Origin of the sequence: Kamptonema sp. UHCC 0994 (assembly GCF_029167235.1) — a bacterium.
Classification (GTDB): domain Bacteria; phylum Cyanobacteriota; class Cyanobacteriia; order Cyanobacteriales; family Microcoleaceae; genus Kamptonema.
Genome location: NZ_JARFTR010000098.1, coordinates 1 through 90,550 on the forward strand (window position 1 = coordinate 1; position 90,550 = coordinate 90,550).

At 43.1% G+C, this 90,550-nt stretch carries 66 protein-coding genes and 1 tRNA gene; 36 read left to right on the top strand and 31 right to left on the bottom strand.

Annotated elements, in window-relative coordinates:
* Positions 1 to 39 precede the first annotated feature (39 nt).
* From PY364_RS09415 to PY364_RS09425, 3 genes are all read right to left on the bottom strand, one after another.
* Positions 40 to 1,017, bottom strand: a complete 978-nt coding sequence (locus PY364_RS09415) for an ABC transporter ATP-binding protein (RefSeq protein WP_275522046.1) — start codon at positions 1,015 to 1,017, stop codon at positions 40 to 42.
* Positions 1,018 to 1,148: 131 nt separating this feature from the next.
* A complete protein-coding gene (locus tag PY364_RS09420; RefSeq protein ID WP_275522047.1) occupies positions 1,149 to 1,367 on the bottom strand; it encodes a DUF5615 family PIN-like protein in 219 nt (72 codons plus the stop codon).
* Positions 1,364 to 1,657 carry a DUF433 domain-containing protein gene (locus PY364_RS09425; RefSeq protein WP_275522048.1) on the bottom strand — a complete coding sequence of 98 codons (294 nt, stop codon included), beginning with the start codon at positions 1,655 to 1,657 and terminating at the stop codon, positions 1,364 to 1,366. The genes PY364_RS09420 and PY364_RS09425 overlap by 4 nt, the downstream gene beginning before the upstream one ends.
* Positions 1,658 to 1,769: 112 nt before the next feature.
* Here PY364_RS09425 and PY364_RS09430 point away from each other — a divergent pair, with 112 nt between their 5' ends.
* Both PY364_RS09430 and PY364_RS09435 read left to right on the top strand, forming a co-directional pair.
* Positions 1,770 to 1,940 (top strand): hypothetical protein, encoded by a 171-nt coding sequence (locus PY364_RS09430; RefSeq protein WP_275522049.1) that lies wholly within the window; start codon positions 1,770 to 1,772, stop codon positions 1,938 to 1,940.
* Positions 1,937 to 2,518: an ARC6/PARC6 family protein gene (locus tag PY364_RS09435; protein ID WP_275522050.1), complete on the top strand. Its 582-nt coding sequence runs from the start codon at positions 1,937 to 1,939 to the stop codon at positions 2,516 to 2,518. The genes PY364_RS09430 and PY364_RS09435 overlap by 4 nt, the downstream gene beginning before the upstream one ends.
* Positions 2,519 to 2,946: 428 nt before the next feature.
* Here PY364_RS09435 and PY364_RS09440 read toward each other — a convergent pair whose 3' ends face one another.
* Positions 2,947 to 3,876 carry a phosphoribulokinase gene (locus tag PY364_RS09440; protein WP_275522051.1) on the bottom strand — a complete coding sequence of 310 codons (930 nt, stop codon included), beginning with the start codon at positions 3,874 to 3,876 and terminating at the stop codon, positions 2,947 to 2,949.
* Between the two features lie 289 nt (positions 3,877 to 4,165).
* Between PY364_RS09440 and PY364_RS09445 the strand changes: the two genes are divergently transcribed.
* The 4 genes from PY364_RS09445 (at position 4,166) to PY364_RS09460 (ending at position 12,054) form a co-directional block, all read left to right on the top strand.
* Positions 4,166 to 7,123 carry a DNA methyltransferase gene (locus PY364_RS09445; RefSeq protein ID WP_275522052.1) on the top strand — a complete coding sequence of 986 codons (2,958 nt, stop codon included), beginning with the start codon at positions 4,166 to 4,168 and terminating at the stop codon, positions 7,121 to 7,123.
* Between the two features lie 52 nt (positions 7,124 to 7,175).
* Entirely contained in the window at positions 7,176 to 7,841 is a 666-nt protein-coding gene (locus PY364_RS09450; RefSeq protein ID WP_275522053.1) for a hypothetical protein, read from the top strand.
* Between the two features lie 65 nt (positions 7,842 to 7,906).
* A complete protein-coding gene (locus tag PY364_RS09455; RefSeq protein ID WP_275522054.1) occupies positions 7,907 to 8,362 on the top strand; it encodes a DUF29 domain-containing protein in 456 nt (151 codons plus the stop codon).
* Between the two features lie 335 nt (positions 8,363 to 8,697).
* Positions 8,698 to 12,054 carry a helicase-related protein gene (locus PY364_RS09460; RefSeq protein ID WP_275522055.1) on the top strand — a complete coding sequence of 1,119 codons (3,357 nt, stop codon included), beginning with the start codon at positions 8,698 to 8,700 and terminating at the stop codon, positions 12,052 to 12,054.
* A 144-nt stretch (positions 12,055 to 12,198) separates the two neighbouring features.
* On the opposite strand, the gene PY364_RS09465 is transcribed toward PY364_RS09460, so the two are convergent.
* From PY364_RS09465 to PY364_RS09475, 3 genes are all read right to left on the bottom strand, one after another.
* Positions 12,199 to 13,842 (bottom strand): GTP-binding protein, encoded by a 1,644-nt coding sequence (locus tag PY364_RS09465; RefSeq protein ID WP_275522056.1) that lies wholly within the window; start codon positions 13,840 to 13,842, stop codon positions 12,199 to 12,201.
* 372 nt (positions 13,843 to 14,214) lie between these two features.
* A complete protein-coding gene (locus tag PY364_RS09470) occupies positions 14,215 to 14,430 on the bottom strand; it encodes a hypothetical protein (RefSeq protein ID WP_275522058.1) in 216 nt (71 codons plus the stop codon).
* A gap of 897 nt (positions 14,431 to 15,327) precedes the next feature.
* A complete protein-coding gene (locus tag PY364_RS09475; protein ID WP_275522060.1) occupies positions 15,328 to 17,061 on the bottom strand; it encodes a DUF3352 domain-containing protein in 1,734 nt (577 codons plus the stop codon).
* A 91-nt stretch (positions 17,062 to 17,152) separates the two neighbouring features.
* Between PY364_RS09475 and PY364_RS09480 the strand changes: the two genes are divergently transcribed.
* Positions 17,153 to 18,784, top strand: a complete 1,632-nt coding sequence (locus PY364_RS09480; protein WP_275522062.1) for a GspE/PulE family protein — start codon at positions 17,153 to 17,155, stop codon at positions 18,782 to 18,784.
* Positions 18,785 to 19,050: 266 nt separating this feature from the next.
* Here the strand turns inward: PY364_RS09480 and PY364_RS09485 are convergent, their stop codons facing one another.
* Together PY364_RS09485 and chlG are read right to left on the bottom strand one after the other, a co-directional pair.
* Positions 19,051 to 21,384: a PBP1A family penicillin-binding protein gene (locus PY364_RS09485; protein ID WP_275522063.1), complete on the bottom strand. Its 2,334-nt coding sequence runs from the start codon at positions 21,382 to 21,384 to the stop codon at positions 19,051 to 19,053.
* Positions 21,385 to 21,597: 213 nt separating this feature from the next.
* Positions 21,598 to 22,611: a chlorophyll synthase ChlG gene (gene chlG / locus PY364_RS09490; protein WP_275522064.1), complete on the bottom strand. Its 1,014-nt coding sequence runs from the start codon at positions 22,609 to 22,611 to the stop codon at positions 21,598 to 21,600.
* Between the two features lie 92 nt (positions 22,612 to 22,703).
* Between chlG and PY364_RS09495 the strand changes: the two genes are divergently transcribed.
* The 6 genes from PY364_RS09495 (at position 22,704) to PY364_RS09520 (ending at position 27,496) form a co-directional block, all read left to right on the top strand.
* Positions 22,704 to 23,390, top strand: coding sequence for a hypothetical protein (locus PY364_RS09495; protein ID WP_275522066.1), 687 nt, complete (start codon positions 22,704 to 22,706; stop codon positions 23,388 to 23,390).
* 386 nt (positions 23,391 to 23,776) lie between these two features.
* Positions 23,777 to 23,983, top strand: coding sequence for a hypothetical protein (locus PY364_RS09500; protein WP_275522067.1), 207 nt, complete (start codon positions 23,777 to 23,779; stop codon positions 23,981 to 23,983).
* Positions 23,984 to 24,046: 63 nt separating this feature from the next.
* A complete protein-coding gene (locus PY364_RS09505; RefSeq protein ID WP_275522068.1) occupies positions 24,047 to 24,655 on the top strand; it encodes a hypothetical protein in 609 nt (202 codons plus the stop codon).
* Positions 24,656 to 24,742: 87 nt separating this feature from the next.
* Complete coding sequence (locus PY364_RS09510; RefSeq protein WP_275522069.1) at positions 24,743 to 26,746, top strand: SUMF1/EgtB/PvdO family nonheme iron enzyme; 2,004 nt, start codon at positions 24,743 to 24,745, stop codon at positions 26,744 to 26,746.
* 244 nt (positions 26,747 to 26,990) lie between these two features.
* Positions 26,991 to 27,215: a hypothetical protein gene (locus PY364_RS09515; protein ID WP_275522070.1), complete on the top strand. Its 225-nt coding sequence runs from the start codon at positions 26,991 to 26,993 to the stop codon at positions 27,213 to 27,215.
* Positions 27,212 to 27,496, top strand: coding sequence for a type II toxin-antitoxin system mRNA interferase toxin, RelE/StbE family (locus PY364_RS09520; RefSeq protein WP_275522071.1), 285 nt, complete (start codon positions 27,212 to 27,214; stop codon positions 27,494 to 27,496). The genes PY364_RS09515 and PY364_RS09520 overlap by 4 nt, the downstream gene beginning before the upstream one ends.
* 162 nt (positions 27,497 to 27,658) lie before the next feature.
* Here the strand turns inward: PY364_RS09520 and PY364_RS09525 are convergent, their stop codons facing one another.
* From PY364_RS09525 to PY364_RS09535, 3 genes are all read right to left on the bottom strand, one after another.
* Complete coding sequence (locus PY364_RS09525; RefSeq protein WP_275522073.1) at positions 27,659 to 28,114, bottom strand: DUF29 domain-containing protein; 456 nt, start codon at positions 28,112 to 28,114, stop codon at positions 27,659 to 27,661.
* Between the two features lie 125 nt (positions 28,115 to 28,239).
* A complete protein-coding gene (locus PY364_RS09530) occupies positions 28,240 to 28,707 on the bottom strand; it encodes a DUF29 domain-containing protein (protein WP_275522075.1) in 468 nt (155 codons plus the stop codon).
* A 114-nt stretch (positions 28,708 to 28,821) separates the two neighbouring features.
* Complete coding sequence (locus PY364_RS09535) at positions 28,822 to 29,916, bottom strand: ArsA family ATPase (RefSeq protein ID WP_275522076.1); 1,095 nt, start codon at positions 29,914 to 29,916, stop codon at positions 28,822 to 28,824.
* Here PY364_RS09535 and PY364_RS09540 point away from each other — a divergent pair.
* Positions 29,898 to 30,035, top strand: a complete 138-nt coding sequence (locus PY364_RS09540) for a hypothetical protein (RefSeq protein WP_275522077.1) — start codon at positions 29,898 to 29,900, stop codon at positions 30,033 to 30,035. The genes PY364_RS09535 and PY364_RS09540 overlap by 19 nt on opposite strands.
* Positions 30,036 to 30,145: 110 nt before the next feature.
* Here the strand turns inward: PY364_RS09540 and PY364_RS09545 are convergent, their stop codons facing one another.
* Positions 30,146 to 30,352: a DUF2862 domain-containing protein gene (locus PY364_RS09545; protein WP_275522078.1), complete on the bottom strand. Its 207-nt coding sequence runs from the start codon at positions 30,350 to 30,352 to the stop codon at positions 30,146 to 30,148.
* A gap of 118 nt (positions 30,353 to 30,470) precedes the next feature.
* Entirely contained in the window at positions 30,471 to 31,769 is a 1,299-nt protein-coding gene (locus tag PY364_RS09550) for a transposase (RefSeq protein ID WP_275522079.1), read from the bottom strand.
* A 183-nt stretch (positions 31,770 to 31,952) separates the two neighbouring features.
* Between PY364_RS09550 and hisF the strand changes: the two genes are divergently transcribed.
* From hisF to gcvP, 6 genes are all read left to right on the top strand, one after another.
* On the top strand, positions 31,953 to 32,723 hold the full coding sequence (hisF, locus tag PY364_RS09555; protein WP_275522080.1) for an imidazole glycerol phosphate synthase subunit HisF: 771 nt from the start codon (positions 31,953 to 31,955) through the stop codon (positions 32,721 to 32,723).
* Between the two features lie 166 nt (positions 32,724 to 32,889).
* The gene (locus tag PY364_RS09560; protein ID WP_275522081.1) at positions 32,890 to 33,102 is read left to right on the top strand and encodes a hypothetical protein; all 213 of its coding nucleotides are present in this window, start codon (positions 32,890 to 32,892) and stop codon (positions 33,100 to 33,102) included.
* A gap of 165 nt (positions 33,103 to 33,267) precedes the next feature.
* Positions 33,268 to 33,340, top strand: a tRNA-Ala gene (locus PY364_RS09565).
* 60 nt (positions 33,341 to 33,400) lie between these two features.
* The gene (gene gcvT, locus PY364_RS09570; RefSeq protein WP_275522083.1) at positions 33,401 to 34,576 is read left to right on the top strand and encodes a glycine cleavage system aminomethyltransferase GcvT; all 1,176 of its coding nucleotides are present in this window, start codon (positions 33,401 to 33,403) and stop codon (positions 34,574 to 34,576) included.
* Between the two features lie 276 nt (positions 34,577 to 34,852).
* Positions 34,853 to 35,242: a glycine cleavage system protein GcvH gene (gene gcvH / locus PY364_RS09575; protein ID WP_275522085.1), complete on the top strand. Its 390-nt coding sequence runs from the start codon at positions 34,853 to 34,855 to the stop codon at positions 35,240 to 35,242.
* Positions 35,243 to 35,691: 449 nt separating this feature from the next.
* A complete protein-coding gene (gene gcvP / locus PY364_RS09580) occupies positions 35,692 to 38,652 on the top strand; it encodes an aminomethyl-transferring glycine dehydrogenase (RefSeq protein WP_275522087.1) in 2,961 nt (986 codons plus the stop codon).
* A gap of 140 nt (positions 38,653 to 38,792) precedes the next feature.
* Here the strand turns inward: gcvP and PY364_RS09585 are convergent, their stop codons facing one another.
* Entirely contained in the window at positions 38,793 to 40,931 is a 2,139-nt protein-coding gene (locus tag PY364_RS09585; RefSeq protein ID WP_275522089.1) for a diguanylate cyclase, read from the bottom strand.
* A gap of 391 nt (positions 40,932 to 41,322) precedes the next feature.
* On the bottom strand, positions 41,323 to 41,979 hold the full coding sequence (locus tag PY364_RS09590) for a Uma2 family endonuclease (protein ID WP_275522090.1): 657 nt from the start codon (positions 41,977 to 41,979) through the stop codon (positions 41,323 to 41,325).
* A 150-nt stretch (positions 41,980 to 42,129) separates the two neighbouring features.
* On the opposite strand from PY364_RS09590, the gene PY364_RS09595 reads away from it, so the two are divergent.
* A complete protein-coding gene (locus tag PY364_RS09595; RefSeq protein WP_275522092.1) occupies positions 42,130 to 42,348 on the top strand; it encodes a hypothetical protein in 219 nt (72 codons plus the stop codon).
* A 211-nt stretch (positions 42,349 to 42,559) separates the two neighbouring features.
* Here the strand turns inward: PY364_RS09595 and PY364_RS09600 are convergent, their stop codons facing one another.
* Entirely contained in the window at positions 42,560 to 45,973 is a 3,414-nt protein-coding gene (locus PY364_RS09600) for an alpha-mannosidase (protein ID WP_275522093.1), read from the bottom strand.
* A 95-nt stretch (positions 45,974 to 46,068) separates the two neighbouring features.
* On the opposite strand from PY364_RS09600, the gene PY364_RS09605 reads away from it, so the two are divergent.
* The 6 genes from PY364_RS09605 (at position 46,069) to PY364_RS09630 (ending at position 56,353) form a co-directional block, all read left to right on the top strand.
* Complete coding sequence (locus PY364_RS09605) at positions 46,069 to 48,081, top strand: hypothetical protein (protein WP_275522095.1); 2,013 nt, start codon at positions 46,069 to 46,071, stop codon at positions 48,079 to 48,081.
* A gap of 84 nt (positions 48,082 to 48,165) precedes the next feature.
* Positions 48,166 to 48,282 (top strand): photosystem II reaction center protein I, encoded by a 117-nt coding sequence (locus tag PY364_RS09610; protein ID WP_275522096.1) that lies wholly within the window; start codon positions 48,166 to 48,168, stop codon positions 48,280 to 48,282.
* A 243-nt stretch (positions 48,283 to 48,525) separates the two neighbouring features.
* On the top strand, positions 48,526 to 51,057 hold the full coding sequence (locus tag PY364_RS09615) for a DUF3769 domain-containing protein (protein WP_275522098.1): 2,532 nt from the start codon (positions 48,526 to 48,528) through the stop codon (positions 51,055 to 51,057).
* Between the two features lie 153 nt (positions 51,058 to 51,210).
* Positions 51,211 to 51,867 carry a hypothetical protein gene (locus tag PY364_RS09620; RefSeq protein ID WP_275522100.1) on the top strand — a complete coding sequence of 219 codons (657 nt, stop codon included), beginning with the start codon at positions 51,211 to 51,213 and terminating at the stop codon, positions 51,865 to 51,867.
* A gap of 157 nt (positions 51,868 to 52,024) precedes the next feature.
* Complete coding sequence (locus tag PY364_RS09625; RefSeq protein WP_275522101.1) at positions 52,025 to 52,417, top strand: hypothetical protein; 393 nt, start codon at positions 52,025 to 52,027, stop codon at positions 52,415 to 52,417.
* Positions 52,418 to 52,447: 30 nt separating this feature from the next.
* Positions 52,448 to 56,353, top strand: coding sequence for a WD40 repeat domain-containing protein (locus PY364_RS09630; RefSeq protein ID WP_275522103.1), 3,906 nt, complete (start codon positions 52,448 to 52,450; stop codon positions 56,351 to 56,353).
* Positions 56,354 to 56,402: 49 nt separating this feature from the next.
* On the opposite strand, the gene PY364_RS09635 is transcribed toward PY364_RS09630, so the two are convergent.
* The 4 genes from PY364_RS09635 to PY364_RS09650 all read right to left on the bottom strand — a co-directional run bounded on the left by PY364_RS09635 (position 56,403) and on the right by PY364_RS09650 (position 66,656).
* Positions 56,403 to 56,768 carry a cupin gene (locus PY364_RS09635; protein WP_275522104.1) on the bottom strand — a complete coding sequence of 122 codons (366 nt, stop codon included), beginning with the start codon at positions 56,766 to 56,768 and terminating at the stop codon, positions 56,403 to 56,405.
* Positions 56,769 to 56,936: 168 nt separating this feature from the next.
* A complete protein-coding gene (locus PY364_RS09640; protein WP_275522105.1) occupies positions 56,937 to 58,070 on the bottom strand; it encodes a hybrid sensor histidine kinase/response regulator in 1,134 nt (377 codons plus the stop codon).
* A gap of 22 nt (positions 58,071 to 58,092) precedes the next feature.
* Positions 58,093 to 59,202, bottom strand: coding sequence for a hybrid sensor histidine kinase/response regulator (locus tag PY364_RS09645; RefSeq protein ID WP_275522106.1), 1,110 nt, complete (start codon positions 59,200 to 59,202; stop codon positions 58,093 to 58,095).
* Between the two features lie 53 nt (positions 59,203 to 59,255).
* Complete coding sequence (locus tag PY364_RS09650) at positions 59,256 to 66,656, bottom strand: PAS domain S-box protein (RefSeq protein ID WP_275522107.1); 7,401 nt, start codon at positions 66,654 to 66,656, stop codon at positions 59,256 to 59,258.
* A gap of 506 nt (positions 66,657 to 67,162) precedes the next feature.
* Here PY364_RS09650 and PY364_RS09655 point away from each other — a divergent pair.
* Both PY364_RS09655 and PY364_RS09660 read left to right on the top strand, forming a co-directional pair.
* On the top strand, positions 67,163 to 68,101 hold the full coding sequence (locus tag PY364_RS09655; RefSeq protein ID WP_275522108.1) for an NAD-dependent epimerase/dehydratase family protein: 939 nt from the start codon (positions 67,163 to 67,165) through the stop codon (positions 68,099 to 68,101).
* Between the two features lie 207 nt (positions 68,102 to 68,308).
* On the top strand, positions 68,309 to 70,393 hold the full coding sequence (locus PY364_RS09660; protein ID WP_275522110.1) for a serine/threonine-protein kinase: 2,085 nt from the start codon (positions 68,309 to 68,311) through the stop codon (positions 70,391 to 70,393).
* Positions 70,394 to 70,473: 80 nt separating this feature from the next.
* On the opposite strand, the gene pgsA is transcribed toward PY364_RS09660, so the two are convergent.
* The 4 genes from pgsA to PY364_RS09680 all read right to left on the bottom strand — a co-directional run bounded on the left by pgsA (position 70,474) and on the right by PY364_RS09680 (position 77,430).
* Positions 70,474 to 70,995 (bottom strand): CDP-diacylglycerol--glycerol-3-phosphate 3-phosphatidyltransferase, encoded by a 522-nt coding sequence (pgsA, locus tag PY364_RS09665; protein WP_275522111.1) that lies wholly within the window; start codon positions 70,993 to 70,995, stop codon positions 70,474 to 70,476.
* A gap of 92 nt (positions 70,996 to 71,087) precedes the next feature.
* Positions 71,088 to 71,798: a sugar transferase gene (locus PY364_RS09670; RefSeq protein ID WP_275522113.1), complete on the bottom strand. Its 711-nt coding sequence runs from the start codon at positions 71,796 to 71,798 to the stop codon at positions 71,088 to 71,090.
* Positions 71,799 to 72,060: 262 nt separating this feature from the next.
* Positions 72,061 to 76,821, bottom strand: a complete 4,761-nt coding sequence (locus PY364_RS09675) for a hypothetical protein (protein WP_275522114.1) — start codon at positions 76,819 to 76,821, stop codon at positions 72,061 to 72,063.
* A gap of 450 nt (positions 76,822 to 77,271) precedes the next feature.
* A complete protein-coding gene (locus tag PY364_RS09680) occupies positions 77,272 to 77,430 on the bottom strand; it encodes a hypothetical protein (protein ID WP_007357030.1) in 159 nt (52 codons plus the stop codon).
* A 12-nt stretch (positions 77,431 to 77,442) separates the two neighbouring features.
* On the opposite strand from PY364_RS09680, the gene PY364_RS09685 reads away from it, so the two are divergent.
* The 5 genes from PY364_RS09685 (at position 77,443) to cobT (ending at position 81,168) form a co-directional block, all read left to right on the top strand.
* The gene (locus tag PY364_RS09685; RefSeq protein ID WP_275522117.1) at positions 77,443 to 77,658 is read left to right on the top strand and encodes a hypothetical protein; all 216 of its coding nucleotides are present in this window, start codon (positions 77,443 to 77,445) and stop codon (positions 77,656 to 77,658) included.
* Positions 77,659 to 77,838: 180 nt separating this feature from the next.
* Positions 77,839 to 78,549 carry a Crp/Fnr family transcriptional regulator gene (locus PY364_RS09690; protein ID WP_275522118.1) on the top strand — a complete coding sequence of 237 codons (711 nt, stop codon included), beginning with the start codon at positions 77,839 to 77,841 and terminating at the stop codon, positions 78,547 to 78,549.
* Positions 78,550 to 78,615: 66 nt separating this feature from the next.
* Positions 78,616 to 79,101: a universal stress protein gene (locus PY364_RS09695; RefSeq protein ID WP_275522119.1), complete on the top strand. Its 486-nt coding sequence runs from the start codon at positions 78,616 to 78,618 to the stop codon at positions 79,099 to 79,101.
* Positions 79,102 to 79,169: 68 nt separating this feature from the next.
* Positions 79,170 to 79,910: a DUF2232 domain-containing protein gene (locus PY364_RS09700; protein ID WP_275522120.1), complete on the top strand. Its 741-nt coding sequence runs from the start codon at positions 79,170 to 79,172 to the stop codon at positions 79,908 to 79,910.
* A 121-nt stretch (positions 79,911 to 80,031) separates the two neighbouring features.
* The gene (cobT, locus tag PY364_RS09705; RefSeq protein WP_275522122.1) at positions 80,032 to 81,168 is read left to right on the top strand and encodes a nicotinate mononucleotide-dependent phosphoribosyltransferase CobT; all 1,137 of its coding nucleotides are present in this window, start codon (positions 80,032 to 80,034) and stop codon (positions 81,166 to 81,168) included.
* A gap of 69 nt (positions 81,169 to 81,237) precedes the next feature.
* Here the strand turns inward: cobT and PY364_RS09710 are convergent, their stop codons facing one another.
* Positions 81,238 to 81,615: a hypothetical protein gene (locus PY364_RS09710; RefSeq protein ID WP_275522125.1), complete on the bottom strand. Its 378-nt coding sequence runs from the start codon at positions 81,613 to 81,615 to the stop codon at positions 81,238 to 81,240.
* A gap of 273 nt (positions 81,616 to 81,888) precedes the next feature.
* Between PY364_RS09710 and PY364_RS09715 the strand changes: the two genes are divergently transcribed.
* Positions 81,889 to 82,962, top strand: a complete 1,074-nt coding sequence (locus PY364_RS09715) for a glycerate kinase (protein WP_275522128.1) — start codon at positions 81,889 to 81,891, stop codon at positions 82,960 to 82,962.
* Between the two features lie 61 nt (positions 82,963 to 83,023).
* Here PY364_RS09715 and PY364_RS09720 read toward each other — a convergent pair whose 3' ends face one another.
* Positions 83,024 to 85,651: a GAF domain-containing protein gene (locus tag PY364_RS09720; protein WP_275522130.1), complete on the bottom strand. Its 2,628-nt coding sequence runs from the start codon at positions 85,649 to 85,651 to the stop codon at positions 83,024 to 83,026.
* Between the two features lie 395 nt (positions 85,652 to 86,046).
* On the opposite strand from PY364_RS09720, the gene PY364_RS09725 reads away from it, so the two are divergent.
* Positions 86,047 to 86,199, top strand: coding sequence for a hypothetical protein (locus PY364_RS09725; RefSeq protein WP_275522132.1), 153 nt, complete (start codon positions 86,047 to 86,049; stop codon positions 86,197 to 86,199).
* Positions 86,200 to 86,381: 182 nt separating this feature from the next.
* Here the strand turns inward: PY364_RS09725 and PY364_RS09730 are convergent, their stop codons facing one another.
* From PY364_RS09730 to PY364_RS09745, 4 genes are all read right to left on the bottom strand, one after another.
* Positions 86,382 to 87,515, bottom strand: a complete 1,134-nt coding sequence (locus tag PY364_RS09730; protein WP_275522134.1) for a glycosyltransferase — start codon at positions 87,513 to 87,515, stop codon at positions 86,382 to 86,384.
* Between the two features lie 41 nt (positions 87,516 to 87,556).
* Positions 87,557 to 88,360, bottom strand: coding sequence for an FkbM family methyltransferase (locus PY364_RS09735; protein ID WP_275522137.1), 804 nt, complete (start codon positions 88,358 to 88,360; stop codon positions 87,557 to 87,559).
* A gap of 174 nt (positions 88,361 to 88,534) precedes the next feature.
* Positions 88,535 to 89,689 (bottom strand): NAD-dependent epimerase/dehydratase family protein, encoded by a 1,155-nt coding sequence (locus PY364_RS09740; protein ID WP_275522140.1) that lies wholly within the window; start codon positions 89,687 to 89,689, stop codon positions 88,535 to 88,537.
* Between the two features lie 68 nt (positions 89,690 to 89,757).
* Positions 89,758 to 90,348: a chromophore lyase CpcT/CpeT gene (locus PY364_RS09745; RefSeq protein WP_275522142.1), complete on the bottom strand. Its 591-nt coding sequence runs from the start codon at positions 90,346 to 90,348 to the stop codon at positions 89,758 to 89,760.
* Positions 90,349 to 90,550 lie beyond the last annotated feature (202 nt).

Consider the following 90,550-nt stretch of genomic DNA (forward strand, 5'->3'; position numbering starts at 1 on the left):
CCGCCCAGAGGGCGGCGTTACGTAAGTTATTATGTTATATTAACTGCTGGAATGGATACCACGCTGTTGTAACTGCTGAAGAAAAAACTCTTCTAAACTAGGTCTAGCTAGATTCATCCCTATCAATTGCGCTCCCATTAGACTAAGAGTAGCGATAAAATCTTGGGGGCTAGCTTGCAAATGACCATACCACACTTCACCCTCAAGTTCTAAATCGGGCACCCATTTTTTAAGTACATTTAAGTGGCCGCCTTTACCTCTAACGTGGTAGGTTTCAGTTGTTCCTAGAAGTTCATCCAGGTTGCCGATACAGATTAATTCGCCTTGGGCGAGGATGGCGATGCGATCGCAAATTTGTTCTACATCTGAGAGGATGTGGCTATTAAAAAAAATTGTTTTCTTTTGGGCTTTTAGTGATAGAATAATCTCACGCATTTGATAGCGTCCCATCGGATCTAGACCCGACATGGGCTCATCTAGAAATACTAACTCTGGATCGTTAATCAGTGCTTGAGCCATGCCGATCCGTTGCAGCATTCCTTTAGAATATTGGCGCAACTGTTTCTTAATTGCTGCTGACTTAGCTAGCCCAACTAAGTCTAGCAAGTCGGGAATCCGCTGGCGCTGTACGGATGCTGGAATTTGGAACAATCCAGCGGCAAACTGCAAAAATTCCCAGCCAGTGAGATAATCGTAGAAATAAGGATTTTCTGGGAGGTAGCCGATTCGCTGTTTGACGGTGCGATCGCCTAAAGGCTGACCCAAAAGCAACCCCCAACCGGAGGTAGGCCGCACAATGCCTAGCAGGGCTTTCAGCAGCGTTGTTTTTCCGGCACCGTTTTGCCCCAAAAGTCCAAAAGTTTCGCCTTGATAGACTGTCAGGGTGCAGCTTTTGAGAGATTCAATTTTCTGATTCATCCAAAAACCAGTGCGGTATAATTTACCAAGTTGAGAGATTTCTACCGCTGGAGTTGGTTCTGGCTTCTTGATTGTGAGTAGATCTACAGCAGCATCCATAGAGGGCGTTAGTCTGTGCTTTTTACCGATCATAAACTGAATCGAGGCGCGATCGCTTACGGCAATTTTATAAAGCCCTGCTTTTTAAGGGGCGTTGGGGGAATCTCAAAGGTGCAGAATATTTGAATATTTTAATCATTAAATTGATTATGCAAGCGGCAGAAATCTCCCACATTAAAGCTGTAGATGATGCGCCCTTGTTCTCTTGCCCAGATTAGCTGTTCTTCATCTGTGCAACTAAGCTTCTTAGCCTCTGCGGTAGTGAGGATATCTACGTTATTACTTTGTAGAGCCTGTACTAGCGCACCTTCAAGAACGTCCTCATCCAGATATAAGCGAATCTGACTCACGATAGCTTTCCCGCCTTATATTCAGCTTCCAAGCGATCGCATTCCTCGTAATAAGCTATTATGGCTGCGTCAATAATAGCTCTGTTTGCGTGATAGTAGGCCAAAGCAGCATAAATCTGTGCTAAAGTCAAGTTAATTCTGGCGGTAGCAATTTCTTCTGGACTCATCCCCGCCTTGTAATCAATAGCAATGTTGAGAACCGAAACCCTACTTCCCTCAATTCGGGGACGACCCCCGCAGGTTCCGGGGGTAGAAACAATTAGCGTCCCGATGTCAATAGCCGTTGACATATTTACCTCTGTTGCATATTTTATTTGATTCTAATCTGGTTCGAGGCGCGATCGCTAAATTCTCCCAATTTGAGATACTCTAGAGAATAGATGTGCCTACATATTGCTGAAAATGGATCGATCGAAGATTATTGCTATTGTCACTGGTGCGATTTCTGTATTGTTAGCGATCGCATACCTCATCCTCGTCCAACTATTAGACTTCCGAGGCGAAATGCTACCTGCACCCCAAAGTCAACTAACGCCATCGGTGGAAATTGCCTATTTTTCTGAACAAAAATGAAACTGAGAATTTTCGCGATCGCAACATTTTTAATTCCGCTGAACTCAGCAACTCCAACTCAAGCTGCTACCTATCCCATTCTTAACGAGAATTGGCAAACTGTCAACTCCCCTTTGATTAATAAGAATTGGGACGCATCTTTAACCACAGCTTCCCAAACAAAAGCTATAATTCTTACTCAAGCTAACACCAACAATGGAACCCTTACTTTAGGACAAGCTGCCGATATCATTAGTAGGTGGCTGGAAGCTAAGCAAAAAATATTTGCCCCTCCCTTCGATCGTGAAATCCTTGCTAACCTAACTACAAGTATTTTGTATTCTGACACTCTCAAAGCTATCGAATCTTTGAGAAGCACTAACGCTTACTATCGTTACGGCGTTCAAAAAGTTGAATCCGTCGAACGATTTGCAGCATCGGGAAACAAAGCAACTATTGAAGTTAGAGTTACAGAAGATGTCACCCTTTATCAAAAGGGTCAAGTCGAGAATAGTAGCTTTAACACGAAACTGGTTCGCTATAGTTTAGAATATTGGGATGGCGTGTGGAAAATAGCTGATGCCCAAGTAATTAATTAAAATTAAGGAAGAAGGAAGAAAGAAAGAAGAAAAATTTAGCAAACTTGTAGCAGAGAAAGTCCCAACCCTGAACTCATTCCAAAGGAAAAAATTACGGAAATCAACGGTTTCAGCAATTAAAAACATTCAATACACTGTAAAAGCAACTTTACTATAACTTTATATATCCAGAAAACAACCTCCACTTTTTAAAGAGTTAGTAAAGTTTGTCTGAACTTACTTGTGCTTAAGAGCACAAAATTTTATGCTACTGATGGATGCAATAAAAAATTATACCAATCCTGAAAAATCCTGCAAAATCTGTCACACAAATAGTAGTAATTTGGGTTTAACAAAGCGAAACCCAACATCAGGATAGTAGTAATAAAAAGCTTCCCCGAAATATAGCTAATAAAAACCCAGTTTCTTCAAGAAACCGGGTTTTTTTCTTAATAAAATTGCGTTGCTTTAATCATGTGATAAGCAATAAGCAACTGCGTCAAAGCTAGGGGATAACTCTGAAGCACTTCCCCAGTTGTACCCACAAGTTTGCCAATTTCAGGATTACCTTCCGTGCTGCAAAATCCCCGCAAGTGAGGCATTTCATTACAGAGAATCTTCTCCAACTCATTCACCTGTGCGCTAGTGGCGTGAGAATCCACTTCTAAAACATCAACAGGTTTACCCATATCCCTATCCAATCCCAAGCGAATAGCAGGTTTGAAACTCGCACTACCTCGATCTAAAATCTCAGTAAAGTTCGGATGAGGAATAGTCGGTCTGAGCACCAAGCGCACGCTAAGATTAGAAGCATCTTCCTCATCGGGCGGGTAAAATGTAACAACTACATCTGCCGTTTGCCGCTGGGGACGGATGAACTCTTCAGAATCAGGCTCGCGTTTTTCTAGTTCTGCTCGCACTTGTTCTTCAGTGTAGCCCCGCTTCATAGTATCGCGCTTGATCTTCCATTGCGCCCGTAAAGACTCAGGGGGAGCCAGGTAAACTTTAACATCGTAGGATTCCCTCACTCCGCGAGTAGCATAACCGAGTAACCCTTCCATGATCACAAATTTACTCGGCTTGATGTACTCCGGGGGATCGAAAGCACCTGTCGTGTGGTTATAAATTGGCTTGAGGATGGGTTGTCCGGTTCGCAGCAGGGTCAGGTGTTGCTGCATGATATCCAAGTGGTTGCAGTCGGGGTGCAAAGCTGTGATCCCAATTTCGGCCCGCTGTTTTCTGTCGTATCGGTGATAGTCATCCGTACAGATGACGGTAACGCTTTCCTCTCCCAATATTTGAGCAATACCTCGCGTCAGTGTTGTTTTACCTGCTGCGCTATCACCAACAATACCGAGCATAATTGGACGCTGACTCATAATTTTCACCCCGCTGCACTATAGTAAGTTAGTTGTAAACTTTATACTGTATCAAAGTTATGGTCATTAGAATAGAGGGGATCGCTCGGAATTAGTCAAGAGAGAGCGATCGCTGTGTCATTCCCAGAGGCAAGCGAAGCGCAGTTGCGAGGCTTCCAGATTTTCCTCGAAGCAATCCCAAAGCTGTGCTACACGGTGACAATGCGTAAGTCCTATGTTTGTGTCTTCGCTTCAACACATTCTTCCTTCTTCCTTCTTCCTTCTTCCTTCTTCCTTCTGCTATAAAATTATGACGAATCCTGAACTTCAGAACTCCGTCGATAAAATCCTTTCATCGCTGCAAGGGTTAAATTCGCTAAAAAAATTATTCTCTGAGTTAAATTACAATCCCGTCAATCAATCTCTTTCGCGGAGAGGTTGGCGGGAACAGGTATCAGAAGTATTAGCAGAAGATCCGATTTTAATTGCGGCAGGAGGTGACGACTTTCATGTAATTTATGGCTGTTTTAATCAACGATTATTAGTTAAAACAGAACGCCTAGTTGTTGAAGAATTACTGAAAAATCACCCATATTCTCTGTTTGTGTTTTCAGATAAACAACAAAAAAACTGGACTTTTATTAATGTTAAATATGATAGCAGACAGGATAATAAAAGGATTTTGCGTCGGATTCGAGTTAGTCCAGGGGAACAGTTAAGAACTGCTATAGAACGCTTAAGTTTACTAGATTTAGAAGGACTCGATCTTGATTCACCTTTAGCAATTCAGCAACGCCATGATGAGGCGTTTGATGTTGAAAAAGTTACTCAAAAATTCTTCAAGCAATATCGAGAAGTTTTTGAGAATGTGGAAAGGTTAATTACTCCCACGATTGATAATGCTGAAAAACGGCGGTTATTTATTCAAAAATTGTTTAACCGTTTGATGTTTATTGTGTTTATTCAGAAAAAAGGCTGGCTGAACTTTAAGGAGAAAACCCACTATTTAGAAGCACTTTGGCGAGATTATCAATTAGATCGTAGTATAGCCGATAAAAACTTTTACCGCGATCGCTTGACTCATCTCTTTTTCTCTGGATTGAATAACTCCCAAGCTGTTGATATGATTGGGATTAATAATGGTGGCTATCTTAAACAAATTATCGGTACAGTTCCTTATTTGAATGGGGGATTATTTGAACAGGATGAGGAAGATCGAGATCCTACAATTATTGTACCTGATGCAGCCGTTGATAGTATTATTCACGATTTGTTTAATAACTTTAATTTTACCGTTACAGAAAGCACGCCGTTAGATGTAGAGGTTGCCGTTGACCCGGAAATGTTGGGGAAAGTGTTTGAGGAATTGGTAACGGGGAGACATGAATCTGGGAGTTATTATACACCGAAACCGATTGTTTCTTTTATGGGTAGGGAGGCATTAAAAGGTTATTTAGGCAGTAAGTTACCCGCTGAATCTAGGGAAGCGATCGCGGAATTTGTCGATCGACATAACGGTGTTAATTTTAAGAATCCTAGAGCCGTATTACAAGCAATTGAACAGGTGAAAGTCTGCGATCCTGCCTGTGGAAGTGGTGCGTATTTAATGGGGATGCTGCATGAGTTATTAGACTTGTCTCAGTGTTTATTTGCTTCGCAAACTTGGGAATCTAAAACCGTTTATGAGTTTAAGTTACAAATTATTGAAAATAATATTTATGGGGTGGATCTCGATCCGTTTGCGGTGAATATTGCCCGGTTGAGGTTATGGTTATCTTTGGCGGTGGAATATGAAGGTAACGATCCGCCACCTTTGCCGAATTTAAAGTTTAAGATTGAAGATTCGGATAGCTTAATTGCGCCTAATCCTCAAGGTTCTGGGATGTTGAGGGATGATATAATTCGTCAATTTCGAGAGTTAAAGGCGCAGTATTTACGGGCGCATTTAGGGGGAGAGAAGCAGAGGTTAATAGTGGAAATTGAGAAGATAAAAACCAATATTTCGTTGTTAACTCATGGGAGTGCAAAGGTAGCGGGTTTTGATTGGGCGGTGGATTTTGCTGAGGTTTTTGCTGATGGTGGTTTTGATATTATTGTGGCAAATCCGCCTTATGTTAGAATGGAGTTATTTAAGGAAATTAAGCCAACTTTACGAAAGAATTTCCCAGAAGTTCACAGCGATAGGGCTGATTTATATTGTTACTTTTATGGTCGTGCTTTACAACTATTGAAACAGGGAGGAATGTTAGCTTTTATTTCTCCTAATAAGTGGTTTCGGGCAAAGTATGGGGAAAAGCTGAAAAAGCATATTGCTGAAACTTGTCAGGTTTACAGTATTACAGATTTTGGTGATTTACCTGTTTTTGAAAGTGCAACTACTTATCCGATGATTTTTATTGCCCAAAAAGGTAATAAAGCTAATAATTCATTAATTTTTACTGAGGTTGAATCTTTAGAGTTTCCCTATCCTGATGTTTTAGCTATTATTCAAAAATATGGAAAAATTCTCTCAAATGAGGTCTTAAATGGTTCAAGCTGGTTATTAACTGTTACAACTAAACAACCAGGAATTGTATTAGGTGAATATGCTAAAGATAAAATTTTTTATGGAATTAAATGTGGATTAAGTAAAGCATTTTTTATTGATGGTAATCAACGATTGGAATTAATTAGAAAATCTCCTAAAAGCATAGAGATAATTAAGCCTTTAGCTGTCGGTAAAGATATTCGCAAATGGCGGATAAACGCTCAAGATAAATGGTTGCTATATATGTATCATGGAATTGATACAACCGCATTAGAATCTGTGATTGAATACTTACAATTATATAAACAAGAGCTTGAAAACAGAGCAACTAAGCAAGAATGGTATGAATTACAACAGCCACAATTTCGTTATGCACCTGCATTTGAAAAACCTAAAATTGTATATCAACGCTTTCAAGTAAAACCTTGTTTTGCCTATGATGATAAAGGAATGTATATCAATGATGCCGTTTGGACAATTTCTGTGGATGATTTTTATCTTTTAGGTGTTCTTAATTCTCAGTCTTTTTGGTTAGAAATAAGTCGTTATTGTACAAAAATTCAAAATGGTTATCAACTTCTTCGTAGTTACATTGAGAAAGCTATTATCCCCCACGCCTCCGAAGCCGAAAAATCAGCCATCAGTGAATTAGTGCAAAAATGCCTAGATGCAAAAGGGGTAAACTGCGAACAATGGGAGAAAGAAATCGATGAGCGAGTTGCCGCTTTGTATGGGTTATAATGGTAGAGAAAGTTAAGGATATATCTTCTCTATATTTCCAGGAGTAATACAAATGACAGTTGCCATTTCAGAAATCATCACCAATGGAATTATATTTGATATGAAAAATTGGAATAATCAGCCTTTTAACGTCAATAATCTGCCAGACATCATCGAGAACTTCTTTACAACACTTGACGAAAGAAAGATTAATTATTTATTAGTTGGTGATGTAGCTTTACTGAGTTATATTGAAGGAAGAAATACCCAAGATATCCACGTAATTCTGGCTAGAGAAGATTTAGAGACATTACCAGAAATTACGATTGCTGACGAAAACAAAAATTTTATTCGTGGCAATTATGAAAACTTACAAATAGATGTACTACTAACTCGTAATCCTCTGTTTGAATTAGTCAGAAACAACTATGCAACTAATCGAGAATTTGGAAATCGTAGTATTCGTTGTGTTACAGTAGAAGGTATTTTATTACTTAAAATATTTGCCTTACCCTCTCTCTACAGACAGGGAAATTTCACAAGAGTCAGTATTTATGAAAATGATATTACCCTACTTTTACTCAACTATTCCGTCGATCTTTCATCAATTATAACAATACTTCATCCCTATCTAATTCCTACAGATATGCAGGAAATTGAAGGAATTATTGCTGATATTCAATCTCGGATTAAACGCTTGCATTCTCAAAAAAACAGACTACAATCAGAAGATAATTAAGCTGCACCTTAAGAATTATAACACCCAGTGACAATCAAAGTTTCCCATTTACCAAGTTTAGATCCATGAAAACCACATTGACAACTTTAACATCTTCTCTCCATGACCAAGATTTTAACCTCTGGGTGGAATCAACAATTGAATTATTACAGCAAAAAAGATTCGATCAATTAGATATCGAAAACCTAATTTCCGAAATAGAGAGTATGGGAAAAAATGATAGAAAATCAGTTAAAAGTAACTTGCGAATTTTGTTAATGCACCTGCTAAAATGGCAGTATCAACCAGACAAACGGACAAATAGCTGGCGGACAACAATTAAAGAACATCGTAACCGCTTAGAGGATGATTTTGCCGATAGTCCTAGTTTAAAGAATTATTTTTTAGAAGTGTTTGACGAATGTTATCAAAAAGCCAGAGATTTAGCTTCCTCAGAAACAGGTTTATCTATATCTGTCTTTCCCGTTGAATGTCCTTTTCATCCTGATTTAGTTCTTGAATCGGACTTTTTACCCGCATAGTTTTATCCAAATGCAAAAAAATACTTTCTGACTATTTTAAGTAGTCGGACATAAATAAACGCAGCCATGTCATTGCGAACGGAACGAAGTGAAGTGAAGCATAAGCCCTTCGGGCAGGCTACGCCAACGCAGGGTTTTGGGATTGCTAAGCCCTAACGGGCAGGCTACGCCAACGCTGGGCTCGCAATGACATTATTTATTTTTGTCCAGCTACTTAAGACTTAGGCAAAAAACCGGGTTTCTGACAAAAAATTATCGCTATTGCCAAAAATATCGACACAGAAACCCGGTTTTTGAAGCAGCGCTTGTAAGTTTTGTATTTAAAATAAAAAAATATGACTGACATCATCGACAATCGCGATCAAAAATTAGTTGATAAAATCAATCAAATTCTTGAATCCTCAGAATCCGCTAATTTTGCCGTCGGTTATTTCTTTCTCTCCGGTTTTATTGCTATCTCCCACCGCCTAGCAACTATCAAACAACTGCGATTATTAATTGGTAACACCAGTAACCGTCAAACCATCGAACAATTAGCCGAAGGATATCGCCGTTTAGAATTAATAAAAGATAGTCTCGAAGAACAAGCTTATGCTAAACGGTCAACCCGTCAACAAATGGTGACAGAAACCGCCGAAAATCTGAGGTCTAGCGTCGAAATTATGGATCAAACCGATGAAGCAGAAAATCTGGTCAAAAGTTTGGTCAAAATGATAGAAGAAAAACGGTTACAGGTGCGAGTTTATACTAAAGAAAGACTTCACGCTAAAGCTTATATTTTCGATTATGGTCAGGTTTATAATAATCTAGGACAGTCTGTACAACGCACGGAAAATGGCATTGCGATTGTGGGTTCCTCTAATTTAAGTTTATCAGGAATTTCCCATAATACCGAACTTAATGTGATTGTGCATGGCAATGATAATCATGCTAGTTTAACAGATTGGTTTAACGAACTTTGGGAGGAAGCCGAAAACTTTGAAGAAGCACTTATGGAGGAGATGAAACAATCTTGGGCGATGTCTACCGTGCGTCCCTACGATATTTACATGAAAACATTATATATGTTAGTGCGCGATCGGATCGCGGAAGAAGTTTCTACAGAAATTATGGTTGATAATCAAATCACCGACAAACTAGCAGACTTTCAAAAAGTAGCCGTTAACCAAGCAATTAAATTAATTCGTGAGTATGGCGGTTGCTTTGTTGCTGATGTCGTTGGTTTAGGTAAAAGCTTTATTGGGGCCGCGATTGTTAAACGATTTGAACAGATTGAAAAAGCCCGTCCTTTAATTATTTGTCCCGCGCCGATAGTCGAAATGTGGGAAAGATATAATGAAATTTATCAACTGAACGCGCGGGTTTTATCAATGGGTTATCTTCGAGAAAATGAGGAAAGTGGATTTAAAACCTTGTTAGAAGATTTTAAATATAAAGATCGAGATTTTGTGCTGATTGATGAAAGTCATAATATCCGCAATGCTGATACCCAACGTTATAAAATTGTCGAAGCCTTTCTCGCTTCTGGTAAACAATGTTGTTTATTAACAGCAACGCCTCGCAATAAAACCGCTTGGGATATTTATCATCAAATTAAACTATTTCATCAGGATGATAAAACCGATTTACCTGTTGACCCGCCAGATTTAAAAGAATATTTTAAATTAGTGGAAAAAGGACAAAAGCAACTTCCAGAATTACTTTCTCATATTTTAATTCGTCGGACTCGCAATCATATTTTAAGATGGTATGGTTTTGATTCCGTTACCCATCAACCCGTAGATTCTGCTAATTTTCAAGATTATCTGAATAGCATAAAACGCGCCTATATTATCGTTGATGGCAAACACCGTTTTTTCCCGAAACGAGAATTGAAAACCATTGAATATAGTATTGAGGATACTTACCAAGGACTCTATCAAAAATTACGCCAATATTTAGGAAAATCCCGCAAAAAGCAGTTAGTTAAACTACCTAAAGATGAGCTTTGTTATGCCCGTTATGGCTTAGGTAATTATGTAATTAAATCTAAAAAGAATGCTGAACCTTACACCAGCTTACAAGTTGCGGGATCGAACTTGCGGGGATTAATGCGGGTATTATTATTTAAAAGGTTTGAATCGAGTGTTTATGCGTTCCAACAAACCATTAAAAAATTGATTAAAGGACACGAACGATTTTTAAGTGCTCTTAAAGAAGGAATTGTAGCTGCTGGGGAAGAAGCGCAAAATATACTTTATGAACCCAATGATACCCAAGAACAAGATATCATCGACGGTTTACGCCAAGTTTGTAGTAAATACGATATTGCTGATTTTGATGCTCAACGTTTACAAGATCATATTCAACATGACTTAAATATATTAACACAAATTGCCTCCTTAGTCAATGCGATTACCCCTGAAAAAGATGCTAAATTACAAACTCTCAAACAATGGCTAAATCAAGAACCCCTTAAAACAGGTAAACGGTTAATTTTCACTCAATTTGCTGATACTGCTCAATATTTATACGCTCATCTTAATCCTCACAATCAATCTAATGATATTGAAGTAATTTATAGTAGCAGTAGTAAAAATAAAGCTAAAATTGTCGGTCGATTTGCCCCTAAAGCTAATCCCTATTATCAATTTAAAACGGGAGAATTAGAACTCAATACTTTAATTGCAACGGATGTTTTAGCCGAAGGTTTAAATCTACAAGATGGCAATTCCATTATCAATTATGATTTACATTGGAATCCGGTTAAACTGATTCAAAGATTTGGACGGATTGACCGGATTGGTAGTGAAAACGATCTGATTTATGGGTTTAATTTTCTACCGGAAACCGGATTAGAAAAAAATCTAGGTTTACGCCAAAAACTTGCTAACCGGATTCAAGAAATCCATGAAACTATCGGAGAAGATGCGGCGATTCTTGACCCTACAGAACAACTGAATGAAGAAGCGATGTATGCAATTTATGAAAAAGCTGAAAGCCATCAATTGAGTCTATTTGAAGATGCAGGGGAATTATTAGACTTGAATGAAGCAGAGGAAATGCTGCGACAATTACAAAAGGAAAATCCAACAGAATATGAACGGATTGCTAACTTACCTCATGGGATTCGGACTGCTAGATTCTCTCTGAATAAGGGAATGTATGTTTTTTGTGAAGCCTCTTATCCTAATCGCAAAGACTGGAAAGGATATCAACAATTATACTGGATCGATGGACAGGGGGAAATTATTTCTAAAGATGTTTCGAGAATTTTAGGAATGTTGAAAAGTAGTATTACCGAACCCGGATTATTATTACCTCATAATTATAATCAAGCGGTGATGAACATTAAATCTAAATTCAGTGAAGAAGTAAAACATCGTCAATCTGAACGAGAATATAGTCGATCTTTGAGTCAAGGACAGCGATATATTGTCCGAGAATTAGGACTTTTCTTTAAAGCAATTGAGGATGAAGATATTCGCAAACAGATTAATATCCTAGAACAAGCCTTTCGCCAACCGATGACAACGGTATTGAAGCGAGATTTAAACAGTATTAAGAAGCAGGGATTAACGGGAGATAATTTATTCAGGGAGTTAAAAAAGCTGTATAATCAACACGATCTGCGAAATTTGTTAGATCGTCATCATTTACAAGATAATGAGAAACCTATTCCGATGATTGTTTGTAGTCAAGCCTTAGTATAATAGAACTTACGCACACTTTACGTAACGCCGCCATCCTGGCGGTAAAGAAACCGCCAAGATGGCGGCGTTACAAATACTTTTGCGTAAGTCTGTTGGTTAAAAAACCCGGTTTCTACCACCCTTGCGTAAGTCCTGTACTAATAATTACCATTCTTCATTCCTATTTTTACTATCTGTTTCCCAATCGTCTTGAGGAGTATAATCAACTGCTTCTGGTTCTGGTGTTGGTTGTGGTTTTGGTGGTTCTTCTAATTGACATTCATACTCTGGTTCTGGTTGAACTGTCAGCGGTTCTACAACGCGGGCGATCGCATCTTTTACGAAGGCTTTCATAAACTCCCCTCGCCGATTTAACTGAAACTGTCGCTGCACTACTTCGGCCATCCCACCATCGCCCCAATCTTGATCGTGACGAAAATATTCAATAAAACTCTTACCAGCAATCCGCGTCAAATAAGCAGCACTTACGCCTTGAATTGCCTTACCAACTAAAAAGGTGGCAATGTTAAGCTGAAGGGCCGTTGTCACCAGTTTAATCGCACCTGCTACAATTCCTAAACTTGCTAAAGTTTTGGCTAGGGACATCGCCAATTCTCGCCCGCGATCTATATTTAATTCAGTACCGTAAATCTTGCCAATTTCTATTACCATTTGGGCATTTACGGCTGCTGTTGCTAATAAATCTACTACGGGCAATGGCGTTACTGCAATTACTCCCGCACCAATCCATTGAAATCGTTCTACTACTTTATCCGCTTGTCGCCGCCGCTGGGCATCTATTAACTTGTGGGCTTCTTCCCCTAAACGTTGAGATTGTAGGAGAATATTATCAGCAATTAAGTCTTTGCCTTCGGCTCGTAATAAAGCAGCCATGCGCCGAATTAAGGGCATGATATCGGGTTCTGGTTTAAATTTGTCGCCGGATTCGAGAGTAACTTCTTGGGGGTTAGCTGCGATCGCGACTACATCCATGCTGCTAACAATTCCTTTCACCCGCTGCCGTAGCCGTGCGATAATGGTTTCTTTATCGCTGTCAGGATAGAGGTCAGTTTTGTTGAAAACTACGAGCGATCGCTTGCCAATTTGTGCCAAAGTCCGCAGCGGTTCGTACTCGGATTTTCGCAAGTCGTTGTCTAAGACAAATAGTAATAAATCTGCTTCTGTCGCCAGTTGTCGCGCTAATTCTTCTCTGTGAGTTCCTGCGATTCCTGCTTCTAGAATTCCTGGGGTATCTGTGATTAAAATTTCTCTATCTAATCCTTTCAGCTTCAGAATATAGGTTTCTCCGACTTCAGTAGTACCCATTGGTGCGCCTACTTGTCCCGCCATCCGGCCCACCAGTGCGTTAATTAGAGAGGTTTTGCCCGCTGAACCGGTGCCGAAAACTACTACTTCGACATTACCACGAGACAAACTGGCTTCGATTTCGCGCGATCGCGAGATTAAAGCTTGACGCGCTACCTCATCCTGAATTTGACTTACCTGTTGGCGAAGAGCTCTCAAAGTTTCCTCAGCCGCCTCAACTTTAGCAGCAGGAACTTTTGGTTTTAACTGCGGTTTTGCTTGATTTTTCCTAGGGCGTTGTAGGAGCCTCCAATAGTAGAATAAGGCAAAAATTAACATCCCCAAGAGGAAGATGAGCAGCAATAGCAGTAAATTTGCCAAAAACGGTGGCGCAGACCACGCAACTTGGCTGTAAAGCCCTGTTAAGGAAGCAATCAGCCAGATCATTAGCCCCAAGATGAGGCAGAAACCAGCAATGAGTATGAGGAGGCGAGACAAGGCCATGAACGGCTAGGGCGAATAAAAGGCAGATGCTTTTAATTTTGGCATTCTTCAAGGGAAAGAGCGATACCTAACCCTGGCTTCGCCTACGCACTTTGGGATAGTTACTTTAAACATAGCAAATGCCAAGCCGTTATTTTTGGCGCGATCGCCTCTCTCAAGAATTAAAAATGTAAAATTAAAAATTAAAAATTTAATTAAATTTCTAATTGGATTTAGCTATAATTTACAGGCTTGTTGCAGCGAGCGCCCACTCTATATTTAATTGGTAATTATTCGTTATCAGCACATTTTTGGGCTGACGAATAATCAACAACCAAGAAATATTAACTGTTGCGATGCCGAGCGATAATGCTATATTTAATTTAAATAAAGTTAAGCAGCCACGATTTTGATTTCGAGCGGAGCTTCAAGATTTTTTTCAAACGATATAATTGTAGCACTTGAAACACATCTACTATATTTTCTAGCATCTGTTTCCTTTTTTTCGTCCCGATCTACCTCGCTGTTAACTACAACCCACTTACCTGTTTTAGGGTCGCGATAAGTTGTGAATGGATTAGATTTTAAAGGCTTTTGGCAAGATTTCATAAATTTTTACCTCGATTCCTAGTTGAGAGTAGTTTTTAGAACTAGAACCTTATATTTTTAATGATCGCTTATTTGCGTTCGCTACTGCTGCGACACTTATCATAAACTTAAGTGATATTTCTCCGTTGTTTCTGTGATTTGTGGCTACTCATATAGTGACGAAAATCACAGAAATAAATATAGCCATATAAAAGAAAAAAGCAACCGATTAGGGCTGCTTCTAGGAGAAAACCTTGATATTAAAATTGGATAAAACCTGCTAATTAGTAATCAGCAATCCCGAAACCTATAGATCGCCTATGCGTTAAAACCTTCAAACAATTGGTTAGCCGATTAGTAATTGATTAGGCTAATCGCATTAAAATCTCTAATGGGCTGATTTGTTGTATTTTGCATTGAGTCGTTTTGTTTTGAGTTACTGGAGTAAAAGGATTTGCGATAATTTTGGGGGTGTAGATGATGAATTCCATGATGGCGGCTCCTGAACTTTATGTTTTAAATTTACCCCCTTGTTCAGCAGCCAAGACTTAGAAGCGTTCCACTATCGTAACTTGTACATTAATTGTCGGGGTTAGGGGGTGAAGCCATTAGGTAGAAGACACAGTGTACGGGGCATTCGTCACGAGGAAGTCGTCAGAAGTCATTGGTCAGAAGGAGAAAGACTTATGCAGCGTGCTTTTCAGTCATCGGAGTTGTACGTTTAATTATGTCTTTTTGCTTGCCAACATTTCACTCTCACCCTTACTGAACAAGTAAAAAATATCCTATTGGCAGCAAAGTAGTAACAGAAACGAAAGTAGGACAGTTGACCAACTGGCACTCCCAAATCTATTTGTAACGCCGCCCTCTGGGCGGTATAGCTATATAGCGTTTAATTATGTCCGACTGCTTACCCTTTTAATTCAGGCGGATAAAAACACTCCCTCGCCGTACACCTGCTTCTCCACCCGTGCTAGTAAAAGTAAGCGATCGCAAACGCTCAAAAAATGGTCTAGCAGACAACTCAATTAACCTCAAAAGAGGTATTTGCTGCTCCCATACGGCCCTACTTGACGGCCAATCTAAGTATAAATATCCATAATTTAACTGTGGTAAAGGTGCAATGCTAGTTTGAAAGTCACTATTTCCAGACAGAGTTCCAGTTTGCGAAGCTTTCAGTGCTTCATCCATCGCCTCTACAGAAGTTGTGAAAACTTCGTATTCCCCAACTGTAGCGCGAACGCCTTTTGCTTCAGCTTTAATAGCTGTATTTTTCCGATCAAAATTAGAGCTAGTAGTCAAGCGAGTCCAAGCATAAATCTTTTGATTATTCAGATTAAAGCTACCAATACTATAATCTTGACTGAGAGCGATCGCATCCAAGCGAGCAATTGCTTTTTCAGAATCAGGGGATTTTTCCACCGCAAAAATCCAATCAGGGGCACTGCGATCCGGGCGCGGTAATAAAGCCAAAACATACTCCCCACGTACCCAACTAAATATATCCTTTACTAAATCAATACCCCAACTCACTTTCAGATCGGCTATTGGTTGATTCACCAATCTAGAGAGTAAATCGCTACTCGCAACTCCAGCAGAAATTTCATTCCAAAGATGATTTAGATCCGTACTTGCTGCTACAAAAGGACTGGAGGTCGGAACATAATTCAAAGCTTTAACCAGCCCAGATTTTGGGGCTATAGATTGAAAACTTTTAGCATCAGGAGAGAGTAAAACAGCTTCTGCAAGTAATCCCTGCTGATTTATTCCCATTGCGATCGCCAGTGTTGAAAGAGGTAAAATTGAATTTTCCTTTTGTGCATCACCGATAACGTTTTGAGTCCCAATCCAATCATTTACTTCTGATAGATTTGCAAAAACTACAGCAATTCTGCCGCCTTTTAATTCTTGCAAATTTTGTTGATATTCAGAATTATTATTGAGATTTAGATTGGCAGCTTGAACATTATTAATTGCCTCTCGTAAAACCTTGGGGTGATTAGCAAATAAAACAAAACTATTATGATTTGTAGAACTGCTACCAACTACAGCAGTAGCTAAATTTGGCGATCCTCCTAAAGACAGAGAGGAAAGAGTGTTACTCACACTCCCTTTCCTGTAAATTAATTTCACGCCTTTATATTGTTCAAAAGTTATATCTTCACCACTAACCGTAGGTTTGTGCCAGAAGCGTTCTAGAAATTCCCTACTAAGGTCAGGATCGTGGGTTGCAAGGGCTAATAATAGCCCAGTTTGTTTGCCATTGCTGCGATCGCGGTCAAAATCCTTTCCCGTTACTGCCAGAGTAATTTCATCCCCTAGCCAGGGTTTAATATCTCGATTGTAATCCAAGCCCGTATTTGCCAACAAGCTTTTTTTGATTTGATTAAATTCAGAGTGCGATCGCCCTTTCTCTTGGAAAGGAGAAAAAACCTGCTGCAAAGCTTCCAACCGATCTGGATTTACTAGCATTGACAGCATAGCAGGCGCACTCTTCGGCACAAAAATTGCAGCCGCAGGAGTACCAGTCGGCCCGCCTTGCAGCAAATTTAGGGGGGTCTTAGTCGTCAGCCAGTAAAAACCACCTGCACTCAAGGCTAATAGGGCAAGAACCCCAGGAATGAGGAAAGAGAAAAATGAGCGTAACTTCATATATTATAACTATTATTGAGATCCAAGTTTATAGTAATTTTAACTGATAAGTTCTTTGAACAGTAAACTATAGTCGGGATTCGCAACTACCATGCAAACTGCTTCAGTCCTATCTGCTTGGCAACAACTGAGAAATCGCGCCATTACCTGCGAACAAGCACTGCAACACTTGGTAGATAACCAGGGAATTGTGAATTTGCAGTTACTTGACCGAGAAGTAAGCTTTCGATTTTTTCGGGAATTTCCCGATAGAAATATATTACCACCTCTCATTCCCCTATTGTTATGGCGTAACTGCTATTATCTGGGCTCCCCCGTAGAGATATCTGTAGACTCGCTCAAAATAATGAGCGATCGCACTTTGAGCGATATCAAAATTATTCCTATTGATGACAAGAGTTACCGCACCTGGTTTCACAGCCAAAATCTCGATCCTAATCGCATTAGTTCTGCTCCTTTAATTAATCCGATTACCGGAGAATTAGAGCCAGAAGATGTTAGCGAAACCACCGAACTTTACCTCACAAAAGCAGCCGATCAAATTGGTAGAATTAAAACCTTGATTTCGGGGGCGCTGCGAAACCGTGCTAGCGATATACACCTCGAACCTGGAACAGAGGGTTTAAGAGTTCGCTACCGGATTGATGGAATTTTACGGAAAATTACTACTTTTCCTACAGAAATTGGTCGCAAAGTAGTTGTGGCTTTAAAAGTTATGTCTAACATGGACATTGCCGAAAGTCGCCGCCCCCAAGATGGACGAATTGGCGAGAATTATGCCGCCGGTCAAGGTTCAGAAATGGGGTTAGATATGCGAGTAAGTATTTTGCCTTGCGTAGGTGGAGAAAAAGCGGTAATTAGGTTGTTACCTCAAGAAAATCCTTTTAGTGATTTAGATAGCTTAGGATTTGCTCCCAAAGCCCTGAATATATATAAAAGTTGGTTGCAACAACCCCAAGGGATGATTATTTTTACCGGGCCTACTGGTTCTGGAAAAACGAGTACGCTGTATACGAGTTTGCTGTCAGTAGCGACGGAACACATGAATGTTGTGACAGTGGAAGATCCGGTGGAATATGTTTTACCGGGGATTACGCAAACGCAGGTACATGAAAGGGCAGGGATGACTTTGGCGGCTGGTTTGCGGGCAATTTTGCGCCAAGATCCTGATATTATTATGGTGGGGGAAATTCGCGATCGCGACACCGCAGATACAGCAGTGAGAGCAGCATTAACTGGTCATTTAGTCTTGACAACTTTGCACACTAATGATGCCATTGGTGCTATTCCTAGATTAAAAGATATCGGGCCAGATCCGGGTTTAATTAGTGATGCTTTATTAGGAATTGTTGCTCAGCGTTTAGTGAGACGAGTTTGTCCTCATTGTGCCGAACCTTATAAACCAACTCAGGCAGATATGGAGGTATTAGGTTTAGATTGGGAAGATGCAAATCCTTTTGGTTGGCGCAAGGGTAGAGGTTGTGCTAATTGTTTTAATTCTGGTTATTTGGGAAGGGAAGCAATTGTTGAATTGCTGGATTTAGATAATAATATTCGGCATTTAATTTATGAGGGAACAATGACTCAATTGCACCGCTATTTAGTTGAAAAAGGTTTTACTTCTTTTCGGTTAGCAGCAATTGAAAAGGTGGCAAGTGGTATCACTACGGTGGAAGAAGTGCAGCGAGTTTTGCCTCATAGCGCTTTGCACCGCAAGGTTTAATTTTGTTATAGCTAGGGGCTAGGGGCTAGGGGCTAGGGAAAGAAGGGAAAGAAGGGAAAGAAGGGAAAGAAGGGAATAGAATAAGCGAGTTTGGTGGAACTCAGAACATCCTAATCGCCTTGGCGACTGCTATATCAATTTGATGTAGGGGCGAAGCATCCTGGCGATAAATTATCGCTATAAACCAATATTTTGTACCCGAATGCTTCGCCCTTCCAGAGTTTGAAAACTTCATACAATCAACCTTCTACCTCCTGCCTTCTCAATCAATTATAATTGTTAGCAGGTTCCTCATAAGTAGCCGGCTCCTGATAAGTAGCAGAATCCCGTGAATTTCCCCCAGGATTATAAGGAGTAATAGAATCATCATCATTCTTAATCATTCCATAAACAACGTGCCCCGGCTGCACAGGCTTCGCCTTAATACTCCCCTTTCTCCCCTCTAACTCCGGCAACTTCGGAAACTCTTCAACGGGCATTCCCTTCACCGCCTGAGACATAAATTCCCGCCAATTATAAGCAGCGGTACTACTAGCGCCATAAGTCGGATAATTATCATCATTCCCCAGCCAAATGCCCGTCACCACCTGCGGAATATAACCAATAAACCACAGATCGCGAGCTTGTTCAGAAGTACCAGTTTTACCAGCCACAGATCGATCGGACAAAGCCGCCGGCCCTCCCGTACCGCCTTGCACAACTCCCTGCAACATCCAAGTAATAATTGCAGCACTATTTTTATCAACAACTCGCTTAGGTTTAAAATTAGCAGTATAAATCACATCTCCTCGCTGATTAATCACCCGCAAAATTCCGTGAGCCTCGGTATAATTCCCTTGTGCTGCTAGAGTCGCGTAAGCATTAGTTAACTCCAGCAAATTCACCTCAGAAGCACCCAAAGCCAGGGAATAAGTGGGATTGAGTTTAGACTTAATTCCCATATCGTGAGCTAACTTAATAGTCGGATCGAATCCAACATCAACCAAAACTTTCACCGCTACCACATTCACCGAACTTGCCAAAGCATCCGACATCGATCGCCAGCCGCTAAATCTTTTACCGTAATTATTCGGTTGATAGCCATCAAAAATTACTGGGCCATCTTCATAGCTATCGTAAGGCGAAAAACCAGCCGCGATCGCAGCCGTATAAACCAACCCTTTAAACGTAGATCCGGGCTGTCGCTGAGCTTGCGTAGCGCGATTAAACTCGCTCTTTTCAAACTTCGCGCCCCCCACCATCGCCTTAATTTCCCCAGTCCGAGATTCAATCGAAACCAGCGCCGCCTGCTCAAATCCTTGGGCTTGGCCATCCAATTCTACAGCATCCTTCATCACCTTCTCTGCTGCTTTTTGCCACTCCAAATTTATACTCGTTTCTACAGTCAAACCCCCCGCTTCCAAAGCATCCTTAGAAACATAGCGCGGCAATTCTTTGACAATATAACTAGAAAAATAGGGAGCTTGTACCTGAAGCCGTTTCGGAGCACTCGGTTTCACAGCCAGAGGTTGCGCGATCGCATCCCTTTCTTGCGCCTCCGTAATCACCTTAGCTTCCAGCATTTGCTGCAACACAATATTACGGCGCACCTTCGCCGCATTCGCATTCACCAGAGGCGAATATTCACTCGGTGCGGGAGGTAAACCTGCCAAAGTCGCCATCTCTGCCAAAGTCAATTCATTCACCGGCTTACTGAAATAAACCCAAGCCGCATCCGCCACCCCATAAGCACCAGAACCCAAATAAACCAGATTCAAATAGCGCTCTAAAACTTGTTGTTTATTCAATTCCCGCTCAATTTTCTGAGCCAAAAGCGCCTCGCGCACCTTCCGCATAAAACTGCGCTCTTGATTAAGGAAAACAATCCGCGCTAACTGCTGCGTAATCGTACTTCCTCCCTGTACCAAATCCCTCGCCATTATATTAGAAGCGATCGCGCGAAAAATCCCTTGATAATCAACCCCGCGATGTTCATAAAAGCGCCGATCTTCAATGGCAATAAAAGCCTTAATTAACTGTTCGGGAATCTCCCTCAGTTGCAGCTTTTCCCTAGTTGCAGGCCCGCTTTGCAACAAAATCGTCCCATCAGCAGCCTTAATACTCAAAGTCCCATCGCGAGTAAAAGCCGACATATCAGCAATATCCGGCAAAGCTTGCTCCAAACCTCGCAAAGTCCACCAGACATAGCCCAGAGAACTCACGCTAACTGTCGCCACACTCACCCCTACCCAAAATTTAGGGCGACGGTAAAGATTTTTCTTGCCGGTACTCGTTAGAGGGGGGAATTTGGCATCAAACCAAGCTAGCATCTGTCTCAACCCTGACCAATTCCGCTTGACTATATCAGCCTGAGTTGCCTCTGATGGCGGCTGATTTTCCGTCTCAAGTGCAGCACCTTCCGCTGTCAGGGATTCGGCATTAATTGCCACACCTTGCTCTAATTGTTGAGTCGTCGGCGGTGTCGGAACTGCCCCCTCGCTTACAGGTTGGTTGAGTCTGTCGCCATCAGTAGTAGGCGACAAATTTTCATCAAAACTCGCCCTTACAGCGTTGTTGCCTTGGCTTGCCGGATCTTGCATATTTGATAAAGATTCTGCCACGTTAGACTTTTAAACCCACCTGTTAATTCTAGAACGAAGGAAGAAGGAAGAAGGAAGAAGGAAGAAGGAAAAAGGATGAAAAGTTTAGTGATTTAGGAGAGAAGGAAGAGAAATTATGAGCGATCGGTTATAAACTTGATTTGTAACTCAAAACTCTTCCCTAATCCCTAGCCCCTAATCCCTAGCCCCTAGTCCCTAGCCCCTTCTTCCCCCCTAGACCCCTGCGTGGCCTAAGGCTAAGGCAGCCACAAGCATACCTAAAACAAGGAAAGGCTGGGCACTTGCTTGATATTTAACATCATTTTCCAGAGGATTGCGTAAAAAATACATATCTTGGAAAGTGATTTGGGGAATCACCAATAACACGAGGATGACAGCATAAAGATTCTGGTGGATACTAATCAAGTATGCGGCAATTCCCAACTGAAAGATGTCGATCGCGCATACGCAAATCCAAGCCGCCTTATCCACACCAAACATTACAGGCAAAGATTGTAACCCCAATTGGCGATCGCCTTCTACACTCTTAAAATCATTAACAATCGCAATTCCCAACCCTGCCATACTGTAAAACAGGGTCAAAATCATAATCGTTGCATCCAGTTTGCCGAACAAAGCTTGTCCCGCCCACCAAGGTAAGGCAATGTAGCTAGAACCCAAGGCATAATTCCCCAACCAGCCATTCTGCTTAAGTTTCAGCGGTGGTGCCGAGTAAATATAAGCGATCAAACCGCCACCGAGAGTTAAAAGAACCATGATCGGAAACTTATGACCGGCCCACAAATCAAGGGCGATGGAAATGCCGATCCCACCTAGCAACAACACAAAAATTTGAGTAACCACTTGCGGAATCGAGATCGCACCGGAGGGAATAGGGCGGTAGGGTTCGTTAATGGCATCAATTTCGCGATCGTAGAAATCGTTAAGGGTTTGAGTATATCCTGTCATCAATGGGCCTGAGAGCAACATACAAGCCGCTGCTACTAAGACATTTTCCAGCGTCCAAGTGTAGTTACCAGAAGAAGCCGCCCCACACACAACCCCCCACATTAGAGGAATCCAGGTAATCGGCTTCATCAGTTGCAAGCGAATTTTCCAGATAGAAGTTTCGCCCGATGCAGCCCCTTTCATGCCCAACATTTGCCGAGTTTTGGCGGTGCGGCTATCTGTTTGGTCAGCACTAACGGTTGTTTGCTCTGGGGTAGACTGGGAAGGAGAATCAGACATAAAGTTAGCATCTAAAGAAGAGTGAATCCGCCCCTACAGGTTACAGAAAAAATTGACAAAATAGAACAAGTTCCTCAGCAGTTCCCAAACCCATGAATAACAACTTTGACAGCAACTCCCATCAGATTGCCAACTCTATGCTAGACGATTTAATGCAATCCTTGAACCTTGACTCCCATCCACCAAACAACCTTGAATATTCTCACAACAATTTACACGACAGCAGCCAACTCCACAACCTCAATGACCACAATCTAAATCAGACGGGAATCTCAGACTTAACCCACAGCGATTGGGCTGATACTTCGCACAATTTCAGCCAGCAGCCTCCCCAAAGTGACTGGGTTCATCACAGCAACGACACTCACCACGCAGATAGTCAGTGGCAAAATCCAGAAACTGGGTTCGCAGCCGCAACAAGCGATCGCGACAACCACGCAAATGCAGTACCGCAGGTACTTCACTCCTCCCTTTCTCGTTCTGGAGACGGCCCATTTATTAATATAGATCGCAGTGGCGATGTTCACTTGCACAAACTCGACGGAACCACAGAAGTAGTTGGTCATGTGCATGGGCGAGATTTTTACAACTCAGGAGGCGATCATATCGGCTATCTCGGTAAAGACGGACACATTTATCGGTGGGCCGATGACTCTTCTGTAGGACGAGTAGAATCAGGTCACATTTACAGAGAAAATGGTAAAGAAGTCGGTCGGGCCGATACTGATTTAGAGGGTGCAGCACATATGTTATTTGTTGTTCGCGGCGGGACTTATTAGGAAAAAACAAGTTTCAGGAATTTGTATTTTGCTGTTGTAGCAACTTGTATCTTGTAGGTAGGGGCGGGTTCGCCTAGATATTCGATAAGGAACGACAAATTTTATAAACCCGCCCCGGCCATACTTGTCCGATGCCACCTTGTCGGGTTCGCCTAGATATTCGATAAGGAACGACAAATTTTATAAACCCGCCCCGGCTATGCTTGTCCGATGTCACCGGACTTGATCTAGCAGTCGCCAGGTGACTCATGACAATGAGGAATATAGTCGTGGGGAGGGCGGGTTTATAGATATCTGGTTGGGTGCATTTAGATTTAGGCGAACCCGCCCCTACAAGTTTATTGACTAGGATTTACACACATTCATCTACCCAAATTAATACGCAAATGACACCAGCATTACCAGGAAAAAAAGGATGGCTAGCCAAAGCTGGCGACGCTTTTAAAGCTACATTCATGCCTTCAGTTTATAACGCCGATCGCATTGCTGAAACTCAATCCAGAAACACAGATATAACAATAGAAACCAACAAGAAAATCGAAGCAAGCAGACAAGAGCTTCGCCAAAAAGAACTCGTATTACAAGAATTTTAACGCCAAGCAAACCTAGATTTTCAAGCTAATGAAAACGATTTAAACCGTTCCTTACAATCCGAATTGGCAAGACTTAACCGCGAATCTCAAACCCAAGAAGGAATGTTAAATCGTCAAATGCAAGAACAACTTGCACAACTTAACCGCGAATTCCAAGCCAACGAAAATCAACTCACCCGCACCCACCAAACTCAATTAGAAATCTTCCGATCTGACCTTCAGAAATGGTGCTTTGAACAGAACAAAGAACTGCAATTGCAAATCAAACTGCTTGATGCCCAACTTGCCCGCGAACTCCGAATTTATGACAGGCAAACTGCCATTGAAGCCATTCAAGAACAGAAAAGACAAAATAACTCTCCCATTTGGCTAATTGCTGAAGATATTGTCAGTTCCAATCCGGCTCAAAATCCGATTCCCCTGCGAGTTTTCCTCTCGCCTCCTAGCCTGCGATTTGACCGTTCAGGCGACAGTAATGATGCCGCCAAAGGCTTTCCAGAAATGGAAAAAACTCTCGGTACTTACCTGCAACAATTCTTTGAAAAATATGCCGCCCAAGGACGACCTATAGAATTTCTTTCAGGTGCTTGGACGAGCAAATTTTTTCATGGTCAATCGGCCACTAAATCAATGTTTCGCGGCTTGAAAACAGAACCGACTTTAATTTTATAATCGGCAGCAGAAGGCGATTATTTTGAGCTTAGCTTTGGCTATTGGGGTTTAAATTGGGGAACTTACCGCTACAAATCACCTATTGCTATGCTACCTTGGCGAGAGGTACTTTTTGATTTTGCTAAAGATCGGGCTTTGCAGTGGAAATCTCAGCGGGAGGCATACATTGCTGAGGGCAAAAATGCTGAAGAATTCGACAAAATTTACGGAACAGAGACCGTTAATAGTTTTGTAAGAAACTTACAAATTCTTGAGAATGAACGGCAGTGCAAAGAAATCGGCGGCGATCCTACAGAAATCGAACGTCCCTACAGCATTCACAAGAAAGATTATCAAAGATTTCAGCAGTTTATCGGTATTTGTCACTGCTTAATTGCCGGATTGCTAGCGGATGAATACTTTTTGGTTCACGTTTCCCCTGAAGTGCGGCGGCGGCCGCTATTGCCTCAGTTACTCGCCGATTTGCTGCAAGATATTCCTTCTGAAGAACGGGAACAATTAGTCGAAATCGCGATTAATTTCTACGAAGTTCTTTATGATGTTATTGCAGAATCAGAATCGGCATGGATTGCGGAACTTAAGTTAGATTTAGCTGAAGGTTTGCTGAATTTGCCAGATAAACGTTGGGCGGCGGCACAAATTTTTGAGTCGGTGAAAGCTTGGCTAAAATTGCGCGGTTTGTCGGTACCTGAAGGCAACAAGGAAATCTTAGATGCCTTGGATGCGGTTCTAACAATCGACGATCTTAAATATGTAGAAAAACTGAATAGCTGTTTGGCTGCTGTGGGGAAAACTCGCCAATTTAGTGTAATTGATTCCTGTTTTAACCGAGGTATTCAGCGCTGCAAGGAGGAAAAATATGCGGCGGCGATTATTGATTTCAATCAAGCTATTCAACTCAATGCTAATTTGGCAAAGGCTAATTTTAATCGGGGATTAGCTTATGCAAAATTAGGACAGTATCAAGCTGCTATTGAAGATTACACGCAGGTTTTGCGGCTTGAATCTGATAATGCTGATGCTTGGAACAATCGAGGCAATGCTTATTATAAGTTGGGAGAATACGAACAGGCAATCTCTGATTACACTCAAGCATTAAATCTCAATCCTAATTTGTCGGGAGTCGCACACAACCGCGATGTCGCACAAGGTGTTTGGGATGAGAAAAAACGCCAGCAACGGCAGGAAAAAGAGGAAAATCAACGTCGTGCTGAACAAGAACGTCAGCAGCGATTAGAAGAGGAACGCCAACGTCGTGCCCAAGAGGAAGCTAAGGGTAAAGAATTCCAATTCGAGATTATTACTGTTAACAACCGAGGGCAAGAAGCTAGCCGCCAACTAGGGAAAGCTTATCAGAAAGTTACAGACTTGGGAAATGGGGTAAACTTGGAAATGGTTTATATTCCCGGCGGTACATTCCAGATGGGTTCATCTGAAAGTAGTTCAGAACAACCAGTACATCAAGTAATTGTCCAACCTTTTTATCTGGGTAAATATCCTATTACTCAAGAACAATACCAAGCAGTGATGGGAAATAACCCTGCTAATTTCAAAGGTGCGAAACGTCCTGTAGAACAAGTAACTTGGAATGAGGCTGTAGAATTCTGCCAAAAACTTTCTCAAAACACAGGCAAGACTTATCGTTTACCTGCGGAAGCGGAATGGGAATATGCTTGTCGTGCGGGAACTACAACACCTTTCTATTTTGGGGACACAATTACGCCGGATTTAGTTAATTATGACGGCAATAATCCCTACGGTTCTGCACCCAAAGGACTTTATCGGCAAGAAACAACGGATGTGGGGAGTTTTCCACCTAATGCTTTTGGTTTATACGATATGCACGGCAATGTTTGGGAATGGTGCAGCGATCGCTGGCATGATAACTACACTGGCGCACCAAATGACGGTAGTTCCTGGGAAACTGGGGGAAATGATAACCGAGTGCAGCGTGGTGGTTCGTGGGCTAACCATGCGGTCAATTGCCGTTCTGCCTACCGCAGCTACTACTCTATGGGCAGCTGGGACTGGTACAGGGGTTTTCGCGTAGCGTTGGCTTTGGTTCTTCCTGCGTCCCTGTCTTCTCTGTGAGCACTCTTCGCTATCAGAACTACCAGATGGGAATTTGTTAGGCGTATATGAAGAGTCCAGACCTGTTCCCGCGATGGGGGCGACTTCATCCGAAAATAAAACCAAATCGGGTAGCTTGGTAGGAATTCCGAACAGTTGCCCGATTTATAAAAAAATTATGCCATGATAAGATTAACTGAAAAACAAGCCTTTCAAACAAGGGTGTTATTTTTATAAAAATTTTATCAACTAAAACAGCCGAAAAATGACTCAAGCTGAAAAAACATCCCTTTTTCAAAAAGCAATAGAGACTGTAGAATCTCTCTCATCAGAAGAGCAGACTATTCTGATTGATATTATTCAAAACCGACTTAAACAACAGCGTCGAGATGAACTATTGGAAGCAGTTGCAGAGTCAGAGAGAGAGTATGTACTAGGCAATGTGCGTAGAGGCACAGTTGCCGACTTGATGGCGGAGTTGAACGAGTGAAAAATTTAGTTTGGAGTTCAGCCTTTACTCGTACTCTCAAGCGTTTATTGCGCCAAAACCCGCAATTGCGTTCTCAAATTGAGCAAACATTGCAACAACTTTCTGAAGAACCATTTGCTCCTAGTTTACAAACTCATAAACTTAAAGGAGATTTATCGGATCGATGGTCTTGTTCCATTGACTACAGAAATCGGATTGTGTTTAAATTTGTACAAAATTCTGAACTAAATGAAGAAGAGATTTTGCTCCTAACTCTTGGCTCTCACGATGATGTTTACTAAGTTTGTGGTTGTAAGTTGTACTGCTACCAACTCTATTGCTTAAAGTTATACCATGAATGAATTAATGATAACTTTAACAGATAAACAATTCGAGGCGATCGCAACCTCCCTCCAAAAAGCAATAAAATAGGGCTATGTCCACCCCCGATAGAGTTGCCCCATTTACACTGGCATAAAGTTATCATCTAGAACCTCAATGGAAGTGTAAGGACATAATTGAGGAAATACTTCTATCGGTAATCCAGTCTCAATACTTGCACTTTTAACTGCATTTGAATAGCATTTAGCAAATATATCTTCTAGATAGGGTTTGAGGCTGGGGGAATCTTCTATATCTTCGTGAATCCGCCTGCGATGTTCAAAAATGCTACTCTTCCAGCTACGACTTCTTAATTCTGGCTGAAATTGCCATTTAAGTAAGTGTATCAAGACAACAATAAGATCGCTCTTGAAGCTCTTGCGTTCACTTCTCCCCATGCTTTCTATTTCCTCAATCAAGTTTTCCCAGTCAACGTTTGAGAAATCTTGCGATCGCAACTTTTCTACAGTAGTTTCAATCCACTTCAAATAATCCGCTTCATATAAATTTTGCTTGTTAATTCCTAGTTCCTTCACCATGTTTTGATCGCCTTTGTTTATGTTAATATGACTTACATACTCTCTACCAAAAACTAGGGTTTGAGATTGCTTCGTAAGACTCGCAATGACACAATTAAGTTGTTTGTGTGTAAGTCCTGGCTAATTTATTGAGCATTGTCATCGGGTAGAAAGTTAGAATCTAAAACCTCAATAGAAGTATAAGGGCATAATTGCGGAAATACTTCCAGAGGCAATCCAGTCTCAGCACTTGCCTGTTCAATTGCATCCCAATAACATTCAGCAAATACCTCTTCTAAATATGGTTTGAGACTGGGAGAATCTTTCAGATCGTCGCGAATTCGCCTGCGGTGTTCGACGATGCTACCTTTCCAGCTACGGCTTCTTAACTCTGGCTGAAATTGCCATTTCAGTAAGTGTATAATAACTACAACAAGATTGCTCTTGAAACTCTTGCGTTCACTTCTTCCCATGCTTTCTATTTCCTCAATTAAGTTGTCCCAGTCAACGTTTGAGAAATCTTGCGATCGCAACTTTTCTACAGTAGTTTCAATCCACTTCAAATAATCCGCTTCATATAAGCTTTGTTTGTCAATTCCTAGTTTTGTCACCATACTTTTTACCACCCTAAGTCTTTGACTGGCGGGCAAGATGCCCACCCCACAATAAAATTTACTCTTTGTGAAACAGGCATCTTGCCCGTTATTGATATTGGTGCAAGATGTAACTTAAAACGAAATAATCAAGTAACTATTTTGAAACTTCGCACCAGTCACAGATTTTCCAGTTAGTGCGGGAGGTAGCAAAATATTACGTCGCTGATCTCCGGCATCAATAGTAACTTCTGGCCCTGACTGTGTAAGTTTAATTTGTTTTTTGTCAAATCCTGGCAAAAACAAACTAACTTGACGGTCAGCAACGCTGATGGTAATCGGTTTCGGCGCTTCAGTGGCCTTACTAAAATCTGGTAAAGCGTCCATTAATTGCTGCCAGTTATTATCATCTGTTACAGGGATTGATGCTGCTGTTAAAGGCGCAAATTCTGTGGCAATAGTCTCTGTAACTTGGGTTTTGTTAACAATAACACCGCCAACTGTGAGACCGACTTGTTGGGAACTACCCCAGAGATAGCGGGCGGTTGCGATCGCACTTTCATCCCCATTCACCACCAAATAAGCTGCCACTCGATGCGGATCTGCGATCGCCGCCCTACCCTTGTCTAAAATATTATTAACTTGCTGCGTTGGCGCAGCCAAATTGTCCCCCGACCAATCAACATTAAGAACAGTGCTAACTATTGGTTGAATAAACGGCGATAGCGATTTACCCAAATCTGAGTCTGCAAAAACTTGGCGGAAGCGGCGAATATACCAACTCAAAATTTCCGCCATTCCCAACATCCGCAATTCCTCAAGGCCGCCGCTGCCGTCGTAGACAATAACATCGTACTGTCCCGAAGCATCATACTCCCGAAGGGCATCAAGCGCCAAGGCGCTGTCCATTCCCGGCAATATGCCTAATTCTTGACCGTAAACCTGTTTAAAGAAAGGAGTGCGGACATATTGGGACTCAAGATTTTTTAGTTCTTCCCACCTCTTTTCTAGTAGCAGTGTGCTTTGAAACTGCACTGCTTTGAGGTTTGGGGCTATTTCCTGGGGTTCTCCACTCACAGTAGTACCTAGCATGATGCCCAGGGCCGGCCCCGGTTCTTGGCCCGCTAGCAGGACTCGCTTACCAGAGGCGGCAAACTTTTTCGCAGATGCGATCGCGATCGTGGTTTTACCTGTACCGCCTTTGCCCAAAAATGTCAAAATCAAAGCCATTTTCTGTTCCCGATGCCAATAGCCTACAATTCAGCCCAATCCTCTATCAGCGATCGCAGCTATTCTCTCTACTTGAGGACAGCTTGACCGTTGCAGTTTTGTCAGTTCTGGGTTCTTGACTATGTTAGCGATCAGTTAGCCTCAGTGCCATCTCAACAAAGAAGGATGAAGGATGAAGAATGAGATTGCTTTTGAACCAAGCAATCTCATAAAACCCTCAGCACCTATACTAAATAGGTTCTAGCTCGTCTTCAAAGAACCATGTAGCAAAGTTAGCATCATCAAACTTGACAACTACGCCCACTCCGCTGCCATCAACCATTTTGAAGCCATCAACTGTACCGACTGGATTTTGCTTCAATTTGCCGACGATATTTGCAGGTACCCGGTCTCTAAGACGGCGCACCTTGACTCTCTGACCTACTTCTATAGACACTTAAATGTTCTCCTCTCATCAACCAATCCACAGTTTATCTGATTTGGGGGTTGGGCGATCGCAGCAATGGAGTGGAGATTGACACTCCCACCCCTGAAGGGGATGGGATTCTTGAGAGCTAGGCAAGCCTAACGCGCAACGGCTTAGCCAAAAAGCCTATAGACACTCGCTCGAAATCGAGGTTGTGCTTACTTTTCAACAAAATATTTGCAGCGCCATTTAAGTCTGCATTGATTAGTCGCTTATCTTGAGTTTTATACAAACCACGTTTAACCCGCCGCCCAGAAAACTTATATTCTTGCGGGTTGTCGGCATTGTAAACAGGGGTTTGATCTCTGTCCAAGAAACTAGCTTTGCTTGTGTAAGATTCTTCTGTTTCTTGGTAAGCAAGTCCATATCTTTCGCTGAGAGATTTGAGTTTTCCCCTGAAATTCCAGAAGGGAATTTGAACAAAGTTTTGATTGTTAACTCCACCCATATTGACTTCTTGTTTAATGCCAGGATTGTACCCAACAATAATTTTGCCAATCCGATTAGCGATACAGAAGTTGATAATGTGTCTAGCCGCTTTGTTCAGATAGTCTCTAACTCGATTGTTCCGGCTAATAGCAACAGTCGCTTGTTTACGGGTAAATCCCTTAATCCCTCGCCGATCTTTCTCGGATTGCAGTCTGGCGTTTTCCTTGTTATACCAATGGTTAATAGATTTAATTTGTTTACCATCCACAATAAAGGATGCCCCATCGGTACTAATACAAGTTGCCAGATTGTTTACTCCCAGATCGATCGAGAGCGCCTTGCTTGGATCTACTGGCTGTGGCTCTATCTCCGCTCCAGAGATAAATTCAACTTCAAAGAATCGGGCCTCGTATTTAGGATGAATCCGAATTTCTTTGAGATTGCTAATATCAATCCGTTTCGGGAAATTAAGCCATAATTCCCCGTAGATTTTCCTGAACTCGTTAGACATTGGAACTTTGAATTTCCCATTTTTAACAGAGATTCTCGGATGTCTGGTTTGGACTCCAGTTTTCTTGTCTGTACGAGTGGCTGTTCCACCGGGAATCATTAGCGGGAAGTAGCCATCTTTAGGTAGATAGTGAGGCAAGCTAACTTTGGCTTGGTACTGACCTTTATTTTTAAGCTTCAGCAATCCGAAGAAGCTATTAAATGTTCGATCTACTACTTTCAGAGTTTGCTGTCCGATGTCAGTATTTAGCAATTGATAGTTTTCATTGGTTTTGCATTGGTGATAGTTAGATTCATATTTTAGGTGCTTACGTTCGGTAAAGAAATATTGCCGAACGGTATAGAGTCCAACATTGTAAAGGTTTTTAGTGAGTCGGCACAACATTCTCAGAGCCTCGAATTCCTTGACCGTCAGGTTGCGAATTTGATTTTTCTGGGTTGCGTACATTGTTGTTTCACCGATATTGCTACAATTATAGCGAAAATGTACGATTCACTGCGGAAGACAGCCGCAAAAACTCCTCCCATGCCTAAAGGCGATGGGTTTCCGTTTTGGAAGTTTTTATGAACAATGAAAAGAGCGATCGCTCAGCAATCTCAAAACTGTTCAATTCTAATTATCAGGTAGGTTATGTTAGCTAAAAGAATTTTGCCCTGTCTGGACGTAAAAGCTGGTCGCGTGGTCAAAGGTGTCAACTTTGTCGATCTTAAGGATGCTGGCGATCCTGTGGAACTAGCCCAAGTTTATAATGAGGCGGGTGCTGATGAGTTGGTGTTTCTGGACATTACAGCAACCCACGAAGACAGAGATATTATTGTTGATGTGGTATATCGGACGGCGGAACGGGTGTTTATCCCGTTGACGGTGGGTGGTGGTATCCAAAACTTAGAAACAATTAAAAATTTGTTAAGGGCCGGTGCGGATAAGGTCAGTATAAACTCGGCGGCGGTACGCGACCCCGATTTTATTAATCGCGCGAGTTCTCGGTTTGGGAATCAGTGTATTGTAGTGGCGATCGATGCTCGGCGGCGGGTCGATCCTGACAATCCGGGATGGGATGTTTATGTGCGGGGTGGCCGTGAAAATACAGGAAAAGATGCGATCGCCTGGGCTAAGGAAGTTGAACAACGCGGCGCTGGTGAACTTTTGGTGACAAGTATGGATGCTGACGGCACTAAGGCTGGTTACGATTTAGAATTGACCCGCAGTATCGCTGAAATTGTCGAAATTCCGGTGATTGCTTCTGGAGGGGCCGGCAATTGCCAACATATCTATGAGGCTGTAACTACAGGTTCGGCCCAAGCCGCACTATTGGCTTCCCTACTACATTTCGGCGAACTTAGTGTAGCTGAAATTAAGAGTTATCTCGCCGATCGCGAAGTACCCGTGCGAACTCTCTAAACCAAAGGTAAGAAGAAGGCAGGAGGCAGGAGGCAGAAGGCAGGAGGAAATCTCCCCCATCTTCCCATCTCCCCATCTTCCACATCTCCGTAAATTTACTGGTCAGGGCATTCACACCCTCGCTGAAAGTTTGCTAGAATAGAACAAACTGTTACAAATTGTAACTATGCTGGTTCCTATTCTAATAATTGATGTTGCCTTAGTTGCCTGGTCTTTGCACCTGATGCAGGAGGCGATCGCGCACCGCGAATTTTCTCTGATGCTGGCTGGCACCTTAGTAGCAATCTCGGCTGCGGGGCTGGTAGTGGTCTATTTCCTGATGGGGTCTTGTCTGGTTCATTTAACCCAAATGTCCAATCATTCTTATTCGTATTTTTAGAGATTGGTGGTTAGTTTCCAATTTTCAGGGGCGCACTATAATTTAGCCAAGCTTGTTGGTAAAGCCCTGGGGCAATTGTCAACAAGGGAAAGCAAAAAATTAATTTTGTAAATACACTTGACAAATTTTGGTAAATCGATCTATTGTAAAAAACGGTGAAAGAAAGGGGCTATAGCTCAGTTGGTAGAGCACTACAATGGCATTGTAGGGGTCAGCGGTTCGAGCCCGCTTAGCTCCATTAAAATTTTATTGCACAGCGCAGTTTCCCGTAAAATCAGAAAGGAATCAATCTGCAACGATGGGGCTACCTGTGGCAAAGTCAACTGAACCCAGTAACGCTGAAAATTTACGCCCAGAGGCGGCACGTCCTCTTGCTCGCACTCCTCTGTTTGAGCTATGTTTAGAACTCAAAGCCCGGATGGTTCCCTTCTCCGGCTGGGAAATGGCTGTGCAGTACAGCGGTATCAATACCGAACATCAGGCGGTGCGCCGGGAAGCGGGAATGTTTGATATTTCCCACATGGGGAAATTTGGCCTCAGAGGTAAAAACCTGATTGAAAAACTCCAGACTTTAGTACCTTCGGATCTGGGTCGTTTACAGCCCGGTCAAGCTCAATATACTGTCTTGCTAAATGCCAAAGGCTGTATATTAGATGACATTATATTTTATTATCAAGACCCCGACCCTACCACTGGCGAACAGCGAGGGGTGATGATTGTCAATGCTGCTACCCGCGCCAGGGACAAAGCTTGGATTGCGGCATATTTAGAATTGAGTGGGGTGAGTTTCATCGACATCACCAAGGAAAAAGTGTTGATTGCTGTTCAGGGGCCGCAAGCAAAATCATATCTTCAACAATTTGTCAAGGAAAATCTAGCAGTAGTTAAGTTTTTCGGTCATTTAGAGGCAACTGTACTCGGTGAACCCGCTTTTATTGCCAGAACGGGCTACACTGGCGAGGATGGATTTGAGGTGATGGTAGATGCGATCGCAGGGATGGAATTGTGGCGAAATCTACTAGCTGCTGGCGTAACTCCTTGTGGTTTGGGGGCTAGGGATACCTTGCGATTGGAAGCGGCGATGTGCCTTTACAGCCAAGACATTGACGATACTACCACACCCTTAGAAGCTGGATTAGGTTGGGTAGTTCATCTGGATAGTAAGGGCTATTTTATTGGGCGAAAAGTTCTGGAACAGCAGAAGGCGACGGGAGTTTCTAAGCGTTTGGTAGGCTTAGAAATGGAAGGACGACATATCGCCCGTCACGGCTATCCGGTTTTGTCTGAGGGTAAAGTTGTGGGGGAAATTACCAGTGGGACATTATCTCCGACTTTGAATAAGGCGATCGCACTGGCTTATGTTCCAACTTCTTTAGCTGCGATCGGTCAGCAGTTAGAAGTAGAAATTCGGGGGAAAAATTATCCGGGTATTGTTGTTAAACGCCCATTTTATCGCTCTCCAAATCGGTCTTGAAAATGGCATTAAATAACTCGATCGAGGGTACGTAGTTGCGCTTCAGCGCTCTTAAAAGGCCTTTTAAGAGCGCTGAAGCGCAACTACGTACCTAAAATACAGATTTAACGAACTAAAATGAGATTTGACCTAAATTGTGCTAAATATTTTTATATCCTACGATCAAAAGCCTATGCAAAAAAACGAAGGAACCATTGGCGATAGTTCTGGCAGATTTAAGGTAAAACATTCTAGTATAGCTAAGCAAAGTTTGGTTTTAGGCGTGAGGAATTGATAATGGACTTTGAATATCCCCGTGAGTTGAAGTACCTAGATAGCCACGAATATGTAAGGCTAGACGGCGAAATTGCTACCATTGGCATTAGTGCCTTTGCGATCGATCAATTGGGCGATATCGTGTTTCTGGAGTTACCAGAAATCGGTGATGCTTTGGAAAAGGGAGAAAGATTGGGAACTGTTGAATCAGTTAAAGCTGTTGAAGAACTCTATTCGGCGGTTACAGGTACAGTGGTAGAACGGAACAATGCTATTATCGAGTCTCCAGAACAGTTGGCCGAAGATCCTTATGGCGAGGGCTGGTTGTTGAAGGTACGCATTAAAGATGCTGGCGATCTAAATGATGCTTTGTCGGCCGATCAGTATCGTCTGCTGGTAGAGGGAGAATAGAAGACTAGACGGGGATTTAATCCCCGTCACAAATTATACGTTTAATCTTTTCAATCATCTACTTTAAATTTCGATACTTGTTCATAGGTAAGCGGTTTATCTAAAATTAAAACTTGAGTTAAAGGGGATAGAAGTCTATTTCCTAATATTTCTAATTTTGCAAAATTGATGTTATCATTAATGCCAGAAACCGTGAAATACAATAACATCAAGATGGGAATAGCAAAGGATAGAACGCTCAGTAAAAGCTTTTGCGCTTGCGATATTTTTAGCGATTTTAAAGTCTGCTATTAATATCTGATAATAGCACAATGCTGAGATGCAGAAGAGCGATCGCACTCCCCGTGACGGAGTAGCTGCCCAATAAAGTTGCCAAAGCGCGATCGCGATCGCTGATAATTTGGCAAAATGTTACAAAATAATAAGCACTCAGTTCTGGAGAATCACCCTTGACACCCTACAGCCCTCAAATTAAGCCCACTCAGCAGCCAACTCCTGCCTCTACAGATGGCTTTGTAAATCGGCATATTGGCCCTAATCCCGCTGAAGTCCAGCTTATGCTGGATGTTTTGGGATCTCCCACCCTTGAGGATCTGATTGACAAAACTGTACCCCAAGCGATTCGGATGAAGCAACCCCTCAAATTGCCCGCAGCCGCAAGGGAATATGCCGCGATCGCGCAACTTAAAGAAATTGCCTCAAAAAATCAAGTATTTCGGTCATTTATCGGCATGGGATATTACGACTGCATCACGCCGCCAGTAATTCAGCGTAATATCCTCGAAAATCCAGGTTGGTACACAGCTTATACGCCTTATCAAGCCGAAATTGCCCAAGGTAGATTAGAAGCTTTGCTGAATTTCCAAACCATGATTATTGACCTCACAGGATTGGAAATTGCTAACGCTTCCTTACTCGATGAAGGCACAGCAGCGGCAGAAGCCATGACTATGACTTATGGCATCAGTAAAAATAAAGCCAAAGCATTTTTTGTTTCTAAAGATTGCCATCCCCAAACTATAGAAGTCGTGCAAACTCGCGCTAAACCCTTGGGTTTTGATATTATTATTGGCGACCATCAAACCTTTGAATTTGACAAAGAAATTTTTGGGGCGCTGCTACAATATCCCGCTACCGATGGCATAATTTATGATTATAAAAGTTTCATCGAACAAGCCCATAATCGCGGTGCTTTAGTAACAGTTGCCGCAGATATATTAAGTCTTTGTCTGCTTAAACCTCCCGGTGAATTTGGCGCTGATATTGCCGTAGGTAGCACTCAGCGCTTCGGAGTACCGATGGGATATGGGGGGCCTCATGCAGCTTATTTCGCCACGCGAGAGGAGTTTAAACGGCAAGTTCCGGGGCGAATTGTGGGGGTTTCTAAGGATGTAAATGGGAAACCAGCTTTACGGTTAGCACTGCAAACTCGCGAACAACATATCCGCCGCGATAAAGCTACTAGCAATATTTGTACTGCTCAAGTTTTGTTAGCGGTAATGGCTAGTATGTATGCTGTCTATCATGGGCCGGATGGATTGCAAAGAATTGCCGAAAAAGTACATAATTTGACTGCTATTTTAGCAACTGGATTGAAAGACTGCGGCTATAAAATTAGTCCTGCACCTTTTTTTGATACACTGAGGATTGAATTGGGTGCTAAATCTCTGCAAGAAATTCTTCAAGCTGCTGATTCACATCAGATTAACTTACGAATTTTTAATGAAAACACTGTAGGAGTTTCTGTTGATGAAACTACGGACATTAAAGACTTACAGAGTGTTTTGACTATTTTCGGAGAAGTTGATGCTAACAGTAAAGATTTGTTAGAAGTTGTAAAGGATAAATTGCTAGTTGCCTATCAACCTTTTGCCCGTACTAGCAGTTATTTAACTCATCCTGTATTCAACCGCTATCACTCGGAGACTGAACTTTTGCGGTATTTGCACCGACTGGAAAGTAAGGATTTATCGCTAACTACATCAATGATTCCTTTGGGTTCTTGTACGATGAAATTAAATGCAACTTCGGAGATGTTGCCAGTGACTTGGCCGGAGTTTGGCAAACTTCACCCTTTTGCACCTTTATCGCAAACTCAAGGCTATCAAGTTCTGTTCCAGCAACTTGAAGAATGGCTAGCTGAAATTACTGGTTTTGCTGGCATTTCTCTACAACCAAATGCAGGTTCTCAAGGCGAATATGCAGGATTATTGGTGATTCGCCAATATCACGAAAGTCGAGGTGAAAGTCATCGCAATGTTTGTTTAATTCCCCAGTCTGCACATGGTACAAATCCGGCGAGTGCGGTGATGGCAGGGATGAAAGTTGTGCCTGTTGCTTGCGATGACCAAGGCAATATTGATATTGAAGACTTACAGAATAAGGCGGAAAAACACAGCGATGAACTAGCTGCTTTAATGGTGACATATCCCTCTACTCACGGCGTTTTTGAAGAGCAAATTCAGGAAATTTGCGAGATTGTTCATGCTAAAGGTGGACAGGTTTATATGGATGGGGCTAATATGAATGCCCAAGTGGGTTTGTGTCGGCCGGGAGATTTTGGGGCGGATGTTTGTCACTTAAATTTGCACAAAACTTTCTGCATTCCTCACGGCGGCGGCGGCCCAGGTATGGGGCCAATTGGGGTGATGTCGCATTTGGTAGAATTTTTACCCAGTAATTCTGTTCTTAACAGTCAACAGTTAACAGTTAACAGTCAACAGTTAACAGTTAACAGTCAACAGTTAACAGTTAACAGTCAACAACAATCAATGGGTGCTGTTTCGGCTGCGCCTTGGGGAAGTGCTAGCATTTTGACTATTTCTTGGATGTACATTCAGATGATGGGTGGAGAGGGTTTAACTGAGGCAACTAAGGTAGCAATTCTTAATGCTAATTATATTGCGCGACGGTTAGAAAGTTACTATCCTGTTTTGTATAAAGGCAAGGCGGGTTTTGTCGCCCATGAGTGTATTTTGGATTTGCGATCGCTAAAAAAATCCGCTGGTATTGAAGTGGAAGATATTGCTAAGCGTTTGATGGATTATGGTTTTCACGCGCCTACTGTTTCTTGGCCTGTTGCGGGTACGGTGATGGTGGAACCTACGGAAAGCGAATCGAAGGAGGAATTAGACCGTTTTTGTGAGGCGATGATTGCGATTCGCAAGGAAATTGAGGAGATTGAAAATGGTAAAATGGATACTACCAATAATCTGTTAAAAAATGCGCCGCATACGGCAGAATCGCTGATGGCATCTGAATGGAATCATCCTTATTCTCGCGAAGAAGCTGCTTATCCTGCGCCTTGGACGCGGGAACATAAGTTCTGGCCGGCGGTGGGACGAATTGATAATGCCTTTGGCGATCGCAATTTTGTCTGTTCTTGTTTACCAATGGAAGCGTATAGCTAGGGGCTAGGGGCTAGGGACTAGGGGCTAGGGGAATAGGGGAATAGGGGAATAGGGGGAAGAGAATAAGTGGGTTTCAGTAGTTTATGATATAAAAAATTGAAGATTCTTATTCTTTTTCCTTTTTCCCTGTTCCCTGTTCTTTATTCCTTCGCCACCACGCGATCGCGACCTTGAAATTTGGCTTTATATAGGGCCTGATCCGCAGCAGCAATCAAAGTTTCCGGCAAACCCTGAGCAGCATCTGCACTAGCTACGCCTAAACTGAGGGTGATATACTCGGAGACCAAAGACTTTTTATGGGGAATTGCTAAGACCTGGATGCGACGGCGAATTTCCTCTGCCACTGCGATCGCATCCACAATGTCTGTATTCGGCAGAATAACCGCAAATTCTTCCCCTCCATATCTCGCTACCAAATAAAGGCGTTCCGGCGGAATTTCACGGCAAGTATCGCGGATGGCAAGAGCTACTTGTTGCAAACAAGTATCACCTGCTTGGTGGCCGTAAGTATCATTATAAGCTTTGAAACAGTCTATATCACATAAAATCAAAGATAGCCGTATTGGTTCAACAATTAACCGCTGCCACTCTTGAGTGAGAACTTCGTCAAATCTACGGCGGTTAGCTATTTTTGTCAAGCCGTCCAAGGATGCCAAATTCTGTAATTCTTGGTTAGCTAATTCTAACTGCTGATAGAGTTGAGATTGCTCGATCGCGATCGCGATTTGAGTAGCCAATTGTTTAAGCAATTCCATCTCCCAAGACTGCCATTGCCTAGTCTCCTGGCAATGGTGAGCAATCAGCAAACCCCATAAACTATTTTGAGTTTTACCTTCCCAATCGACAACAGAAGAGGAAGGTGATTTTTTAACTTTTTGGTCTGTTTGAATAATTGGCACCACTAAATTTGATCTGACGTGACAGTTACTTAACAAATTGATGTGACACTGATTTAAGCCACCATTATAAATATCCTCTACAGCTCTAATTCTACCTTTTTGGTACTGCCCTACATAGGTTTCCCCAAAACAAGGATCGTAGATATTTGTATTCAAAATTGATATTGTTCCCTTATTCAAGGATTCTACCACAACATCACCGCTCCAGTCTGGTCGAAAACGGAAAATAATCACTCTATCAGTTTCAAGAAATTGTCTTACTTCCGCCGCCGCAGTATTAAGAACCGCCTCTAAGTCCAAGGAAGAGCGAATCCTAGCTTGAATTTGTCCCACTAGGCGTTCCCGTTCCGCTTGTTGGCAAAGTGAAATTTGTGCGAGTTTACTTTCAGTAATGTCTAAAACATAGCCATCGTAATAAGAAATTTCGCCAATACTATTGCGTACAACTGAGGTAAAATCGTAAACCCACCGACTTAAACCATCTCCTTTAACAATCCGGTAATTTTGTTCAAAAGATTTCACCCCTGCTTCGCTATAACTTTTGACTTCTGCCATAACTCTCGCCAAGTCTTCTGGATGGATAATATTAGCATAAAACAATTTCTTGCTAATAAAATCGCTGGCTTGATAGCCGAATTGAACGACATTTTGTGATACATATTCTACCGGCCATTTTTCTTCTGGTTTCCAACGAAAAATTGTAACTGGGCCATTTGTAAATAAGTGTTCCTCTCGCTCTAAAGCTTCTTCTGCCAGCTTATTGCTTTTGTAATCTTGCGTCAGTTTTTGTCTGTTAGTTTCTGGTTGGTGTTTCTGGCAATCTTCAAGACTTTCCGAGCTTATTTTTACTTCAGGAATTTGCCAAGATATGACTTCACAAATTAGTATAATTAGTGGCAATTGGCAATTGCCAATTACTAATGCTCTTTCTCTGACGAGCTCTTCCCCAGTTAGTGATGGCAAGGGGTGTAAGATCGATTTTACGACCATAATGCTACCATCTTTACAAGTTATACATCCTTCTCCTAATGCAGAGTTTGGAGGTGAATCGCTGCTTGCTTGATGTACGAAAGCGCAAAACTGCTCTTGTAGGCGCTCTCGATCTTCTGAGTTGAAAATGTTAAAAATTGGTTCGGAAGTCAACTCTACTTGACTATAACCGAGGCGGTTTGCACCGAATTGATTTACGGAAAAAATAATTCCTTTAGCATCTATAACAAAGCAGATACAGGGAAGATTTTCCCACAAAATCCGATACCACCCCAGTTCTGGCGTTCCTACTTTTGAAAATTCTTGAATCTGGGGAACGCTTGTACAGTCGTCGGGGGAGTGGAGGTTCTCTCTTTCTGGTTCGCTTGAGTGGGATTGTCTGATCAACACTTTTGGCTTAAATCGTTTTTTCTCAAATATATCTATGTACTCATCTTCAGCTTTGACTTGAAACTAAAATAATGCTTTTGATTCAAAAAAGCTGCAACTTGTAACAAATTTATAACCTCTTCAGGTTAACTGTTACGGATGTTGGTGCATTCTCTGTCTCGAAGCTCGGCAGTCTGCGATCTCATCACTCAGAGCAATAAGCTCTTCATTAAGGTAAATTTGCCTCTTTTTTCTAGTATCCTACACAATGGAAGAAATCGGGAGCAAAATATTTTCTACAATACATGATAAAGCAACCGCTTTCGTCGGTTAGGGGCTAGGGACTAGGGGCTAGGGACTAGGGTTGGATATATTAAATCTTAAATTTAGAATGCTTAACACCTTACCCTATTTACTGACTATTGCCTTCTGCGATCGCAACTTCCAATTCTTCTAACGCCTGAAGGTTTCCCACCACCCAAGAACGGGCTACCGCAGCGGGTATAATCTCAGTAATAGCTATCTGCGAAAAAGTAGGACTAAGATCGGATTTGACATACTCTCCATCCCTCAGCAAATAAATAGTTAGCCTCCCACTATCATAAACCCATACTTCAGGAACTCCTATTGCTTGATATGCTTCCAGAGTTGTTTTAGAACTAACATCAGCTTCGATAGCCAAATCGGGAGGAGGATCGTTAGGTTCAAGTCGGCGACAGCCAATCATCCGCTGATAATTCTCAATATAAAAACAAGCATCGGGTTCAACGCCTGCTCTACCTTCTTTTTTAAAGGTAGTAGAGCCAAAAGGTTGATAACGAATGCCGGCCGCCCTAAGCAAAGTTTTGACAATATCTGAAATTAAATCTCTTGGAATTTCGTGTTCGGGTAGGGGAACCATAATTTCTAAAGTACCTTTGCTATAAGCAACTCTCGCTCGTCGTTTTTGTCCCAACTCCTGTAAAATTGACTCAAATTCCTGCCAACTCACATTTGTGATTGTGACGGCACTACCGGGAGCAAACTTCATTAGACTAATAGGTTTGGCAACCAAAGTTAAAGTGCTCATAAGCAATTCCAAATTAAAAATTTTAATTTTGTCTGAAAATCAAAGAAAACTGTCAAGTCTGCGCTATTATTAGTAGAGGAGATATTGCCTCCCACAATCTTTGAGGCGGATAAATTTAGTTTAACGTTTTTCTAGCTACAGGTCAACCCAATGCCGATTTCTAAAATAGAAGCCAAGCAACTACTCGAACGTTTTGTTTTTGACGACGATAGTCCTCAAGACTGGGTACATGATGTTTGGGGATTAAGTCCAATGCTGGGAGAAAGTGCAGCCAAATTGCTAGGTGTCTTTGCAGCTTTAATTGAGTGTTGTCCTGAAGAAGAATTGGAGAATTTACTTAAAGAGTTATATCAGCAGTATTTTGAATAACTTTATTGGTATGGCTAATTGCTAATTGCTAATTGCTAATTGCAGGACTTACGCAGACCGAGGCTAGAAACCGGGTTTCTTCGTAAATCTCTAGTTGAGAAACCAACAATTTTTCACAGAAACCCGGTTTCTTTGCGTAAGCCCTACTAATTTTGTAGGGCGATTCTTTCCTCTTCCTTCTTCCTTCTTCCTTCTTCCTTCTTCCTTCTTCTTAACGCTTCACGACAGCAAAACTAGCAATCTTCCAAGGTTTAATCTCAAAACCTTGCTCATTTCTCAAACAATCTTCTTTTTCCCTCTGCGGCTTTGCAGTTTCTTCCTTATTCCCGGATTTTTCTAATAAATCTACTGAATGCACAATCGCCAACCCCAAATCGCTTTTCAATTCTAACCTCCCCTCTCCCCCGCAACACTCATAACACCGTAAAATCCAAATATTCTCATCATCCTCCGACTGCTTAAATGCCATCAAAACTAAATTTTCCCCGGATAAATCCAACAACTTACTCACAGGTGGCAAAATCTTACCTCGATTTTCTCCTATGGGCAAAACCTTCACCTTTAACGGCAAATTCAACTCATAGCCACGTCTAACTGTACGAGCATTTTGCCAATTTCCTGCGTGAGGATAAATGCTGTAAGTAAATTTATGAATCCCTCGATCTGCTGCTTCATCTGGCCAAGTGGAACCCCGCAACAAAGTTAGTCGCAATTGATTTGATGCAGCGTCATAGCCATATTTACAATCATTCAATAAACTAACGCCGTATCCATCAACACTTATATCTGCCCAGCGCAAAGCTGGTACTTCCCATTTAGCAAAAGACTGATTTTGTTCAGATGTTAATCGCGTTTTGCGCTCAATCGCACCGCAAGGGATTTCATAGGTTACTGCCTCTGCTTCTAAATTAAGTGAAAAAGCTGCCTTAACTAATACATGACGTTCTTGCCAATCTACAATCGTCGTAATTTTCAACACCTGCGACGACTCTTGGATGATGTAATCTTGGCAAAATTCTGACTTGCCAATTTGTCGTACTACTCGCAATCGCTGCTGTATTTTTCCTTGTTCTATCCAATGAATATCTTTTAATATTGGCGTAGGTAAAGGATGTTTGGCATAATTCGGATCGATATTCCAAGCATCCCAGTATTGATTGCTATCTTTGAAAGCTTGGAGTTGATTACCACCGCCTATATTGAGAATTTCTCTGGTGTTAGCTTTATCATAAATACTGGATAAATTGCCAGTATTGCTCTCCACTTTTACCCGGATAAATTCATTCTCTAAAATCCAATCTTTTGGCTCAAAATAGTTTTTTTCTTCAAAATCTCGATCTTGTGCTATAATTACGGGTGTAACCTGGGGCAGCTTAACTTTTTTCTGGCTTTCTTCCTCAACCGGGGCATTTTCAAGGGTTTCAGCTTCTTGGGGATATAACCAAAACAGCCGATAGCCAACAGGCGGTATCTCTGAGGCTAAAAATAGCAGTGTAGACGGCGACTGATGGTCAGCCGCAGATAGCTGCGATGTCAGCCTTTGTCCAGACAAATCACAAATTTGCCAGTCAAGTTCCCCTTTGCTTGTTAAGTGCATAGGAGTCGGTAAAGGTATAGCGACTACCTCCGACCGCGACCAGTTAAGGGTATTGAAAATCAGAAGCGGTTGCGCGTCTGGGTACGGCGGCGGAGGTAAGGTAATTTGAGATGCGATCGCATCCATCGCCGCCGTCAATATTTCCTGACCAACCTGTTCCACCTCTGCCCAATCTTGATTGGCATCCAGGTAAACTTGACCGATGGAAGAACCGGGCAAAATATCGTGAAATTGGTTAAAAAGTACCTGTTTCCAAGCCATCTGTAATTCAGCTTGCGGATAAACCATACCTGCGCTCAGAGTTGCCAAGGCAGCTAACAGTTCAGCTTCATATAATAACCCTTCACAATAACGGTTCCATCGCTTTTGGTCGGCATGACTCGTGTAACAGCCGCGATGAAATTCTAAGTAAAGTTCGTCATTCCAAACGGGAATTGGTGATTGCATATCTGTCTCGCTTGCTGAGTGAAACTCTCCCATCTCTCGTGACAACTTACCCCTAATTAACGATAAATAATCAACCGCCTTAGTAAATTTCAATTCGGGAAAAAATGGCGACAGTTGCCAACGCTTAGCGACTTCTAACATATCGCGAGTCGGGCCACCACCATGATCGCCAACTCCCGGCAACCAAAGAGCATCTTTCAAACCTGTCTTTGCTTCCCAATCGCAGGTATAATTTGCCATCTTTACTGCTTCAATGCCTTCCCCAATCGGTGCAGACATCAAGCTAAATATTTGAGAGCCATCTGGTGACTGCCACCAAAATACACTATGAGGAAATTCGGTTGTATCGTTCCAGCGTAGCTTTTGCGTGACAAAGTATTCAATTCCGCCTTGCTTGAAAATCTGGGGTAACTGCCAACAAAAACCGAAAGTATCCGGTAGCCAAGCTACGCGCATCAATTCTCCAAATTTTTCTCGCGCGTAACGCTGACCGTAAAAAACTTGTCGCACAATTGACTCGCCAGAAATTAGGTTTAACTCTGGTTCCACCCAAGTGCCGCCGACAATTTCCCATCGACCGGCGGCGACTTGTTTTTTGATGTTTTCAAACAAGTCGGGGCGGTGTTTTTCTATCCAGGCGTAAAGCGCGGGTGTCGAATGGCAGAAAATTAAGTCGGGAAATTCTTGTAATAGTTGGAGTGCTGATTCAAATGTCCGCTGGGCTACTTCCCAAGTTTCGCTAACTGGCCATAACCAAGCTAAGTCTAAGTGAGCGTGTCCGACCAGGTGAATTTGAGATTGCTTAAGGGAAGATTGAATTGTTGTTTGAATTGGCAAGGCTGGGGAAAGTAGATTTTGAAGAGGGGTTTCTATATCTCCTTCTAAAAGAGATTGCCGAAGAGCGAACAGCGATCGCTCAAACTTTGCTCTATCTGACAAGACCTCCCAATCAATTAATTCAATTAAAGAATCTAGATTATCCCCCTTGACAACAGCAGGAGGGGACAGTAAGATATTTGTGCTGGGGTGTTGGGAATTTTCAAATCTAATTAAGTTTTGCAAATTTTCTAATTCGTCAGCAACTAAACCGGGGTCGAGACAAGCCGGGTCGGCTGATTCCCAAAGCAAGAGCGATCGCGTCAAAGCACCAGCATCGTGACCTGGACTTACTAAGCGCAAAGCTAGTATAATTTCTTCACCTGGTATAGCCGTCTGTTTAAGCAAAACTCGCGCCGAGGAGTCAAATAGATCTCCCGCTTGTACTAACTCGCCGTTAACAAAAATTAAGACTGCTTGAGCCCACCAAGTCAGGCTAACGCGCAAGGATAAACCAGCTAAAGGATAGCCGTACAAATTGTGGGGAACTACAATTCTTTGCCTTAGCCAGAGAACTTGCTGACCAGACGACCAGGCGATATGTTTTCGATCGTTAAGTTTGGCAATAGACCAGCAGTCTAAATCCTGAAGTTGCGCGATCGCCAGATATCCTTCCCAAAACCCCCAATTAGCCAGAATATCAAGCCGAGTCAACCGCCGCAAGTTCTTAATAGCTTCAGAAATCTTATCAGTGGCAGGTGGCATAGAATCGCTCATATTTCGCTAAAATTTCAGTGGGAAGGACAAGGAATATGCGATCGCTCTAAAAATCTAATAAAATCTAAATCTAAATCTAAATTATGTCTTCTTCTTACAACAAACGCTACCAAAGCAGATTGCTCAATTTTATCTCAGAGCAATCCCGCAAAGTCGTTGACAAATGCGACCTCGCCTTGCGACACTTGAAGGTGGCAGCCAGCGGAGCATTACAGGCAACTTTATATCCAGTTTATCTCCTGCTACAAACAGCACGCACCCTCGGCCTCAGACTCCAGCAAGCCAAAACAACATCAGTATCACAATTGGGCGAATCTGTCAAGGAAGAAATCGAAAACCCTCCCGAAACCGATAAACCCATTCAACAAGTTTTGTCATTTCTGAAAGAATTATACCTACCTGCGGCCACAACTGAGCCCACAGTACCAGAAATATCTGAAATTTATCCAGGCAAAGTAGCCTTCACCTCCCCAAACCCAGGGGAAAATGGACAAGCAGACTTGTCATTATTTAAAGATTTAATCGCAACTTCAGCCGATACCCTCACCGAACTTGACAAACCATCCAACTCAGGCATACTAGCACTAAGCCCTGCGCCAGAAATTCCAGTATCCCATCAACCGCAGATTTTGGGAATCGCCACCGCCCTCGCTACCCGCACCTTGGTACTTGTCGCCCCTGAAAATCAAACCTTAGACATCTTAACAGCCCAGCAACAAACAGAAATTCAAGCAAAAATACTCACCGAAGTCGCAGCATACTGGCAACAACGGCAACTGCAAGCCGAAAGGCAACAGCAATTTACCACAGACCTACAGCTAGTCGCAAATCAAGCTAATTTATTGCCATTACTGCGCCAATTTGTGCGAGTAATGGCTTGGGTACAAACCAGCCCCGTCGCCGTGAAAGTAAATCTGTTCGGTGAAGCCAAATTGCCCAGAATAGGTTATAATGGTCAGATACCAATTTCCAATTACCAATTGGGACTGGAGACTGGAAATTACCAATTACCGATTACCAGTCTCCAATTTACTTATGGGGAAAAAGGGAAAGTACCGTTACCGATTATCAATCCCGTTTTAGCCAAGGACAGAAAAGGTAAAGTACCATTCCCGATTCCTACTCCCCCCCCAACCGACGCACAGGAGGGGATGCCATCATTACCGATTACCAATCCCATCCTAGCTCAGGAAGGAAAGCCGGGGCGGCTATTCCCGCTCATTACCTCATCTTTACAAGAGGCGATCGCAGAGCAAGAATCACCCCAAACGCCCCTAGCTAATTATATCAAGTATATAAAGCGTTCCTCACCAGCATTCCTGCAAAAACAGCAAAAATCACCAGCAATCGCGAAGTCAGAGCCGGAAAAATCCGAATTGGTAGGGATTGAGAAATTTGAAGAAAAATTTGAACAAGTTGTCGAATTGATTTTGTCCGCAGTTGATTACTTCTTTGACGGCAAAACAGAACAAAGTGAGAAAGAAATTGCCGAAGCTATTTATGCAAAGTATAACCAATCTCCCCTATTAATCCCAGAACTTGAAGCAAATAGCGATCGCCCCCACGAACAATCTTGGCTAACCTGGAGCGCTCTACTTGGCGAAATCTCCCTGGCCCCCAGAATAATAGATAACAACCCTCCCCCAGCCGAAATCAACTTAGTAAGCGCTCTAACCGTAACACCCAGCTATACCCCATCCTCAGAAACCGAAGAATTAAACCCAGCATTCGTAACAGCACAGGCTACAGCAACATCCAGCTATGCCCCATCCTCAGAAACCGAAGAATTAAACCCAGCATCCGTAAAGACACGGCCTGCTAATGCACAAAACATTGCTAAAGTCAATACCTTTGCCGCCAAAACTCAACAGACAACAAGCGCCGTCGCCACACGAGAGCCAGCAAAAAGTAGCTCAGTCAAACCAGCACCCGACTGGTGGGAAGCCCAAGTAATCTCCAGAGGATACATCAAACACCCCCTAGAACAAGCCCTAGAATGGGTGGACATCGCCATGCTATGGCTAGAAGAAGTCGGGTTAGGAATTTGGAACTGGGGAAAAACCGAGTTGGACAAAATTTTCAACAGCAAAAACTGACCGATCTTTAGATATTATAAAAAAAGTTGTGGCAATCGTCGCAACAAATCAACTCAGCCTTTTACATCCCTGGAGAGAAATACTGTGCTCACCCTTAAGATCGTCGTTAATGTTGTTGTGGTGTTCTTTGCTTGTTTATTCATTTTTGGATTTTTGTCCAACGACCCCGCCCGGAACCCCAACCGTAGAGACATGGAGTAAACCAGCGGTAAAATCCTACTGGGCAGCTATTGTAGGGGGTAGCGCGATCGCTCCCCCGATCGGAGTTGTAATAAGTACCAAAAATAGATAAAAGCTTGAAAATCATAGCTGTTTGTTATACTTTGCCTCGCTCACAGGCGAGGTTATCTTATGGCTGAATTGACTAGCTAAATTGATGCGATCGCCACCTACATCTCTTCACTCAGACATTTTTAATTTTGAATTTGCAATTTTTAATTCCCTATGCCCTATCCGGTACCGCCTCCAGAACCCCCTGCAATTGTCCATACCCAGCAGGTTGAGGATATCACCCCGACTTGGGAGGACAGCAACGCGGCACCAATAGCAAAATCAATCCAGTCAGTCAAAGCTATTACACTTCAACAGCTACCGGAACCCAACTTTAGCCTAGAACAGACAAACTCAGCCGAAGTGCTGGGGCCGCCAATAGAAACGGGTTTATCGGCCACGCCAAGGGATGAACTAGCTAATTTTGACAGCAACGACGCTGTAATTGTGGGGTTTACCAATCCAGAAGGATCTGTTTCAGAGGCACAGGAACCACAAAGCAGAGAAATTGAAGAGTTCTCCTTCACAACTTACCCCCTAGCACCTGTGGAAGGTGCAATCCCAAAACGCAATGGCGACCCTTTAAAGCTGGCTCAAGGAACGCCGGAAGCCTTGCCTACAGATGTTCCCAGCGATTCTCGACCAGAAGAAATACAACCAGCGAAGCCTGAAAACCAACCCCAAGGAGAGGGGGAAACTGAGAAAGGGGGAGATATCGAGATTCCCACTCCCGAAGAAACACCACAGGAAACTCCACCCGATCGCCCACAGCCTCAACCCCCGACTCCCCGTCCCCCCAACTCCCCGACTCCCCGTCCTCCCGTTCCCCCGACTCCCCGTCCCCCCATCCCTCGTGCTACTGATACTGTAGAAATTAAAGCTGATAGACAAGAATTTGACGATCGCCAGCAAGTAGTGACGGCGATCGGTAACGTAATTGTTAGGTTTCAGCAAAGTGTAATCGATGCCGATCGCGCAGTGGTGAACTTGCTAACAAGGCAAGTAGTCGCGGAGGGTAATGTTGCCTACAGACGAGGGCAGCAAGTCGTGCGCGGCGATCGCATGGAATACAATTTAGGTTTGAACTCAGGCGCGATCGCACAAGCTAGAGGAGAACTTTTTATCCCCACCGCAGGTTCCGATCTCGCCCCGACATTGCCCACAGACATTAGTGCGGGCGGGCTTTTAGACGAACCTCTTAGCGATCGCATTCTCAGTCAGCAACCCGTGCGCGGAATTAGGGCAACTCCCGGTGCTAACGTTGTGATTGGTGGTAGGAGAGGGCAATTTTTCACCTTTCCGCAAGTAACAGGTACTGTCAACCGCGTGCGGTTTGAAGCTGAAAGACTGGATATTAAACCTGACGGTACTAGGGTAGCGACTAATATTCGACTGACTAACGATCCGTTTTCGCCGCCCGAATTTGAGATCAGAGCCCGAAGTGCGGTAATTAGGCAGATTTCACCCACTGCACAAGAATTGGTAACAACTAAGCCGCGCCTGGTTTTTGACCAAGCGATTAAAATACCTATATTCCCGCAACGGCAAGTGTTTGACAGTCGCAAGCGGAATGGCCCTTGCTTGACATTCGGCTTCGATCGCGGCGATCGTGGTGGATTATATGTTGAATGTCCTTTTGATGTATTTACTGGCGGATCGGTGCAACTGAATGTTACTCCCCAGTTTTACATTCAGAGAGCGATCGAGAAACACGATAACAACCCTTTTTTCCCCGACAACTACGGGATGAGGGCCACCTTGAGTGCCGACTTGGGCTCGCGGACAAAACTCCAAGGGACAGCGCAAATTCTCAACTTTGACCAATTCCCCAATCTCGACGAAGAGGACTTTCGGGGTAACTTGCGGTTGCGGCAATATGTGGGCAACCATACGCTAACGGGGGAATACAGCTTTCGCGATCGCTTATTTAACGGCAGTTTGGGATATCAAACCGTCCACAGTAGCGTCGGCGCAGTCTTAGCCTCCCCCGTCATTCCCTTGGGTGACAGCGGCATTAATGTTAGCTATCAAGTTGGCTATCAGTTTATCAATGCTGATAGCGATCGCCCTGATTTACTCCCCCTATTCCGGCCTAATAACCGCGTCGATCTCAACCGCTTTCAAGCCAGCATCGGCGTAAGTCGCGGTTTTAACCTTTGGAGTGGGAAAGCCTTACCTCGCACACCCACACAGGGTTTGAGATACACAGCTAGGCCAGTAGTTCCCTTTGTGCAACTCGCATTAGGAGTCAGGGGTGTCACCAGCATCTACAGCAACGGCGATTCGCAAAACTCCGTTGCTGGTAGTATTGGCATCCAAGGGCAATTTGGTCATTTCGCTCGCAGATATTTAGACTACACTGCATTTAACGTCACTTACACCCAGGTAGCGCGGGATGGTCTGTCACCATTTTTATTCGATCGCCTAGTGGATTTGAGAATCCTCTCCTTTGGAATCGTACAACAAGTTTTTGGAGGTTTCCGAGTTGGATTTCAATCAGCAATTAATTTAGAAAGCAGTGAAGTTATCAGTACAGACTACACTTTGGAATATAGCCACCGCACCTACGGATTGATCTTGCGTTTTAACCCGCAGCGTCAAATTGGCAGTTTTACCTTTCGGATCAGCGACTTCAACTGGCTAGGTACTCCCGAACCTTTCTCCGGTGTGCGAACTGTTGAAGGAGGTGTGCGTTTATCAGATTAGTTAATTGTTAACTGTTAACTGTTAACTGTTAACTGTTAACTGTTAACTGTTAACTGTTAACTGTTAACTGTTAACTGTTAACTGTTAACTGTTAACTGTTAACTGGTAATTACTAACTACTAACTACTAACTACTAACTACTAACTACTAACAATGACAGATGTTACCGCTATATCTGCACAGGCAGCGTCTCTGCTGGTTCACTACAGTTTTGACATCAGCGGGGACACAGTTGAGGAATTGGTGGGTGAGTGGTTGGCCATTTACCCGGCATATTGGTTACGTTTAGCAGTGGTTGAAGCCCTTTATCAAGGTCGTTACAAAACCGTTTCTGTTGAACACTTATTAGCTATGTGGCAGCGGCGCGGTCAACCACTCTATCATTTCAATCATGAATTTGAACGTTTAGTTTGTAGCAGTTTTCCCCTTGATTCAACAATTGAAGAAGAGGCGAATCAGTCTCCGGCAGAAATAGATTTACCTGGATGGGAAACTCCGGCTGCCTCTGAATTGCCTCCCCGTCAATCCCCTATTTTGAATCAGATAAAAGAGGAAGAGGAAGAGAAAGAGGAAGGAGTAAGAGGTAGCAAGTCTAGTGGTGAAGTTACTATTTTTAATTGGACGGGAGAAAGTGCAGAAGTTGCCTCTAATCGGGAAGCGATAACTGAGTCTAACTCTGAGGAATCTGATAGTAGTAATAATGAATTGGGAGATATTGATTCTTCGGCTCATCCTGTTAAACATACTGACTTTTATAGTAAGTTGAAAGCAGTTGCAACCGAGGCAAAAAGGAAGAATGAAAGAGGGTAACTTGTAATTGGTAATTGCGGAAAAATTTGGTGCGATCGCTTTCAGGCTGAGATGTTAAAAGATGTTGAAGAACTGGGCAGTGGTATCGTCAAGCATGAGATAATGATGACTGGGCAATAATAAGATAAATCATAAAATTCACAAAGAGGGAGAAAATATGGACGCAATTACTACCGCGATTGTGACTGGTCTTGCTATTCCTGTGGCTAAAGATGCGATTACAGATGCTTATACGGCTCTCAAAGCTGCCTTAAAAAAGAAATTTGGTGATGAAAGTGATGTAGTTAATGCAGTCAAGCAATTAGAGAAAAAGCCCGACTCCGAAGGCCGGAAAGCTACGCTACAAGAAGAAGTTGAAAACGCCAAGGTTAATGACGATCCTGAGATTGTGAAGTTGGCTCAAGATTTACTCAGCAAACTTAAAGAACAACCAGGTGGACAACAGGTTATCACCCAGAATGTTAGCAATGTTAAATATGCAGCAACTTCTGGTTCTGGTAATGCAAGTATCAGCGGTATTACTGAGCATGAAACATCAAAAGATCACTAAGACTATTCTTGAATAATTCAGGAGTCGGGGATGTCTGAAGAACAAGAAATTCAGCAAAGAGTTACAGGTTCAGAATACGCGGCTATATCTGCAACAGGTCATGCAAGTATTACTATAATTAATAATTACCATGACCCAAAAGATACCTATGTCGCATCTGTTTCTACTAATGCTACAGATGAAATTCTCCCCTGTCCCTATCGCGGATTATTTCACTTTGACCATAATGATGCTGAATTTTTCTTTGGTCGTGAATTTTTTGTTACAGAACTCTTTAAGGCAACTCAAAACCTTAACTTTATTCCCGTTTTAGGTGCATCAGGGAGTGGAAAATCTTCTGTAGTATTTGCGGGACTTGTGCCCAAGCTACAGCAAGAAGGCAATTGGAAATTTACTTACTTTCGTCCAGGGGTTATCCGCCAAGCAAAAAGTTATATTGCTGATCCTTTTTATGCCTTAGCTCAAGCACTCGTCCCTCTTTACACACCAAATCTCAACGAGACTGCTCAACTTTGCCAAGCTAGTGAACTTGCGGATGGGTTTCGTAATGGCAAGATTCTCCTTTCTGACGTTATTCTTAAAATTCGACAAAATCACCCACATGATCGTGTGCTACTGATTGCCGATCAGTTTGAAGAACTTTATACTCTCTGTAATGAAGAAAACCGTCGCCGTTTTCTTGACCTATTATTAGACAGCATTCCCTCTCCTATTTCCCTGAATCAATCTACTCTTATAATTGTCGCAACAATGCGGGCGGACTTTTTGGGAAATGCTCTTTCCTATCGTCCTTTTGCCGATTTATTGCAAAATGCTGATATTAAACTAGGAGCAATGAATCGTGAGGAACTATCACAGGTGATTGAAAAACCTGCGGATAAATTAGGGGTAAAATTTGCCGATGGATTAGTAAAACGCATCCTTGATAGTATCGAAAATGAACCGGGAAATTTACCATTATTAGAGTTTGCTTTAACGGAGTTATGGGCAAAACGTAAGGGGAAAGAATTAACTCATGCTGCTTATGAGGAAATTGGCGAGGTGCAAGGTGCTTTAACCACTTATGCTAATGCTCAATATCAACTATTGAATCCCTCTGAGCAAAAACAGGTACAACGTATTTTTATTCAATTAGTACGTCCTGGTGAGGGTGCAGAAGATACGCGGCGAATGGCATTGAAAGCAGAATTGGGCGATCAAAGTTGGTCATTAGTCAAACAACTTGCTGATGCTCGGTTAGTGGTGACAAGTCGTAATTCTGCAAGTATTGAGACTGTCGAAGTTGTCCATGAAGCACTGATTAAAAATTGGGGTCAACTGCGAGAATGGATGTCAGCAGACCGCGATTTTCGCTCTTGGCAAGAGCGTTTACGGGCGGCTGTGCAACAATGGCAAGAGGCGCAACAAGATGAGGGGGCATTGTTACGGGGTGTGCCATTAGGAGTGGCAGAAAGTTGGTTACAAAAGCGCTCAGATGAACTGAGTTTAGGAGAGCGAGAGTTTATTCAGAAGAGTGTAATACTTCGAGAACGGGAAAAACAACAAGAGAAACGCCTCAGACAGTCGATTATTTTCGGATTAAGCGCTGGCTTCATCGGTGCTTTGTGTCTGTTAGGGTGGCAAGGACAACAAACAGAAATTAGAGACCTAGTTACATCATCACAATTACTTTTACAATCTAATAAAGAATTTGATGGTTTAATAGAAAGCTTAAGAGCTACACAGAAGTTTAAACAAGCATTGTGGCCAACAACAATTGATAATCGAATTCAAGTTGTTACTACTTTGAGGCAGGCTGTTTATGATGTTCGAGAGTTCAATCGCCTAGAGAAACATCAGGATGAAGTGACAAGTGTTAGCTTCAGCCGTGATGGTATTATTGCTTCATCTAGCCAGGATAAAACAATAAAATTATGGGATGAAAATGGTCACTTACTGAAAGATTTGACAGGACACACTGGTACTGTTTGGAATGTAAGCTTTAGCCGAGATGGTATAATTGCTTCTGCAAGTGACGATAAAACTATTAGATTATGGAATCAAGATGGTACTGCGTTCAGAAATTTAAAACCTTTAAAACATAGCTCTCCAGTTTATGTAGTAAAATTCAGTCCCAATGGGAAAATAATTGCTTCATCTGGTAAAAATGGTGATCTTAATTTTTGGAATTTGGATGGTCAACGATTGAAAACTATTTCGGCTAAACAAGTTAATCAAGATCGAGTTTTGAGCATGAGTTTTAAAGATAACAAAACCCTCGCCACTGGTGGTGATAAAAACACTGTCAAATTTTGGAGGAGCGAAAATGGTACATTCAAGGATGCAAAGTTACTAGGAACTCTTATAGGACATGACATAAAAGATCCTCAAGATAAAGATAAAGAAGAAAAATTCAGAGGAGTCTGGGGTGTGCATTTTAGCCTTGATGGAAAGATGCTGGCTACAGGAGGCGGTGATGGTACTATTAAACTTTGGCGTAAAGAAGAGGTTTCTTCCCTTCCTTTTTCCGACGATTGGATCAAACGTCTAAATTTTAAGCTGGAGGCTAAGGAAAAGGATGTAAACAGTATGTGTCAAAACGAGGGAAAAGAACCTATAAGCAGAAACGGTGTTGCCATTAGTTGTCTCCAACAGTCTAAAGATTTTGTTAGAGGAGTAAGTTTTAGCCCTGATGACAAGATAATTGCAGCAGCTACTTCTGACAAAAGAGTTATACTTTGGGATATACCCAACAAGACACATAAGACTCTTAAGGGACATGGAAATGGAGTATGGGGCATAAGTTTTAGCCCAGATGGTAAAATTATTGCTTCTGCTAGTGCTGACAATACAGTGAAATTATGGAACAAAGAGGAAACTCCGCAGGCTTTTGGAGGAAGTGATCAATCTATATGGGATATCAGTTTCAGTCCTGACAGTCAGATCATTGCTTCAGGTAGCAAGTGCAAAATTGTTAAACTGAGGGATACAAATAACAACTCAAAAAAAGAGTTCAGAGATCCTACGTTGAGTCAATTACCAGATGATCAATGTGATGGACGCACTAAGCTTAGCCATAACGGGCAGGTTAAGGGAGTAGCCTTCAGTCCTGATGGTAAAATGATTGCCTCTGCTAGTTGGGATTGCACTGTGAAATTGTGGCACTCTGATGGTCGCTTGATCAAAACTTTAATAGACCCTTCAATCAAATCTAAAGATAAAGAAAAATATTGCAGCAATCAGTCTAGTCATATCGACTATGTTCAAGGTGTAGCCTTTAGTCCTGATGGTCAGATGATTGCTTCAGCAAGTTCTGACGAAAAAATAAAACTTTGGAATAAAGATGGTAGTTTGATACATACTTTTACAGGTCATAAAGGTTCAGTTTATAGAGTTAGATTTAGTCCCGATGGAAAAACTTTAGCTTCGGCTAGTGCTGACAATACAGTTAAACTTTGGAGTAATACAGGTCAATTGCTGAAAAATCTTAAGGATCATAAGAACAAAGTAAAAGATGTAAGTTTCAGCCCCGATGGTAAAATTATTGCCTCTGCTAGTGACGATCAGACAATCAAACTGTGGACTAAAGATGGTAAATTTATCAAAAATTTTTACGGACATTCAGGAGAAGTTCAGAGTATAAGTTTTAGCCCTGATGGTCAAATGATCGCTTCTGGTAGTATGGATCATACTATCAAGATTTGGAATCGGGATGGTATTTTGCTGAATACTATTAATGTAGAAGTAGGCCCTATTTATTCAGTAAGTTTTAGTCCCGATCAGAAATACCTTGCTGCTGGCAGTGATGATGGTAAATTAAGATTATGGAAGATCGATCTCGATGAATTACAAAAAGAAGGTTGCGACAAGGTGCGGGTTTATTTGCACAACCCCAGCGCAAATGTTAGCGATAGTGACAGACATCTATGCGATGGTATCCCAACTGGAAAAAATTAAAAATAATACTTTCCTCTGCTATTTTCCACAATCTACATTTCTCCATCCCCTACTCACCCTCCCGGTGAACAGTATTCGGAGAAAAGGCCGGAGTACAAACCGCAATATACTCTGCCCCTTCACTTCCTGGCGTACTATAGCGCACCCATTCTCCACGATTAATAATAATTGCTTGACCCGCCATCACATCAAATATTCCCTCTTTCGTTTCCACCCTCAAACACCCTCGCAACACCACCGTATATTCATCAAATTCTGGTATTTGTCCCGGTTCGCTCCAACCACTAGGACTTTGCATTTTCGCAATACTAATAGCACTCGTTTGCGAGTTCACATTCCCCACAAATTCCTCAATGATTTTCGGTGGAATGCCTACTGCATTTATTTGGGTTGGTGCGTTAATTAAAGTAGTCATTGATTTAATTGATAGTTAATAATACAATCTTACCACAAATTTGAGTTTATTCATCTTTGAATTCTTCAAGTCCGCGCAGGTATTCGCTGAGCTTTTTGAAGTGTTTACACTAAGCTTGTCGAAGTGCGGACTTTGTTTGTATAGCCGCGATTTCCATCGCCCAAAGTTCTAATTACGAACAATTGGCACAGTGAGAGTTACCGTTGTTTCCTGTTGATAGACACTCGTAATCGAGAACTCTCCTCCCGCCAATTCGACAATTTTCTTTGCAATTTTTAAGCCCATACCAATACCCTGTTGCTCATAACTTTTGCGTTCAAACTGCATGAATGCACCAACCTTAGCAATTTGTTCTTCTGTCATACCTCGCCCTAAATCATGTACAGATAAATGCAGCATCTCCCCTACGACTTGACTACTAATTTTAATCGTTGTCTCTGGTAAGGAAAATTTCAGCGCATTATCAACTAATTCATAAATAATCGCTGATAGATATCGCTCCGATATAGCGATTTCCGCTTCCTCAAGTGCAAATATGAGATCGTTACTACGATTGATACTCTCAGCATAGGATTTTAACCCAGCTTCAATGGTAGTAGCAGAAAATTTACTTCGCACAGATGCGATCTTTTCCGGCCGACTTGCGGATAATTCTAATTCTAAATAAATCAGGAATTTTTTCGTTAATTTTTCTAAGCGACGAGCCGATTGATCTGCCCATCCTAACATCTCACGGATTTCGGTAACATCCATCTCTTCGAGATCGTCCCCCAGCAACCCAATCGTGCCTAAGATACCATTGAGAGGCGTATTCAATTCATGGGATAGACTAGAAGCTAAGTTACCACGCAGTTCATTAAGGTTGCTTTCTAAGAACTCAATCGTATTTTCTTGGATGCGCGATAAGCTCTGGATGTTGTCATACTGTTGCTTAATTCTGAGCATTGAATGGACGCGGGCACGCATTTCAATCCCATTGACAGGTTTACTAATAAAGTCATCGGCACCGGCACTTAGACAATGGGCAAGGTCTGATTTTGAGTTTAATGCTGTCACCATAATAATTGGAACTGCTTGCCATTTTGACATGGCTTTAATGCGCCGACAAACTTCGATGCCGTCTATTCCTGGCATCATCACATCCAGCAAAATTAGATCGGGATTGAAGGTATCGAGGGATGCGATCGCATCTTGACCGCTAGCAGCGTAATGTAATTGATAATCCTGTTCTGATAACAGAGTTTCTAGTACATCAAAGTTATCAGGTTCATCATCAACAATTAAGATAGATAATTGGCTCATAAGAAGAAGGAAGAAGAAAGATTTAGTTATCTAGGAGAGAAGGATTTAGGGTTGCTATATTTCCCAAAGTGATTTGAAAAATGGCTCCTTGTGGTTGGTTGCTACTGACAGAAATTTCACCTCCATGTGCCTCAATGACCATTTTACAAAAAGCTAAACCCAAACCTATTTGAGATATCTCTGGCATCAAAGTTCCAATCTCGTATTTCTCAAAAATATTGTGCCGCAATTTATCGGGAACACCCTTTCCAAAGTCGATCACCTGGATTTTGGCATCGCCAGATGTCAGAAATTCTAGATTCACGATGATTTTACTATTAGATAGAGAAAACTTAATTGCATTCGAGAGGAGATTATCCAGCGTTCGATGTATCATGGTGGCATCAACAGAAACTTTCTTGGTAGGCGCTTCTGGTAATTGAGTGACCAGTGACAGATTTTTTTGAGCGGCGATCGCTTCAAAGTTTGATAAGACAGAATGTATCAGATCGCAGAGATCGACCTCCGTGTAATTGAGACGAATTTTACCAGATTCGAGTAAAGAAATTTGCAATAAATCATCAATTAAAACCTGTAGTTCTTGTGCTGACGAGTAAATTCGAGTCAGTTTGCTTTGTTGTTTTTCTCTGGGATATTCTATGCTTTTTAGGAGTTCCAGGCCAAGTAAGATACCAGCCAGGGGATTGCGTAAATCATGGACTACCATTTTAACCATATCTTCCCGCAATTTGAGTAATGTTTGCAGGTGGTCATACTGGTGCTTAATTCGCAGCATAGAAAAAACTCTGGCACGCAGTTCAATCGCATTGACAGGTTTACTGATAAAGTCGTCGGCTCCGGCATTTAGACACTGGGCAAGGTCTGATTTTGAGTTTAATGCCGTCACCATCACGATCGGAACCGCTTGCCATTTTGACATAGCTTTGATTTGCCGACAAACTTCGATACCATCTATTCCTGGCATCATCACATCCAGCAAAATCAGATCGGGATCGAATATGTCGAGAGATGCGATCGCCTCTTGACCGTTGGCGGCATAATACAATTGATAGTCTCGCTCGTTCAAGAGAGTTTCCAGCACATCAAAGTTATCGGGTTCATCGTCAATGATTAAAACGGATGGTTTTTTCATGGGTTATCAAGGAAGAAGGAAGAAGGAAGAAGGAAGAAGGAAATAGTTAACAGTTAACAGTTAACTGCATCTAAAAGCTCCTGAATGGTAGCTGCCAATTGTTTCAGTTTGACTGGTTTAGTCATATAATCATTTGCACCTGCTTCTAAACATTTTTCGCGATCGCCCGTCATCGCTAAGGCAGTTAGGGCAATAATCGGAATATTAACCAAGTTAGGATCGCGGCGAATCTGTCTCGTTGCCTCTAGGCCATCCATTCCCGGCATTTGAATATCCATTAAAATCAAGTTAGGCTGGTGAGTTGTAGCACAATCAATGGCTTCTTGACCATTTTTTGCTAACAGAATCCGATAGCCCTTTGCTCCCAAATAGCTGGAAAATGTAGTGATATTCGCTTCATTGTCTTCTGCTAGTAAGATTAAAGGAGATGTTAGCTGTTCGGGCTGGGTGGGTTCCATCGGAGTTGCACCTTGGGATTCTAGATCGGACGTTTGGCGAGGGCTTAATTCAGTTGCAGAGGAAGGCGCGATCGCACCATAGGGAAGGTCAATTGTAAAGCAACTTCCTACCCCTATTTTGCTAGTTAGCCCGACTTCGCCGCCGTGCAATTCGACAATGCGTTTCACTAAAGCTAAGCCTAAGCCTGTTCCTGCATATTGACGATTTAGAGCACTATCAATTTGGATAAAAGGCTGAAATAGTTTGTTAATGTTTTCTGGAGCAATACCAATGCCTGTATCAATGACAGCAATTCGCAGGTAGTTCCTCACTTCTACCCCCTCTAGCTGGGGTTTTATACCTAGTTCTGGCTCGAATGTCGTCTGGAATAAACTCACCTTGGCGATCCCTTGAAGGGAGGGAGGGGTGAGAACCGTTTCTCGCTGTTGACGGCTGACTTCTAGGGTGATGCGTCCTCCTTCTGGGGTGAATTTTACCGCGTTGTTGAGGAGGTTAATTAAGACTTGACGGATGCGGCGTTCATCAATCAATAAATCGGGCAGATTCAGTGGCAGTTTCATCTCTAACTGGATGCGTTTTTTGAGCGCCAGTTGTTTGATGAATGTCAGACTGGATTGACAGAGATAATTGAGAGAAACTGTAGTGTAATCCAGTTCCATTTGACCCGATTCAATCTTGGCTACATCTAAAATGTCGTTGATTAATTCTAGCAAGTGAGAGCCACTGCGATCGATGGTTTGTAAAGCTTTAATTTGTGGTTCGTTGACGATACCAAAGACTTGCTCTTGTAGCCCTTCACTCATACCTAAAATGGCATTGAGAGGGGTGCGGAGTTCGTGGCTCATGTTGGCAAGAAATTCGTCTTTAAGCCTTGTGGCGCGGATTAATTCTTCGTTGGAAATCGCGAGTTGGGCGTTCGTTTCAGTCAGTTGGGCTTCAGCCCGCTGACGTTCTATCAGTTCTTGCTCTAATTGCTTAAAAAGATTAGACTGCTGAATGGCGATCGCTAATTGGTTAGCCGTTTGTTTAAGTAAGTTAATTTCCCAATCTTCCCACTGGCGCGGACGGTCGCATTGATGGGCAATTAGCAATCCCCAAAGGGTTTGATTTTGAATAATTGGCACTACCAGTTTAGCTCTTACCTGGATATCTGCGAGGAATTCAATCAAGCAGGGTAAGATTGACTGGTTTTCATCTTCGCGTAGGCGCTTCGCCGAGCCTTTGGCATCGGTGAGGACATATATTCTTCCCCGTACATAGCGATCGTAATTCGCTTCTGGGAAAACTTCTTCAGGAAAGACAATATCGAGAATTTTAGGCCAATTTGGCGAAACAGATTCGGCAATAGCAGCCCCCGTCCCTCCTGGAAACACGCGATAGACTAGCACTCGATCCGATCGCAAGACGTGATGGAGTTCTTGCACAGTCACATTGAGAATTTCCTCTAGATTCAGGGACGATCGCATCCGCTGGGTGATCGTGCTCAGCAAGCGTTCCTGTTCTGCCTGTTGTTGCAGCTTGAGTTCAGCTTGTTTGCGATCGCTGATATCCCGACATACACAAATTAATAATCCATTGTCTGTAATGGTCTTGGATACTCCCTCGGTAAAGGTAGAACCATCTTTACGGATGGCGATCGCCTCTCCTTGCCAAGCGCGATCGTTTTCTAGCATAGGGAAAACTTCCTGTTCTAAACGTTCTAATTCCTCTGGAGGATAGAAAGATTTCCAGGATTTACCTACAAGTTCTTCAGGATGTTGATAGCCAAACAGTTCTACATGGGATTGATTTACATAGATGTATTTATCTCCTTGAATAATCCCAATGCCATCGATCGCCGCCTCAATTGCTGCTAGTTGCTGTATCATTGCTTGTTCGTTCTCTTTGCGATCGGTAATGTCTTGGATCAGAGCAAGTATGTAGGTCGGAACGTTTGGCGAGCCTTCAGTCAAGTCGTCGTTGTTCGATAGGATAGAAGTAGAAAGGGCGACAGTGCGTTTCTGTCCATCTTTACATTGGATTTGCCTTTCCTGAGCAATTAAGCTTTCTCCTTGTTGCATCTGTCTCAGGTTGGCGATCGCCTGTTCCTGAGCCCAAGCATCTGGGTATACACTTTGATACCATCCCAGACGGTTAATTTCTTCTAAGGTGTAGCCCGTAATCGCTTGCATTTGCTGATTCCAGACTGTAAAGCGAATAAAAGGAAATGTTTCTATTTCATGGAAAACGCATAGCCCTTCCACCATGCTTTCTAGAATTTGTTGACGGAAGTTATTTTCCTCTTGAATAGCGGCTTCGGCTTGTTTGCGATCGCTAATATCAAAGTTAACTCCAGTCATACTCTGGGGATTACCTTGGGCATCTCGCGCCACCACTCCATAAGCTTTAATAAAGTGGATGCTGCCATCGGGATGCAACACCCGAAATTCGGTATCAAATTCTGCCTGTCCTAATACAGCTTGGCGGATTAATGTGTCGTTAGAGTTGCGGTCATCGGGATGTAGCCCGTTTACCCAAATGTCGTAGACCAAACGACTATCAGATGATTTAGTGACTCCATACAGTTCGTACATCCGCTCATCCCAAAGGAGGATGTTTTGTACAATATCCCATTCCCAACAGCCGATCGCCCCTGATTTGAGTGACAAGGCGAGGCGTTCCGATAGTTTCTGGCGTTCGATCTCAGCTTGTTTGCGAGCGCTAATATCAAAGTTGACCCCGATCATACTCTGGGGATTGCCTTGGGCATCTCGCACCACCATTCCATTGGCTTTAACAAAGTGGATGCTGCCATCGGGACGCACGATCCGATACTCGGTATTGTATTCTGCCTCTCCCAAGACAGCTTGGTGAAGTAATGTTTCAGTGGAGATGCGATCGTCGGGATGTAGTAGCTCGTTTACCCAAGTATCGTAGTTTATAAGGGAATTAGATTGTTTCGTGAGGCCAAACAGTTCGTATATCCGGTCATCGCCAAGGACGGTGTTCTGTCCAATGTTCCATTCCCAACAACCGATCGCCGCAGCTTTGAGTGATAAGGCGAGGCGATCCGATAGTTTCTGACGTTCGAGTTCAGCTTGTTTGCGATCGCTAATATCTTTGGCGATGCCTAAAAAGCCGATAATTTGGTGATTGGCATCCTTGAGGGGGGTAAGAGATAGCGACACAGGAAAGCGAGAACCATCTTTGCGAATATAGCTCCACTCTTCTTCGCCGATCGTGTCTTGGCGGGCTTTGGCAACAAAAACTTCAAAGCCAGGGGGAATATCTTGCCCCAGTTCGATAGAGAGGGAAGCTGCCCGATCGATTACCTCTTTTACATCGTGGAGGATTGCGGGTGTGACTTTGCCTACCATTTCTGCGGCACTGTAACCCAGCATTACTTCGGCACCGGCATTAAAAGTCTGAATAATTCCAGTTAAGTCTGTGGAAATGATGGAATAATCAGCTCCATCGAGGATAGCGCCTTGCAGGCTGTTAACTTGGGAAAGCTCTTGGGTGCGTTCTTTGACTTTGGCTTCTAGCTGTTGGTTGAGTTCCCGAAGTTGTTCTTCAGCCTTTTTAAGTTCAGTCAAATCCGTATTGGTACCGGAAATCCTAATGGGAGTGCCGCGATCGTCTCGCAAAATAAAACCACGCGAAATGACTGGAACATAATGTTCTTGTTTGTGCAGTAAACGAAACTCGACCTCGTAATACTCAATACCATTTGTTATTTGTTGTTGCAAAAATTGATTGACCCGATCTAAATCATCAGGGTGCATCCGTTGCTGCCATAGTTCGGGCGCAGCCTCAATTTCTTCAGACTCATACCCTAAAATTCCCCACCAACGAGGAGAGTAGTAAATATCATTTTCAATCAGATTCCAATCCCACCAACCGTCATTGGAGCCTTTTAAAACTAAGCTTAATTGTTCTTGAGAACGGATTAGGGCTTCTTCGGTCTGTTTGCGTAAGCGAAGCTCGCGGCAGGCTGCGCTAATATCTCGGATCATAAACAGGGCTTCATCTTCGCTGCTTTTGACAACTCTGACTTCTTCATCTTGAAAGCGATCGCCAATCTGCACCTGTTGTTCGTAAACTTGTAGTTCTCCTGTGCGTAGGGCTTGTTTTAGATAATGTAAATGTCGGTCTGCAATCTCTACTGGCACTAGATCCACCATCGCCAAACCAACAGTATCACAATCTTGGGGGAGAAAGTCGATCTGACGATTGGTTGTCACGAACCCCCGATAAATACCATCGGCACTCATGCGAAACATGAAGTCTGGAATGGCTGATAAGATGGCTCGGCTTTGGGCTTCGCTCTGGATCAGGGCGGCTTCGGCTTGTTTGCGATCGGTAATATCTCGTACCAGTGCTAAAACTTCGTCTTTACTATAAGGAACAACTCTGATCTCTTCGATTTGCTTTTTACCATCAATATCGAGTTCTTGTTCGTAAATCTGGATAGAATTCATGTCTAGCGCCCGTTGGATAAAATCCATACGTTTTTGTGCCGCATCAGGAGGCAGGCTATCAAATACATGGCTTCCCACCATCTCAGACAAATTCCCCACTACGGGAAAGTTAGAAGAAGTGGTCACAAATTCTAGGTAAATACCTCTGCGATCGATCCGCATCATTAAGTCGGGGATGGCAGTAATTAATGCTCGTTGATGGGCTTCGCTCTGGATCAGGGCAGCTTCAGCAAGTTTGCGTAAGCGAAGCTCGCCGCAGGCATCGCTAATATCTCTAGAAATTTTTGATGCGCCAACGATCTTGCCAGTGGCATCTTTAATAGGAGAAACCGTTAACGAAATATCAATTAACTTTCCATCTTTATTTTGTCGTACCGTTTCATAATGATGAATGACTTCTCCTTGCCGAACTTTTTCTATAATGAATGATTCTTCATCCTTGAGTTCATTAGGAATCAGTAGGAGTATCGATTGACCGATGACTTCCTGAGCCTGATAACCAAATAGTTTTTCTGCCCCTTTATTCCAGCTAACGATCTCGCCATCTAAAGTTTTACTGATGATGGCATCCGCAGACGACTCGACAATAGCTGCTAGTTGAGATAGGGCGATTTCTGCTTGCTTGCGATCGCTAATATCTGTCACCGTGCCTACATAACCGACTACTTGCCCCTCTGCATCCAGTTCGGCAACAGACTGGCCATATACCCACGTCACCACACCGTCGGCACGTTGAAAACGATATTCAAGCTGGAAAGGGCGATTTTCTTGAGCAGATTGATGCCACTCGGCGGCGATCGCATCGCGATCTTCTGGGTGTAGTCCTTGTCGCCATCCTTCTCTAGCTGCGGTTTTGGGATTAAGTCCGCTGATCTGACACCAGCGATCGTTAACATAGATGCAGTTACCGGCAGCATCGGTGCGAAAAATCCCTACTGGAGCGGCTTCTACTAGGGTGGCGTAGCGTTCTTCGCTGTCTCGTAGCTGGTTTTCTATTCGTTGTCGCGTGCTTAGTTCTTCCTGTAATTGTTGGTGCGTCGTAGCTTGTTGAAGGGCGATCGCCAGATGTACCGCTAAGGCTTGTAGCAGTTCTACTTCTTCCGGTAGCCACTCGCGGGCGTACTGGCTTTCGCTGACATTGAGCAAGCCCCACAACTCATCGCTACGGAGCAAAGGTACGATAATTTTGGCTCGTGTCTGGAGGCGGATCAGCATTTGCCGGTGACAGTCTGACATTTCGGTAGTGAAGATATCCGGTACGACGCGAATCCGCCCCTGACGATAAATCTCAGCTTCCTGTTGCTTAAAGCAGGTATCGTTAATCCGTTCGCCTAGTAGAGACAGGGGCGAGTCGGTAGATTCTGCTACAACAATGGTTTCCCAATCTGCTTCAAACTGCCAAATATTGACGCGATCGCAGCCCAGCACTTGCCTTATCTGTTCTACAGTTGTATCCAAAATTGTTTGCAGGCTTAGGGACGATCTAATTTGCGTGGCTACATCTGCGACTAATTTCTCTCGCCCGGCCTTGGCTTTGAGGGCGATCGTTCGGGTTTCTACTTCCTGCTCTAATAGATTTTCCAGTAGTTGAACCTTCTCCGTTTCTAGGCGCACCACTTTCTCTTCCAACATCTCCGCTAGCTTGTAGAGTTCCAGCGGGTTGAGGGCTTGCAGTAAACTGGTCTGGGTGACGATACCTAATAGTTCGCCCTGTTCCCCCGTGACTGCCAACCGATTGATTAAGCGCTGCTCCATGAGCTGCTGTACAGTCCAGAGCGAATCGTCGGGTTTAACGGCGAAAATCGGCGTACTCATTACTGCCTGTGCTAGATAGATTTCTAGGCTCAAACCCAAGGCCTGAAATTGCACAATATCGCGCTCGGTAACAATCCCTACGGGAATTTGCAGGGGTTCAGCGGGGCTACTAGCTGATTCCACAATCATCACAGAACTGACGCGAGTTTCTGCCATCAGTTGGGCGATCGCGAGCATGGAACTATCCGGTGCAGCACAAACCACCTTATTTGTCATCACCTCTTCCACCATACGCAACCGCAACAGGTCAATTGGTCGGGAGGTTTGCCGCAGACTTTCGTGAGTCACTAACCCTACCAGGTGGTTGTACTCATCTACGATGGGTAAATGGCGAATGTGGTGGTGTTGGAGCAGGTTAATGGCAAAAAACAAGTCAGTGAAGGCAGACTCGCGTAGGGTGACGATGGGGTGTGCCATCACCTGTCGCATCACCAAGCTGTCTAGGACTTGCTGCTGGGCGCTCAGCCGTACTACGTCTCGCTCAGTCACAATCCCTAGTAACTGGTCGTTTTCCACCACTAACACGCAGCTAGATCGCGCCTCTAAGTGGAGGTTATCCATTTGATCGTCAGCCGTTTTAGTGGTTTGGCAGATAGTCCGCACGCCGCTCATTTGGGCGATCGCATCCCTCACTGTGGTATCGGGCGAAACTACTAAGGGTTCCCGGACGATCGCAGACCTGAGTTCTACTGGGGTGAGAGCCGTAGTACGAATGAACATGAGTTTTATCGGGTTTTATTGCTGATTATTCTCTTGAATATTTTGTTTTAAACAATAAGAGGCGATCGCGTAGCTTGGATTAAGCCATAGTAAGGGGAGGAGTTACTTATCTACACTATATTATACTTTGGGACAAGCTGCATTGGTGGATTGGCTAACAATTATTTTGGCAATTTTGAGTGCGATCGCAGTGTTCAAATTTAAAATTAATTCAGCGTGGTTAGTGATACCAAATCTGGATTAAATACTTTATTCTTTAGTCCGCGTAGGCGGACTTCGTTTGTGTAGTTGCGATTTCAATCGCCGAAGGATCTTGGACTCGGCGGTTGAAACCGCTTCTATACAAACAAAGTCCGCCTACGCGGACTGGCATATTCAGATTAAGGTAAGAACTATTTGCGATCGCGCAAGAACATGGAGATGTTAAAATCATTGGTATGAAGCTAACCCAGCCGGATTTTATTGGAACTTCCAGCTCAATATACCAATAAGGAGACTTAAGCAAAATGCGAATTTTAATGATGGGTGGCACTCGATTTATCGGTGTTTATTTAACTAAAATTTTAGTAGCCCAAGGCCATGAAGTGGTGCTATTTAATCGCGGTAAAAAACCAGAACCAGTTGAAGGTATAACACAAATTCACGGCGATCGCACCGATGCTTCCCAACTCAAAGAAAAATTATCATCAGAAAAATTTGATGCTATTTTTGACAACAACGGTCGCGAATTAAGCGACACCAAACCCCTAGCAGAGATATTTAAAGGTCAAGTTAAAAACTTCGTTTACATGAGTTCTGCGGGAGTTTATTTAAAGTCGGATCAATTGCCTCATATTGAAGGTGATGCCACCGATCCAAAGAGCCGTCATTTGGGTAAATACGAAACAGAAACCTATCTCAAAGATGCTGGTTTGCCTTGGACTTCCATTCGCCCTACTTATATTTATGGGCCGCAAAACTATAACGATTTAGAAGCATGGTTTTTTGACCGTATTGCACGCGATCGACCTATTCCCATTCCTGGTAATGGAATGCACATCACACAACTAGGTCACTGTCAAGATTTAGCTAAAGCAATGACCGCTATATTAGGCAATGAAAAAGCCATAGGACAGATTTATAATGTCTCAGGCGATCGCTACGTTACCTTTGACGGTTTAGCCCGCGCTTGCGCCGCCGCCGCAGGCAAATCAACTGATATAAAAATTGTCCATTACGAGCCCAAAAAATTTGATTTTGGCAAGCGGAAAGCTTTCCCCATGCGCGTACAACACTTCTTTGCTTCAGTAAATAAAGCCATGAGTGAACTCAACTGGAAGCCAGAATTTGACTTAGTTTCTGGGCTAAAAGATTCATTCCAGAATGATTATTTGACCTCTGGGCGTGACAAAGCTGAGATTGATTTCTCAGTAGATGATGAAATCTTGCAAGCAGTTCAAAATTGACTTAATTAGGACTTACGTACAATCGCAGTACGGCCGCCTTCTAGGCGGTGACTTGACCGCGCCTGAAAAGCAGCCGTACTGCGATCGTGCGTAAATCCTGTTAATATTATCTAGGGTAAAGTGGGTGCTACCAGTGAATTATTTTTCTCATTTGCAGGATATAAATAATGGCAGCACCCACCCTACAAGCTTAACTAGGTAAATCTCATGCAGGGAACCACACTCGGCAGCCGCTATAATATTATCCGCCACTTGGGAGGCGGAGGATTTGCCCAAACTTACCTAGCTGAAGACAAGCAGCTACCAGGTAATCATCGCTGTGTTGTCAAGCAACTTAAACCTCAAGCTACAGATCCTACAACTTTACAAATAGCTAGGCGTTTATTCGATACTGAAGCGCAAGTATTGTATAAATTAGGCAACCACGATCGCATCCCCCAACTTTTCGCCTACTTTGAAGAAAATCAAGAATTTTATTTAGTTCAAGAATTCATTGAAGGTCATAATTTAAGCGAAGAATTAACCCAAACTTCCCTAAGCCCAGGAAGGTTAAGCGAAGATGAAGTTATTTATTTATTGCAAGAAATTCTAGAGATTTTAGACTTTGTACACCAGCAAAATGTCATCCACCGGGATGTTAATCCCCAGAATATCATTCGGCGAGATAGTGACGGCAAGTTATTTTTAATCGACTTTGGGGCTGTCAAACAAATCACCACCCAAATCATCAATTCTCAAACAAATAATGGCTTGAGTATTAGCATTGGCACTCCTGGTTATATGCCTAGCGAACAAGCTCACGGCAATCCCAAACCTAGCAGCGATATCTATGCAGTTGGCATGATTGGAATTCAAGCCATTACAGGGGAGTTTCCCCATCAATTACCAACAGATCCCGATACAGAGGAAATTATTTGGCAGACGAAAGTATCAGTTAGTCCTGAATTTACGAAAGTTTTAGATACAATGGTACGCTATGATTTCCGACAACGCTATGCTAATGCAGGTGTTGCTTTGGCAGCTATTAAAGAATTAAAAACTCCTCTTTGTGCTACTGCACCATTTATACCTATATCTACTCCCACAAAGACGACAAAAAAACGCGCTGATATCTATTTAAAAAGCGGTCTAATTATTGGGCTAATAGGCATCGGTATTGCTGCATCTGCCTATCTTGTCAATATCTTTAATTCTGCTAATGCTACTGAGTTACACAGTAAAGGTAATACTCTTTATAATTTAAACAGATATGAAGAAGCACTGGTGGCTTATAACCAAGCAATTAAAATTAAAGGAGACTATGCTGAAGTTTGGAAAGATAAGGCTAAGGCGCTCTATGAGTTGAAGAAATATAAGGAATCTAGAGAAGCTTGCGACAAGGCAATTCAACTCAATCCTGAATACTTGGAAGCCTGGACAGAGCGAGGTTATGCTCTCGATAATTTGCAGCAATATCAAGAGGCGATCGCATCTTTTGAGAAAGCTTTAGAAATTCAGCCTAACTATCCAGAAGCCTGGAAAGGAAAAGGAGATGCGCTGTTAAATTTGCAGCGGTATGAAGAAGCGATTGCTTCTTACGAAAAAGCGGTTAAATCTCAGCCAAATTTCTATGATGCTTGGTATAGTAAGGGATTAGCTCACCAAAGGTTAAAACAATATCAACCCGCTTTTGAGGCTTATAAAAAAGCGGTAGATTTAAAATCTGATAATTCTAAAGCTTGGTATAATTTAGGGAATGTTGAGCTAGAATTGAATAAAAATCAAGAAGCGGTAGAAGCTTATGAAAAAGCTGTGCGCTTTGAGCCTACTTATTACCAAGCTTGGTACAGTAAAGGCATTGCGCTGATGAAATTAAGACAATATGAAGATGCAGCAAAAGCTTATAAACAGGCAGTAACATTAAAAGGAAATTATTACCAAGCTTGGTATAGTTTAGGCTGGTCGCTGCACCAATTGCGCCGCTATGAAGATGCGATTGATGCTTATAATAAAGTGCTGGATTTGCAGCCAAGAGAATATCAAGCTTGGTATAATAAAGGGAATGCGTTATATAATTTGAAACGTTACGAAGATGCGATCGCGTCTTATAACGAAGCCGTATATGTCAAGCCCGATCATTATGAAGCTTGGTACAGCAGAGGTAATGCGTTGTTAGAATTAAAACGATATCAAGATGCGATCGCATCTTATGATAAGGCAGTTAGGTATAAGCCGGACTACGGAGCAGCAATAGAAGGGAAAAAGCGGGCCGAAAGTCAGCTAGGTTTGTCTGACTTAACCCCTCAGCAATAAAACAGCTCTGGCTTTACAAGGGAGGTGAGGAGAGTAACCTCTTCCCTCTTCCCTAGCCCCTAGCCCCTAGCCCCTAGCCCCTAGCTATAAATAGATTCATTTTTTTCTGGCCATAGGTAAATAGCCCCAGAAATCAACGTCAGGAGCACAGAAATCCAGAAAGCCACTAGAGAGGGAATTACCCAGACATCAGGGAGAGGAGCGATTAAAAGTGCGATCGCGACTATTTGACTAACTGTTTTCAACTTTCCCCAAATATTAGCTCCCGAAATCGTAGTTTTATTGACACGCCATCCCGCGATTGTTAATTCCCGTCCTAAAATTAAAAATACACCCCAAGCAGGAACTTCGCCAAGTTGAATCAATGCTAATAACGGCGCAAGTACCAGTAACTTATCCACTAAAGGGTCTAAAAATTTACCTAAATCGGTAATTTGATTGAGTTTCCTAGCTAAGTAACCATCCAGCCAATCCGTACCCGCCGCTACGATAAAAATCCCTAAACAAATCCAACGAGTTTGGAGAGTTGGCTGTTGTAAACCATAGAGAAGAAAGGGGACTCCCAGCAAGCGAGAGAAGGTGATCCAGTTAGGTAGATTCATATATATTGTTAACAGTTAACAGTTAACGGTTAACCGTTAACCGTTAACAATTCGCAGACTATTTAGCAAAATTATACCCACTTAAAACTTAATTAACAAGCACCGCTTTTATGAAGTACAACCCAAACTGTTTTCCAAATCAAGTTGAGGTCATAAATAACAGACCACTTATGCTGATAATCAATATCCATCCGCACAATGTCTTCAAAATCTTTGACCGTCGAACGTCCGTTTGCTTGCCATTCACCAGTAATACCAGGCTTGACATTTAATCGCATCCAGTGGTGGCTTTCATAATTAGCAACTTCATCTTGAGTTGGCGGTCGAGTTCCTACCAAACTCATATCTCCTATCAGTACGTTCCAAAATTGCGGTAATTCATCCAAGCTAGTACAGCGGAGGAAACGCCCTACTCGTGTAATTCGAGGATCGTTCTCATTCTTAAAAATGTGACCTTTGGCTTCGTTATTGACTAAATGCTTTAGAGTTTCCGCACCGACAACCATTGAACGGAATTTCCAAATTTTGAAATGTTTTCCGTTAAAACCGCAGCGAACCTGACTGTAAAACAGTGGGCCTGGGTTGTCGAATTGCATTGCGATCGCCACTGGAATTGCCACAATCGCAGTTAGGGCTAATCCTACCAAAGCTCCCAATATATCAATCAAGCGCTTTGCGAGGCTAGTTACAGATGGATGAACTGGCTCGTTGGACTGATGAACTGTGTAATTGTTATTGAGGACAACTAACACATTGATTGCGGATATTAGGGGGAAATTAGATGTGGTATTCACAGCTTGCACTTGGTTTTTCTAAAGGTCAATAAGCCTTCACGTAAATATCTTACGAAACTTACTTAGGAGAGAGAGCATATATATGTTCAACTTTGCATAATCTTTAAAAATACCCTAGGCATTGTAAAGTTATTGTATATTTACTTTTTAGAAAAATAAGTTTTTAGTGAAATTACTGAGGAGTACCTAAGCTTGTGCCGTAACGCCGCCGGGACGGCGGTTCTTTAATACCGACAAGATGGCGGCGTTACAGATTAAAAGGGCGATCGCTTTAAACCTCTACTAGAGATTGAGACAGAGGCTCTTCTAGCTTTTGCTGACTGCTGGCCATCAGCCTACCGAAGTATTCCCGCAGATATTTAGCCTGCTCTTGATTGAGTCGATATTGGCGATCGCCTACCCGCTCAAACAGCGGCGCAGATCCAATCATTGCCAACTCAGGATTGCCCCTAGAAGCAGAATTTAGCAACAGCGCATCTTCTTCAGAAGGCAACAGGCCGGGAGGCAATTGACCCTCTAAAATTGGCAGAATCCTTGGTAAGCAAGTACGAGTATTAATCCCTCGGCGCTCCAAAGTCTGCGTAATTTCACTGATACCGAGAGGAGTGACGCTAAAGGCCTGCATCAGTTCCCAAAGCAGAAAATAATCGCTGTACTGCTGACGGGGCCCATCTAAAATTTGGGGATAAAGAGGTAAAGTTGCTAAACCCCAAGCAACGCGACCAATTTTCGATTTTGGGGAAGCAGAAACAGAAGGAATATCGGCATTGCTTGGGCGTTGCCTGCCGTAGGCATCGTGAATTACGATCGCATTAGAGAGTTTCTGGCGTAACCAACGAGCGATCGCCGGCCAAGAAGCATTTCCCCCCGTACAAATAGCTTGATTAATCGCTACTGGGGACATTCCAGCCCGACTTAGCATAGCGTTAACTTCCCGATTTAACTGTTGAACAAAAGGCACTAACACCTTATTTTCTAAATCTCGCCGCTTAACCTCCCAACGGCGATCGCCAATCTCCAAATTAAAGCGGTCTTGGTGCTGTAAAATCACCTTCAAATTTGCCGCCGCCGCCAACAGTTCCAATCCCAAAGGCGAACTCTCTAACCGCTGCTGTAATTGCGATCGCGCCGCCACATCCGCATATCCCCCTCGCGGCAATTGACTTAACGGGCCAAAAGATTCATCCTTGAGCAGCAATTGACAGATAATATCTTGGTCAAGAGCATTGCCAGCATAGGCAAAACTATGACAAGTAAAGTGCGAATAAGTTAAATTTTCCACGTTCTCAGGCAAATCTACCAAAGCTAATTCCGTAGTTATCGCCCCAGAATTAACAATTAAAGTACCGCCCGGTGCGATTTTAGAATTGAGATTTTGAAGTTGAGATTTAGCTTCACCAAAATTAGGGGTTAATTCCGAAAGCAAAGTTGCGATCGCATCCTCAACCACAAAAACATGAGAACTATCCGTCACCAACCCCGCACCTAGCACAGCCTCCCGGAGGTTGTGGCGGTAAGCATCAGACCAACCAGTAGGAGTCCCCAAAATCACACCTCCTAACTCTCGCAGTGCAGCATCTAAGAGCGAGTCCTCCAGTCCCACAGCGTGCGATCGCGTAGCTCCAAGCCGTAGACATCGTAAACCGATCCCCTTCTCACCCGCCGGATTCAATGCCGCTAACAGCGCCCCCAAACCATGCAATACCGAAGCTAGAGAAACATCCTCCTGCTGCGACCACTGCAACATCGGCTCAAATAGATCGGCCTCTTCACTCTTTGTATTCTCGTCCTGTAAAGCAGAACTCACATAGGGAATACCAATCTTCAAATAGCGCTTAAAATTTTGCAGTAAAAGCCCCTCTTCCTCCAAAGGCAGCCCCTCCTCATCCCCAGACTTAACAACCGCCTTCCCGGCCAACAGAGACACCACAGTAGGAATGCGAAAGCACTCAGATTTAGAATTTGTGCCTTCCATCTCCCAATAAATGGGATAAACCTCTCTACTCTGCCGATTTAACAGAGCCGCAGAGAGCATAGTCGTACCAAAATCAATCCCCAAATACCAGTTAGAGCTTGGAGGATTTGAAGACTTGGGACTAGGGATGGGGAAGATGGGGAAATGGGGAGAGGGGGAGATGGAGGACAGAAATCTCCCCTCTTCTCCTAATCCTGGCTGCTCCTCTGCTCCTCTGCTCCCCTGCTCCCCATCTTCCTCATCAAATAACCCTACCTTTTTTTTTTCACCGCCTGGAGTTTCCAGACTGCGTGTTACTTTACCTGTAGTTTCCACCTGTCGCGAATTTAGATCCGGCCTAGGCGGGTAATTGAGCGGCGTTGCCTCCGCCTCCATTAAACTTGCCAAAATATCTTCTAGGGTCATGCTGGAAGGATCTCCCTGAGATAACTCAGCAGCGGCGGTTTCCACATTTACAGAATAGGGCGCTGCTGCGACTGGCATTTCCAAAACTTCTGCAAATAGGTCATCAAGGCTGGTCATTTCTTCTTCGGCCGAGAGGATAAAGGGATTTTCTGCTTCCATTGGAGAGAAGTCGCTAAAAGTAAATGGTTCTGGACTGGCAAAGCTGCTGGATACTTGCGGGAGATCGCTATCGCTTCCTTCCAAACTGAAAAGGTCAGCCTGCAAACGTTCTAGCGTATTGCGATCGAGTAAGAGTGCTTGATCTTGCTCCTCCTCTGGTGGTTCTGCGGGCAACAAATTTTCGTCAGGGGATGCTTGGACGTAAATATCGGCATCCCAATCTGCTAGCGCGTCATATTCGGTACTTTCCTCGGAACTACTGTTAACAGCGTTAATGGTTTTAGGCTGTCGGATTTCTCTGGAGACGGTTTTTACGACTGTGTTTGGAAGTTGTACCTCTACAGTCTCGTTCGCATCCTCATCTCCGAAGACATTGCTTAGATCCGCAAGTGTCTCACGGCTAGCTGGGCCATCAAGTTGTGGCGGGGCTGCGGGTGCGGGTGGTTCCGAATCTAATTCGAGCAATGTTTCGCCGAATAAGCCTGCATCTGCGATCGCTGGGTTATCCGCGAAATTAGCAGCGACGAATTCTGAATCTTCTGCAACTAGAAAATCTTCCAGAGAATCATCGCTATCAACATCAGTTAGAGTTGATTCAGGAATTTGATTAGCTTCAATATTGGGAGATTCTAGTAGAAAATCTTCCAGAGAATCATCGCTATCAACATCAGTTAGAGTTGATTCAGGAATTTGATTGGCTTCAATATTGGGAGATTCTAGTAGAAAATCTTCCAGAGAATCATCGCTATCAACATCAGTTAGATTTGATTCAGTAATTTGATTGGATTCAATATTAGGAGATTCTAGTAGAAAATCTTCCAGAGAATCATCGCTATCAACATCAGTCAGATTTGATTCAGAAATTTGATTGGCTTCAATATTGGGAGATTCTAGTAGAAAATCTTCCAGAGAATCATCGCTATCAACATCAGTCAGATTTGATTCAGGAATTTGATTGGCTTCAATATTAGGAGATTCTAGTAGAAAATCTTCCAGAGAATCGTCGCTCTCAGCATCAGTCAGATTTGATTCAGGAATCGGTGCTGAGGCAACATTGGGAGTATTTACTGCCTGAGACTCGAAAATCGAGACAGTAGAAACATTTCCTCTCTTACCAGAAGTTTTCTCTGGCTGCTTTGAGATTTCTACAGCAGGCGTAAAGAGGCTGTCATATAAATCCTCCACTTCTAAATCCTCCACTTCGTTGCTTTCGGCAATCATTGCCTCAGATGGCGTTTCAGCGGTGGAGGATTCTACGCTAAACAAATCATCTTCTGGGGGATCGATCGACTCTTCCTTAGTAACTGAGTGCCTGATTTCCTCTCTGTCGTGTCTTAATTGTGCAAACTGAGGAGATAGTTCAGTTCCCGGATAGGGCAGTTTTTCCTGTTCTCCGAGTTCGTCGAGATCGCTTTCATTCTTAGGCGTTTGTTCTTGACTTTGCCTACCTACAAATTCCTTTACGGCTACCTCCTTTTGAGAGAGGTTTCCCAGGGGTACTGTGGTGTCGGCTGGACGAGTTGCTGTTTCTATATTGGCTACAGGGATCGACGACTGCACATAAGATGAGGCTTCTCTGCCCAACTGTTCTGCCAAGTGGCTAACTAAAGCCGCAAACATGGCTTCACCCTGCTGTCCCAAACTGTGCATTTTTTCGAGTCCTTGGGACAAGGATTCTTGATAGGTTTGCAGATTTCTTTGTAGAGCCTCAAATACAACAGTGAGGGTGGAATCGAGCCTCATTAAGTCGCGATCGGATTGTGCCTGTAGCAGCCGTATTTGCTCAATGCGCTGGGCGGGAGTGAGCAGTTGTAGTTCCCCTGTTAAAGTTGCATTTGCCTCGCCTGTTGCCGAAGCTGAGGTCAACTGTGGGGACGATCCTCCGCTCAGGAGATTGTTGTGTAAGAACTGAGCTTCCAGATTACTAAGGGCTTGGGCGACATCGCGAGCCAAACTTTCTTGCAAGCGGGCCATTAGTACCTGCAAGAATTCAGAAATGATTTGTTGTTGGTTAGCTTGCTGCTGAGCTAGAGAGTATTGATCTTGTCGTCGCTGTTCTAGCTGTTTAATTTCAGAGGTTAGGGCTTGCTTTTCTTGTCGTAGAGCTTGTATGTCATCTTGTAGCGGTTGCGTGAGATTTGTACGCAGGGAGCTCATTTCTCCAATCACGGCTTGCAAGATTTGCTCGGCCGTTGAGCGAACATTGCTATCGGTAGGTACAGGTATATTGGGTTCGCGATGCCTCGGCCTTGCAACTTCGCCATCGCCTTGCGGTAATCCAGATTCCTGGCCCACATCTTTCTGAGTCAGGTTTTCACGTACAACTAGCTGTTTCGCTTCCTGTTGGGATAAATAGTTGCGAATCCGATCTAAAACTTGGCGCTGGTGGACGGTTTCGACCGAAGCCATCCAAGGTAGGCGCGGGCTAGGCTTGCTGAGTACCTCGTCAATATCAGCAAGGAGTGCCTGAATTTGATCCTGTTGAGAATTCAAGGGTGGAACCTCTACCAAATGCGGCTAATGCGAGAGATTTCGACTCATACTGGATATCTTGACTGATACTTTTAATTTGGACAATCTCAGACAAGCTGGGACAATCCAAATATGGCAATCCTATTACTAGGAAAGGTGAACAAAGCTATTGCCGTGAGACAATGGCGCTTTTTAATCTCCTGGACACCTGCAAACATTGAGGACTACGCCTATAAATAGGTACGCCTGTGTTTGCTGGTAGCAATCATCCGCGAAAGCGGTGAGTGCATGAACGTAGTCCCAAGTTGATGGGACTGATGAAAAGCCGAACCGTTGGTTTCTGACTTATCTAAAATTTTACCTTCTGAGGGCGCAAATTTTCTACCTGACAAATTTGCTGCATCGAATTACGGGTTAAAAATTTCAGGCATTTTGCGGAAAAGTCTTGAAAATGGTCTTCCTAGTAATTACTCAAGCGATGGGAGTTTCCACCGATGGGGGTTTGGGCAGCCGACGAATGTACTCCCTCAACACATGAGACATGGTGACATCTTTGTGGTTGGCAAATTCTTTTAGTTTTTCTAGTTCATATTGGGTAAGCCTTAAGACTAATTTTTTATCTTTATTCATGGCTAGACGTTAATGGTACAATATTTGGATGGTAACATGGGAAGTTATTTGGGATTTGCCCCATTAGGCAAGAGCTATAGCAAACTTTGGGCTATCATAAGCTGTGGATTTTCCTTTGATGCTGACTTCTGGCAGGTTAGTTGGGCTTTTGCAGGCACTCAAGTCTCGCCAGTGCTGTTCCTACTGTGTCGGCACTTTCTGGACTCACCTGATGGGAAAATCAAATAGCATTTTTATTACTTGTTGTCAAGACTGGCGCGGCTAAAAATTTCTGGTGTTTAAATGTTGCGCCTAGCTGCAATGATAGCTTTGGGCTATGAGTTCTCAGAACCGCTTTCTTTGAAAGTTGGCTGCTATTTCTAACCTCCACCGCATCTCTTTCGTGCGTTTATTAATAAAAATGGCCTCATGGATGACCGCTACCCCCCCCGTGATTCCCAGTCCAACGTTCATCAATTAATGCTCTCTACTGCTTTTTTTTCAGGCTTGCCTGAGACTGTAACTGATAGAGCAACTGTACACATCGTTACCCGCAGCCATCCGGCCAACCAGGTGATTTTGTTGGAGAACGACTGGGGCAGTTCAGTGTATTTCATTTTGGATGGTTGGGTGAAAATTCGCACCTACAACTTAGACGGTAAAGAAGTAACGCTCAATATTTTGGGCAAAGGAGAATTATTTGGCGAAATGGCGGCGCTCGAAGAAGCCCCGCGCTCAACTGACGTAATTACTCTCGCCCCGACTTTAATCGGTAATATGCCAGCTCAGGATTTTGTTCAGTTAATTCATGCCGAACCCTTGGCTGGGATTCGGTTGGCTCAACTGATGGGGCGACGGCTACGCCAAGTAAACCGACGGCTGAGGTTGCGCGAGTCGGACAGCACCTCACGGGTGGCAGATATTTTGTTATTTTTAGCAGAAGGCCAAGGGAAATCCTCTTTACAAGGAGGAACGGAGATTCCTAATCTCCCACACCGAGAATTGAGCAGTCTGAGTGGCTTGGCGCGGGAAACTGTCACGCGGGTACTGAGCAAGCTGGAAAAAAAGCAGTTAATTCGCCGCGATAAGGATGTCCTTTGCATTCCAGATATGCACGCCTTGGAACGCTTGTTAGTATAAAATTAAAGGGCTTAGCAGTTAATAGCTTGCTAACTGCTAATTGCTAGTTGTTATTCAGGAGAAATCATGACTTTTCACAAAATTTTTGTGGGCTTAGATGATTCAGAATTAAGCCACCAAGTCTTCACTCAAGCTTTAGATTTAGCGGTAGCTAACAAAGCTGAAATGATGTTATTTCACGGCGTTATTATTAACCAATTTGGAGAAAGGGGAATGCCAATCCCGGTCGATTTTGCTATGAATTTTGAGTTGGCAGAGCAAGCTTACCAAGCTCAGACTTTGCGGGTTGAAAAGCAGTTAGAACAAGGGAAAGCGCAGTTAAAAAACTACTATGACGCAGCGGCTAGCCAGGGCATTAAAGCCGAATTTGACTGCCAGATGATTGAGGATGCTGGTCATTCTATATGTGAATTTTCCCAGAGTTGGGACGCTGATTTAATTGTATTGGGCAGGCGGGGTCGCACGGGATTAGCAGAGGTAATGCTTGGTAGTGTCAGCAATTATGTTTTACATCACACTAAATGTGGGGTTTTAGTGATTCAAGCGCATTAATAATTAGGATTTTTGTGGCATTTATCGGGTCTAAAATCTAAAATCTAAAATCTAAAATCTAAAATCGGATGAGTGATTATTTTGAAGCTGGCAAAGCATCTAGCCCCGTGAATTCGCCCAAAACTGAGAGCGAAAGTTATGAGATGGAAGGTTTAGAGCCAAAAGTGGAGCCTGCTGTGGCTGGCGATTTTTCTGGGCCTTTAAGCATGGTAGAAACGGCTTTTCTTGCCAGTACCGCTAGTTTAATTTGGCTAGTAAATTATTATTTTCCAATGGGCCCGCTGCTGCGGATTTTTTTCCCGGTGCCGATCGCTCTGGTATATTTGCGATGGGGTCAGCGATCGGCTTGGATGGGAGCTTTGGTTTCTGGGTTGTTGCTGTCTGTGCTGATGGGCCCGACTCGCAGTATTTTATTTGTAATTCCTTTTGGGTTGTTAAGCGTGCTTTTGGGCGGACTATGGCGGCGGGGAGCTAGCTGGTCTGTTTCGATTGGTTTGGGCGCTATTGTGGGTTCCTTTGGTTTCTTTTTTAGGTTTTGGCTGCTTTCGCTACTGCTGGGGGAAGACCTCTGGCTTTATATCACCAGTCAAGTTACTGAACTCGTAGAATGGGGCTTTGTGAAGTTAGGGGTGCTGGCTGTGCCGAGTCTAACTTTGGTTCAGGCGATCGCAGCAGGGATGATCGTACTTAATAATATTATCTATCTATTCGTTGTACATCTAGTAGCTTTACTACTCCTAGACCGCTTGGGAAACCCCATCCCCCGCCCGCCAAATTGGGTGCAAGTTTTGATTGATTATGAGGATTAATGGCTAATGGCTAATGGCTAATTGCTAATTGCTAATTGCTAATGGCTAATTGCTAATTGCTAATTGCTCCCCTGCTCCCCTGCTCCCCTGCTCCCCAATCCTTTGCAACAAAGCCTAGTTAATGATTAAAGTTTATACTCAGCTCGAACAGGGACAGAGGTGGCTGGAACGGTATCGGTATCGCCAAGCTGTGTTTGCCTGCGTTTTGGGATTTACTGATACTGGTTTAATTCCTGGGATTTCAGCAGCGGGGGCTACTCCGGCTGACCGAAAATATACTTGTTTGGCAGATGCGGAATTTCTGTACAATGGCCCCCGCAGTCAGCCAAAATATCCCTTACCGCCTCTTGATGCTGGTGCGTCGCCGGTGCTGATATCCCGCGCTGTGGTGGAGAGTTTGGGCATTCCTTTGTACTTATTTAATGCTGGTTTGCCATTACCGCCGCCAGTTCCGACTATTGATTTGGGCGGTACTCCGGCTAAATGCGTCTCTTCTGGAAACGCTTTAGAACTTTCAACTGTAAAGCATTTGCTAGAGCAGGGTTTATTTTGGGGGGAAGAGTTAGCGGCTAAAAGCAATGGCGGCTATGTAATTTTAGGTGAGTGCGTAGTTGGGGGAACGACTACTGCTTTAGCAATTTTAGTGGGTTTAGGTATTGCTGCTGCGGGTAAGGTTAATAGCAGTCATCCTAATTGCAATCACGCTCAAAAGTTGGCTGTAGTGGAAGAAGGAAGAAGGAAGAGGGAAGATGAAAATCTCCCTCCTGCTCCCCTGCTCCCTCGCTCCTCCGCTCCCTCTCTTTCCCTGATAGCGGCGATGGGCGATCCGATGCAAATAGTAGTGGCGGGGATGGCGATCGCCGCTAGTCGTAGTTCTGGGGTGATGCTGGCTGGGGGTACGCAAATGTTGGCTGTTTATGCTTTGATTGAGGCGATCGCGCGTGAATATTCGCTTTTATGGCATCCAGAACAAATTGTAGTGGGAACTACGCGCTGGGTTGCTGAAGATCCTACTGGGGATACTGTGGGATTAGCTCAAGAAGTTGGCGCTGTGCCTCTTTTGGCTACACAATTGAGTTTCGCTAGCTCTCGCTATCGGCAGTTACAAGCTTACGAACAGGGATATGTTAAGGAAGGGGTCGGTGCTGGAGGATGTGCGATCGCTTCTCACTTAACCCAAGATTGGAATCAAAATCAACTCCAAGAAGCTATTGAAGCTTTGGCAGACCGTTATCAAAAAATTATAGGTAATTGCTAATTGCTAATTGCTAATTGCTAATTGCTAATTGCTCCCCTGCTCCCCTGCTCCCCATCTCCCTCTTCCTTCTTAAGAATGAATTCTTTTGGCTAGTAACTGCTCTTCCAAAGCGGCAATACGATTGTAAGCTGCTGTTAATTGAGCAGTTAGCCTTTGGATTTGGATATCTGCTGTCAACTCTTTTTCCAGACTTTGAAAATTTTTGTCTGAGAAATATTCGTCTAAAAGTACGTCCTTGTGTTCTAGAACTGGATCGAGGCTGCTGTAGCTGCGGTACGAGGTGATTTTGTCTGTTAACCGCAATCCACCTCGATCTGTTCCTTGACACTCAGTTAGCTTAGAGTCGCAGACTGACTCGGTAAATTTGTCGTTCAGATGTTCAATAATTTTATACAGGGAGTCCACTTTCTGACTCAGTGCGGTAATTTGTTGTCTGATCTCTTCCATAAAATATTCCTTTTATCCTTATTTATTACTTTTTCATGGTAAGCATTATTTTCCCCAAGTGTGAGTTATCACTGAATTATTTAATTTTTGAGATAATTCTTCCTCAATCTCTACTGAAAGATAAAATCTTGAGGAAAAACGGATTGAAAGTATCTGAGGGAATAGATTTGGGGAAATGCAGTCATAATTTTGCTCTCATAGGCGACAGAGCGCGATCTCATGGATGGCGCGGCTGTTGTAAGGCTGATGTATGATGTAGATGGAGATTGAAAAATGCAGCCGTTGAATTTGTCACTAATTGATATTTTAGAAAGCTGGATAGCTGGCAAGCAGCCAGCGCCAGATGAATTACAGCAGCTAGCAGTTTTGGAATTGGCAGATGAAGCGCGATCGCGTGCTTTTGGGATAAATATTGAAAATGTAAGTGAAGTTATTCTGGCACGGGCTAATTTATTTCAGTCTATTGCAATGGCAATTCTTGAGCTGCCATTAAAGTCAATCAATTTATTAGAAACTTCTTGGAATCTTTGGCTGCCTTTGGCAATGCAATTAGCGACGGAAAGGCAAAGAGTGGGGCGAACTTTGATTCAAGGGATTTTAGGGGGACAAGGAACAGGAAAAACCACCTTGGCAGCAGTTCTGAAGTTGATTCTTAGTAAATTAGGTAACAGAACAATTAGCCTTTCTTTGGACGATCTTTACAAGACTTATTCTGAAAGGCAGCGGTTAAAAGAGGAAGACCCGCGTTTAATTTGGCGTGGGCCACCGGGAACCCATGATATTGAGTTAGGAATAAAAGTTTTAGATCGACTACGTGAGTGTTATACTTTGAAAGTACAAAAGTATGAAAGTTCAAAACCTATTTTGATTCCTCGGTTTGATAAGTCAGCTTGGGAAGGGATTGGAGATAGAACTGAGCCTGAAATTGTTGATGATGTTGATATTTTATTATTTGAGGGTTGGTTTGTTGGGGTACAACCGATTGAATCTGGTATTTTTGATATCATCAATCTACCTCCTATTTTAACGGTTGAAGATCGACAATTCGCCTGTGACATGAATAGGAAATTAGGAGATTATTTACTACTTTGGGAACGCTTAGATCGGTTGATTGTTTTGCATCCAATTGATTATCGACTTTCTCAAGTGTGGCGGCTTCAGGCTGAAAGGGAAATGATGGCGGCCGGTAAGCCTGGGATGTCAGATGAGGATATCTATCGATTTGTCGAGTATTTTTGGAAAGCACTACATCCAGAGTTATTTATTAAGCCGTTGGTGACTAATTCGGAGTTAGTAGATTTAGTGGTTGAGATTAATGTGGATCATTCTGTGGGCAGAGTTTATTAGTAATTGGTAATTGGTAATTGGTAACTAGCAAACTTTCTTAACTGTTAATAGTTAACAATAATTACTTAGTTTCCATAGTATGTACACCATCCCAGTCATCCGGGGGCGGTACTTCCAAATAAAGGCGCGATCGCTCAATGTGAACTTCCACAGCCATATCCGTTTGCCGCATTAGCTTCGCCCTCTCAAAATAACTAATAGCTTGCTGAAAATCTCGATTAATATAAGCCTCTCTACCCCGCTTGTATAGCTCTAAAAATTGTTCTATTTCCCCAGTCAATGGCACTGTTTGCCGATCGATTAACTCATAAATACTGACGGCTTGATTTTTCCCTTTAACCCGCACCTTATCCAACTCCCGCACCCAAATTCGGTCGCGGCACAAATTGTAAGTAAACTCACTTAAAATAATATCACAGCCATATTGTTTTGTCAATTCTTCCAAGCGAGAACTAAGATTTACGGCATCTCCAATCACCGTATAATCCATCCGCTTTTCCGAGCCAATATTACCGGAAACTACTTCCCCAGAACTAATGCCAATCCCAATCTTAAAGTTAGTTTCACTAGGTCTAGAAGCATTAAAATCTTTCAACCGCCAGCGCATTTCTAAAGCTGTCTCAATCGCCATCCAAGCGTGTTCAATCAAAGGTAAAGGCGCTCCAAAAACTGCCATCAAGGCATCACCAATAAACTTATCTAAAGTTCCTTCATAGCGAAAAACAGCTTCTACCATTGTCTCAAAATACTGATTTAAAAGTGCTACCACTTCAGAAGCACCTAAATTTTCTGTAATTGTTGTATATCCCCGAATATCTGAAAATAAAATAGTCACATCTTTACGTTCACCTACCATCATCGCTCCCTCCCCTAAAGCCATTACTTGCTCAACTACTCCAGGGGTCATATAACGATACATTGTAGTTTTCATTCGTTTTTCTCTCGAAATATCTTCGAGCACTACGATACCGCCACGCACGCCGCCTTCAGGATTTGTTAGTGGGTTAACAGTTAAATTCAAACTACGTTCGACTACTGTAACTTGAGAACGAGGAATTGGCACCGCACATTGAGGATAACCTAGAGGAAAATGAGTAATATGAAAGGGAGCTTGAGCATTAGTAACTACTGGAATTTGGCCTGATTCGGGGCTATTTTCTCCCCAAGCATAAAAAATATCTGGATTGTTGCGATCGGGAATTGTCAAGATATAAGTTTCTCCTTCCTCCTCAATTTCTGGCAATTCTATTAATAAACCCACAGTTAAAGTTTGTTCCGGTACATAATGTCTGGCTGCATTCCTCAGACTGTCTTCTAGTCGAAATCGCATATTGTCAATGGGCACAACTTCCCAAACATAGCGATCGATAAGTCTCTCTTCCCAAAGTTGTCGATTCTGCTTACCGTTGGGTTGATCGATGGGACAACCAAGCAATCCCAAGGCGGCTTCATTAATCGTGACAATTCGACCTTGCATATCCGTAGAAATCACAACATCTGTGAGACTTTGTAAGATGTCTTTCTGATATTGTTTTTCAACTAAAACATTTTCAAATAATTGGGAATTTTGCAGTGCAATACCCGCTTGAGCATTAAAAGCACGCAAAAATTCTTCATCAGAATTAGTAAAACTGCCTTGGTGTTTATTGATTAACTGAGTTACCCCAATTAACTCGCCTTTGGCGTTATAAACTGGCATACAGAGCATATTTCTCGTTTCATAACCAGTGCGATGATCGGTACTCGGATCGAAGCGAGGATCGGTATAAGCATCATTAATATTGAGAGTTTGACCAGTGGAAGCTACATAACCAGCAATGCCTCTATTAGCAGGAATACGGATTTCCATTAAGGTTTTACCATCGGCTTTGGCTACTTTTGTCCAGAGTTCGTTGGTTTCTTTACTAAGCAAAAATAGGGTACTGCGATCGGCTTGCATTAAATCACGGGCTTGCTCCATTACAGAGCGCAAAGTTGTTTCCAAGTCAAGGCTTTGGCCTAAAGTTGTTGTTGCTCTTAATAGTGCTGCAACTCCTCGCTGATTGCGGGCAGCTACATAAAAAGATTGACAGCTTTCGAGAATAATTCCAATTGAGTCAGCAAAGGCGCGGAATTGTTGTTCGTCTTCTTCATTAAAGGGCTGATTTCCTGCTTTATTTAATAGTCTTACTACTGCTACCGGAGCATTTTCACTCTTGGTGCTGAAAATTGGCATACAAAGAATGGTCTGGGTTTCATACCCTGGGAGTTCGTCAACTTCTCGGTTAAATAGGGGATGATTATAAGCATCAACTACATTGAGACATTCTCCGGTATTAGCAACGTGACCCAAAATACCGACATTCATTGGTAGGCGAATTTCTTGAGCTTTTTTGGTAGTTGGATCGACGGTTTTGTACCAAAGTTGAGCTTTATTTGAGTTAACTAAAAATATAGTTGTGACATCGGCTTGCAGGATTTGACCGATTTTGAGGGTGAAGGCATCTAAAAGTTGCTCTAAAAGAGTTTCTAGAGCTTCATTGTTGATGAGGTCGATCGCACGCAAAAATTGCTGAAATTCAGCGGTGATAAAGTCCAGCAGGCAGACAAATTCGGCAACTGGCAGATCCTTCACGCGGGCGGCTAATGCCCCCATGCGATTGACTTGAGTGAGTGTAGCCAGAACGCTACCAGCATTGGAGAATGTCATGTGTTAACTGATTTTTCAGGGGGTAGGGTGGCCCTTGGCTTGGTTGATGTCGTGTTTTGAGGCTGTCCAAACTGTTGAAACTGTTTTGGCTTCACTGCTTGGACAAGTCGTTTTACTTAATCACGAACTTCCACCTGCCTATAATGTGTGCTTTGAAATCATTTTTAACAACCTTGATGTTGCTGCCCACTCTGCTAATATAGCTAGGGGCTAGGGGCTAGGGAAGAAGGGAATAGAATTAAGGCTTGGAGTAATTTAGAATGTCCTAACCGACGAAAGCGGTTGCTATATAAGGTGAGGTTAGGTAAAACACAAAACTAAGGGGTTTGTTTTGTGGGGATAGGTGGAAAATAATTAGTCTGGAAGTTAGTTCATAGGTTTTTTTGTTGGGGAGAATGGGCTTTTTATGCTGGGTGGAATTGCGGCGATCGCGCGTGACCCACGAATGGCGCAGCCTGCTACACCAAGTTATTTTCCAATACTCTGTCAAATTTAATGTTAAACCCGATCGGGGAGTAGGTGCGATCGATCCCTTCAACCCCCCTTAAAAACTAGGGCTATACAGCGGTTCCCAAAACCCGCCAGAGGTGAAAACCTCTGTCTAATAGCTCAAGTCGTCTTCAGACGACTAAACAGTTGCGGGACTTACACAAGAGTATGGGTACCGCCGCCATCTTGGCGGTTCATTTACCGCCAAGATGGCGGCGTTACGTGAGGCGTAAATCGTAAACTATGCGGCTTTTGGCAGTGAATCGGCCAAGATCGCAGATTCATAGTACCGCCGCAGTTGGTGGGTGGCAGCGGCCCAGCCCCAGCGTTCAGCTTCAATACGGGCGTTGAGTCGTAGCGTTTCGCGTTCTTCGGGATGGGCAAACAAGCGTTGAGTAGCAGCGATCGCACCTTCCTCATCTGCTGGGTCAAATAAATAGCCGTTAACGCCATCGGTGACAATATCGGGAATTCCCCCTGACCTTGCCGCGACTACGGGCGTACCCGCAGCCATCGCTTCTAGGAGCACTAAGCCTAGGGTTTCAGTGCGGGAGGGAAAAATGAAGGCATCGGCACAAGCGTAGGCTGAGGCGAGTTCTCTGCCTCGGAGATAGCCAACGAAATAGGTGGGAGTGCCGGCAAAATATTGTTCTAAAGCTTGGCGGTGTGGGCCGTCGCCGACTAAGGCGAGACGGGCGTTAGGAATTGATTCTAAGACGGGTTTGATGCGATCGATTTCTTTTTCTGCACCGAGGCGACCGACATAGAGTAAGAGTGGGCTGTCTGGATTGCCTTGGCTGAGGCGATCGCGCATTTCTGGAGTTGCAAAATGGGGTTGATACATCTCCGTATCTACTCCCCTTTGCCATAAGTCTACACGCTCAATACCGTGCGATCGCAGTTCTTCAACCATCGCCGTTGAAGTACAAAGATTTAACTCAGCCTGATTATGAGCTCCTTTCAACAACTCCCACAACAAAGGTTCAAGCATTCCAAAACCATAGTGATGTAGGTATTTTGGCAAGTGAGTATGGTAAGAAGCCAAAAGCGGAATATTTAACTTTTTGCCATAATATAAACCCGCCAATCCCAAAATAGCCGGATTAGCAACATGAATAATATCTGGCTGAAACTCTTCTAACTTTTGTCCAATTGACGGGCGCGGCAATGCCATTTTCAATTCCGGGTACATCGGCAAAGGAAAGCCTTCAACACCGTAAATTATGGCTCCTTTGTACTCTGTTAGCCCACCATCTGGGGAAAAAATTAGAACTTTGTCGCCAGCGCGTTGTAAGTGTTCAACTGTATGAATCAACCGCGTGACAATGCCATCTATTTTCGGCAGAAATGTTTCAGTAAAAAGAGCGACTCTCATAACATAACTTGAAGTAATTTTGTAGCAATTGACCAGGAAAGTTAATTGTTTTTCCAGAAAAAATCTACTGTTCCGATTTTTTCCTCTTTTAACTGTTTGTGGTTCGTAAATCCTGCCTCATTTAAAATTGTCGAGCACCTACCTACATCGCATAAGTCTTTATGCAGCTCTATAACAACACTTTTTACTTTTGCAAGGAGTTCTGGGTAGTTCTCTAACAATCTTTGTTCGCAACCTTCAATGTCAACCTTTAAAAGATCTATTTCTGGAATCTCTCCTCCATAAATAGAGGTAAGATCGATGTAGGATACAGTGTCTTTCTTTTTCCCTTCCGGCGACAAAAAGATTGAGTTTGATACATGATAATCTATTTGATATAAATCAGCACTTCCTTGTCGTTCGCCCACTAATCCATTAAAGATTTTAACCTTATTTTTGAGTAATTCTTGTTGATTTAAGCGCGATTTCATTATTTCAAAAATAACTGGGCTTCCTTCTACCATTGTTACCTGAAAAGGTTGCTGAGGATTTTTACTTTGCAGGATTAAATCTGCAATTCTTAAAGGGAAATATCCTACATTAGCGCCAAGATCTAGAAATTCTAAAAGGCGGTTGGGAGAAACTGATGCCAAACTTTGCTGAATCGGAAGGTCATATTCTCCTCTGCAAAACAAGTCGTTATAGAGGTAAAATTCTGCTTCGCTTTCAATTTTCACAGTCAGCTCTGGGTGCAACTCTATATTGACTCCCAAATTTTTCCATGCTATTTTTTTCCACCCTCGTTGAAGTTTCTTTTTGACTCTTTCCAGAAAAGATGCTGTTTGGAGTTCGCTAATTGATGGCATTTGTAGACCCTCATTTCAATGTTTATAACAAGGTAACTTGACGGAACTCTAGGTTTTTCCAACTTTCCAGCGATGCTGATTGCTTAAACAAATTTTTTAGTTTCTGAAGTTAGATATCAGTTAAGTAGTTAGTAGTTAGTAGTGGCTCTCTTACTAACTACCAACTTCTCTTTACTAATTCCTCCGCCACTTAACTTTAGGCAGGATTTCATTTTTGTCAACACGATGCTTGTATTTGATCGCAAAATTCATCAGCGAATCTATCAGCGAGTCTGACAAACAGTGAGGCTGTAAACCAAGACTCAGCAAACTGGTATTTTTGGCATTAAAATAGTGTTCTTCCTTCTCAACTCTGGGGTTTTCGAGATGATTGATTTCCACATTTAATCCCATTGCCGTACCAGCTTTTTTCACCATCATTGCCAAGTCACCGACGCTAAACATTTCGGTAAATTGGTTGAAGACGCGAAATTGACCTGGTTCGGCGGGATTTGCGATCGCAATTTCCATACATCGCACCGTATCCCGAATATCCAAAAATGCTCTCGTTTGTCCGCCACTGCCATAAACCGTTAGTGGATGACCAATAGCAGCTTGAATGCAGAATCGGTTCAGGGCAGTTCCAAATACTCCATCGTAGTCTAAGCGGTTAATTAACAGTTCATCCATACCGGTTTCTTCTGTTAAAACCCCGTAAACTACCCCTTGATTTAAATCTGTAGCACGTAGGCCCCAGATTTTGCAAGCAAAGTGGATATTGTGGCTGTCGTGAACTTTACTTAAATGATAAAAAGATCCCGGTTGTTTGGGATAGGGGAGAGTATCTTTGCGACCGTTATGTTCAATAGTGATATAGCCTTCTTCTATATCAATATTCGGAGTACCGTACTCACCCATTGTCCCCAATTTCACTAAGTGACAATCAGGGAAATCTTCCCGCATCGCATAGAGGATGTTTAGCGTTCCGACAACATTATTAACCTGAGTAAGTACAGCGTGTTCGCGGTCAATCATTGAGAAAGGGGCCGAACGTTGTTCGCCAAAATGCAATATCGCTTCGGGTTTAAACTTGCGAAGGGAACTGCTGAGGAAATCATAATTGGTGATATCGCCGACAAACAGTTCAATGGACTTGCCAGTTAAATCACGCCAGCGCTGGAGGCGTTGTTGAATCGGCGCAATAGGAGTGAGGGTTTCTGTACAAAGTTCGAGATCCCAATGCCGCCGCACAAAACTGTCCAGAATGCCAACTTCATAACCTCGATTGGAAAGGTAGAGCGCGGTTGCCCAACCGCAATAGCCATCGCCACCAATAACCAGGACTTTCATAAATCACGGATAAATCTTGCTTGCCAATACTGGGTAAATGTATCAGGTAATGGTGCAATATGAACCTTTTAAACTACAACCTCATCGGCAAAACTAGCCCAGCGGACAAACTCGAAGGGCCCGGCGACTGCACCCCAGAGGTGTTCGTCGGTTTCGGGATCGCGCCCTCTGTCGTGACTGATGAATTTATTTTCATCGATCTCAAATTCGCTGTCGAGGTAGGTGGTTTTGCCTTTGCGGACTACTGTGCAGCCTTTGCCCGGTTCAACTCGACCGAGGAAGCTGTTGCCCGTCCATTGAGTGATGAAGGTGCATCCGGGGAGTTTTTTGATGGTTTCGGCTTTGAGGGCTTGGAGGCGCACAGGGTCGCGGGATGAGCCGTAGAATTGTTCTTCGTTTGCGATCGCGTAGTTTTCGATCTCAATGCAATTAACTGCGGGTACTAATTTTAATACTCGAACTCGGTAAGGTTGATTGAGTTGATAGTCGTAGGCTTGTTCGAGGTAGAGGCTGATTCCTCCTAATAATTCTACGGGGAGGGGGCGCATACAGACGCGGATGTGGGCGAAGAAGGGGGGGTTTTCAAAGGCTTGGGGTTGGTTGCTGAAGTCGGAGGCCATCCAGCGGGCGAGGGTGGCGATGTCTGTGGAATTGGTCATTATGAAGAGGAATTGATAGTTGATAATTGGTTTTTGGGAGGGCTGTGGTTATGCTGAACTTGAGCGATCCCAGAATATTTTAAGGGGAAAGCGAGCGTTTTTTTCATTAAGAACATAATGAAAGGTCGGGTGGGGATTGACAGGGCAATTTCTATTTTTTTGATGACTTACGTAACGCCGCCCTCTGGGCGGTATCTTTACC

Excerpts from the sequence above, each read along its gene's own strand:
- PY364_RS09655 (WP_275522108.1), top strand. The coding sequence starts at position 67,163 with ATGCGAATTTTAATGATGGGTGGCACTCGATTTATCGGTGTTTATTTA.
- PY364_RS09535 (WP_275522076.1), bottom strand. The coding sequence starts at position 29,916 with ATGGCTTTGATTTTGACATTTTTGGGCAAAGGCGGTACAGGTAAAACC.
- PY364_RS09435 (WP_275522050.1), top strand. The coding sequence starts at position 1,937 with ATGAAACTGAGAATTTTCGCGATCGCAACATTTTTAATTCCGCTGAAC.
- PY364_RS09525 (WP_275522073.1), bottom strand. The coding sequence starts at position 28,114 with ATGGTGAAGGAACTAGGAATTAACAAGCAAAATTTATATGAAGCGGAT.
- PY364_RS09595 (WP_275522092.1), top strand. The coding sequence starts at position 42,130 with ATGCCGATTTCTAAAATAGAAGCCAAGCAACTACTCGAACGTTTTGTT.
- PY364_RS09600 (WP_275522093.1), bottom strand. The coding sequence starts at position 45,973 with ATGCCACCTGCCACTGATAAGATTTCTGAAGCTATTAAGAACTTGCGG.
- PY364_RS09685 (WP_275522117.1), top strand. The coding sequence starts at position 77,443 with ATGGTACAATATTTGGATGGTAACATGGGAAGTTATTTGGGATTTGCC.
- PY364_RS09590 (WP_275522090.1), bottom strand. The coding sequence starts at position 41,979 with ATGAGCACTTTAACTTTGGTTGCCAAACCTATTAGTCTAATGAAGTTT.
- PY364_RS09645 (WP_275522106.1), bottom strand. The coding sequence starts at position 59,202 with ATGAAAAAACCATCCGTTTTAATCATTGACGATGAACCCGATAACTTT.
- PY364_RS09615 (WP_275522098.1), top strand. The coding sequence starts at position 48,526 with ATGCCCTATCCGGTACCGCCTCCAGAACCCCCTGCAATTGTCCATACC.
- hisF (WP_275522080.1), top strand. The coding sequence starts at position 31,953 with ATGTTAGCTAAAAGAATTTTGCCCTGTCTGGACGTAAAAGCTGGTCGC.
- PY364_RS09425 (WP_275522048.1), bottom strand. The coding sequence starts at position 1,657 with ATGTCAACGGCTATTGACATCGGGACGCTAATTGTTTCTACCCCCGGA.
- PY364_RS09715 (WP_275522128.1), top strand. The coding sequence starts at position 81,889 with ATGCAGCCGTTGAATTTGTCACTAATTGATATTTTAGAAAGCTGGATA.
- PY364_RS09640 (WP_275522105.1), bottom strand. The coding sequence starts at position 58,070 with ATGAGCCAATTATCTATCTTAATTGTTGATGATGAACCTGATAACTTT.
- PY364_RS09745 (WP_275522142.1), bottom strand. The coding sequence starts at position 90,348 with ATGACCAATTCCACAGACATCGCCACCCTCGCCCGCTGGATGGCCTCC.
- PY364_RS09720 (WP_275522130.1), bottom strand. The coding sequence starts at position 85,651 with ATGACATTCTCCAATGCTGGTAGCGTTCTGGCTACACTCACTCAAGTC.
- PY364_RS09455 (WP_275522054.1), top strand. The coding sequence starts at position 7,907 with ATGAAAACCACATTGACAACTTTAACATCTTCTCTCCATGACCAAGAT.
- PY364_RS09660 (WP_275522110.1), top strand. The coding sequence starts at position 68,309 with ATGCAGGGAACCACACTCGGCAGCCGCTATAATATTATCCGCCACTTG.
- PY364_RS09445 (WP_275522052.1), top strand. The coding sequence starts at position 4,166 with ATGACGAATCCTGAACTTCAGAACTCCGTCGATAAAATCCTTTCATCG.
- PY364_RS09465 (WP_275522056.1), bottom strand. The coding sequence starts at position 13,842 with ATGGCCTTGTCTCGCCTCCTCATACTCATTGCTGGTTTCTGCCTCATC.
- PY364_RS09690 (WP_275522118.1), top strand. The coding sequence starts at position 77,839 with ATGGATGACCGCTACCCCCCCCGTGATTCCCAGTCCAACGTTCATCAA.
- pgsA (WP_275522111.1), bottom strand. The coding sequence starts at position 70,995 with ATGAATCTACCTAACTGGATCACCTTCTCTCGCTTGCTGGGAGTCCCC.
- PY364_RS09710 (WP_275522125.1), bottom strand. The coding sequence starts at position 81,615 with ATGGAAGAGATCAGACAACAAATTACCGCACTGAGTCAGAAAGTGGAC.
- PY364_RS09495 (WP_275522066.1), top strand. The coding sequence starts at position 22,704 with ATGAATAACAACTTTGACAGCAACTCCCATCAGATTGCCAACTCTATG.
- PY364_RS09625 (WP_275522101.1), top strand. The coding sequence starts at position 52,025 with ATGGACGCAATTACTACCGCGATTGTGACTGGTCTTGCTATTCCTGTG.
- PY364_RS09510 (WP_275522069.1), top strand. The coding sequence starts at position 24,743 with ATGCTACCTTGGCGAGAGGTACTTTTTGATTTTGCTAAAGATCGGGCT.
- PY364_RS09550 (WP_275522079.1), bottom strand. The coding sequence starts at position 31,769 with ATGTACGCAACCCAGAAAAATCAAATTCGCAACCTGACGGTCAAGGAA.
- PY364_RS09630 (WP_275522103.1), top strand. The coding sequence starts at position 52,448 with ATGTCTGAAGAACAAGAAATTCAGCAAAGAGTTACAGGTTCAGAATAC.
- PY364_RS09480 (WP_275522062.1), top strand. The coding sequence starts at position 17,153 with ATGCAAACTGCTTCAGTCCTATCTGCTTGGCAACAACTGAGAAATCGC.
- PY364_RS09700 (WP_275522120.1), top strand. The coding sequence starts at position 79,170 with ATGAGTGATTATTTTGAAGCTGGCAAAGCATCTAGCCCCGTGAATTCG.
- PY364_RS09695 (WP_275522119.1), top strand. The coding sequence starts at position 78,616 with ATGACTTTTCACAAAATTTTTGTGGGCTTAGATGATTCAGAATTAAGC.
- PY364_RS09415 (WP_275522046.1), bottom strand. The coding sequence starts at position 1,017 with ATGGATGCTGCTGTAGATCTACTCACAATCAAGAAGCCAGAACCAACT.
- gcvH (WP_275522085.1), top strand. The coding sequence starts at position 34,853 with ATGGACTTTGAATATCCCCGTGAGTTGAAGTACCTAGATAGCCACGAA.
- PY364_RS09725 (WP_275522132.1), top strand. The coding sequence starts at position 86,047 with ATGGGCTTTTTATGCTGGGTGGAATTGCGGCGATCGCGCGTGACCCAC.
- PY364_RS09475 (WP_275522060.1), bottom strand. The coding sequence starts at position 17,061 with ATGAAGTTACGCTCATTTTTCTCTTTCCTCATTCCTGGGGTTCTTGCC.
- gcvT (WP_275522083.1), top strand. The coding sequence starts at position 33,401 with ATGGGGCTACCTGTGGCAAAGTCAACTGAACCCAGTAACGCTGAAAAT.
- PY364_RS09620 (WP_275522100.1), top strand. The coding sequence starts at position 51,211 with ATGACAGATGTTACCGCTATATCTGCACAGGCAGCGTCTCTGCTGGTT.
- PY364_RS09735 (WP_275522137.1), bottom strand. The coding sequence starts at position 88,360 with ATGCCATCAATTAGCGAACTCCAAACAGCATCTTTTCTGGAAAGAGTC.
- cobT (WP_275522122.1), top strand. The coding sequence starts at position 80,032 with ATGATTAAAGTTTATACTCAGCTCGAACAGGGACAGAGGTGGCTGGAA.
- PY364_RS09460 (WP_275522055.1), top strand. The coding sequence starts at position 8,698 with ATGACTGACATCATCGACAATCGCGATCAAAAATTAGTTGATAAAATC.
- PY364_RS09605 (WP_275522095.1), top strand. The coding sequence starts at position 46,069 with ATGTCTTCTTCTTACAACAAACGCTACCAAAGCAGATTGCTCAATTTT.
- PY364_RS09635 (WP_275522104.1), bottom strand. The coding sequence starts at position 56,768 with ATGACTACTTTAATTAACGCACCAACCCAAATAAATGCAGTAGGCATT.
- PY364_RS09740 (WP_275522140.1), bottom strand. The coding sequence starts at position 89,689 with ATGAAAGTCCTGGTTATTGGTGGCGATGGCTATTGCGGTTGGGCAACC.
- chlG (WP_275522064.1), bottom strand. The coding sequence starts at position 22,611 with ATGTCTGATTCTCCTTCCCAGTCTACCCCAGAGCAAACAACCGTTAGT.
- PY364_RS09540 (WP_275522077.1), top strand. The coding sequence starts at position 29,898 with ATGTCAAAATCAAAGCCATTTTCTGTTCCCGATGCCAATAGCCTACAA.
- PY364_RS09470 (WP_275522058.1), bottom strand. The coding sequence starts at position 14,430 with ATGAAATCTTGCCAAAAGCCTTTAAAATCTAATCCATTCACAACTTAT.
- PY364_RS09730 (WP_275522134.1), bottom strand. The coding sequence starts at position 87,515 with ATGAGAGTCGCTCTTTTTACTGAAACATTTCTGCCGAAAATAGATGGC.
- PY364_RS09440 (WP_275522051.1), bottom strand. The coding sequence starts at position 3,876 with ATGAGTCAGCGTCCAATTATGCTCGGTATTGTTGGTGATAGCGCAGCA.
- PY364_RS09680 (WP_007357030.1), bottom strand. The coding sequence starts at position 77,430 with ATGAATAAAGATAAAAAATTAGTCTTAAGGCTTACCCAATATGAACTA.
- PY364_RS09650 (WP_275522107.1), bottom strand. The coding sequence starts at position 66,656 with ATGTTCATTCGTACTACGGCTCTCACCCCAGTAGAACTCAGGTCTGCG.
- PY364_RS09560 (WP_275522081.1), top strand. The coding sequence starts at position 32,890 with ATGCTGGTTCCTATTCTAATAATTGATGTTGCCTTAGTTGCCTGGTCT.
- PY364_RS09515 (WP_275522070.1), top strand. The coding sequence starts at position 26,991 with ATGACTCAAGCTGAAAAAACATCCCTTTTTCAAAAAGCAATAGAGACT.
- PY364_RS09530 (WP_275522075.1), bottom strand. The coding sequence starts at position 28,707 with ATGGTGACAAAACTAGGAATTGACAAACAAAGCTTATATGAAGCGGAT.
- PY364_RS09430 (WP_275522049.1), top strand. The coding sequence starts at position 1,770 with ATGGATCGATCGAAGATTATTGCTATTGTCACTGGTGCGATTTCTGTA.
- PY364_RS09500 (WP_275522067.1), top strand. The coding sequence starts at position 23,777 with ATGACACCAGCATTACCAGGAAAAAAAGGATGGCTAGCCAAAGCTGGC.
- PY364_RS09450 (WP_275522053.1), top strand. The coding sequence starts at position 7,176 with ATGACAGTTGCCATTTCAGAAATCATCACCAATGGAATTATATTTGAT.